At 71.7% G+C, this 82,673-nt stretch carries 75 protein-coding genes and 1 pseudogene (1 of these 76 running past the window's edge); 28 read left to right on the top strand and 48 right to left on the bottom strand.

The window, feature by feature from the left end; genetic code table 11:
- Nucleotides 1–142: 142 nt before the first annotated feature.
- The 4 genes from ACWCP0_RS17640 to ACWCP0_RS17625 form a co-directional block, all read right to left on the bottom strand.
- Nucleotides 143–898, bottom strand: a complete 756-nt coding sequence (locus ACWCP0_RS17640) for an AIM24 family protein (protein WP_451079704.1) — start codon at nucleotides 896–898, stop codon at nucleotides 143–145.
- A 19-nt stretch (nucleotides 899–917) separates the two neighbouring features.
- On the bottom strand, nucleotides 918–1,598 hold the full coding sequence (locus ACWCP0_RS17635) for an AIM24 family protein (RefSeq protein ID WP_451079703.1): 681 nt from the start codon (nucleotides 1,596–1,598) through the stop codon (nucleotides 918–920).
- A gap of 13 nt (nucleotides 1,599–1,611) precedes the next feature.
- On the bottom strand, nucleotides 1,612–3,189 hold the full coding sequence (locus ACWCP0_RS17630) for a TerD family protein (protein WP_451079702.1): 1,578 nt from the start codon (nucleotides 3,187–3,189) through the stop codon (nucleotides 1,612–1,614).
- Nucleotides 3,190–3,300: 111 nt separating this feature from the next.
- Nucleotides 3,301–3,897 carry a M48 metallopeptidase family protein gene (locus ACWCP0_RS17625; RefSeq protein ID WP_451079701.1) on the bottom strand — a complete coding sequence of 199 codons (597 nt, stop codon included), beginning with the start codon at nucleotides 3,895–3,897 and terminating at the stop codon, nucleotides 3,301–3,303.
- A 234-nt stretch (nucleotides 3,898–4,131) separates the two neighbouring features.
- Between ACWCP0_RS17625 and ACWCP0_RS17620 the strand changes: the two genes are divergently transcribed.
- Complete coding sequence (locus ACWCP0_RS17620) at nucleotides 4,132–5,286, top strand: ThiF family adenylyltransferase (protein WP_451079700.1); 1,155 nt, start codon at nucleotides 4,132–4,134, stop codon at nucleotides 5,284–5,286.
- A 42-nt stretch (nucleotides 5,287–5,328) separates the two neighbouring features.
- Nucleotides 5,329–6,765: an ABC1 kinase family protein gene (locus ACWCP0_RS17615; protein WP_451079699.1), complete on the top strand. Its 1,437-nt coding sequence runs from the start codon at nucleotides 5,329–5,331 to the stop codon at nucleotides 6,763–6,765.
- A gap of 42 nt (nucleotides 6,766–6,807) precedes the next feature.
- Here the strand turns inward: ACWCP0_RS17615 and ACWCP0_RS17610 are convergent, their stop codons facing one another.
- The 5 genes from ACWCP0_RS17610 to ACWCP0_RS17590 all read right to left on the bottom strand — a co-directional run bounded on the left by ACWCP0_RS17610 (nucleotide 6,808) and on the right by ACWCP0_RS17590 (nucleotide 10,667).
- A complete protein-coding gene (locus ACWCP0_RS17610) occupies nucleotides 6,808–7,005 on the bottom strand; it encodes a hypothetical protein (RefSeq protein WP_451079698.1) in 198 nt (65 codons plus the stop codon).
- Between the two features lie 124 nt (nucleotides 7,006–7,129).
- On the bottom strand, nucleotides 7,130–7,453 hold the full coding sequence (locus tag ACWCP0_RS17605; RefSeq protein WP_451079697.1) for a hypothetical protein: 324 nt from the start codon (nucleotides 7,451–7,453) through the stop codon (nucleotides 7,130–7,132).
- Complete coding sequence (locus ACWCP0_RS17600) at nucleotides 7,450–7,818, bottom strand: WhiB family transcriptional regulator (RefSeq protein WP_451079696.1); 369 nt, start codon at nucleotides 7,816–7,818, stop codon at nucleotides 7,450–7,452. The genes ACWCP0_RS17605 and ACWCP0_RS17600 overlap by 4 nt, the downstream gene beginning before the upstream one ends.
- A 170-nt stretch (nucleotides 7,819–7,988) precedes the next feature.
- Nucleotides 7,989–8,321, bottom strand: coding sequence for a hypothetical protein (locus ACWCP0_RS17595; RefSeq protein WP_351226383.1), 333 nt, complete (start codon nucleotides 8,319–8,321; stop codon nucleotides 7,989–7,991).
- Between the two features lie 165 nt (nucleotides 8,322–8,486).
- Entirely contained in the window at nucleotides 8,487–10,667 is a 2,181-nt protein-coding gene (locus tag ACWCP0_RS17590; RefSeq protein ID WP_451079695.1) for an ATP-dependent DNA helicase UvrD2, read from the bottom strand.
- Nucleotides 10,668–10,904: 237 nt separating this feature from the next.
- Between ACWCP0_RS17590 and ACWCP0_RS17585 the strand changes: the two genes are divergently transcribed.
- Complete coding sequence (locus ACWCP0_RS17585) at nucleotides 10,905–11,147, top strand: mycoredoxin (protein WP_451079694.1); 243 nt, start codon at nucleotides 10,905–10,907, stop codon at nucleotides 11,145–11,147.
- Between the two features lie 13 nt (nucleotides 11,148–11,160).
- Here ACWCP0_RS17585 and nudC read toward each other — a convergent pair whose 3' ends face one another.
- The 5 genes from nudC to ACWCP0_RS17560 form a co-directional block, all read right to left on the bottom strand.
- A complete protein-coding gene (gene nudC, locus ACWCP0_RS17580; protein ID WP_451079693.1) occupies nucleotides 11,161–12,108 on the bottom strand; it encodes an NAD(+) diphosphatase in 948 nt (315 codons plus the stop codon).
- A 37-nt stretch (nucleotides 12,109–12,145) separates the two neighbouring features.
- Nucleotides 12,146–13,543 (bottom strand): dipeptidase, encoded by a 1,398-nt coding sequence (locus ACWCP0_RS17575; protein WP_451079692.1) that lies wholly within the window; start codon nucleotides 13,541–13,543, stop codon nucleotides 12,146–12,148.
- Between the two features lie 10 nt (nucleotides 13,544–13,553).
- Nucleotides 13,554–17,468 (bottom strand): UvrD-helicase domain-containing protein, encoded by a 3,915-nt coding sequence (locus tag ACWCP0_RS17570; protein ID WP_451079691.1) that lies wholly within the window; start codon nucleotides 17,466–17,468, stop codon nucleotides 13,554–13,556.
- Nucleotides 17,469–17,514: 46 nt separating this feature from the next.
- A complete protein-coding gene (locus tag ACWCP0_RS17565; protein ID WP_451079690.1) occupies nucleotides 17,515–20,907 on the bottom strand; it encodes an ATP-dependent helicase in 3,393 nt (1,130 codons plus the stop codon).
- A 209-nt stretch (nucleotides 20,908–21,116) separates the two neighbouring features.
- On the bottom strand, nucleotides 21,117–21,497 hold the full coding sequence (locus tag ACWCP0_RS17560) for an MGMT family protein (protein WP_451079689.1): 381 nt from the start codon (nucleotides 21,495–21,497) through the stop codon (nucleotides 21,117–21,119).
- A gap of 140 nt (nucleotides 21,498–21,637) precedes the next feature.
- Between ACWCP0_RS17560 and ACWCP0_RS17555 the strand changes: the two genes are divergently transcribed.
- The 3 genes from ACWCP0_RS17555 to ACWCP0_RS17545 all read left to right on the top strand — a co-directional run bounded on the left by ACWCP0_RS17555 (nucleotide 21,638) and on the right by ACWCP0_RS17545 (nucleotide 27,910).
- Nucleotides 21,638–24,532 (top strand): lysylphosphatidylglycerol synthase domain-containing protein, encoded by a 2,895-nt coding sequence (locus tag ACWCP0_RS17555; RefSeq protein WP_451079688.1) that lies wholly within the window; start codon nucleotides 21,638–21,640, stop codon nucleotides 24,530–24,532.
- Between the two features lie 120 nt (nucleotides 24,533–24,652).
- On the top strand, nucleotides 24,653–26,281 hold the full coding sequence (locus ACWCP0_RS17550; protein ID WP_451079687.1) for an alpha/beta hydrolase: 1,629 nt from the start codon (nucleotides 24,653–24,655) through the stop codon (nucleotides 26,279–26,281).
- 87 nt (nucleotides 26,282–26,368) lie between these two features.
- On the top strand, nucleotides 26,369–27,910 hold the full coding sequence (locus ACWCP0_RS17545; RefSeq protein ID WP_451079686.1) for an alpha/beta hydrolase: 1,542 nt from the start codon (nucleotides 26,369–26,371) through the stop codon (nucleotides 27,908–27,910).
- A gap of 122 nt (nucleotides 27,911–28,032) precedes the next feature.
- Here the strand turns inward: ACWCP0_RS17545 and moeZ are convergent, their stop codons facing one another.
- The 7 genes from moeZ to ACWCP0_RS17510 form a co-directional block, all read right to left on the bottom strand.
- The gene (gene moeZ / locus ACWCP0_RS17540; RefSeq protein ID WP_451079685.1) at nucleotides 28,033–29,211 is read right to left on the bottom strand and encodes an adenylyltransferase/sulfurtransferase MoeZ; all 1,179 of its coding nucleotides are present in this window, start codon (nucleotides 29,209–29,211) and stop codon (nucleotides 28,033–28,035) included.
- Nucleotides 29,212–29,274: 63 nt separating this feature from the next.
- Complete coding sequence (locus tag ACWCP0_RS17535) at nucleotides 29,275–30,033, bottom strand: spherulation-specific family 4 protein (RefSeq protein ID WP_451079684.1); 759 nt, start codon at nucleotides 30,031–30,033, stop codon at nucleotides 29,275–29,277.
- Complete coding sequence (locus ACWCP0_RS17530; RefSeq protein WP_451079683.1) at nucleotides 30,021–30,992, bottom strand: NAD-dependent epimerase/dehydratase family protein; 972 nt, start codon at nucleotides 30,990–30,992, stop codon at nucleotides 30,021–30,023. The genes ACWCP0_RS17535 and ACWCP0_RS17530 overlap by 13 nt, the downstream gene beginning before the upstream one ends.
- Before the next feature lie 171 nt (nucleotides 30,993–31,163).
- On the bottom strand, nucleotides 31,164–32,441 hold the full coding sequence (locus tag ACWCP0_RS17525; protein WP_451079682.1) for a hypothetical protein: 1,278 nt from the start codon (nucleotides 32,439–32,441) through the stop codon (nucleotides 31,164–31,166).
- On the bottom strand, nucleotides 32,434–34,191 hold the full coding sequence (locus ACWCP0_RS17520; protein WP_451079681.1) for a DUF3492 domain-containing protein: 1,758 nt from the start codon (nucleotides 34,189–34,191) through the stop codon (nucleotides 32,434–32,436). Before ACWCP0_RS17520 ends, ACWCP0_RS17525 begins: the two co-directional genes overlap by 8 nt.
- Nucleotides 34,192–34,430: 239 nt before the next feature.
- The gene (locus ACWCP0_RS17515) at nucleotides 34,431–35,918 is read right to left on the bottom strand and encodes a DUF3152 domain-containing protein (RefSeq protein WP_451079680.1); all 1,488 of its coding nucleotides are present in this window, start codon (nucleotides 35,916–35,918) and stop codon (nucleotides 34,431–34,433) included.
- An 8-nt stretch (nucleotides 35,919–35,926) separates the two neighbouring features.
- Nucleotides 35,927–36,889, bottom strand: a complete 963-nt coding sequence (locus tag ACWCP0_RS17510; protein WP_451079679.1) for an alpha/beta fold hydrolase — start codon at nucleotides 36,887–36,889, stop codon at nucleotides 35,927–35,929.
- Nucleotides 36,890–37,159: 270 nt separating this feature from the next.
- On the opposite strand from ACWCP0_RS17510, the gene ACWCP0_RS17505 reads away from it, so the two are divergent.
- The 4 genes from ACWCP0_RS17505 (at nucleotide 37,160) to ACWCP0_RS17490 (ending at nucleotide 39,066) form a co-directional block, all read left to right on the top strand.
- Nucleotides 37,160–37,402 carry a hypothetical protein gene (locus tag ACWCP0_RS17505; RefSeq protein WP_451079678.1) on the top strand — a complete coding sequence of 81 codons (243 nt, stop codon included), beginning with the start codon at nucleotides 37,160–37,162 and terminating at the stop codon, nucleotides 37,400–37,402.
- Nucleotides 37,403–37,566: 164 nt separating this feature from the next.
- Nucleotides 37,567–38,208, top strand: coding sequence for a TetR/AcrR family transcriptional regulator (locus ACWCP0_RS17500; RefSeq protein WP_451079677.1), 642 nt, complete (start codon nucleotides 37,567–37,569; stop codon nucleotides 38,206–38,208).
- A 153-nt stretch (nucleotides 38,209–38,361) separates the two neighbouring features.
- The gene (locus ACWCP0_RS17495) at nucleotides 38,362–38,589 is read left to right on the top strand and encodes a DUF3107 domain-containing protein (RefSeq protein ID WP_351226345.1); all 228 of its coding nucleotides are present in this window, start codon (nucleotides 38,362–38,364) and stop codon (nucleotides 38,587–38,589) included.
- Nucleotides 38,590–38,796: 207 nt separating this feature from the next.
- Entirely contained in the window at nucleotides 38,797–39,066 is a 270-nt protein-coding gene (locus tag ACWCP0_RS17490; protein ID WP_451079676.1) for a hypothetical protein, read from the top strand.
- 57 nt (nucleotides 39,067–39,123) lie between these two features.
- On the opposite strand, the gene ACWCP0_RS17485 is transcribed toward ACWCP0_RS17490, so the two are convergent.
- Nucleotides 39,124–39,873 carry a ferritin-like fold-containing protein gene (locus ACWCP0_RS17485; protein WP_451079675.1) on the bottom strand — a complete coding sequence of 250 codons (750 nt, stop codon included), beginning with the start codon at nucleotides 39,871–39,873 and terminating at the stop codon, nucleotides 39,124–39,126.
- Nucleotides 39,874–40,245: 372 nt separating this feature from the next.
- Here ACWCP0_RS17485 and ACWCP0_RS17480 point away from each other — a divergent pair, with 372 nt between their 5' ends.
- Together ACWCP0_RS17480 and ACWCP0_RS17475 are read left to right on the top strand one after the other, a co-directional pair.
- Nucleotides 40,246–41,946: a DEAD/DEAH box helicase gene (locus tag ACWCP0_RS17480; protein WP_451079674.1), complete on the top strand. Its 1,701-nt coding sequence runs from the start codon at nucleotides 40,246–40,248 to the stop codon at nucleotides 41,944–41,946.
- Between the two features lie 266 nt (nucleotides 41,947–42,212).
- On the top strand, nucleotides 42,213–43,055 hold the full coding sequence (locus tag ACWCP0_RS17475) for an alpha/beta fold hydrolase (RefSeq protein ID WP_451079673.1): 843 nt from the start codon (nucleotides 42,213–42,215) through the stop codon (nucleotides 43,053–43,055).
- On the opposite strand, the gene ACWCP0_RS17470 is transcribed toward ACWCP0_RS17475, so the two are convergent.
- Nucleotides 43,046–43,942 carry an NYN domain-containing protein gene (locus ACWCP0_RS17470; RefSeq protein WP_451079672.1) on the bottom strand — a complete coding sequence of 299 codons (897 nt, stop codon included), beginning with the start codon at nucleotides 43,940–43,942 and terminating at the stop codon, nucleotides 43,046–43,048. The genes ACWCP0_RS17475 and ACWCP0_RS17470 overlap by 10 nt on opposite strands.
- Nucleotides 43,943–44,081: 139 nt before the next feature.
- On the opposite strand from ACWCP0_RS17470, the gene ACWCP0_RS17465 reads away from it, so the two are divergent.
- Nucleotides 44,082–44,234 (top strand): hypothetical protein, encoded by a 153-nt coding sequence (locus ACWCP0_RS17465; RefSeq protein WP_451079671.1) that lies wholly within the window; start codon nucleotides 44,082–44,084, stop codon nucleotides 44,232–44,234.
- Nucleotides 44,235–44,342: 108 nt separating this feature from the next.
- Here the strand turns inward: ACWCP0_RS17465 and ACWCP0_RS17460 are convergent, their stop codons facing one another.
- The 3 genes from ACWCP0_RS17460 to ACWCP0_RS17450 all read right to left on the bottom strand — a co-directional run bounded on the left by ACWCP0_RS17460 (nucleotide 44,343) and on the right by ACWCP0_RS17450 (nucleotide 46,828).
- The gene (locus ACWCP0_RS17460; RefSeq protein WP_451079670.1) at nucleotides 44,343–44,948 is read right to left on the bottom strand and encodes a MarC family protein; all 606 of its coding nucleotides are present in this window, start codon (nucleotides 44,946–44,948) and stop codon (nucleotides 44,343–44,345) included.
- A 134-nt stretch (nucleotides 44,949–45,082) separates the two neighbouring features.
- Nucleotides 45,083–45,949, bottom strand: coding sequence for a PHP domain-containing protein (locus tag ACWCP0_RS17455; RefSeq protein WP_451079669.1), 867 nt, complete (start codon nucleotides 45,947–45,949; stop codon nucleotides 45,083–45,085).
- A gap of 240 nt (nucleotides 45,950–46,189) precedes the next feature.
- Complete coding sequence (locus tag ACWCP0_RS17450; RefSeq protein ID WP_351226328.1) at nucleotides 46,190–46,828, bottom strand: DUF6758 family protein; 639 nt, start codon at nucleotides 46,826–46,828, stop codon at nucleotides 46,190–46,192.
- A 184-nt stretch (nucleotides 46,829–47,012) separates the two neighbouring features.
- Here ACWCP0_RS17450 and ACWCP0_RS17445 point away from each other — a divergent pair, with 184 nt between their 5' ends.
- Entirely contained in the window at nucleotides 47,013–48,314 is a 1,302-nt protein-coding gene (locus tag ACWCP0_RS17445) for an MFS transporter (protein WP_451079668.1), read from the top strand.
- Here the strand turns inward: ACWCP0_RS17445 and ACWCP0_RS17440 are convergent.
- Nucleotides 48,301–48,885, bottom strand: coding sequence for a suppressor of fused domain protein (locus ACWCP0_RS17440; protein ID WP_451079667.1), 585 nt, complete (start codon nucleotides 48,883–48,885; stop codon nucleotides 48,301–48,303). The two genes, ACWCP0_RS17445 and ACWCP0_RS17440, sit on opposite strands and share 14 nt — an antisense overlap.
- 450 nt (nucleotides 48,886–49,335) lie before the next feature.
- On the opposite strand from ACWCP0_RS17440, the gene ACWCP0_RS17435 reads away from it, so the two are divergent.
- Together ACWCP0_RS17435 and ACWCP0_RS17430 are read left to right on the top strand one after the other, a co-directional pair.
- Nucleotides 49,336–50,451 (top strand): magnesium and cobalt transport protein CorA, encoded by a 1,116-nt coding sequence (locus tag ACWCP0_RS17435; RefSeq protein ID WP_451079666.1) that lies wholly within the window; start codon nucleotides 49,336–49,338, stop codon nucleotides 50,449–50,451.
- 13 nt (nucleotides 50,452–50,464) lie between these two features.
- On the top strand, nucleotides 50,465–50,998 hold the full coding sequence (locus ACWCP0_RS17430) for a hypothetical protein (RefSeq protein ID WP_451079665.1): 534 nt from the start codon (nucleotides 50,465–50,467) through the stop codon (nucleotides 50,996–50,998).
- A gap of 258 nt (nucleotides 50,999–51,256) precedes the next feature.
- Here ACWCP0_RS17430 and ACWCP0_RS17425 read toward each other — a convergent pair whose 3' ends face one another.
- Complete coding sequence (locus ACWCP0_RS17425) at nucleotides 51,257–52,051, bottom strand: hypothetical protein (RefSeq protein WP_451079664.1); 795 nt, start codon at nucleotides 52,049–52,051, stop codon at nucleotides 51,257–51,259.
- Between the two features lie 196 nt (nucleotides 52,052–52,247).
- Here ACWCP0_RS17425 and ACWCP0_RS17420 point away from each other — a divergent pair, with 196 nt between their 5' ends.
- From ACWCP0_RS17420 to ACWCP0_RS17410, 3 genes are read left to right on the top strand one after another with little or no spacing between them, the layout of a single operon-like run.
- Nucleotides 52,248–53,519: a magnesium transporter MgtE N-terminal domain-containing protein gene (locus ACWCP0_RS17420; RefSeq protein ID WP_451079663.1), complete on the top strand. Its 1,272-nt coding sequence runs from the start codon at nucleotides 52,248–52,250 to the stop codon at nucleotides 53,517–53,519.
- Entirely contained in the window at nucleotides 53,509–54,147 is a 639-nt protein-coding gene (locus ACWCP0_RS17415) for a DUF1003 domain-containing protein (protein WP_451079662.1), read from the top strand. Before ACWCP0_RS17420 ends, ACWCP0_RS17415 begins: the two co-directional genes overlap by 11 nt.
- A gap of 43 nt (nucleotides 54,148–54,190) precedes the next feature.
- The gene (locus ACWCP0_RS17410) at nucleotides 54,191–55,324 is read left to right on the top strand and encodes an Mrp/NBP35 family ATP-binding protein (protein ID WP_451079661.1); all 1,134 of its coding nucleotides are present in this window, start codon (nucleotides 54,191–54,193) and stop codon (nucleotides 55,322–55,324) included.
- Between the two features lie 233 nt (nucleotides 55,325–55,557).
- On the opposite strand, the gene ACWCP0_RS17405 is transcribed toward ACWCP0_RS17410, so the two are convergent.
- The 5 genes from ACWCP0_RS17405 to sigE all read right to left on the bottom strand — a co-directional run bounded on the left by ACWCP0_RS17405 (nucleotide 55,558) and on the right by sigE (nucleotide 60,376).
- Nucleotides 55,558–56,223 carry a hypothetical protein gene (locus ACWCP0_RS17405; RefSeq protein WP_451079660.1) on the bottom strand — a complete coding sequence of 222 codons (666 nt, stop codon included), beginning with the start codon at nucleotides 56,221–56,223 and terminating at the stop codon, nucleotides 55,558–55,560.
- 129 nt (nucleotides 56,224–56,352) lie between these two features.
- Nucleotides 56,353–56,793 (bottom strand): sec-independent translocase, encoded by a 441-nt coding sequence (locus ACWCP0_RS17400; protein ID WP_451079659.1) that lies wholly within the window; start codon nucleotides 56,791–56,793, stop codon nucleotides 56,353–56,355.
- A 170-nt stretch (nucleotides 56,794–56,963) separates the two neighbouring features.
- The gene (locus ACWCP0_RS17395) at nucleotides 56,964–58,748 is read right to left on the bottom strand and encodes a S1C family serine protease (protein ID WP_451079658.1); all 1,785 of its coding nucleotides are present in this window, start codon (nucleotides 58,746–58,748) and stop codon (nucleotides 56,964–56,966) included.
- 105 nt (nucleotides 58,749–58,853) lie between these two features.
- Nucleotides 58,854–59,690 carry an anti-sigma factor family protein gene (locus tag ACWCP0_RS17390; protein ID WP_451079657.1) on the bottom strand — a complete coding sequence of 279 codons (837 nt, stop codon included), beginning with the start codon at nucleotides 59,688–59,690 and terminating at the stop codon, nucleotides 58,854–58,856.
- Nucleotides 59,687–60,376 (bottom strand): RNA polymerase sigma factor SigE, encoded by a 690-nt coding sequence (gene sigE / locus ACWCP0_RS17385; RefSeq protein ID WP_451079656.1) that lies wholly within the window; start codon nucleotides 60,374–60,376, stop codon nucleotides 59,687–59,689. Before sigE ends, ACWCP0_RS17390 begins: the two co-directional genes overlap by 4 nt.
- A 213-nt stretch (nucleotides 60,377–60,589) precedes the next feature.
- Between sigE and ACWCP0_RS17380 the strand changes: the two genes are divergently transcribed.
- Nucleotides 60,590–61,255, top strand: coding sequence for an O-methyltransferase (locus tag ACWCP0_RS17380; protein ID WP_451079655.1), 666 nt, complete (start codon nucleotides 60,590–60,592; stop codon nucleotides 61,253–61,255).
- A 128-nt stretch (nucleotides 61,256–61,383) separates the two neighbouring features.
- Here ACWCP0_RS17380 and ACWCP0_RS17375 read toward each other — a convergent pair whose 3' ends face one another.
- Nucleotides 61,384–61,551, bottom strand: a complete 168-nt coding sequence (locus tag ACWCP0_RS17375) for a DUF3117 domain-containing protein (RefSeq protein WP_003966491.1) — start codon at nucleotides 61,549–61,551, stop codon at nucleotides 61,384–61,386.
- 330 nt (nucleotides 61,552–61,881) lie between these two features.
- On the opposite strand from ACWCP0_RS17375, the gene chcB reads away from it, so the two are divergent.
- Nucleotides 61,882–62,682: a 2-cyclohexenylcarbonyl CoA isomerase gene (gene chcB, locus ACWCP0_RS17370; RefSeq protein ID WP_451079654.1), complete on the top strand. Its 801-nt coding sequence runs from the start codon at nucleotides 61,882–61,884 to the stop codon at nucleotides 62,680–62,682.
- A gap of 97 nt (nucleotides 62,683–62,779) precedes the next feature.
- On the opposite strand, the gene ACWCP0_RS17365 is transcribed toward chcB, so the two are convergent.
- The gene (locus tag ACWCP0_RS17365; protein ID WP_451079653.1) at nucleotides 62,780–63,367 is read right to left on the bottom strand and encodes a DNA-3-methyladenine glycosylase I; all 588 of its coding nucleotides are present in this window, start codon (nucleotides 63,365–63,367) and stop codon (nucleotides 62,780–62,782) included.
- A complete protein-coding gene (locus ACWCP0_RS17360; RefSeq protein ID WP_451079652.1) occupies nucleotides 63,364–63,822 on the bottom strand; it encodes a DivIVA domain-containing protein in 459 nt (152 codons plus the stop codon). The genes ACWCP0_RS17365 and ACWCP0_RS17360 overlap by 4 nt, the downstream gene beginning before the upstream one ends.
- Before the next feature lie 109 nt (nucleotides 63,823–63,931).
- On the opposite strand from ACWCP0_RS17360, the gene folP reads away from it, so the two are divergent.
- Entirely contained in the window at nucleotides 63,932–64,804 is an 873-nt protein-coding gene (gene folP, locus ACWCP0_RS17355; protein WP_451079651.1) for a dihydropteroate synthase, read from the top strand.
- Between the two features lie 155 nt (nucleotides 64,805–64,959).
- Here the strand turns inward: folP and ACWCP0_RS17350 are convergent, their stop codons facing one another.
- The gene (locus tag ACWCP0_RS17350; RefSeq protein ID WP_451079650.1) at nucleotides 64,960–65,742 is read right to left on the bottom strand and encodes an LOG family protein; all 783 of its coding nucleotides are present in this window, start codon (nucleotides 65,740–65,742) and stop codon (nucleotides 64,960–64,962) included.
- 117 nt (nucleotides 65,743–65,859) lie between these two features.
- Complete coding sequence (gene dapE, locus ACWCP0_RS17345; protein WP_451079649.1) at nucleotides 65,860–66,939, bottom strand: succinyl-diaminopimelate desuccinylase; 1,080 nt, start codon at nucleotides 66,937–66,939, stop codon at nucleotides 65,860–65,862.
- Nucleotides 66,940–67,037: 98 nt separating this feature from the next.
- On the opposite strand from dapE, the gene ACWCP0_RS17340 reads away from it, so the two are divergent.
- Both ACWCP0_RS17340 and ACWCP0_RS17335 read left to right on the top strand, forming a co-directional pair.
- Complete coding sequence (locus ACWCP0_RS17340) at nucleotides 67,038–68,015, top strand: hypothetical protein (RefSeq protein WP_451079648.1); 978 nt, start codon at nucleotides 67,038–67,040, stop codon at nucleotides 68,013–68,015.
- 697 nt (nucleotides 68,016–68,712) lie between these two features.
- Nucleotides 68,713–69,213, top strand: a complete 501-nt coding sequence (locus ACWCP0_RS17335) for an ATP-binding protein (protein WP_451079647.1) — start codon at nucleotides 68,713–68,715, stop codon at nucleotides 69,211–69,213.
- Nucleotides 69,214–69,284: 71 nt separating this feature from the next.
- Here ACWCP0_RS17335 and ACWCP0_RS17330 read toward each other — a convergent pair whose 3' ends face one another.
- Both ACWCP0_RS17330 and fdxA read right to left on the bottom strand, forming a co-directional pair.
- Nucleotides 69,285–70,379 carry a bifunctional succinyldiaminopimelate transaminase/glutamate-prephenate aminotransferase gene (locus ACWCP0_RS17330; RefSeq protein WP_451079646.1) on the bottom strand — a complete coding sequence of 365 codons (1,095 nt, stop codon included), beginning with the start codon at nucleotides 70,377–70,379 and terminating at the stop codon, nucleotides 69,285–69,287.
- A gap of 77 nt (nucleotides 70,380–70,456) precedes the next feature.
- Nucleotides 70,457–70,777 carry a ferredoxin gene (fdxA, locus tag ACWCP0_RS17325; RefSeq protein WP_010474859.1) on the bottom strand — a complete coding sequence of 107 codons (321 nt, stop codon included), beginning with the start codon at nucleotides 70,775–70,777 and terminating at the stop codon, nucleotides 70,457–70,459.
- A gap of 139 nt (nucleotides 70,778–70,916) precedes the next feature.
- Here fdxA and ACWCP0_RS17320 point away from each other — a divergent pair, with 139 nt between their 5' ends.
- Together ACWCP0_RS17320 and ACWCP0_RS17315 are read left to right on the top strand one after the other, a co-directional pair.
- Nucleotides 70,917–71,921: a GNAT family N-acetyltransferase gene (locus ACWCP0_RS17320; RefSeq protein WP_451079645.1), complete on the top strand. Its 1,005-nt coding sequence runs from the start codon at nucleotides 70,917–70,919 to the stop codon at nucleotides 71,919–71,921.
- A gap of 17 nt (nucleotides 71,922–71,938) precedes the next feature.
- Nucleotides 71,939–72,781, top strand: coding sequence for a transglutaminase family protein (locus ACWCP0_RS17315; RefSeq protein ID WP_451079644.1), 843 nt, complete (start codon nucleotides 71,939–71,941; stop codon nucleotides 72,779–72,781).
- A gap of 323 nt (nucleotides 72,782–73,104) precedes the next feature.
- On the opposite strand, the pseudogene ACWCP0_RS17310 reads toward ACWCP0_RS17315, so the two are convergent.
- From ACWCP0_RS17310 to ACWCP0_RS17300, 3 genes and pseudogenes are all read right to left on the bottom strand, one after another.
- Nucleotides 73,105–73,579: pseudogene (locus tag ACWCP0_RS17310) on the bottom strand (alpha/beta fold hydrolase); the annotation flags it as partial.
- Between the two features lie 34 nt (nucleotides 73,580–73,613).
- A complete protein-coding gene (locus tag ACWCP0_RS17305) occupies nucleotides 73,614–73,823 on the bottom strand; it encodes a DUF397 domain-containing protein (protein ID WP_451079643.1) in 210 nt (69 codons plus the stop codon).
- Complete coding sequence (locus ACWCP0_RS17300) at nucleotides 73,810–74,634, bottom strand: helix-turn-helix domain-containing protein (protein ID WP_451079642.1); 825 nt, start codon at nucleotides 74,632–74,634, stop codon at nucleotides 73,810–73,812. The genes ACWCP0_RS17305 and ACWCP0_RS17300 overlap by 14 nt, the downstream gene beginning before the upstream one ends.
- Before the next feature lie 113 nt (nucleotides 74,635–74,747).
- On the opposite strand from ACWCP0_RS17300, the gene ACWCP0_RS17295 reads away from it, so the two are divergent.
- Complete coding sequence (locus ACWCP0_RS17295) at nucleotides 74,748–74,972, top strand: hypothetical protein (RefSeq protein ID WP_451079641.1); 225 nt, start codon at nucleotides 74,748–74,750, stop codon at nucleotides 74,970–74,972.
- 730 nt (nucleotides 74,973–75,702) lie between these two features.
- Here ACWCP0_RS17295 and ACWCP0_RS17290 read toward each other — a convergent pair.
- The 5 genes from ACWCP0_RS17290 to ACWCP0_RS17270 form a co-directional block, all read right to left on the bottom strand.
- Nucleotides 75,703–76,659 (bottom strand): NADP-dependent oxidoreductase, encoded by a 957-nt coding sequence (locus ACWCP0_RS17290; RefSeq protein WP_451079640.1) that lies wholly within the window; start codon nucleotides 76,657–76,659, stop codon nucleotides 75,703–75,705.
- Between the two features lie 141 nt (nucleotides 76,660–76,800).
- On the bottom strand, nucleotides 76,801–78,969 hold the full coding sequence (locus ACWCP0_RS17285) for a hypothetical protein (protein ID WP_451079639.1): 2,169 nt from the start codon (nucleotides 78,967–78,969) through the stop codon (nucleotides 76,801–76,803).
- A gap of 186 nt (nucleotides 78,970–79,155) precedes the next feature.
- Nucleotides 79,156–79,557, bottom strand: coding sequence for a DUF6113 family protein (locus ACWCP0_RS17280; protein WP_451079638.1), 402 nt, complete (start codon nucleotides 79,555–79,557; stop codon nucleotides 79,156–79,158).
- Nucleotides 79,554–80,447, bottom strand: coding sequence for an N-acetyl-1-D-myo-inositol-2-amino-2-deoxy-alpha-D-glucopyranoside deacetylase (mshB, locus tag ACWCP0_RS17275; protein WP_451079637.1), 894 nt, complete (start codon nucleotides 80,445–80,447; stop codon nucleotides 79,554–79,556). Before mshB ends, ACWCP0_RS17280 begins: the two co-directional genes overlap by 4 nt.
- Nucleotides 80,448–80,496: 49 nt before the next feature.
- Complete coding sequence (locus ACWCP0_RS17270; RefSeq protein ID WP_242329672.1) at nucleotides 80,497–80,691, bottom strand: hypothetical protein; 195 nt, start codon at nucleotides 80,689–80,691, stop codon at nucleotides 80,497–80,499.
- A gap of 164 nt (nucleotides 80,692–80,855) precedes the next feature.
- On the opposite strand from ACWCP0_RS17270, the gene ACWCP0_RS17265 reads away from it, so the two are divergent.
- Nucleotides 80,856–82,673, top strand: partial view of an alpha/beta fold hydrolase gene (locus tag ACWCP0_RS17265; protein WP_451079636.1) — the 5' portion only. The gene runs 369 nt beyond the window's last position; 1,818 of the gene's 2,187 nt are visible here — the first part of the coding sequence; it begins with the start codon at nucleotides 80,856–80,858; its stop codon lies off the right edge, out of view.

The following is an 82,673-nucleotide window of genomic DNA, read 5'->3' as shown; positions in this document are numbered from 1 at the left end:
CGCCCGACGCGTCCACCCCTCCAACACCGCCCGCTCATCAGCAGACAGCAGCAACGGCTCCAGCTTCGGGCCCCGACGAGGTACTGACGCACTAGCAGCAGAAGTCACACCACAACTAACGATCAACTACTGGCGCAGGACACTAGTTCCAGGCGTTGTTCTGGTTCTGGCCGTGGGAGCCGTGCTGGCCCATGCCGAACTGGGCGCGCGCGCCCTGGCCGATCTGGGCGTTCTGCGGCGGGAGGACCTCGCTGGGCTGGACGAGGGCGAAGCCCTGTCCGAGGAAGCTCAGCTCCCAGCCCTCCCCCGTGTTGCCCCGGCGGCGCCAGACGCCCGTGGAGTGCGTCTGGGACTGCATCTGGACGCGCAGCGAGGACGACCAGGCGACGATCGCGTCGGCGTCCACGTTGACGTACTTGTCCGGGGTGACCTGCATCATCAGCGGCCGGCCCGAGGTCATCAGGGCGACCTTGCCCCGCCCCGAGATGTTGAGCTGGTACTTGCCGGAGCCGGAGATGCCGTACTGGCTGTCCACCGCGATCACTTCGGTGTGCAGTCCGGAGTCGAGCGCCAGCACATACGCGCTGTCGACGGTCATGCCCTCCTGATCGACATCCACCACGTGGATGTACTGCGCGAGGTTGGCCAGGTAGACCGTGCCCTGGCCGGAGCAGCGCATCAGGTCGAGGCCCTCGCCGGTGCGGGCGCGGGCGCGCCGCTGGTTGCTCGACTGGTACTCACCGTCGAAGTCGATCAGCCCCTGGTAGGCGACCATGGCGCCCTTGCGGGCCAGTACGTCGTCGTGCCCGGTGAGGGCGACCCGCAGGAGCTGCGGGTTCTGGACGACGTACCGCTCCTGGGACTGCTGTTCCGTGTAGCTGAAAAGCGGGCTCTGCATGGTGTGTTCTCGCTCCCCCTCAGCCCCGGATCCGCAGGCGGTCGGTGCTGTCCTCGCTCGGCTGTACGACGACGATGCCCTGGCCGGAGAAGGCCATCTGGTACGCCTCTCCGCTGCCCCGCCCGATGAGGGACGAGGCCTTGAAGCTGCGCTTGCCCTTCACCTTCAGGTTCGGCGACCAGGCGACGAGGGCATCCGGGTCGACGTACGTCTCGTCCTCGCCGCGGCCGCAGTCGACGACGATCGGGGTGCCCCGGGAGGTCAGCGCGACCCAGCCGGTGCCCGCGATCTCGACGTTCCACAGGCCCTGCCCGGCGAACTTGGCGAGGCCCTTGACGCGCTCGACGCCCCACTGGAGATGGGCGTCGAAGGCGAGCACGTTGGTGCCGTTGACGGAGATGGAGTCGTTGTTGAGGTTGATGACGACGACGTCCGCGCCGTAGTCGGCGAGGTAGAGCAGTCCGTCGCCGGAGCACTTCATGATGGGGGCGCCCTCCCCGCTCACCCACTGGGAGGCGATCTGCCGGACCGCGGGCGGATTAGGCTCGTACTGGACGAAGCCCTCGTAGGCGACCATCGAGCCGGTGCGTGCGTACAGGTCCTGACCGGTGGCCATGGCGACCTTGAGCATCGTGCTGCCGTGGTTCTCCATGCGGGCCGTGACGGGGGTCGGGGCATAGCCCGCGAGCTGCTGGTTCATTGTCCGGGCTCCCTCAGACCTCGTACGGCTGGACGACGATGAAGTTGCCGGGAGCGCCCCGGAACTGCAGGTTCACGGTCTCTCCGCTGTGGCCGGGGTAAGCGTTGCGGCGGAGCCGCACCTGGCTGGAGAGGATCACCTGGGACGCGGACGACCAGGCCACGATGGCGTTGGAGTCGGCGAACGTGGTGGGCGTGACGGGGAGCACGACCGGGATGCCGTGGGTCTTCACGACGACCGTGCCGGTGCCCTGGAACTGCATCGTGAACAGGGCTCCGCCGGGGATGCCGTGGCCTTCGATGCGGCGGACCTCGTACTGGAGCGACTCGTCGAACGCGAGGACGTTCTCCGCGGAGACGCAGATTCCGTCGCCCTGGAGCTCGATGGGGTGCAGATGCGCACCGTTCTCGGCGAGGAAGACCTGGCCGCGGCCCGTACAGCGCATGAGCTGCATCTCCTGGCCCGTGGCGTTGCCGACGACGCGGCCGGCGAAACCGGCACTCTTGTAGCCGAAGTCGACCTTGCCCTGGTACATGACCATGCTGCCCTGGCGGGCGAGCACGGGCGTGCCGCCCATGGCGAGGTCGACCCGCACCAACTGCTGGTTCTGCGGGGTCCAGCGCTGGCCGGTCGGCTGCTCCTTGTACGGCTGGAGGGCCGCCTGGAGTCCGGCCCCGGTCTGGGGCACGCCCTGGGGCACTCCGGGCTGGCCGAACGCGGCGGGCTGCTGGCCGAACGGAGCAGGGGCGCCCGGGACCTGCCCGGGGACCTGCCCGAACTGCGGCTGCTGCGGGGGCTGTCCGTACGGGGACGGCGGGGCCTGCGGCGGAACCGTGCCGGCGGGAGGGGCCATGGGTGCGGCGATCGTCGGTGCGGCGTGCATCTGCGGGTTCACCGGCGCGGGGGCCGGGGCCTGGGCAGCCGGTGCGCCGAACGCCGGGGCAGGCTGTGGTACTTGAGGAGCCGGGGGCGCAGCGGGCGCACCGAACGAGGGAGCCGGGGTCGAAGCCGGCGGGGCGAACCCGGGGGCGGCCTGTTGCGGCTGCTGCGCCGCGGGCTGCTCCTCCGCGACCTCGCCGCCGAAGTTCTTCAGCAGCGCATCGAGACCGCCGTCGAAACCCTGGCCGACGGCGGCGAACCGCCACACGTCCTTCAGGTAGAAGTCGCCCAACATCACGGCACGTTCGGTGGAGAACTCCGAGCCCGTGAAGGCGTACCTCACGACCTCCTCACCGCCCGCCACGATCCTGATGTACCCGGGGCCGATCTGGGACATCTGCCCGGCCCCGTCGACCGTCGCCGTGAACGACAGCTTGTGGATGTTCGCCGGGATACGGTCCAGCGTGACCCGGAACGACTCGGCGTCACCGGCCTGCGGGCCGAGCAGTTGGATGGACTCCTCGGGCGACTTCGGCTGGTTGAAGAAGATGAAATACCGGTCGTCCGAGAGCTGCTCGTTGGCGTCGAGACCGAAGCAGCTGATGTCGAAGGTCAGTCCGGGCGCGGCGATCTGCACGCCTACGTACAGATCGGTCCCCGGAGTAAGATCACTGATCTTGGCCTTGTGGCCTCGTTGGAATTCCCTGGCCATGCGTAACGACCGTCCCCCATCCCGACGAAATACGAACACGTCGCGTCAGGCTAACTGCTGGGAACGACAATGAGCCAAGTCGGGACAGCTTCGGTACAGGATCGGTGAAACTCACTCTCCGCGCGCGACCGGCAGATGCGGGAGACGCTCCGCCGCGACCACACCTTCGAGGTAGCCCCGGGCACGTTCCGTCCGCGGATACGCCTCGAGGAGACGCCAGAAGCGTGGCCCGTGACCCGGCACGAGCAGGTGGGCGAGTTCGTGGACGAGCACGTAGTCGACGACGTACTCGGGCATGCCCTGCAACCGGTGCGAGAGGCGGATGCTGCCCTCCGCCGGAGTGCACGACCCCCAGCGGGTGTTCTGATTGGTCACCCACCGCACCGACGTGGGCCGGGCGCGCCCCCCGAAATACTGCTCCGACAACCGTTCGGCGCGCTCGGCCAGTTCGGCGTCCCCCAAGGTCCGCTTGCTCTCCTGGGCGGCCAGCTTGTCGAGCATGACCGACACCCAGCGCTGCTCCTCCGCCTCGGACATCCGGGCCGGGATGAGGACGATGGTCCGGTCGCCCTCCCGGTACGCGGATACCGTTCTCCGGCGCCGGGCGCTTCTGCGGACCTCGACCGCGCTGGTGGCGGAGGAGCGGGGCGGATGTCGGGTCGCGCTGCGCTGCTGGCTTTCGGCGCTGTGCGGTCGGTCGGCGGACACGCCCCGACGTTACCCGCTGCCAGTGCGGTAAGTCCCGCCCCCGGGTCGCTTCACGCTTGATCCACTTGACTCGTGCACCATTTGAACGACTAATGCCCCATGCCTGTGGACAACTTTCCGCACCCGCTGCCCGGTCCGTGCATTCTGAGGCCGGAATGATCCGCCCGAAAGACCGACGGGTGGAACGGTGACGGAACAGGGTCCGGACAGGACCGGTACGGGGGCGGTGCGGATATGCATCCGATGGTCAAGCCGGCGCTTCGGCGTGCCTGGCGGAATCTTCAGTGCGTGCAGTTCGGTGCGACGCCGGCACATGCGGTGGTGGTCGGTCCGGTGGACACGGCGACCGGGAGCCTGCTCTCGCTCTTCGACGGGACGCGCGGGCTGCCGCGGCTGCGCGAGGAGGCCAGGGCGATAGGGCTGCCCGCCGGCCAGGTGGACGCGCTGCTGGGCCGGTTGACGGAGGCGGGTCTGGTCGACGACGCGACGGGCGGCGGACCAGGGGCCGATGAGTTGCGGCGGCGGGCGGGCGCCACGGTCGACCGGCTGAGATCGGACCTTGCCTCGCTCTCCGTCGTCCATCCGGAACCGGGAGGCGGGATGGCCAGATTGGCCGCCCGGGGTGCCATGCGGGTCCAGGTGCGGGGTGCGGGCCGGGTCGGGGCGGCGCTCGCGGCGCTGCTGTCCGCCTCGGGTGTGGGGCAGGTCGAGGTGCTGGACGGTGGGCGTGTCCAGCCGTGGGACGTGGCGCCCGGTGTGCTTCCCGCGGAGGCGATCGGCGAGCGCAGGCACGTGGCGGCGGGACAGCTGGTTCGCGGGGCTGCTCCGGTCAAGGCGCCCCGGACGGTGCGGCGTCCGTCCGGTGGTCCGCCGCTCGACGAGCCACCGCTCTCCCTGGTCGTCGTCGCTCCGCGTGACGGTCTCGCGGCGTACGCACCGGATGCGGCGGCCGCCCAGGAGTGGATCGCGACCGGGACTCCCCATCTGTACGCGGGGGTTGTGGAGGCGACCGGCGTGGTGGGGCCACTCGTCCTGCCGGGCGGCACCGCGTGTGCGGGGTGCATGGAGCTGGCCAGGGCGGAGCGGGATCCGGCGTGGCCGCGCCTGCTGGCGCAGTGGCGCTCGGGCAGCCGCGGCGAGCCGGCAGAGCCCTGCGACCTGGGTCTGGCCACCGCGGTCGCCGGGCTGGCGGCGGCACATGCGACGGCGTTCCTGGACGGCGATCTGCCGGCCAGCACGGGGACGCGGTGGGAGGCGGCACTGCCGCTGCTGGACTGGCAGTCGGAGCAGATCACAGGTCACAGGGACTGTACCTGCGGTGCGGCCGGGCAGACTGAGGGGGAGCGCGCCTCGGGGGCAGGGACACCGCAGGACACAATGGCCGGGTAACCGCCGCACGCGGCACGGCAGTCTGGGTTTTGGAGGGGCGCAATGTCTGATCTTCCCCGGAAAGCGGTCACCCGCACCGCCAAGTTGGCCGCACTGCCATTGAGTTTCGCCGGCCGGGCCACCTGGGGCCTGGGCAAGCGGATCGGTGGCAAGTCCGCGGAGATCGTCGCCCGCGAGCTGCAGCAGCGCACGGCGGAGCAGCTCTTCAAAGTTCTCGGTGAGCTGAAGGGCGGTGCGATGAAGTTCGGGCAGGCCATGTCCGTCTTCGAGTCGGCGCTGCCCGAGGAGGTCGCCGGGCCCTACCGGGCCGCGCTGACCAAGCTGCAGGACGCCGCTCCCCCGATGCCGACGAGCACGGTCCGCGAGGTGCTGGCGGAGCGGCTGGGCCAGGACTGGCGGGAGCTCTTCCTGGAGTTCGAGGACAAGCCCGCGGCGGCCGCGTCGATCGGCCAGGTGCACCGGGCGGTCTGGCACGACGGGCGCGAGGTCGCCGTGAAGGTGCAGTACCCGGGGGCCGGTGAGGCGCTGCTCTCGGACCTGACCCAGCTGAGCCGGTTCGCGCGCCTGCTGGGCCCGCTGATCCCGGGGATGGACATCAAACCGCTGATCACGGAGCTCCGCGACCGGGTCTCGGAGGAACTGGACTACGGACTGGAGGCCCAGGCTCAGCGGGAGCACGCGGCGGAGTTCGCGGGCGATCCGGACGTGGTGGTGCCGGAAGTGGTCCATCAGGGCGACCAGGTGCTGGTGACCGAGTGGATCGACGGGATACCGCTCGCGGAGGTGATCGGCGACGGAACGCAGGAGCAGCGGGACCGAGCCGGGCAGTTGCTGGCCCGCTTCCTCTTCTCCGGCCCGGCGCGCACGGGACTGCTGCACGCGGATCCGCACCCGGGGAACTTCCGGCTGCTCCCGGCGGACGACGGCGACGGCGACGTTGAGGTCGACGGGGCCGACGAACGCGGCGACGGCGGGTGGCGGCTGGGCGTGCTGGACTTCGGAACGGTCGACCGGCTTCCGGGCGGGCTGCCGGCCACCATCGGTGATTCGCTGCGGATGACCCTGAAGGGCGAGGCCGAGGCGGTCTACGGGCTGCTGTGCGAGGAGGGGTTCGTCAAGGAGTCGATCGACCTCGACCCGGACGAGGTGCTCGAGTATCTGCTGCCGATCATCGAGCCGGCCGAGGCGGACACGTTCACCTTCACCCGCAGCTGGATGCGGAACCAGGCGGCGCGGATCGCCGACCCCCGTTCCCCCGCACACCAGTTGGGCAAGCAGCTCAATCTGCCGCCCGCCTATCTGCTGATCCATCGTGTGACGCTGAGCACGATCGGGGTGCTCTGCCAGCTGAACGCGACGGTGCGCCTCCGCGACGAGTTGGAGGCATGGCTGCCGGGCTTCGTGCCGGAGGCGGAGACGGAAACGGAGATGGACTCGGACCCGGAGGCGGACGGCGACGCGGTGCTCGCGCAGGCCTGAGCCACCGATGCCCCGTCACCACGGGTTCGCCACTCGGGCCCGTCACCACCAGGTGGAGTCGAGCCGTCCCTCGATGGCCCTGATGTTGGCGCGGGCGCAGTCGTCGCAGAAGTAATGGCGCCGACCGTTCTCCACGGAGCAGATCCAGGTCGGTGGAATGCCCTCGGCGACCTTGCCGCACCGGGAACACAGGGCGTTCTCGGCACCCGGCTGGACAGGGTGATGAGTGTGCTGGTCCACCTCGTGACGATAACCCCGTACGAGGCGGCCGACGGAAACAACGCACCGCGGGGGCCGGTCCGTTCGGACCGGCCCCCGCGACAGGAACTGCGCACGGTGTGTGCGGCCGTGCTGTGGCTGTCGGCTACTGCATGACGGCCATGGCCAGCGCACGGCGGGCTCGCATCGACACGCGCTCGGCGCGCCGCTGCATCCGACGGGCAGCGATCAGGCGCGCGGCCTGGCGTTCCACGTCGGCTTCCCGCAGGCGCTCGTGCATATGCGCACGAGCCAGGGCTTCTGGAATGAGTTGCATCTCACGGGTCCTGTTCTGACGCGAGGCGTTCGCGCCGATGGTGGTGACAGCTGGGGTGGCGGAGCCGGACGGCTCGCTCGTGGAAGAGGTCATCGGGGCCTGCTTCTGGGGATCGTGCGTGAGGGGACGGTCGATGGTGCCGGCGGCGATCATGCCGCGACCGGGCTCTTGCGCGGGCGGCCACGCGGCCGCTTCCGGGCGACGACGACACCCTGGACGAAGAGCTCTCCGCCCCAGACACCCCACGGCTCACGCCGCTCCTTGGCACCTGCGAGGCAGGCCTCCATCAGCGGGCAGGTCCGGCAGAGGGACTTGGCGTACTCGACATCGGCCGGCGACTCGGCGAAGAAGACCTCCGGGTCGTAGGAGCGGCAGGGGACGGGTACGCCGAGGTTCTCGATGGCGTCGTCGAGCGCGGTCAGCGCGGTGAGCGGGGTCAAGGTGGAGTCCTCCGTGAGGCCGGGCGGGGGGATCGTTTCGGAAGGCGGTACGGACGGGGCGTGCGCTTCGAGTTGCACGGTGGTGTTTTCCTCGTCTGGTCGGTCCGGTCTGTTGACCGGGCTTCGGCTGGTACCGGGTCTTGCTGGTCCCGAGGCCCCTTCGCTCTGTTTCCTCATCGGGGAAAACAGAAGGGCCGCGGATCCCTGGTGGGGTTCCGCGGCCCTGAAGGCGCCGGCCTGATGATGGATCAGGCTGGATCACTCCAGGGTTCGAGCCCACGGAAGGCCCACATGGTGTGGTGCTGCGTCGTCTGCTTCTTGGTGCCGGCACTGGCCGCCGCAAAGGCATAGGCCTTCGCCTCTGCCGCTGCTACTCCTGCTTCCAGTGCCTTGGTCGGTCGCTCATTGCGCTCCCGGACGGGCAGACCCGCAGGGACGGAGACCGGAAGCACGGCCGAGAAGCCGGACAGACCGGTGCCAATGAACGCCGAACCGGAGAGACCGAGCGAGCAGGCGGAGACGACCGAGCGATCGGTCATTTTGGCGGTGGTGCGGATGAAGCTGGTGTTGATGCTGATCACTGGAATCGCCTCCTCTCGGCGTCTCTGGGACCGGCCGGGGCCGATCGCGCGTATTCGGATAAGTACAGCACGAGCGCAGGGCTTCAGAGAAGCCGCTGTTCTCGTGGTTAAGAACCTATGGGGATGACTGGGGCGGGCGCAAACTATTTTTTCGACGAGTTTGTATCAGTCACCCTCGCCACCCCCCTCAACCTCCTGGCCTGCACAGATGGCCAGGACGTCGGTCCCGAAGCGCTCCAGCTTCCGCCCGCCGACGCCGGAGATGCCGGCGAGCTCGCCCTCGCTCCCGGGAACCGTCTCCGCGATCGCCATCAGGGTCTTGTCGGTGAAGACGCAGTACGCGGGCTGGCCCAACTCCCTGGCCTGCTCGGAGCGCCACTCGCGGAGCCGCTCGTACAACGCCTCGTCCATGTCGGACGGGCAGTCCTCACAGCGCATCAGCTTCATCTCACCGGCGTCGGTGAGCGTCTTGCCGCACACCCGGCACAGAACGGGCCCACGCCGCTTGCGCCGTCCGGCGGAACCGCCGCCACGCTCGATGCCGCCGCCGCCGCCCGCACGGCCGGCCCCGGGCGCGGCGGAGCCCGGCCGGAGTCCTGCCAGGAAGCGGGTGGGACGGCGGGAGGCCCGGCCGCCCGGCGAGCGGGACAGCGCCCAGGACAGCGACAGATGGAGCCTGGCCCGGGTCACCCCGACGTAGAGCAGCCGGCGCTCCTCCTCCACCTGCTCGTCGGTCTTGGCGTAGGTGATCGGCATCATGCCCTCGGTGAGGCCGACCAGGAACACGGCGTCCCACTCCAGCCCCTTCGCGGAGTGGAGCGAGGCGAGCGTGACGCCCTGCACCGTCGGGGCGTGCTGGGCTGCTGCCCGCTCGTCGAGCTCGGCGACCAGATCGGCCAGCGTCGCCTCCGGCCTCACGCGGGCGAAGTCCTCGGCAAGACGGACCAGCGCGGCAAGGGACTCCCAGCGGTCCCGGACGGCACCGGAACCGGCCGGGGGCTCGGTCGTCCAGCCCTTGGTCGAGAGCACCGCGCGGACCTGGGACGCCAGGCCCTCCGCGTCGTCCAGCAGCGAGTCGTTCCCCCCGGCCCTGGCGGCGCCGCGCAGGGCGACCCCGGCCTCCCGTACCTCGGCACGCTCGAAGAATCGCTCGGCACCGCGCAGTTGGTACGGCACACCCGCGTCGGCGAGGGCCTGCTCATAGACCTCCGACTGCGCGTTGACCCGGTACAGCACCGCGATCTCCCCGGCCGGGACTCCGGCGGCGATCAGATCGCGGATGCGGCGGGCGGTGCCCTCGGCCTCGGCGGGCTCGTCCGCATACTCCGTGTAGGCCGGCTCGGGGCCCGGGTCGCGCTGCGAGATCAGCTCGAGCCGGTGCTCGGCTGCGCGGCCGCGGGCCTGGCTCAGCAGACCGTTGGCAAGGTGCACCACCTGCGGGGTGGAGCGGTAGTCGCGGACGAGCTTCACCACCGTGGCGTTCGGGTGGCGGGTACGGAAGTTCAGCAGGTGGTCGGGGGTGGCTCCGGTGAAGGAGTAGATCGTCTGGCTCGCGTCGCCGACGACGCACAGGCTGTCCCGGTCGCCGAGCCACAGGTCGAGCAGCCGCTGCTGGAGCGGCGACACGTCCTGGTACTCGTCCACCACGAAGTGCTGGTACTGGCGACGGATCTGGTCGGCGATGTCCTGACGGTCCTGGAGGATGCCGACCGTGAGCAGCAGCACGTCCTCGAAGTCGATCACCGAGCGGTCGCGCTTCAGCTGCTCGTACAGCGCGTAGATCTGGCCGATCTCCGCCGGGTCGCGCGGAGCGTCCCTGAGCGACTTGGCGACCGCCGCGGGATAGTCGGCGGGCACGGTCTGGGTGACCTTGGCCCACTCGATCTCGCTGGTCACATCCCTGAGCTCATTACGGTCGAGTCGGATCCGGCAGCGCGCGGCGGCCTCTGCGACCAGCTGGATCTTCCGCTCCAGCAACCGCGGCAACTCACCGCCGACGGCTTTCGGCCAGAAGTACTGGAGCTGGCGCAGAGCCGCCGAGTGGAACGTGCGGGCCTGCACTCCGCCCGCTCCGAGCTGGCGCAGCCGGCCGCGCATCTCCCCCGCGGCACGGTTGGTGAACGTGACGGCCAGCACACTCGCGGGCTGGAGTATCCCCGCCCGCACCCCGTACGCGATGCGATGGGTGATCGCGCGCGTCTTGCCCGTACCGGCGCCCGCCAGGACGCACACCGGACCGGTCAGGGCGGTCGCGACCTCGCGCTGCTCGGGGTCGAGCCCGTCGAGCACCGCGTCCGCCGACTCGGGGACCTGAGGGAAGAGTGTGGAGTGCGTTGCTGCTGTCACCCCGCCATGCTGCCAGGTCGGGCGAGATCACCGGGACGGCTGTCCACAGGGGAGCCGCATCGGTCGTACTAATACGGGGTCTCGTGCGGGGCTCATGTACAGCTCGTGCACGGGCTGTACGGGGCCGCATCCGCGGGGGCTCATGTGCGCTGTCTCATGCGGGGGGCCGGGAATGGTGGCCGGGTCGCGTACGTTCGAGTAGCCGGACATCCCACGAGCCAGAGGAGCGGGACGAAGATGCAGGGTTCTCTGACGATGTACAGCACGACTTGGTGCGGCTACTGCCGCCGGCTGAAGAGCCAGCTCGACCGGGAAGGCATCTCGTACGTCGAGGTCAACATCGAGGAGGACCCGCAGTCCGCGGCCTTCGTCGAGAAGGCCAACGGTGGAAACCAGACGGTCCCCACCGTTCGCTTCGCCGACGGTTCGACCCTGACCAACCCTTCGCTGGCTCAGGTCAAGCAGAAGATCGGCGCCTGAGCGCAGCCGGGCGTCAGGCGGCGGCACCCGGCTTCGGCAGGGGCTTGCCGTACCAGAGCTCGATGAGGCGGGCCGCGATCGAGATCCCGTAGGGAGGCAGCACCTCCCCGGACTCGAATGCGGCCCGCAGGTCTTCCCGTGAGAACCAGCGCGCCTCGTGGAGCTCCTCACCGTCGACGTTGATCTCCGACGAGGTGGCGCGGGCCATGAAGCCCAGCATCAGGCTGTACGGGAAGGGCCAGGGCTGGCTGGCGACGTACTCGACGTCTCCGACGGTGACGCCGGCCTCCTCGAACACCTCGCGGGCCACCGACTGCTCGATGGACTCACCGGGCTCGACGAAGCCCGCGAGCGTCGAGAAGCGGCCCTCCGGCCAGTGCACCTGCCGGCCGAGCAGCGCTCGGTCCTCCTCGTCCGTGACCAGCATGATGACCGCGGGGTCGGTGCGCGGGTAGTGCTCGGCGCCGCAGGCCGGGCAGCGGCGGATGTGTCCGGCGGCGGCGATGACCGTGCGCTCGCCGCAGCGGGAACAGAAGCGGTGCATCCGCTGCCAGTTCTCCAGGGCGACCGCGTGCACCATCAGCCCGGCGTCGCGCGGGGACAGCAGGAGTCCGGCCTCGCGCAGCCCGGCGGGGCGCGCGGACTGGTCGATGCGCCCGGGCAGGGTGTCCTTCTGCAGCGCGAAGTAGCTGACGCCGTCCTGGTCCGTGCCCAGGAAGTAGCGGTGGGTCTCGGTGACGGGGGCCTCGAAGGCCGGGGTCATGACGAGTTCGGTGTCACCGTCGGGGGTGTCGTCGATGAGCACCTGCCCGCCGGAGACCACGAACACCCGGGTCGTCGGGTGGCTCCAAGCCGCGGCCAGCCATGCCTCGTCGAGTCGGTGATGCGCCGCGCGGTCGATGCCGCTCGGCGCGGTGAGGCCGATCGGACGACCGTCGGCGACGTGATCGAAGGTGCTCACAGGTACTTCCCACTCCCCCTGGCGATTCGGTGGATTGTCAGCGGAGGGCGCCGGCCATGTCGCCCCATAGATGGGCGGTGGCCTCGACGCCCTTGAGCAGCAGGTGCAGTTCGACTTTCTCGTTGGGCGCGTGCCATCCGTCGGACGGGACGGAGATCCCCAGGAACAGCACGGGTGCACCGAGCACGTCCTGCAGGTCGGCTGCCGGCCCCGAGCCGCCCTCGCGGGTGAAGCGCACCTTCCGGCCGTCGAAGGCGCGGCTCATGGACCGGGCGACCGCCTGCAGGCCGGGGTGGTCCAACGGCGTCAGACAGGGGCGGGTCGCGGCACCGAAGGTGATCTTGTGCCGGATCCCCGCGGGGATCCGGGATGCGACCCAGGCGCGGATCGCCTCCTCGATCCGGTCCGGGTCCTGTCCCGCGACCAGGCGGAAGGAGAGCTTCAGCTGCGCGAAGGACGGAATGATCGTCTTTCCGCCGGGTCCCTGGTAGCCGCCGCCGATGCCGTTGACCTCGGCGGTCGGCCGGGCCCAGACGCGCTCCAGGGTGGTGTGGCCGGCCTCGCCGAGGGTCGCGTACGACGTGGCCGTACGCAGCCACTCGGCCTCGTCGAAGGGCAGCTCGGCGATGAGCTCGCGCTCGGTGTCGGTCAGCTCGGCGACGCCGTCGTAGAAGCCGGGGATCGCGACGTGTTCGTTCTCGTCGTGGAGCGAGGCGACGAGGCGGGCGGCGATCGTGGCGGGGTTGGGCACCGCGCCGCCGAAGGAGCCGGAGTGGATGTCCTGGTCGGGCCCGTACAGCTCGATCTCGCAGTCGGCGACGCCGCGCATGCCGGTGCAGACGGTGGGAGTGGTCTCGGACCACATGCCGGTGTCGGAGACGATGACGGCGTCGGTGGCGAGACGGTCCCTGTGCCGCTCCACGAGGTCGCGGAAGTGGGGCGAGCCGGACTCCTCCTCGCCCTCGACGAGGAGCTTGAGGTGGACTGCGGGGGCGGTGCGACCGGTGGCGGCGAGGTGTGCGCGCACGCCCAGGGTGTGGAAGAAGACCTGGCCCTTGTCGTCGGCCGCGCCCCGCGCGTACATCCGGCCGTCCTTGACGACCGGCACGAACGGGTCGGTGTGCCAGCCGTCCTCGCGGGCGGCGGGCTGCACGTCGTGGTGGCCGTAGACCAGGACGGTCGGGGCGTCCGGATCGTCGGAGGGCCACTCGGCGAAGACGGCCGGGGCGCCGTCCGTCTCCCAGATCTCGGCGACCGGGAAGCCGGTCTCCTTGAGCTTCACCGCGAGCCAGTCGGCGCTGCGCCGCACGTCCGCGTCGTGCTCCGGCTGGGCGGAGACGGACGGGATGCGCAGCCACTCGGCGAGGTCGTCGAGGAAGTCGGCGCGGTGCTGATCTATGTACGCGCGGACGGCGCTGTCCGGGGTGTCGCTCATGGTGTTGAGCCTAACCGGCGCTCGGAGTGGACTCGTCGGCCCGGTCGTGCGCGGGGGGCTCCAGGGGCGGGTCCTCGAGCGCCGGGTGCCCGCCGGCGGGGTCGTCCCCGGGCAGGTCCTCGCGGCGCAGGTCCTCGCCGGCCGGGTCCTGGAGGAGGATGCGTTCGAGTCCGGTCCGGTCCGGGAGGGCGCCGGGGCGGACAACCTCCCCGGTACGTACGTACACGAAGGCCGCGTCGACGGCTTCCGGCGGGATGCCGTGCTGCTCGGCCCAGGCGAGACGGTAGACCGCGAGCTGGAGCGGGTCGGCGTCGCGGGCCCGGCCGGTCTTCCAGTCGACGATCTCGAACGCGCCGGTGGCCGCGTCGCGGTAGACCGCGTCGATACGGCCCCTGATGACGCGGCCCGCGAGCGTGACCTGGATCGGCACCTCCACGCGGTAGGGCGTGCGGCGCGCGTACGGCGTGCGCTCGAACGCCTCCTTGAGCGCGGCGAGATCCCGCTCGTCGGCGATCTCCGCCTCGTCCGGGTCGTCCGGGTCGCGGCCCGGCAGCTCGTCGGGCCCGAGCATGGGCAGCGGCAGCTCCTCGAACCGCGACTCCACCCAGGCGTGGAACCGCGTGCCCCGGCGGGCCGCGCGCTGCGGCGGACGAGGCATGGGACGGGCCAGTTCCTGGGCGAACCCGTCGGGGTCGGCGGCGAGCCGCAGCAGCTGCGAGGCGGAGAGCGACGGCGGTACGGGTACGTCGCGCACGGCGGCGCGGGCGCGGCGGAGCTCGCCGGTGAGGGCTTCGAGATCACGGTCCCAGGACGCGATGGTCCGGGCGACCTCGGGGGGGAGCCGTTCGGCGCGACGCTGGGCGGGGAGACGGGGGGTGAGGTCCTGCCCGGGGACACCGGCCGGTCGACGCGCGTCCGGGTTGCCCGGGTTGCCCGGGTGGCCCGGGTGGCCCGCGTGGCCCGGAAGGCGGCGCTCCGGCACAGGGGCCCCGGAACCCGCCTCGTCACCAGGGGCAGGGACGTCGTCGAGGGCGTCGGGCGCATCCGGGTCCTCGGGCCATGGCTCGTCGGCCCACGGTTCTTCGGGATACGGCTTGTCGGCCCGAGGCTCCTCGCGCCACGGATCGTCGGCCCACGGTTCCTCGGGATACGGCTTGTCGGCCCGAGGCTCCTCGCGCCACGGATCGTCGGCCCACGGTTCCTCGGAATACGGCTTGTCGGCCCGAGGCTCCTCGCGCCACGGATCGTCGGCCGCGGCGTGCTCGGCCACGCCGAGCTCCGCCTCGGCAAGCTCGGCGTCCCAGGCGTCCTCCTCGAGAGGGGCGAGCTCGTCCGGCCAGGGGTCGTCCTGAGCAACCTCCGGCCCGTCCGGCGCATGCCCCGAGAGAGAGTCCAGATGCGCGAGCACCAGGTCCGCGGCCGCGCGGCGCCGCGCGGCAGCCGTGGGGTCCAGTGGCAGGGGCCAGACGTACTCCTGTGCCTGCTCGTGGAGCGCCGGGTTCTCCGCGTCCTCGTCCGGCTCGTCGGCCCATGCCTCGATCTCGCCGAAGCCCGCCGCGCAGTGCTCGTACAGGGCCTGCAGGAACGCGGACGGGCCGCGGCGGCGCTTCTGGGTGGGGCCCCACCAGTGGGCCGAGCCGAGGAGCAGCGAGCGCGGGCGGGTGAAGGTCACATAGCCCAGGCGTAGCTCCTCGATGTGCTGATGGTCCTTCATCTCCTCCTTGAAGGCCTTGAGGCCCTTCGCGTCCCAGGACGCGACGTCCGGGAGCGTTCCGGCGTCGCCGCGCAGCGCGTGCGGCAGGACCTTCGCCTGGGCGGTCCAGGACTCACGGGAGCGGGTGCTCGGGAACTGGTCCGCGACGAGCCCGGGCACGGCGACGACGTCCCACTCCAGTCCCTTGGACTTGTGGGCGGTGAGGACCTTCACCGTGTTCTCGCCGCCGGGCAGCGCGTTGTCGAGGCCCTTCTCGTACTGCGCGGCGGTGCGCAGGAAGCCCAGGAAGGCGAGCAGGGTCGCCTCGCCGTCCAGAGAGGCGAAGGACGCCGCCGTGTCGAGGAAGTTGGCGAGGGTCTCACGGCGGCGGGCCGCCAGGGCGTGCGGGGAGGCCGACAGCTCGACCTCGAGGCCGGTGGTGGCGAGCACCCGGTGCAGGACGTCCATGAGCGGGTCGGCGAGCGAGCGGCGCAGGTCGCGCAGCTCCTTTGCGAGGTGGGCGAAGCGGACGCGGGCCTCGGCGGAGAACGGCAGGCCGTCGTCCGGTTCGTTCGCCTCCAGGAACGTGTCGAGCGCGTCGGCGAGCGAGATCACCTCGGCCGGATCGGTGCCCTCGACGGCTGCCGCCAGCCGCTCGTCGGGGTCGGTTCCGTCGTCCTCCCGGGCGCGGTGGACGAGGAGACGAGCCCTGCGGCCCAGGAGGGCGAGGTCGCGGGGGCCGATGCGCCAGCGCGGCCCGGTGAGGATCCGTACGAGCGAGGCGTTGGCTCCCGGGTCCTGCAGGACGTCGCAGACGGCGACCAGGTCGGCGACCTCGGGCAGTTGCAGGAGTCCGGAGAGGCCGACGACCTCGACGGGGATGTCGCGGGCGACGAGCGCGCCCTGGATCTCGGCGAAGTCCCCTGCCGTGCGGCACAGGACCGCGATCTCACCCGGCTCCTTGCCCGTGCGCACGAGGTGGGCGATCGAGTCGGCGAGCCACTCGATCTCCTCCGCGTGGGTGGGCAGCAGCGCGATCCGTACGGAACCGTCGCGCTCGGCACCGGGCGCGGGCCGCAGCGCCTCGACGCCTTCGTGCATCGCGCGCAGGGGCTCGGCGAGACCGTTGGCGAGGTCCAGGAGGCGGCCGCCGCTGCGACGGTTCTCGCTCAGCGAGAAGCGGGTGGCGGGGCTGCCGTCCGCGTGCGGGAAGTGTTCCGGGAAGTCGTCCAGGTTGGCGACGGACGCGCCGCGCCAGCCGTAGATCGCCTGGCAGGGGTCGCCGACCGCGGTCACGGCATGCCCCGTGCCCTCCTCCGCAACCCCGACCCCGTCCTCCGGGACTCCGTCCTGGGGAGACCTCTTGCCGAACAGTCCGGAGAGCAGCAGCCGCTGGGCCACGGAGGTGTCCTGGTACTCGTCGAGCAGGACCACCCGGAATTCGTCCCGCAGGACGCGGCCCACCTCGGGGCGGGTGAGCGCGAGCTCGGCGGAGAGGGCGATCTGGTCACCGAAGTCGAGCAGATCGCGGGCACTCTTCGCCGCGCGGTAGCGGACGACGAGGTCGAGCAGCTCGCGGCGGGCGGCGGCCGCATCGGGGACCTTGCGCAGGTCGGCATTGGTGAGCCTGGCGGACTCCAGGGTGTGCAGGAGCCCGGAGTCGTACGCGAGCAGGTCCTCGGGGCGTACGAGATGCTCGGCCAGCTCCGCGTCGAGCGCGAGCAGATCGCTGACCAGGGCGGGAAAGGACTTGGTCAGCGCGGGATACGGGCCCGGGGCCTCGCGCAGCACGCGTGCGGCGAGCTGGAACCGGGTGGCGTCGGCGAGCAGCCGCGATGTCGGCTCCAGGCCGATGCGGAGGCCGTGGTCGCTCAGGAGCTGCCCGGCGAAGGCGTGGTACGTGGAGATACGGGGCTCGCCCGGGGGGTTGTCCGGGTCGATCACGTCCGGGTCCGTGACTCCTGCCCGTACCAGAGCGGTGCGAACGCGCTCGGAGAGCTCGCCGGCCGCCTTGTTGGTGAACGTCAGGCCCAGGACCTGCTCGGGGGCCACCTGCCCCGTGCCCACGAGCCACACCACGCGCGCGGCCATCACCGTCGTCTTCCCCGAACCGGCTCCGGCCACGACGACCTGCGGGGCGGGCGGTGCCGTGATGCAGGCCGTCTGCTCCGGGGTGAACGGGATGCCGAGGAGCTCCTTGAGCTGCTCGGGGTCGGTCATGCGTGCGGACACCTCAGAGAGGCTAACGGGGGCCACTGACAGCGCTGCCCCGCCGGTCTCACTCCACGACGTGACGCCCCTCGGGCTGCGCGCTGCACGAAGCGCGGAAGGCGCACTGACCGCAGTGCGTGCCCGTGGTGGGGGTGAAGCGTTCGTCGAGGACGCGGCCCGCGGCGGTGGCGAGGAGGTCGCCGACCCATTCGCCGGTGAGCGCCTCCTGGGACTGGATCTTCGGCAGGGAGTCGCCGCCCTCCCTCTTGGGGGCGGGCTGACGCAGTTGTACGAGTTCGGCGCCGCCGGGCTCGGGGCGGCGGCCGTCGAACACGTCGTCGACGGCGCCTTCGCGGACGGCGAGCTGGTAGACGGCGAGCTGGGCGTGGTGGGCGACCTCGTCCCTGGTGGGTGCCTGCTTGCCGGTCTTGAAGTCGACGACGTACGCACGTCCCTGCGCGTCCTCCTCGACGCGGTCCATGGAACCGCGGATCCGCACCTCGTACGCCCCCGCCGCGAGGGTGACGTCGAAGTCGTGCTCGGTGACGGCGGGGACGCGACCGCCACGGTCCATGACGTGCCAACGCAGGAAGCGTTCGAGGGCGGTGCGCGCGTGCTCCTTCTCCTGCTGGGACTTCCAGGGGGCGTCGAAGGCGAGCGCGTCCCACACGGAGTCGAGGCGCTCCATGAGGACGGCGAGATCGGCGGGGGTACGGCCGGAGGCCACCTCGTCGGCGAGTACGTGGACGACGTTGCCGAAGCCCTGGGCGGCGGTGGCGGGGGCGTCCGCCTTGACCTCGCGGCCCAGGAACCACTGCAGCGCACAGGTGCTGGTGAGCTTCTCGAGCGAGCTCGGGGAGAGTGTCACGGGCTGGTCCCGGTCGCGGAGGGGCACGCTGCTGCGGGTCGGCTCGTTCAGTCCCCACCAGCGGTACGGGTGCGCGGCGGGGACGAGCGGCTGGCCCTCGTCGTCGGTGAGCGCGGCAAGGCGGGCGAGGCGGCGGGCGGCGGCCTCGCGCAGCTCTTCGGAGGCTTCCGGATCGACGGTGGTGGCGCGCAGCTCGGCGACGAGCGGGGCGACGGCGAGGGGCCGGCGCGGACGGCCGGTGACGTCCCGTGGCTCGACGCCGAGTTCGGTGAGGAAGCGGGAGGGCTGGTCGCCGTCGTCGGCCGGCGCCTTGACCGCGGTGACGACGAGGCGGTCGCGGGCGCGCGTGGCGGCGACATAGAAGAGGCGGCGCTCCTCGGCGAGGAGGGCGCCGGGGGTGAGGGGCTCGGCGAGGCCGTCGCGGCCGATGCGGTCCGCTTCGAGCAGGGAGCCACGGCGGCGGAGGTCGGGCCAGAGGCCTTCCTGCACGCCGGCCACGACGACAAGGCCCCATTCGAGGCCCTTGGATCGGTGGGCCGTCATGAGGCGTACGGCTGCGGGGCGGGCGGCACGCCGGGTGAGGGTGTCGGCGGCGATGTCCTGCGACTCCAGCTCCTCCAGGAAGTTGAGGGCGCCGCGGCCGCCGGTGCGCTCCTCGGCGCGCGCGGCGGTCTCGAAGAGGGCGCAGACGGCGTCGAGGTCGCGGTCGGCGTTGCGGCCGGCGGCGCCGCCGCGGAGGGAGGCGCGCTGAAGGCGGTGCGGCCAGGAGGTGCCGTTCCAGAGTTCCCAGAGGGCCTCCTCGGCGGTGCCGCCGCCGTCGAGGAGCTCGCGCGCCTTGCGCAGGAGCGCGCCGAGCCGCTGCGCGCCTCGGGCGTACGCGGGGTCGTGAGCGGTGAGTCGCTCGGGCTCCGCGAGAGCGCGGGCGATGAGCGTGTCCGAGGGCGGGGGGAACTTGTTGCCGGCGGCGCGCTCCTCGTCGCGCAGGGCGCGGCCGAGGCGGCGGAGGTCGGCGGTGTCCATGCCGCCGAGGGGGGAGGTGAGGAGGGTGAGGGCGGTTTCTGGATCGAGGGGGGTGACGGCGGGGACGGGGTGCCCGGGCGCTGCGTCGGGGTCGTCCGTTCGCCCCTCACCCGGGACAGCGTGGGCCAGGACAGTGTGGGCGGGGACGGACGGGGTGGTCGGGGGCGTCGCCACGGTGCGGAGGGCGGTGAGGAGGGGGGTGACGGCGGGTTCGTGGCGGAGGGGGAGGTCGTTGCCGTCCGTTTCCACGGGTACGCCGGCAGCAGTGAGGGCGCGGCGGACCGCGGGCAGGCTGCGGTCGCCGGCGCGGACGAGGACGGCCATGTCGTTCCAGGGGACGCCGTCCTCGAGGTGGGCGCGGCGGAGGACGTCCGCGATGTTGTCCAACTCGGTGGACGCCGTCGGGTACGTGCAGACCTCGACCCGGCCGCCCGCACGGGCCGCCGTCAGTTCGCGGTGGGCGCGGACCTTCTCCGAGGGCAGCCGCGTCAGCGGCATGCGCTGCGTGAGCAGGCGCGTCGCGGCCAGGAGCGCCGCCCCCGAGCGGCGGGATGCGGTGAGAACGGCGACCGGCGCCGGGCGGCCGTCCCTGCGCGGGAACGCCTCCGGGAAGTCGAGGATCCCGTTCACGTCCGCGCCGCGGAAGGCGTAGATCGACTGGTCCGGGTCGCCGAACGCGACCAGGGTCCGCCCGCCGCCGGCGAGCGCGTGCAGCAGCCGCACCTGCGCGGGGTCGGTGTCCTGGTACTCGTCCACGAAGACGGCGTCGTACGCGGGCAGGGGGACGTCCCCCCCGGCCAGCAGCACGGCGCGATGGACCAGCTCCGCGTAGTCGAGCACGCCCTGCATGTCGAGGACGTCCAGGTACTCGGCGAGGAACGCGGCCGCCGCTCCCCAGTCGGGCCGCCCGGCACGCCGCGCGAAGGCCGCGAGCGCGTCCGGGCCGAGGCCCAGCTCACGGCTCCGGGCGAGCACGGCCCGTACCTCGTCGGCGAAGCCCCGCGTGGTGAGGCAGGCCCGGAGCTCGGCGGGCCAGCGCGCCCCGCCGCGTCCCTCGCGCTCCAGGTCGAGCTGTCCGGCCAGCAGGTCGCGTACCGCCACGTCCTGTTCGGGACCCGACAGCAGCCGCAGCGGTTCCGCGAACAGGTCCGCGTCCTGGTGGGCGCGGACCAGCGCGTAGCAGTACGAGTGGAAGGTGGTCGCCTGCGGCGCCCGCGCGCCTCCCAGCCGCAGCGCCATCCGGTCGCGCAGTTCGACCGCCGCCTTGCGGCTGAAGGTGAGGACGAGCAGCCGCTCCGGATCCGCTCCCCGCGCGATCCGCGCCGCCACCGCCTCGACCAGTGTCGTCGTCTTCCCCGTCCCCGGCCCCGCAAGCACGAGCAGCGGTCCCCGTTCATGGTCAACCACCGCGCGCTGGGAGGCGTCCAGGAGAGGGGGATCCACCGGGCCTGGCGGGGTACGCACCAGCCGGTACGCACCCGGGGTCCTGCCTCCACCCCCTTGCGGGCGTGGGGGGATCCCCTGCCGTACCCGACGGTGCGGTGTACGCCCGTTGGAAGGGGAGGAACTCACGTGGATCGCCGGTCCTGGTGGGTGTGCTGGTGGTGAGGGGTCAGGGGCCGGTGCGCAAGCGCGGGCCGCGTGGGTACAAAGGTGCCGAAGACGGTTCCGACGACGCTACGCCAGGTCGCGCCCGGGTCGCAGGGAGTCCGGTCCGGACCGTGTCGGGTACTCCGTACGTGTCTCGGAGGACTCATCGCACCGCCGAATGGCGGAAGCTGTCAGGTGTGAGCTTCCGTGTCCGTCGCGCCGGCGTCCGTCGCGTCCGCGACGCCGTCCCAACGCGCCCGCCGTATGTCGAGGCGGGGCACATGGCCCTGCGTGCTGCGCGAGGCCTCCCTCAGCGGGGTGCCCTCGGCACGGTAGTGCTCCAGAGCGCTCAGCTCGTGGCCGGGCAGCAGCACCCCGTCCGCGCGCACCACGCGCCACCAGGGCACCGCTCCGCCGTACAGGGCCATGACACGGCCGACCTGGCGCGGCCCGCCCTCGCCGAGCCATTCGGCGACATCGCCGTACGTCATGATCCGGCCCGGCGGGATACGCTCGGCGACGTCGAGCACCCGCTCCGCGTATTCCGGCAGTTCCGGCACCTCATCGCTCATCCGGCCCATCCTGCACCATGGCACCGACAGCGGGCCTGCACCCTGATGCCCCCCTCTGTCGGTGCGGCATGCCACCATCATCCGGGCGGTGACTGGTGATACGAGACCAAGAAGAGACAGACGCGACGAAGGAGCGGGGCGTGCGGCCTGCGACGGCGGCAAGCACCTCCGGTTCCGAGTCGCGCCCCGAAACGCGGACGCCGGGCCCCGGCAAGGAGGCCGGGCGGGGCCCGGACACGGCCGAAACGCCCGCCGCACCCGAAACGCCCGCCGCACCCGAAGCGCCCGCCGCAGCCGGCCCGCAGGGTCCGCACGGTCCTCCCGACCCGCAGCCCGCCCCGGCCGACTCGCACGCCCAGCAGGCGCCGCACGCCCCTGAGCACGACGCTGACGCCCCCGCCGAGCGCGTCTCCGGTGACGAGCCCCTCCTTCCCGCCCGTGTGCACCGCCCCTCCGACCTGACGCGGCTGCTCATGGGCGTGCTGGCGATCATCGTCGTCCTCGCCATCGCCGCCTTCGCCCACGGCACCACGTCCGGCCTGGAGTCGGACATCTCCAAGGGCACCGGCCAGGCCCCCGACCTGCTGGTCAAGCTCGCAGGTCTGGTGTCCAGCATCGCCGTGCTGCTCGTCCCCGTCGCCTTCGCCATCGAGCGGCTGATCAAACGGGACGGGCTGCGCATCGCCGACGGGGTCCTCGCCGCCGTACTCGCCCATGGCGTGACCCTCGCCACCGACCTCTGGGTCGCCGAGGCCGCGCCCGGCCAGATCCAGGACGCGCTGACCCAGCCGCAGACGGGCGGCGGGCTCACCGATCCGGTCCACGGCTATCTCGCGCCCGTCATCGCCTATATGACGGCCGTCGGCATGGCCCGCCGCCCGCGCTGGCGCGTGGCGCTGTGGGGTGTGCTGCTGCTCGACGCCTTCGCGATGCTGGTCGCGGGCTACACCACACCGTTCTCGATCATCCTCACCGTGCTGATCGGCTGGACGGTGGCGTACGGCACGCTCTACGCGGTCGGCTCCCCGAACGTGCGGCCGACCGGCCAGACCCTGCTGGCGGGTCTTCGCCATGTCGGTTTCCGCCCGGTCACGGCGATGCGCGCCGAGGACGTACCGGACTCTCCCCCTCGTCCCGCTGGGGGGACCCCCACCGACCAGGGCGACCGCGGCAGGCGCTACCTCGTCACGCTGGAGGACGGCCCGCCGCTCGACGTGACGGTCGTCGACCGGGAGCAGCAGGCGCAGGGGTACTTCTACCGGGTGTGGCGCAGGCTGACGCTGCGCGGCATCACGACCCGCCGCTCGATCCAGTCGCTGCGCCAGGCGCTGGAGCAGGAGGCACTGCTCGCGTACGCCGCGATCGCCGCGGGGGCCAACGCGCCCAAGCTGATCGCCACGTCCGAGCTCGGCCCGGACGCCGTGATGCTGGTGTACGAGCACCTCGGAGGCCGCACGCTGGACTCCCTGTCGGACGAAGAAACCACCGACGACGTCGTGCTCGGCGCGTTCCGGCAGGTCAGGGCGCTGCAGTCGCGGCGTATCGCGCACCGCAGGCTGACGGGTGACGCGATTCTGGTGGATCGTTCCGGCGCGGTGGTGCTGACCGATCTGCGCGGCGGTGAGATCGCGGCCGGCGATGTGGTGCTGCGCATGGACATCGCCCAGCTGCTGGCCACGGTCGGTCTGCGGGTGGGCGCCGAGCGCGCGGTGGCCGCGGCGGTCGAGGTGCTCGGCCCGGACGCGGTCGCGGACTGTCTGCCGCTGCTCCAGCCGATCGCGCTGAGCCGCTCCACGCGCGCGACGCTGCGGCGGCTCGCCCGGGAGCGTTCGCAGCGCGAGCGCGAGGCGGTGCTGGCGGCGGCGGAGTCGGCCAAGCAGGCCAGGGTCGAGGCCTCCGTCGGTGACGGTGGCGACGAGGCGGGCGTCAAGGGGGACAAGGGCGACAAGAAGGCCGCCCGTAGGTCGCTGCGCGCCGAGAAGCAGGCCGAGAAGCGGGCCATGGACGAGGCGCTGGACGAGGCCCGCGAGGAGGACCTGCTGGCCCAGATCCGCCGGCAGGTGCTGCTGATCCGGCCGCAGGCGCCGGTCGAGCCGGCCAGGCTGGAGCGGATCAAGCCGCGCACACTGGTCAGTCTGATCGCCGGGGCCATCGCCGCGTACTTCCTGCTGTCGCAGCTCACCAGGACCGATCTCACCGTGGTCGCCGAGGCGCACTGGGGCTGGGTGGCAGCCGCGGTCCTCTTCTCGGCGCTGAGCTACATCGCGGCGGCGATGAGCCTGCTGGGCTTCGTACCGGAGCGGGTGTCGTTCCTGCGGACGGTCTTCGCTCAGATCGCAGCCTCGTTCGTGAAGATCGTCGCCCCTGCGGCGGTCGGCGGTGTCGCGCTCAACACACGCTTCCTCCAGCGCTCCGGCGTGCGCCCCGGGCTTGCCGTGGCGAGTGTCGGCGCCTCGCAGCTCTTCGGGCTCGGCGCGCACATTCTGCTGCTGCTCTCGTTCGGCTATCTGACAGGCACGGAGAAGACGTCGTCGCTCACTCCGTCCAGGACCGTCATCGCGGGTCTGCTGACCGTCGCCGTGCTGCTCCTGGTGGTGACCGCGATCCCCTTCCTGCGGAAGTTCCTGGCGACGCGGCTGCGGTCACTGTTCGCCGGGGTGGTGCCGCGCATGCTGGACGTCCTGCAGCGGCCGGTGAAGCTGGCCACCGGCATCGGCGGGATGCTGCTGCTGAGCGGCACGTTCGTGATGTGCCTGGACGCGTCGATCCGGGCGTTCGACAACGGCAACCAGCAGCTCAGCTACGCCAGCATCGCCGTGGTCTTCCTGGCGGGCAGCGCGCTGGGGTCCGCGGCGCCGACACCGGGCGGCATCGGTGCGGTCGAGGGCGCGCTGACGATCGGCCTGATCGCGGTGGGCCTGCCTGCTGAGGTCGCGGCTCCGGCCGTGCTGCTGTACCGGCTGCTGACACTGTGGCTGCCGGTGCTGCCGGGGTGGCTGGCCTTCAACCAGCTCACCCGCAAGGGTTCGCTCTAGCGGCTGCGGCCGCCGCTCCCTGCGCAGGGGTGGACACCGGGCCGCGCGGGGGCCCCTGTGTCCACCCGCATGGCCCGCCGTCGACAGGCGGGCGACCGCGGTACCGCGCACGATGGGCTCATGCCCACCTCCTCCCCCGACGGGCCCACACCCCCCGACCGGCACACCACCCCGGCCACCCGTCGCGCTGCCGGCGTCCGGCGGGCCGGCACCGTCCTCGCCGCCGCGACCGCCGCCGTACTGCTCGTCACGGCCGGCTGCTCGGACACCGGCGACAGCGGCAAGGAGAAGCAGGGCCGTCAGGACCTGGGCGCCCAGAAACTGGACTGGCAGCCGTGCCCGGCCCCCTCGGAGGCGGAGGGCGGCGGCCCGGCCCCCTCGCCGCTGCCCGGCGGGACGCCGTGGGAGTGCGCCTTCATGGACGCGCCCCGCGACTACGCGGATCCGGACGGCGAGACGATCGAGCTGGCCCTCATCCGTGGCAAGGCCCGGGACCAGTCCCGGCGGATCGGCTCCCTGATCTTCAACTTCGGCGGCCCCGGCGGCTCCGGAGTCAGCGGTCTGCCCGCATCCGCCAAGGACTACGAGAAGCTGCGCGAACGCTATGACCTGGTCAGTTTCGACCCGCGCGGCGTGGGCCGCAGCGAGGCCGTCGAATGCGCGGACAACAGGCAGCTGGACGAGTACTACGCACAGGACGCGACGCCCGACGACGCCACCGAGGAGAAGGCGTACACGAACCGTCTGCGCACGTACGCCGACGGCTGCGAGAAGAACTCCGGCGAGGACCTGCCCTACGTCGGCACCACGAACGCCGCCCGCGACCTGGATCTGATGCGGCAGGTCCTCGGCGACGACAAACTCCACTACCTCGGCTTCTCGTACGGCACCGAACTCGGTGGCGTCTACGCGCACCTGTTCCCCAAGAACGTCGGCCGGGCCGTCTTCGACGCCGTCGTCGACCCGAACAGCTCCGCCGAGGAGGGCTCGCTCGGCCAGGCCAAGGGCTTCCAGCTGGCGCTCGACAACTTCACCGAGGACTGTGTCGCGCGCGGTGACGCGTGCCAGCTGCCGGGCAGCACTCCGCAGGAGGTCCAGCAGTTCATCATCGAGCTGCTCGCGCGGCTCGAGAAGAAGCCGATCCCGGCCAGCGGCGACCGCGAGCTCACCCAGACCCAGGCGACGAACGGCATCGCCCAGGCCCTGTACTCCAAGGAGTACTGGCCGCTGCTGGAGCAGGGCCTCGACGAGGCGGACGGCGGCAACGGCGCGCTGCTCCTCGCCTTCTCCGACGCGATGAACGGACGCGACAGGCAGGGCCGCTACAGCAACATCCAGGCGGCCAACGCGGCGATCAACTGCGTCGACTTCAAGGAGCGGTACTCGCTCGCGCAGACGAAGGCCAAACTCCCCGAGTTCCGCAAGGCATCGCCCGTCTTCGGCGACTATCTCGGCTGGGGCCTGATGGGCTGCTCCGAGTGGCCGGTGCCCGGGCAGTGGGAGCACCCCGACGTCTCCGCCCCGGGTGCGGCCCCGATCCTCGTCATCGGCAACACCGGGGACCCGGCGACGCCTTACGCGGGTGCCAAGGCGATGGTCGAGGCACTCGGCAAGGGCGTCGGCATCGAGATGACGTACCGCGGCGAAGGTCACGGGGCGTATGGCAGCGGCAACGCCTGTGTGAAGAACGCCGTGGACGGCTACCTGCTGGAGGGGCGGGTTCCGGCCGCCGGGACCGTCTGCCAATGACGATATCCACAGCGATGGTCACTGTCCGTCATGACACCTAGGATGGCAGGCAGTCGGATCAGTCGGGTGATACTTCGGGGGCCTGGAATGACATGGCGTACGAGGGTGGGGGCAGCGGCCGTCGTGCTGGCGGTGGCCGGCGGAGCGCTGACGGCCTGTGACAGCGACCCGAAGGGCACCGGTGGAGGAGGCGGTGCAGGGCAGGGAGCCCCGGCGCCGGTGCGCGACGGCGACGCGGCGCGCGGACTGCCCGACGCGCTCACGCAGCAGCGTCCCGACTGGCAGCCCTGCGAGGGCGGCGGCTGGACCTGCGCCGAGGTGAAGGTCCCGCTCGACCACGACGCCCCGGACGGCGAGACGATCTCCATCGCGCTCATCCGCCGCGAGGCACGGGACGAGGAAAAGCGCCTCGGTTCGCTGCTGTTCAACTTCGGCGGTCCGGGCGGCTCGGGAGTGGACAGTCTGCCAGGCTTCGCCGATGAGTACGGGAAGCTCAACTCCCGCTACGACCTGGTGAGTTTCGACCCGCGCGGCGTCGCGGACAGCGCCGGTGTCGTCTGCCGCGACGACAGGGAGCAGGAGCGGGCCGCGTCCCGCGTCGACCTCACGCCCGACACGCCCGCCGAGGAGGCGGAGTTCTTCAAGGACGCCGAGAGCTTCGGGGCGGGCTGTGCCGCCCGTTCGGGCAAGGTCCTCCCGCACGTCGGTACGTCCGACGCCGCGCGCGACATGGATCTCATCCGCCATGTCCTGGGCGACCGCAAGCTCAACTACTTCGGCATCTCCTACGGCACGGAGCTCGGCGGCACGTACGCCCATCTCTTCCCGGAGAACGTGGGACGGACGGTGCTGGACGCGGTGGTGGACCCGACGGCCGACGCGATCGGTCACGCCCGGAACCAGACCACCGGCTTCCAACGGGCCTTGGACAACTACCTCATGAGCAGAGGCGAGGACCCCGAGGCGGGTTCGCAGCGCATAGCAGGGCTGCTGGAGCGGATCGATCGCCGGCCGCTGCCGGCCGGCGGCAACCGTGAGCTGACGCAGAGTCTCGCCATCACCGGCATCGCCATGTCGCTCTATTCCACGAGCCTGTGGCCCGAGCTGACCCAGGGCCTCGAAGAGGCCGAGCAGCGCGGCCGCGGCACAAAGCTGCTCTCGCTCGCCGACTTCTACAACGACCGTGACAAGAGCGGGCATTACAGCACACAGAGCCACTCGCAGCGGGCCATCTCGTGCGCGGACGACAAGCAGCGGCCCACGGCGGCGGAGGCCAAGGCGCTGCTGCCCGAATTCCGGGAGATATCCCCGGTGTTCGGCGAGTTCCTGGCGTGGGACACGGCGGGCTGGTGCGCGAAGTGGCCGGTGCCGGGCGAGCGGGAGACCCCGGAGGCGAGCGCGAAGGGGGCGGGCCCGATCCTGGTGGTCGGCACGACCGGCGACCCGGCGACGCCGTACGAGGGCGCGCGGCGGATGGCGGACGAGCTGGGCGAGGGGGTCGGGGTGCTGCTCACCAACAAGGGCGAGGGCCACGGTGGTTACACTCCCGAGAACCGGTGCGTGACCGCCGTCGTGGACAGCTATCTGCTGGACGGCAAGGTCCCGGAGGACGGCAGGACCTGCGGTTAGGCGCCGCCCGGCCGCTCGCGCGGGGCGCGCGGCTCACGTGTCCCGGCATGCGAAAGGGACCGGCCCTTGTGGGCCGGCCCCTTCCAGCGGAGTCCGGTGCTGCGGAGTCCGGTTCCGACGACCTAGTAGACGGGCTTGTCCGGCTCGATCTGGTTGACCCAGCCGATCACTCCGCCGCCGACGTGCACCGCGTCCGCGAAGCCCGCGGACTTGAGCACGGCGAGGACTTCCGCACTGCGGACACCCGTCTTGCAGTGCAGGACGATCTTCTTGTCCTGCGGCAGCCCCTGGAGGGCGTTGCCCATCAGGAACTCGTTCTTCGGGATCAGCCGCGCGCCGGGGATGGAGACGATCTCGTACTCGTTCGGCTCGCGGACGTCGATGATGTCGATGTTCTCGCCGTCGTCGATCCACTCTTTGAGCTGCTTGGGAGTGATCGTCGAGCCGAGGGCCGCCTCCTGGGCCTCCTCGGACACGACGCCGCAGAAAGCCTCGTAGTCGATGAGCTCGGTGACGGTCGGGTTCTCGCCGCAGACCGCGCAGTCCGGGTCCTTGCGGACCTTGACCTGGCGGTACTGCATCTCCAGGGCGTCGTAGATCATCAGTCGGCCGACCAGCGGCTCACCGATGCCGGCGAGCAGCTTGATGGCCTCGTTGACCTGGATGGAGCCGATGGACGCGCACAGCACGCCCAGCACGCCGCCCTCGGCGCAGGAAGGGACCATGCCCGGCGGCGGGGGCTCCGGGTAGAGGCAGCGGTAGCAGGGACCGTGCTCGGACCAGAAGACGGAGGCCTGACCGTCGAAGCGGTAGATCGAACCCCACACGTACGGCTTGTTCAGCAGCACGCACGCGTCGTTCACCAGGTAGCGGGTGGCGAAGTTGTCCGTGCCGTCGACGATCAGGTCGTACTGGCTGAAGATGTCCATCACGTTCTCGGCCTCGAGCCGCTCTTCGTGAAGGACCACGTCGACGTACGGGTTGATGCCCTTGACGGTGTCACGTGCGGACTCGGCCTTGGAGCGGCCGATGTCCGCCTGGCTGTGGATGATCTGGCGCTGCAGGTTCGACTCGTCGACCTCGTCGAACTCCACGATGCCGAGCGTGCCCACCCCGGCCGCGGCCAGGTACATCAGGGCCGGCGAGCCGAGGCCACCGGCGCCCACACAGAGCACCTTGGCGTTCTTCAGCCGCTTCTGCCCGTCCATCCCGACATCCGGGATGATCAGGTGGCGGGAGTACCTGCGGACCTCGTCTACGGTGAGCTCGGCAGCCGGCTCGACCAGGGGTGGCAGCGACACGGGGACTCCGTTGGTGGTTACGTCAGTACGATGGTTCTGGCTGTAACAGTGCCACGCGCCTTCTCATTCCGAGACACCCGGTCCAATCCGCGAGACGATTTCGTCCCAGTAGCCGGGCAAGGCGTCAAACGCTCCACTTTGTCCGGCGCCCGTGGCCACGCGGTCGGTGAAGAAGATCGTGCCTGCGCCCTGCCAGCGGGCGATCCGCATGGCCTCGTCCAGATGGGTCCGCGGCACACCGTGCACGAAGTGCACGAACCGCTCGGGCGGGTAGTTCGCGGTCCACTCCGCGACCTGCGACCAGCGGTAGTCGGTCCAGGGCCCGGAGAACGTCACCAGTTGGTCGGCCACCTCCGCGTAGCCCGGGTAAGGGTGCGTGCCATGGCCGAGGACCAGGTGACCGCCGTCGAGGACGGCCTCCAGCGTGGCCGACACGCGCCGCACCCCGGTGAGATCCGCGCGCTCGACCGGGCAGCGGTCCAGCAGGAAGCCCCCGACCCGGTACCAGTCGAGGTAGCGGTGGGCGTCGGCGACGATCTCGCCGAAGGGCCGGCCGCCGTGGGCGAGGTCGAGATGGCCCAACACCCGGACTCCGGCGTTGGTGAGCCTGCCGGCGGCCTCCAGGCAGTGCGGGTCGGGGCGGGTGCCGGGGCCGCCGTCCGAGACATTGAGCACGGCCCAGTGCATCGGGGTGCCCGGGCGGGTCAGCTCGGCCCATTCGACGGGGGCGAGCAGCGGGTGGGCGTATCCGGGGACACCGAAGCCGAGTCGCTCGGCGCCGGTCGCGGAGAGCGTGTCCCCGGTCGTGATCAGATACGGCATGCCGCCTCCATCCAGATGTCCGCGAGGGACTCCTCCAGGTTGATCCGCGGCCGCCAGCCGAGCCGGTCGCGGGCGGTGCGCACATCCGCCTGCTGCCAGCTGCCGCAGCCGTCGGGGTACGGGTACGGGGTGACGCCGAGGTGCTCGGCGAGGGACTCCGGGCCGCGGGGGGCGCCGATGGGGGCATGGCCGGGGCGGACCGGGGGCGTGTCGAGCTCATGGAGCGCTCCCGCGTATCCGGCGACCCTGGCCAGTACGGCGGCGGCGTCCCGGAGCCGTACGGCACGGCCGGTGCCGATGTTGACGACGCCCTGCGCGGCGGAGAGCGAGGCGGCGTGCACGGCCCGCGCGACGTCCCGCACGTCGACGAAGTCACGCTGCACACCGAGCCCGCTGAGCTTCAGCTCGCCGTCGCCGGACTGCATGGCGCGCCGCATCGCCTCGGCGAGCCGGCCGAGGGGGGATCCGGCGGGGGTGCCGGGGCCGACGGGCGAGAAGACCCGCAGGACGACGGCGTCCAGTCCCGAGCCGAGCACCAGCTCGGTCGCGGCGAGCTTGGAGACGCCGTACGGGCCGCCCGGACGCGGGACCGCGTCCTCGGCCGTGGACGAGCCGGGCTGCGAGGGCCCGTACTCGGACGCGCAGCCGAGCTGGACGAGGCGGGCGTCGCAGCCGCTGCGGCGCAGGGCCTCGCAGACGGTGGCGACGGCCACGGTGTTGTGCCGGGTGAGGTCGCGGGCGCCGCCGCGGGTCGCGCCGGCGCAGTTGATCACGACTCCGGGGTGGACGGCGTCCAGGAAGCGCGTGAGCGCGCCCGGGCTGCCGCCCGCGAGGTCGAACCGTACGTCGGCGTCGTCGCCGCGCCCCAGGGCGGTGAGGTGCACGGCCGGGTCGGCGAGCAGCCGGTCGGCGACGAAGCGGCCGAGGAAGCCGTTGGCTCCGAGCAGTAGCACCCTCATAGCGCGGCTCCTCGGCGCCGACGGGCCGTGCCGGCCGTTGCCGGCTCTGGGTGGTACGGGTTCATGTCGTGCTTCTCCTCAGCGTGTTGCGCGATGGGTCGTTCGGGCGGTACGCCCGCGGCGTCGGCTCCGCGGGAGTGCGTGGGGGTGTGGGTGTGGCGGTGTGGGGTCTCATGTGGTGTGGGCCGAGGCCCGGGAGAGGGCGGCGGTCGCGTGGACCAGCAGCCCCAGGGCGGCGGCGCCGCAGGCCAGAGCCGGTACCGCTCCGGGACCCCAGGCCACGACGGCGGCCTCGACGGGCCGGGCCAGGAAGGCGCAGCCGGGAAGACGTCCGCCGAGGACGGTGGCCAGGGCGACCGTTTCGACGGCAGCGGCGGCGGCGAGGCCGATGACGGCTGACGCGGGGAATCCGTGGACGGTGAGCAGCCGCGCGAGGAAGAGCAGCAGTCCGAGGGCGACGGCGGGCACGAGGTCCACGGTCAGCACCAGGCCGGTGAGCACCAGGAGGGAGGTGAGGGCGACGGCGTACAGCGTGACGGTCGCGACCAGCAGGGGCCGCACCCCGGCGGCGAACTCCTCCAGTCCACGGCTGGCGCCGAGCCTGCGGCGCGCCTGCACGGAGAACAGCTGGGCGCTCCAGGCCGCGGGCAGGACCGCGAGGGCGAGGCCCACCAGCGGGCCGGGCGTCATCGGCCACGTGTCGTACGGCCCGCCGTCGACGAGCTGCTGCAGCAGGCCGCCGCCGGCCACGGCGTAGGCGAGCAGCCAGCCCACCCACAGACCCGCGAGCCGCACCGTGCGCCCCGCGACCCGCAGCGGCCCGCGGCGCAGACCGTACGCGAGCGCGCCAGCGAGCCCCACGGCCCCCGTCGCACCGACGCCGGCCCGTGCCCCGCCGCTCGTGAAGTGGAGTGCCACGGCGGCGGCGACGGCGACGGCGCCCGGCAGCAGCGCGGGGAGCACGGCCCGCGCGGGCAGCGCATGCGTGCCGGAGCGCGCCCCGGGCCCTTCGCCCGCCACGGGGCCCGGGCCTGCCTCCCCGCGCGGCACGCGCGCATACAGCTCCTCGGCCAGCGAGAACACATCCCGGTGCCGGAACCTCGCGGCGGTCCGGTCGGTCACTCCGTGCGCCTCCAGCCCGGCGGCGATCTCCAGGGGATCGACGGCGCGCTCGCACAGCTCGCGGTGCCGGTGCATGAGCGCCCTCACGGGGTCGGCGGGCCCGCGCCGGACCGGGGCCGGCCTACGGTCGGCGGCCGGCTTGCGGTCGGCGGCCGGCTTGCGGTCAGGGACCGGCTTCCCTCGGGAAGCTCCGGCGCTGTCGGCGGTTCTGAGGGCCTCCCCGATGCCGGGGGTCTCCGCGGTTCCGGGGGTCTCCGCGGTTCTGGGGGTCCCCGCGGTTCCGGGGGTCTCCGCGGTTCTGTCGCTGTCGGCGGTGGTGTCAGGCATCGGGGGCTCCTGGGGTGGCCGCGCCGGCCAAGGGGGTTTGCGCCCATGTGGGCTGGGCGGACCGTGCGCCGGTCCAGTGGCCCGGGACGTACGCCTCGGCGGGTGTGGCGAAGGGGAGTGGGTCGGCGTCGGCGTCGCGCATCCGCGGACTGTGCGAGAGGAGCTCCAGGTAAATGCCGCGAAATGCCGCGAGATTCTGCTCGACGGTGAAGAGTTCGAGCGCCCTCGCCCGCGCCGCGGCGCCGAGCCGCTCGCGTCGCTCCGGGTCGCGCAGGAGCGCGAGGCACGCGTCGGCAAGCGCCCGCGGATTGCGCGGGGGCACCACGAGCCCTGTGCCGCCGATGACTTCGACGACGGCGCCGACGTCGGTGGACACCGTCGCGCGCCCGCAGAACATGGCTTCGACGAGGCTGATCGGGAAGCCCTCGACGACGCTCGACAGGACGATCACGGCCCCGGCGGCGTAGGCGTCCGCCAGTTCCGGCGCCTCGGGACCGCCGATCTCCTCGAAGGAGACGGGGTTCTCGCCGACCGCGTGCGCGTCGGCCGCCTCGTCGGGGAAGAGCTGAGCGGCCAGCGCCCGGCAATGTGCCAGATACGCGGTGGCCTCGGGGCCCTGCGCGGGCGCGCCCAGGATCCGCAGCCGCGCGTCCGGCTCCTCCTTCCGTACCTCGGAGAAGGCGTGGAGGAGCGCGATCAGGTCCTTGGAGGGTTCGATGCGGCCGACCCAGACGAGCGTGTGCGGATCGCCGCCGAACTCCCCCTCCCCGACCGCCGCGAAGCGGTCCGCCTCCATCCCGGGGTAGACCGTGCGCAGCCGCGCGGGGTCGGCGCCGCACTTCTCCTGCCAGCGCCGGGCGTGGGTGTTTCCGGGGGTGATGACGGACGCCTGCCGGTACACCTCGGCGGCCAGCAGCCCGTGGAACGCCGCCAGCAGGGCGCGCACCCCGGCGCTGGCGAAGCCGGAAGCGCCGGGTGACCGGGAAGCCCGGGGAGCCCCCGGAGCGAGGGAGGGTCCACCGGATGAACCAGACGGGCTGTGCGCGTCGGAAGCGCTGTCGGCCCCGGTGTCGCCCGACGCGAGATAGTGCGCCCGTAGCTGCACCCCGTACTCCGTGACCAGCAGCGGCACTGCGAAGAAGCGTTTGGCCAACAGCCCGGGCAGCGCGGCGGATCCGCCGGACGCGGCATGGCACAGGTCGACCGCACCCAGCGAGTCGCTCCCGTACCAGTCGAGCGACAGAGGCCGCAGCGCACGCTCCAACTGGTCCGCGAAGGCCAGGTAGTCGGGCACCGTCGTGCTGTGCAGCGCGCGGCGTGCGCCGGGTGCGCGGCAGGCGGACTCCAGGATGCGCACGGCGAGTTCGGAGCGCAGCGCGGCATACATCCCGCCGTGCTCGCTCGCCAGCTCGGCAAGTCCGTACAGCCCGTCGGCGAAACGGTCGAGGCGGCCCTCGTCGCTGCCGCACACCGCCGCCGCCAGCTCCCTGAAGTGCCCGGCGAACCGCTTCCGCTCGCGCCGGGCATGGCTGCGGCCGTCGTCCTCGGGCGCCCAGAGGGGCGCGGTGTGCACCCGCTGCACCTGCGGTGGCAGCGCGATCCAGCCGCAGTCCTCCTGCTGGGCGCTGCGGCTGAGCGCGTAGACGTCGAATTCGTGCTGCGTGAGCCCGCGCACGAGCCGGTCGCACCAGAGCCTGGACTCACCCGTCGCATACGGATAACCACCATCCGTAAGCAGTCCGATCCGCACGAGCGCACCCCCGATCTCCCTTGTGGGCGGCCGCCTCTGGTCCGGCGGCTCGCGGCGGGACGACGTTATGCGGATATGCCGGTGGCGCGATGGACGGTTGTCCGTCGCGCCACTGGAAGGGGTGAATGCACGTAACTTTCCCGGCACCGTAGCGTTCGGTCGCGCTACGGTGGGATCTCGTCACGCTCCGTCAGTCGCCACCCGGGGGCCAGGCCCGGCCCGGTCGTCGGCCGGCGCACTCAGTCGTCGCCCGGATGCACCCAGGGGTTCGGGCGGCACTGGACGCCGTTGACGTCGAGCGACTTGGTCTGCTGCTGCATCACGGGGGCGAGCGCGCCGGGCGTGCGGCAGTTCACGTGGCTGTGCCCGAGCCGGTGGCCCACCTCGTGGTTGATCAGCATCTGACGGTACGCCAGCATCGCCTTGGCGCCGTACGTCTCCGCACCCTGCGCCCAGCGGAAGGCGTTGATCATCACGCGCTCGGTGGAGGCGGAGTCGCAGGAGACGTTGTCGACGGTGGTGTCCAGTCCGGACTTGGCGCACCAGGTCGCCGTGGTCCCCGGGCTGGCCAGGGTGATCACGAACTCGGGCTCGCCGGAGGAGATGCGCTCGAAGGTCATGGCGCCGTTGTGCGCCCAGCTCCGGTCGTCGTTGAGCGTCTGCTGGACGGCCTGCGCGAAGAGCTTGCCGTCCAGGCCGAGGCCCTTCTCGACGTCGATCCGGTAGCGGATCCTCTGCCCCTTGCCCGGCGCCTTGTCGAAGCCCGCCACCGCCTCGAACTCACCGGAGCCCTTGAGCCCGGGGTCGAGCGGGAACTGGCCGGCCATCAGCTCCGCGTACGTGGGCGGGGCGGCCGGCGCCTGCGGTGCGGCCTCCTGCGGCGGGTCGAGTCGATTGTCCGAGCGGGACGCGGAACCGTCCTCACTCCCCCGGTCCGCCTCGCCCGCGGCCTTCGAGCCGATCGCCTCCGGACCGGTGTCGGTGACCTGCCCGGCGACGACGACCGCGAGGACGGTGGTGACGGCTGCCGCCGCGATCCCGGTGAACGTACGGCCCTTGGCTGGCTTGGCCGGGGCGGCCGCGTCGGCGGCCGCGTCGGAGTCGGAGTCGGGCGATTCGGTGTGCGGCGGAGCCGCGGAAGCAGCCTTCCGCGCCTCCTGCTGCCGCTCGGGTTCGTCGAAGGCCTCGACGAACTCCCGCCGCGGGCCGGGGATGCGGGCACCTGCGCCGATCGGCGGGCCCTGCCGTCCCTGCGAGGGGACCACGGGGTGCTGCCCCGTCGTGGTCATGGTCTGGCCACGCGGGACGCCCTGCCAGTCGCCGTAGCGGCCACCGCTCTGCGACGCTCCCCAGCCGCCGCCGGGCTCCCGCTGTTCGGGATGACCACCGCGCACCTGCGGCACACCGCGCGCCGGGGTGCCGTACGCAGGAGTGCCATGGGCCGGGGTGCCGTAGTCCTGGGATCCGTACCCCTGCGTTCCGTACGCGGGCGTCCCGTGCGCCGGGGTGCCGTACATGGGCGTCCCGTGTGCGGGTGTGCCGTAGCCCGCGGCGTCCGGGTGCTGCTCAGGATCGGCGGGGCCGGAACGCCTGCGCCGGCCCGTGCCCGTGGACGTCGCCGTCGGGGACGCCGGAACGGTCGTCGTCGTACCCGTCCCCTTGTTGGTGTCGGCGTTGCTGTTGTCGGCGGCCTTGGGTGCGGGGCCCTTGCGGCTGTGTCGTCCCACGCCCCGGATCAGCTCCTACCGCTGTCGTCGTCGAGCAGTTCCCGTACGGCCTCGGCGACCGTCTCCGGATACTCCATCATGGCCACGTGCCCGGCGTCCGGGAGGGTCAGCAGTCGGGAGTCCCGGAATGCCTGGGCCGCCTTGCGCGCCATCCGGTACGAGACGAGCTGGTCCCGGCAGCCGTACACCAGCAGGGTCGGCGCGAGTACGCGCTCCGCCTGCCGCCACAGTCCGTGCTGCCCGCCGAGCGTATAGGCATCCACGATCCCGCGGGTGCTGCGCGCCATCGCATCCCAGAAGTACGGCAGTTCGAGCCGCCGCTCCATCTCCTCCACGGCGTGGCGGAGGCCCTCATCGGTGACGTTGCCGGGGTCTCCGTAGCAGAGCGCCACCACTCCGCGGACCCGCATCTCCGCCGTCCAGTCCTTCGTCAGCCGGGTGAACAGCCGGGCGGCGCCCGGCGCCGCGAGCAGCGCGGTGGACCAGGCGGAGCGCTGGACACGGAGCTCGGGCAGGGCCGGGGAGATGAGGGTCAAGGTGCGGACGAGGTCGGGACGGACGGCCGCGACGCGCGTGCAGACGGCACCACCGAGCGAGTTCCCGATGAGATGGACGGGGCCGCGGCCGCCGGCGTCGAGCATGCGGATGACGGCCCGGGCGTGCCCCGTCACCGAGTAGTTGCCGTCGTCCGGCGGCGGGGAGTCCCCGAAGCCGGGCAGGTCGACGGCCTCACCGTCCACCCGGTCCTCGAGCTCGTGCATCAGCACGGTCCAGTTCTGCGACGAGCCGCCGAGGCCGTGGACGTACAGCGCGGGAGGCAGTCCGGTGCGGGCCGGGGGCCGGGCACGCACGGTGAGCGTCAGCCCGGGCAGCGCGACGCGGCGCAGCTCCTCCCCCTCCGCGACCCGGACGGCACGAACCCGCGGAGCCGGTGCGGCGGCGCGGGTTTCCGGCAGCTCGGTCCAAGACATGGGGCAATGTTACGAGACGATCACGCGGCAAATCCTGTGTTCGCAGTCACACACCGCGCAGGCCTCCGCATGGCCCACGGTGCCCCCACCGACGGCGCGCCGCGCACCCCGTGCGGCACTCAGCGCGGTGTGTGCGGCACACAGCGCGCCGGGCGGCGCGAAGTCCGGCGGATGCCGCATAGCGCTGGGCAGACGGAACTCCTACGCTCGTAGGACAAGGGCAGACGCCCCGGCCCCTGCTGCACGGAAAAGCACAGGAAAGGGATCCAGATGGCTGTCGATCCGACGGACCCGGAAACCTTCTCGGAAGACGATCAGGGCCAAGGTATTGCTGTCGACGAGCTCGCGGAACTCGATCAGGAGGTCCCCGAGGCCGATGCCGCCGAACAGCACACGGAGCTGCAGCAGCGGAAGGACGAGCCGCTGAAGCGGATCGGCTCGAACGAGGCCAACGAGGCGGATACCGCGGAACAGGCGCGCGTGGTCGCACTCGACGAGGACGACTACCGCTGAATTGTTCGGTCTACCGAGCACCCCCGGCTACCGCGGTCGTCCGGTACGTGAAATTCTGCGCTCGCACCGCGCACACCACGGTTACCCAAAAGTACGATGGCGACCGCGGGGCACGGACCGCGGCACAGGACACTGTGCATGTGACATCGAACGTGGGAGGCGGCGTGACAGCCATCGAGCAGACAGAGGCGGCGCGCCCGCGAGGCACGCGCCTGCCGCGCCGCGCCCGACGCAACCAGTTGCTGGGCGCGGCCCAGGAAGTCTTCGTCGCCCAGGGCTACCACTCGGCGGCGATGGACGACATCGCGGAGCGGGCCGGGGTCAGCAAGCCGGTCCTTTACCAGCACTTCCCCGGGAAGCTGGAGCTCTATCTGGCGCTGCTGGACCAGCACTGCGAGGCGCTGCTGCAGGCCGTGCGGGGTGCGCTGGCGTCGACGACGGACAACAAGCAGCGCGTCGCGGCGACGATGGACGCCTACTTCGCGTACGTGGAGGACGAGGGCGGCGCTTTCCGCCTGGTCTTCGAGTCGGACCTGACGAACGAGCCGGCCGTGCGCGAGCGCGTGGAGCGGGTGGAGCTGCAGTGCGCGGAGGCGATCTCGGACGTCATCGCCGAGGACACCGGGCTGTCCAAGGACGAGTCCATGCTCCTGGCCGTGGGGCTCGGCGGGGTCTCGCAGGTGGTGGCGCGGTACTGGCTGTCGAGCGGGTCGGCGATCCCGCGGGACACGGCGGTGCAGCTGCTGACGTCACTGGCGTGGCGGGGCATCGCCGGTTTCCCGCTGCACGGCAGCGAAGGGCACTGAGCGGCCGCGCGCGGCGCCTGTTCGCCACGGGCGCGGACGGTGTTCGCTGCGGGCGTGCACGGCTGGGCCGTGGCGCGTCCCCTCACCGGGCTAATGTGTGCAGCGTACGGCGCGGCTGACCGCGCATCGCTGACCGTTCGGAGGGACATAGCCGTGGAGGTCAAGATCGGCGTGCAGCACGCGCCCCGGGAGATCGTTCTGGAGAGCGCCCAGACCGCCGAGGAGGTCGAGCAGGCAGTGGCCGACGCGCTGGGCGGCAAGTCGCAGGTGCTCAGCCTGACGGACGACAAGGGCCGCAAGGTGCTCGTACCGGCCGACCGGATCGCGTACATCGAGATCGGCGAGCCGGCCACGCGCCGCGTCGGCTTCGGCGCGCTCTAGGAGTCTCTTCAGTCGCGCTTCGACACGAGGAAGGGCCCGGCGGGGTTTCCCGCCGGGCCCTTCCTCGTGTACCTGCCCGTGTCCGTCTCCGGGTCGGTCTCCGTCTCCGTGTCGCTGCCGGGAACGTGGAGGATTGCGTTCCGGCGGCTTCGGGTAGGACGGGCTACGACCCGATCTGCCCGCCCGGCGTCCGTGAGGTGATCCGTGGTGATCCTGGAAGCTCTCGGCTCCCTGCTGCTCGGAATCGCTCTCTCCTGGGCAGCTGTGCGGCGGCTTCCGGACCGGCTCCCCGCACCGCGCGTGGTGTATGTCACCGGCACGCTCGGCGCTCTCTTCGGGGCGTATCTGACGCACTCGGCACTGGGGCCCGGTTATCTCCTCGGCACCCTGCTGGGCGCGCTGTTCGTCGCGGGCGTCACGCTGTCGCTGCTGATCCGTCCGAGGGCCCGCCGACTGCGGCGATCAGCCGCGGCCTGACACGGACCCCCTCCCTCGTCATCTGCGTACCGACACACGCGCGCGAGCACGCACGGTTCAGGACGCGAGTCCCAGCGCGGCCATCCGCTTGGTGTGCGCCTTCGTGATCCGGGCGAACATCTCGCCGACCGCCGCCAGGTCGAAGCCGTCCGCGACCCCGCCGACGAGCATCGTGGAGAGCGCGTCCCGCGCCGCGACGACCCGCTGCGCCTGCGACAGCGCCTCGCCCATCAGCCGGCGCGCCCACAGCGCGAGCCGTCCGCCGACCCGCGGGTCCGCCTCGATCGCGGCGCGCACCTTCTCGACCGCGAAGTTGCCGTGGCCGGTGTCGTCGAGCACCGCCAGCACCAGCTTGCGGGTGTCCGAGTCCAGCCGGACCGCGACCTCGCGGTAGAAGTCGCTGGCGATCGAGTCGCCGACGTACGCCTTGACCAGGCCCTCCAGCCAGTCCGACGGCGCGGTCAGGCGGTGGAACTCGTCCAGCGCCGCCGCGAACGGCTCCATCGCCGTGGTCGGCTCGACGTCGATCGCGGCGAGCCGGTCCCGCAGCTGCTCGAAGTGGTGGAACTCGGCGGAGGCCATCTTCGCCAGCTCCGCCTTGTCGGCGAGCGACGGTGCGAGCTTCGCGTCCTCGGCGAGCCGCTCGAAGGCCGCCAGTTCGCCGTACGCGAGGGCGCCCAGAAGATCCACGACCGCGGCGCGGTACTGGTGGTCGGCGGAGGCCGCGGCCCAGTCCTGGGCGGCGATCCCGGTGGGTTCTTCGGCGGTGTCGTTCGCCGGTGCGATGGCGTTGTCAGGCGTCTCCATGAAGCGCACAATAGCCCGCCGTCCCGGCGGCGGAAGGCCCTGGTCAGCACCCGCCGCGACGCGGTTCCCGGGAATTCGCCCAACACACATGCGCGATTCCGGGGTACAGTGGTATTAAGCCTGCCGGATATCTCGGCGGGCGTCTGAATGAGGATGCCCGGTCGGTGGCCCGATCGGCTCCGACCCGACAGCCCTCTGTGCGCACTTCGCCACATGAGGGACCCCTCAGCGGCACGAGCGCTCGAGCGACGGCAGTGGTCCCGCGCCTTCCGGCCAACCCACGGCCGGTCCAGTTCCCAGGAGCGGTTGGACCCCCAGCGTTCGCCTCGCGCCGCGTCTCACAGAAGAGGCAACACCCTGACTACGCAGGCTATGACATTCCGAGAGCTCGGGATCCTTCCCGAGACCGCCGAGGCCCTTGAGGCCGTCGGCATCATCACCCCCTTTCCCATCCAGGAGATGACGCTCCCTGTCGCGCTCGCGGGCACGGACGTCATCGGCCAGGCCAAGACCGGCACCGGCAAGACCCTCGGTTTCGGCCTTCCGCTGCTGGAGCGCGTCACCGTCCCCGCGGACGTCGAGGCGGGCCGGGCCAAGCCCGAGCAGCTCACCGAAGCCCCGCAGGCGCTCGTCGTCGTTCCCACCCGCGAGCTGTGCACGCAGGTCACCAACGACCTGCTGACCGCCGGCAAGGTGCGTAACGTCCGCGTTCTCGCGATCTACGGCGGCCGTGCCTACGAGCCGCAGGTCGAGGCGCTCAAGAAGGGTGTCGACGTCATCGTCGGCACGCCCGGACGCCTCCTGGACCTGGCGGGCCAGCGGAAGCTGGACCTGTCGCACGTGCGCGCGCTCGTCCTCGACGAGGCCGACGAGATGCTCGACCTGGGCTTCCTGCCCGACGTCGAGAAGATCATCCAGCTGCTGCCGGCCAAGCGCCAGACCATGCTGTTCTCGGCGACTATGCCGGGCGCGGTCATCGGTCTCGCGCGTCGCTACATGTCGCAGCCCACGCACATCCGCGCGACCGCGCCGGACGACCAGGGCGCGACCGTCGCGAACATCACACAGCGCGTCTACCGCGCCCACTCCATGGACAAGCCGGAGATGGTCTCGCGCATTCTGCAGGCCGATGGCCGTGGTCTTGCGATGATCTTCTGCCGTACGAAGCGCACGGCGGCGGACATCGCGGACCAGCTCGCCCAGCGCGGCTTCGCGTCCGGCGCCGTCCACGGCGACCTGGGCCAGGGCGCGCGCGAGCAGGCGCTGCGCGCGTTCCGCAACGGCAAGGTCGATGTGCTGGTGTGCACCGACGTCGCCGCGCGCGGCATCGACGTCGAGGGCGTCACGCACGTCATCAACTACCAGTCGCCGGAGGACGAGAAGACGTACCTCCACCGCATCGGCCGCACCGGCCGCGCGGGCGCGTCCGGCACGGCCGTGACGCTGGTCGACTGGGACGACATCCCGCGCTGGCAGCTCATCAACAAGGCGCTGGACCTGAATTTCAACGACCCGGTCGAGACGTACTCCACGTCGCAGCACCTCTTCGAGGAGCTCGGCATCCCCGGCGGAACGAAGGGCGTCCTCCCGCGCGCCGAGCGCACCCGCGCCGGTCTCGAGGCGGAGGAGCTGGAGGACCTCGGCGAGACGGGTGGCCGCGGGTCGCGTTCCGGGTCGCGTACGAAGACGGAGGAGCCTCCGGCTCGTACGCGCACGCCGCGCCAGCGGCGCCGTACGCGCGGCGGTACGTCGCTGGACGAGGCGGCGCCGACGGCGCCGGCCGAGGCCGTGGAGCCCGCCGAGGCCGACGACGCCCCGCGTACGCCGCGCCGTCGCCGCCGCACCCGTGCGGGTGCCGGTGCGGGTGTGGCCGAGGCTCCCGTCGCCGTTGAGGCCCCTGCTGCCGAGCCGGTCGCGGACGTGCCCGCCACGCCGCGCCGCCGCCGCACGCGCTCCACGGCCGCCGCGCCTGCCGCGGAGGCCACTCCGGTCGAGGCGGCCGTCGCGGAGGAGCCCGCCAAGCCGCGCCGCCGCCGCACACGCTCGAAGGCCGCGACCCAGCCGGAAGCCTGATCGACCGTCGGCTCCGCCTGCCCCACGAGGGCCCGCACCCCGAGGTGCGGGCCCTCGCGCGCATCCGGCGCCGGTGGCACCGTCCCTCAGCCCCGGACGGCCTGGGGCTGTGCCCGCGCGGCGGAGCCGCAGTCGATGCCGCCGGGAAGGGCGGGGCCCTGTCCGGTCTCTGCGGTTCCGCCGCGTGCGCCCGCCCGTGCCCGCAACAGGCGCGCTGGGCCGCCCGAGGCGCTGGACGGGACTTCGGGGTCGGTAGCCTCGTCCGCATGAGTCGGCCGCCCACCTTCGTGCCCCCCGCCTGCGCCCGTGCCCGGATGCTCGAGACCTCGCGCGGCGCTTTCGCCGTGCTGGACGCCCTGCCGGACGGAGGGAGGGAGGTGAAGGGCACCGCGATGCTCCTGCCGGGCTACACCGGGAGCAAGGAGGACTTCATCGCGATGCTGGAGCCGCTGACCGCCGCCGGGTACCGGGCCGTCGCGGTCGACGGCCGCGGGCAGTACGAGAGCGACGGTCCCGAGTCCCAGGAGGCGTACGCCCAGGACGAGTTGGCACGCGACGTGCTCGCACAGGCCGACGCGCTCGGCGGACCCGTGCATCTCGTCGGCCACTCGCTCGGCGGACAGATCGCCCGCGCCGCGGTGCTCACCGATGCGCAGCCGTTCGCCACGCTCACCCTGATCTCGTCGGGGCCCGCCCGGATCAGCCCCGGCCAGCGCAGCAAGGTCAAGCTGTTGAGCGACGCCCTCGTCACCCTGAGCATGGCAGAGGTCTGGGAGGCGATGCGCGCGCTGGATCCTCCGGAGGAGGCCGAGACCGACGGTGAGGACCTGCGGCGGCGCTGGCTGCGGCACAACCCGTCCCAGCTCCTCGCCACAGGACGCCGGCTGACCGTGGAGCCGGACCGCGTCGACGAACTCGCCACCGTACCGCTGCCCAAGCTCGTCGTGTCGGGCGAGCGCGACGACACCTGGCCCCTACCGGAGCTCGACGACATGGCGGTACGGCTCGGCGCGCATCGCACGGTGATCGCGGGCGCGGAGCATTCGCCCAACACGGACCGGCCGGCGGAGACGGCCGACGCGCTCACCGCCTTCTGGTGTCAGTACTGACCCTGGAGGTGCTGCCAGAACCCGTCGCGCAGGGCACGCCGCAGGTGCGCGTATCCGCGCAGTGAGTGCTGCAGCAGCTTCTCCGCCTCGATGAGCAGATCCTGGTCGACCGGGCCCGGCAGATACGGATGCCCGGGCAGCAGCTCGGCCATCGGCGCCCTCCCGCGCTCGGCGAGCCAGGTCGCCGCGATCTGCGCGCCGACGAAGCGGACGTCCTCGCGGGACGGCGGAGGCTTGTCGTCCTCGTACGTGGTGACGGGTCGCCGGGTGACGTACGGCCGGCAGAAGTCGAGGTCGAAGGTGCGCTGGCTGTCGACCTCCCAGAGCAGCGGCTCCGCCTGGTTGCGGCCGTCGGCCGCCTCGATCCCCCACAGATGCACCCGCGCCCCGTACCCCTGGGCGGCCTCGACGGCGGAGACCAGGTCCTCGTCGCCGCCGACGAGTGCGGCGTCGCTGATCGCCCGGTGGCGGGCGAGCGACTCCAGGTCGGAGCGGATGAGGGAGTCGACGCCCTTCTGCTGGTTGTTCGCGTTGAGGTTGCCGAGCCGGACCTTGACGTCGGGGAGCTCGGCTATGGACTGCTGCTCGGACGTGTGGATGCGGCGCCTGGCGCCGTCGTACCAGTAGACGCGCAGCAGCCGGCTGTCCGCGAAGATCGTGCGGGCCTTGTCGATGAACGCCTCGATGAGCCCCTCGGCGTCGAGATCGAAATTGCGCCGGTCCTCGGTTCCGGCCACAAGCAACCCGGCCGCAGCATAGACGTAACCGGCGTCGACGAAGATGGCATGCGTGGACGGGGTCTTCGCGACCTCGGCGAGCATGCGCTGGAGCAGCTCGTTGGTGCGCTCCAGGCGGGCGCTGATGCTGGTGAGCTCATCGTCGTTCATTTGGAACCCATTGTGAGCAGGCCCGGCGGTACCCGCCAGTAGTTAGCAATCCGAAAAATTTCTTTAGCGTAGGGAATGTTTGCACTCTGCATCCCGTTGCAACGGACGTAACACGGACGGACAGAAGGGAGAAGCCTTTATGCGCTTCGAGATCATGCGACTCGACGATGTCGACGGCACCGCCGTGGACAGCACCGTTGTGGACGCTGCCTCCGTCAACCGGATGGTCCAGCAGGCCGCCGCGATCGGCCAGCGCATCTACATCCGGCCCGCCGGTACCTGCGCCTCGTAACACCTGGCAGCGGTCCGGCCGGCGGCCGGACAGCACTTCGCCCCGTACGGAAGCTTCCGTACGGGGCGAAGTGCTGTCCGGACACTGCCGGGACGATGCCAGGACTCCTCATGAGCCCTGGATCACCTGGGTGACACCGTTGATGATCTGCTGCACGGCGATCGCCGACAGCATCATGCCCGCGAGCCTCGTCACCAGGACGACACCGCCGTCCTTGATGACCCGGATGATCAGCAGCGAGTAGCGCATCGTCAGCCAGAGCACGACGTGCATCGCGACGATCGCCGCCCACACCGAGATCTGCTGCGCGGCACCGTCGGCGTGCTGCACCGCGAGGATCACCGAGACGATCGCACCCGGCCCGGCCAGCAGCGGCATGCCGAGCGGGACGAGCGCGACATTGACGTCCTTCGTCTGCTTGGGCTCGTCGGTCTTGCCGGTCAGCAGGTCGAGCGCGATGAGCAGCAGGAGCAGACCGCCCGCGATCATCAGGGCGGGGACGGAGACATGGAGGTACGCGAGGATCTGCTGGCCCAGGATGCCGAAGACGGTGATGACACCGAAGGCCACCGTGACCGCCTGCCAGGCCATCCGTCGCTGGACCTTCGCGGGGCGGCCGGAGGTGAGGCCGAGGAAGATCGGGGTGATCCCGGGAGGATCCATGATCACGAAGAGGGTGAGAAACAGGGAGCCGAAGACGGCGACGTCGAACACAGTGATGCCTTGCGGGATGATGTCGGGGTGTCGGGGTACTGAATGGCGCCGGGGCGCAGCAGAGCGCCGAAGGGCGCGAGGGCGTAGATACCCGCACACGGGCAGCCCAGGGAGCCCGCGCGAGGGAGCCGCTGTCAGCGGCCGGATGTTCCCCCCGTGCCCGGGACCGGGAACGCGCCGGTCGCACGGCGCGTGATCTCGCCGTAGATCTCCGGGTCGGTCGTGAAGTCGCCGAGCCGGCAGGTCTTGCGGCTGCCGTGGTAGTCGCTGGAGCCGGTGGCCAGCAGGCCGAGGTCGGGGGCAAGTCCGCGCAGCCGGGCCCGCGTGGGCTCGTCGTGGTCCATGTGGTCGACCTCGATGCCGTCGAGACCTGCCGCGGCCAGCCGCGCGATGGTGTCCTCGGGAACGACCTCACCACGCGTGACCGCGAGCGGGTGGGCGAAGACGGTGACGCCGCCGGCCGCCTTGACCAGGCGGACGGCCTCGAACGGGTCGAGCTCGTGCTTCTCGACGTATGCGCGCCCGCCGTTCGCGAGCCAGTCGGGCGTGAAGGCGGCGGAGACATCGGGAACGACGCCGAGTTCGACGAGCGCGGTCGCGACGTGCGGGCGGCCGACGGCACCGTCACCGGCTATCCGGGCCACCTGCTCCCAGGTGATCGGCACACCCAGCTCCTGGAGCTTGGCGACCATGCCCTGGGCGCGCGGCACCCGGTCGTCCCGTACGAGTTCGCGCTCGCGCGCCAGTTCGGGCTCGTCGGGGTCGAACAGGTAGGCCAGCATGTGCAGGCCCACACCCTCGGTGCGGCACGAGAGTTCGGCCCCGGTGACGAGGGTGAGGCCTTCGGGGAGCGCGGCGATCGCCTCGGCGTGGCCGCCGACGGTGTCGTGGTCGGTCAGCGCGACGACGTCGAGCCCGGCGGCCGCGGCGTTGCGGACCAGCTCGGCCGGGGTGTCCGTACCGTCCGACGCCGTGGAGTGGGTGTGCAGATCGATGCGCACGACGCATGACTCCAGGGCTCGGGGAGGGCAGGGGACGCTCAATCGTAACGGGGAATCGAACGTCACCCGGACCACGGCATGGCGTGGAAGCCGTCACGACTCACGACCACGGGCGCCACGCGACCGGCCGTACGGCGCCGGCGCACCACGCCGGCCGCGCCGGCCGGCCGTGCGAGGCCGGTCGCACAGCCGGCCGTACGAGGCCGGTCGCACAGCCGGCCGTACGAGGCCGGCGCCTCGTCACGAAAGCAGCCGCGGTGACAGCGCCCCGCACGGCAGCAGCTCCACCTCCGAGCCCGCCTCCCGCAGATCGGTGAGTATCAGCTCGTCGTACATCAACAGGCCGGTCGACTCGGGCCACACGATCGCCCACAGCCACAGCCCCATCGCCTCGCCCGCGAAGACCGCGCGGTCCTCCGGCGCGTCGTTGACGTGCCAGAGCGGTGTCGGCCGGCCCGCGGCGAGGACCTTGGCCTGGGGTGGCTTGTCGACGGTCATGTGCGGCCCCGGGTCGGGCCCGTCGATCCCGGCGAAGCGGGCGCCGAGGCCGACGCCGAGTTCCTCGGCGACCAGCAGCAACTCCCCCACACCGCCGAGCGGTCCGGGACCCGAGCAGGCGACCGCGGTCGCGCGGCCTCCGCTGCGGTCGTCACCCGCGTACGCGACGCCGGTGAAGAGCCAGCCGACCGGAAGCGGCCAGGGCATCCACACCGGCACCTGGGCACGGGCGACCACGACACTGAGGGCTTCGACGCTGGGCGGAATCACCGGCTGCAGCGGATGCACGGAACCGTGCACATCGCACTGCCACGTGTCGGCGAAGAGACCGGGCGCCCTCACCCGGCCACCGCACTTCGGGCAACTGGGTTCGCCCCTCATAGCGCCCAACGGTCCTACCCGCTCGGCGTCCCGTCAAGGACGATCACCCGTCCGGCACTTCGGTTTCACCCAGCCTCACCAGGAAGAACTAGATGCATCTTGCATTTATTAGATTGTCTAACTTATTGTTTGTATGGCACACCGAATTGACCGGGCCGGCGCCCGGAGAAGCAGAGGAGCATCCATGCGCGGAGAGGACCCGTTCGACGGAGGCGGCATCCTGCGTCAGCCCAAGGCCGTCTGGGCCACGGCCGGGGCATCCGTCGTCGCCTTCATGGGCATCGGCCTCGTGGACCCGATCCTGCCCTCCATCGCCGAGGGCCTGGATGCGACACCGAGCCAGGTCTCGCTGCTGTTCACGTCGTACTTCCTGATCACCGCCGTGACCATGCTCGTGACCGGTTTCGTGTCCAGCCGGATCGGCAGCCGCAGGACACTGCTGGCCGGACTCGCCCTGGTCGTGGTCTTCGCCGCGCTCTCCGGCACGTCGGGGTCGGTCGGCGAACTCGTCGGCTTCCGGGCGGGATGGGGACTCGGCAACGCGCTCTTCGTGTCGACCGCGCTCGCGGTCATCGTCGGTGCCGCCGCCCATCCGACAGGGGCCTCGCGAAGCGATGCGGCTCGGGGCCGTGGGGGAATGGGAGAGGGAGCCGCCGCGATCCTGCTGTACGAGTCGGCACTCGGCCTCGGCATGGCCTGCGGGCCGCTGCTCGGAGCCCTGCTCGGCGACGCCAGTTGGCGCTACCCGTTCTTCGGCACGGCCGCCCTGATGGCCATCGGTTTCCTGTGCATCGCGGCCTTCCTCAAGGAGCAGCCGAAGCCTGAACGGAAGACCTCGCTGCTCGATCCGCTCAGGGCGCTCGGTCACGGCGGGCTCGCGTCCGTGGCCGTCTCGGCGTTCTTCTACAACTACGCCTTCTTCACGGTGCTGGCGTTCACCCCCTTCGTGCTGGACCTGTCGCCGTACCGGTCGGGGGCCGTCTTCTTCGCCTGGGGCGTCCTCCTCGCGGTCTTCTCGGTGCTGGTCGCGCCGCGGCTGCAGGCGCGGTACGGCTCACTCAGGGTGCTGGGCGGTTCACTGCTGCTGCTCGCGGCGGACGTGGTGGTGCTCGGGTACGGGGACCGCACGACGGCCGTCGTCTGCACGGTCCTGTCCGGCGCCTTCATCGGCGTCAACAACACCGTCTTCACGGAGCTGGCGCTCGGCGTCTCGGACGCTCCGCGGCCGGTGGCGAGCGCGGGCTACAACTTCGTCCGCTGGTTCGCGGCCGCCGCGGCCCCGTACTTGGCGCCGAAGATCGCGGAGTGGAGCGACATCCGCACGCCGTTCGTGGTCGCCGGCGTCGCGGCGGTGATCGGCGCGGGCGTCGTCGGGGCGCGGCGGGCGTCGCTGACCGACCACGCCGAACGGCCCTCGGACCGACCGGGCACCCAACTCGGCCATGAGATACGTCACTTCGCCATCCCTGACGTCACGTCAGGGTGACGGACCTGCGGCGCGGATCGCGCAGGTCCGTCCCGTGCTTCAGCCACCGCCCCTGGAGCTCCCCGGCACCGTGCACCCGCTTCCACGCGGCCTCGTTCGGCGTCATCGGCAGCAGTGGCAGGAAGCGCACCGGATCCATGGGCGGATCCAGCTCCAGGTCCTCCACCAGACCACCGGACTCGGCCACCAGGACGGACGAGAACGGCGCCTGCGGCCACAACGGCCCACCGAGGTCCATGGAGTTGCCGGGCGCCACGATCACGCCCTCGACCTGCGGTGACGACGCCAGCACCGCGAGCGGGCGCAGCACCTTGTCGGTGTCGGCGAGCCCGGCCCGCACCGACAGGAGGAGCTCCGCGCGGGGTCCCTTCACAGGGTCGGCGAGCGGGTCCTTGGGGTCGTTCATCGGCTGGGCGGACATGCCCAGCGTGGCGTACCGGACCACGTCTCCGTCGATGAAACGGAGCACCTCGATCCGGTCCGTACCGAGAAACGTCATCGCGGCGCGCGCGTCCGGTTCGCCGAGCGCGCTGCGCAGCCGGGCCTCGACCAGAGCAAGAACTTCTCCCATCCCGCGAGCATAGATCGCGTCAGGAAGGGGCAAACAAAGGGATTGATCCTCAGTCGGCTGATAGGCTGAGCCGCCTGTTCGGGACAGCACGCTGAAGTGTGACTCTGGGTCCCGACCACACGTCATCCCCCACGGGGGACCGGCCGGAGGAGGTGGGGCTGCGGTGGATCGAAGTCGACCGTGCAGTACCAACCGCTCTTCCGCGCGACTCCTCGCCGTCTGACATCGTCCGCCCGGTACGGGCACCGACCGGACTCGAGGGCTTCCCGCACCGCTGCATCCTTGGCACCGCGCACGACGGAAGAGCACTTCGTTTTTGCCTGACTGTCTGTAGCGAACGCCGTCACCGTGTCCCGCGGTGCCGCCCGCTTTGCGGACGTATCGAGAAACGTCCCCATTCCGGGCAGTGCCACGCCGCGCGCCGACGGCCTCTCCGTGAAGGAGCCTGCCATGTCGATGATCCGTGACCTGCGCGAAGCGGTCCGCCCGACGCCGCGCAAGAACAGCGGCCCGTACAGCACGTACGACACCACCCGTGACCCCTCGGCCTCCAGCGCGGTCGTCGACTGCGCCGTCTACCGCGACGGCAGACGCGTGAAGGACGAGGCGTGCCTCACCCCGCACGAGGCGATGCTCCGGGTGCGCGGGGGCGGCGGCTTCGCGTGGATCGGGCTCCACGAGCCGACCGAGGAGGAGTTCGCGGGAATCGCCGCGGAGTTCGGGCTCCACCCGCTGGCCGTGGAGGACGCCGTCCACGCCCACCAGCGCCCCAAGCTGGAGCGGTACGACGACACGCTCTTCACCGTCTTCAAGACCATCCACTACGTCGAGCACGCCGAGTTGACGGCGACCAGCGAGGTCGTCGAGGCCGGTGAGGTGATGTGCTTCACCGGACCCGACTTCGTCATCACCGTGCGGCACGGCGGACAGGGCTCGCTGCGCAACCTCCGGCACCGGTTGCAGGACGACCCGGAGCTGCTCGCCAAGGGCCCGTCGGCGGTGCTGCACGCCATCGCCGACCATGTCGTGGACGGGTACATCGCGGTCGCGGACGCCGTCCAGGTCGACATCGACGAGATCGAGATCGACGTCTTCTCGGCGCCGTCGAAGGGCAGCACGCGCGGTACGGACACCGGGCGGATCTACCAGCTCAAGCGCGAGGTGCTGGAGTTCAAGCGGGCGGTGACCCCGCTGCTGCGGCCCATGCAACTACTGAGCGAGCGGCCGATGCGGCTCGTCGATCCGGACATCCAGAAGTACTTCCGCGATGTCGCCGACCACCTGGCCCGGGTGCAGGAGCAGGTCCTCGGCTTCGACGAACTGCTGAACTCGATCCTCCAGGCGAACCTGGCGCAGGCGACGGTCGCCCAGAACGAGGACATGCGCAAGATCACGTCCTGGGCGGCGATCATCGCCGTACCGACGGCGGTGTGCGGCGTCTACGGCATGAACTTCGACCACATGCCGGAGCTGCACTGGCGGTACGGGTACCCGATGGTGCTGGTCGGCATCGCCGTCGTCTGTCTCACCATTCACCGCACACTGAAGCGCAACGGCTGGCTCTAATAGGCTGCAGGACATGAACGACGCTCAGCTCGGCAACGACGTGCCGCTAGGCCCTGCCCTCGTCGAGGAGGCCACCAAGAAGTCCGGTCTCATCTGGGTCCGGGGCACCGGACCGTCCCGGGCCCTGTGGCACGCGTGGCTCGACGGCGCGGCACATGTCGTCGGCGACGGACCGGGGGAGCAGCCGCTGCCCGGGCTGATGGACGGCTCCACCGCCGAGGTCACCGTACGCAGCAAGGACAAGGGCGGCCGGCTGGTCGCCTGGACCGCCGCGGTGAGCGAGCTGGCGCCCGGCTCGGAGGCGTGGGAGGCCGCGGTCGCCGAGCTGAAGGGCAAGCGGTTGAACGCGCCGGACGGCGAGCGGATGACGGAGCGCTGGGCGCGGGAGTGCCGGGTGCTGCGTCTTGAGCCGCGCGAGTCGAGCACCGAGCATCCGCAGGGGTCCCTGGCGGCCGCCCCGCTCCCCACGACGGCGACCACTCGCCACCCGATCCCGGCGGCCCTGCCGCGCCTCCTCCTGCGGCGGCGGCGCAAGCAAGCGGGCTGACGCCCGCTGCCGAGCCACGGGGCCGGGGCCCGCGCGCCTGCGGCGGGCCTTTCCCGCACCTCGCCCCTTCCCGATGCCGGGGGCTCCGGCCGCAGGCCCCCTTTACGCCCTGCGGCGCGTGGGGATGGGGCTCCTGCGCCGCCCGTACGGCGCCCGAGGACGGGCACCGCGGGCCCACCGGGCGGTACCGGGCTGCTCGGGACACCGCCCGCAGGGCGCACCGGGCCCGCGGGGCTCGATGCGCCGGGTCGGCGGCGGTCAGTTGTTGGTGCGCGGGAGTTCGCGGCCGTAGTCGACCGTCTCCTCCTTCGTCGGAGCCGCGAGCTCGAAGTCCTCGTTCCAGTCGCCGAGCGTCAGGACGCCGGCGCCGCCCGCGCGGGCGAGCTGGAGCGGGTACGCCGTTCCCTTCAGGGAGACGTCGAGCGTGCCGCCGTGGCCCTCGCTGCCCAGGACCTTGATCGTGCGGACGCCGCCGATCGTGTCGCGGGCACCCTTGCTGAGCTTCCCCTGCAGCCCGAGGAGCCCCTCCAGCAGGACGTCCATCTCGGTGAAGCCACGCAGCTGCTTGTACGACGGGTCGTCATCCGGGACCTTCACGTACATGTCGTCCAGCTTGTTCGCGGCGGCCGTGTCCTCCTTGCTCGGCGGCTCGGAGGCGCCGCCGTCGGAGTCCGAGTCCGAGTCCGCGTGGGCCCAGAAGCTCGCGTCGGCCTTCAGGTAGAGCGCGTCCTCGACCCTCAGCAGCTCGAAGGTCGAGTTCTTCGTGGTGACCGAGCCGATCCCGCCGCTCTTCTTGAGCCGCATGTTCAGCTTGTACGTACCGCCTTTGGAGACCAGCGTCCCGGAGAGGCGTACCGCCTGCGCAGCGTTCGCCGCGGCCTTCGCCTTCGCCTCGATCGCCGGCGCCTCCAGCTTGCCGACGCCGTTCGTGCCCGCGTCCGGGTCCTCGCCGGCACAGGCCGTGAGGGCGGCGGCCAGCCCCATGCAGAGTGCGACGGGAAGCGCCGCCCGACGGACGGCCAGGGCCGCGGCGGCCGGGGGGAGAGCGGTCACGTGCGCACTGCCTCTCGTACGTGTGGGGGGTTGGCAAGACCGCAGCGTACCCGGGGTCATAGCACGATCTGGAGGGGAGTCGTCCGGACCGCTCTCCTGGGCGGCATGGAACGCCACGGGCTAGCCTGAAGCCGTTGAACAGCAGCATTTCGGGGCATTTCTCTCGGCATATCTCGGTAGGGAGGAGGCGCGGAGCATGGCGGCAGGCGCCCCCCGGATCTTCGTCTCGCATCTCGCCGGAGTCCCGGTCTTCGACCCCAACGGCGAACAGGTCGGGCGCGTGCGCGACCTCGTCGCCATGCTCCGCGTCGGCGGCCGACCGCCGCGGCTGCTCGGCGTGGTCGTGGAGCTGCTCAGCCGCCACCGGATCTTCCTCCCCATGACCCGGGTGACCGGCGTCGAGTCCGGTCAGGTCATCACCACCGGCGTCGTCAACATGAGGCGCTTCGAGCAGCGCCCGACCGAGCGCCTCGTCCTCGGAGAGCTCCTGGACCGGCGGGTGCAGCTCGTCGGGACGGGCGAAGAGGTCACGGTCCTGGACGTCGCCATCCAGCAGCTCCCCGCCCGCCGCGACTGGGAGATCGACAAGGTATTCGTGCGGAAGGGGAAGGGCGGGGCGCTGCGCCGCAAGGGGGAGGCGCTGACCGTCGAGTGGTCCGCTGTCACCGGCTTCTCGCTGGAGGAGGAGGGGCAGGGCGCGGAGAGCCTGCTGGCCACCTTCGAGCGGCTGCGCCCCGCGGACCTCGCGAACGCACTGCACCACCTCTCCCCCAAGCGGCGCGTCGAGGTCGCCGCCGCCCTCCACGACGACCGGCTCGCCGATGTCCTCGAGGAGCTGCCGGAGGACGAGCAGGTGGAGATCCTCGGCAAGCTGAAGGAGGAGCGGGCGGCGGACGTGCTGGAGGCGATGGATCCGGACGATGCGGCCGATCTGCTCTCCGAACTGCCGGAGGAGGACAAGGAGCGGCTCCTCAGGCTGATGCGGCCGGACGACGCCGCCGACATGCGCCGGCTGATGTCGTACGAGGAGCGGACCGCCGGCGGCCTGATGACGACCGAGCCGATCGTGCTGCGCCCGGACTCGACGGTCGCGGACGCGCTCGCGCGGGTGCGCCAGCACGAACTCTCCCCGGCGCTCGCGGCCCAGGTGTACGTGTGCCGCCCGCCCGACGAGACACCGACGGGCAAGTACCTGGGCACCGTCCACTTCCAGCGGCTGCTGCGGGATCCGCCGTTCACGCTGGTCGCCTCGATCGTCGAGAGCGATCTGCCGCCGCTCCCCCCGGACACCCCGCTGCCCGCGATCACCAGCTATCTCGCCACGTACAACATGGTCGCCGCACCGGTCGTGGACGAGAGCGGCTCGCTGCTGGGCGCGGTAACCGTCGACGACGTGCTCGACCATCTGCTGCCGGAGGACTGGCGCGAGGCCGAGTTCGAGGGAACGGTGACCGCCGATGGGAAGTGAGTACGGGCTCAGCGAGCGCGGCGAGGGCCGCAAGGAGGCCAGGGAGCAAGAACGGGAACGCGAACGGGAACGGGAACGGGAACGGGAACGGCTGGGTGGCGGGCCGCGGCCGCGCAACCGGCTCGACGTGCCGCGGGCCCCGCGGCGGAAGGTGCTGCCGGAGTACGACCCTGAGGCCTTCGGGCGGTTCTCCGAGAAGATCGCCCGCTTGCTGGGGACGGGACGGTTCCTGGTCTGGATGACCGTGACCATCGCCGCCTGGGTCCTGTGGAACGTCTTCGCGCCGGCCGGGCTGCGCTTCGACCCGTACCCGTTCATCTTTCTGACGCTCATGCTGTCGCTCCAGGCCTCGTACGCCGCCCCGCTGATCCTGCTCGCGCAGAACCGTCAGGCGGACCGCGACCGGGTCGAGATGGAACAGGACCGGGCGCAGAACGAGCGCTCCATCGCGGACACCGAGTATCTGACGCGGGAGATCGCGGCGCTGCGGATGGGGCTCGGCGAGGTCGCCACCCGCGACTGGATCCGCTCCGAGTTCGAGGATCTGCTGAAGGAGCTGGGAAACCGGGAACACGAACCCGTATTCCCGCCCGGCTCCCCACGCGGACGTGACGAAGGCGACCGCTGACGCACGTCCCCGGGGTGGTATCCGGCGCCGTACCATCGTCCGTATGGCTACGGATGACGCGGTGCGCGAGGCATTGGCGACGGTGAACGACCCCGAGATCAACAAACCGATCACCGACCTGGGCATGGTCAAATCGGTGGAGATCGGGGAGGACGGCGCCGTTGCCGTCACGGTCTATCTCACCGTCTCGGGCTGCCCGATGCGCGAGACCATCACCCAGCGCGTCACGGACGCCGTCTCCCGTGTCGCAGGCGTCTCCCGCGTCGATGTGTCGCTGGACGTGATGAGCGACGAGCAGCGGCGCGAGCTCGCGGCCTCGCTGCGCGGCACCAGCGCCGAGCGTGAGGTTCCGTTCGCCAAGCCCGGCTCGCTGACCCGCGTCTACGCGGTGGCGTCCGGCAAGGGCGGCGTCGGCAAGTCCTCCGTGACCGTGAACCTGGCGGCCGCGATGGCGGCCGACGGCCTGAAGGTCGGTGTCGTCGACGCCGACATCTACGGCCACAGCGTGCCGCGCATGCTGGGCGCGGACGGCCGTCCGACCCAGGTCGAGAACATGATCATGCCGCCGTCCGCGAACGGTGTGAAGGTCATCTCGATCGGCATGTTCACCCCGGGCAACGCGCCGGTGGTGTGGCGCGGGCCGATGCTGCACCGCGCGCTGCAGCAGTTCCTCGCGGACGTGTACTGGGGCGACCTGGACGTCCTCCTGCTCGACCTGCCCCCGGGCACGGGCGACATCGCGATCTCCGTGGCCCAGCTGGTGCCGAACGCGGAGATCCTGGTCGTCACCACCCCGCAGCAGGCCGCGGCCGAGGTCGCGGAGCGGGCCGGCTCCATCGCCGTACAGACCCACCAGAAGATCGTCGGCGTCGTCGAGAACATGTCGGGCCTGCCGTGCCCGCACTGCGACGAGATGGTCGACGTCTTCGGCACGGGCGGCGGTCAGAGGGTCGCCGAGGGCCTGACGCGGACGACCGGCGCGACGGTGCCGGTGCTGGGTCAGATCCCGATCGACGTGCGCCTGCGCGAGGGTGGCGACGAGGGCAAGCCGGTCGTCCTGACGGACCCCGACTCCCCCGCGGGCTCGGCCCTGCGCGCCATCGCCGACAAGCTCGGCGGCCGCCAGCGCGGCCTCGCGGGCCTGAGCCTGGGCATCACCCCGCGCAACAAGTTCTGAGCCCGACCGTGGGCAGGGCTTCCGCAGAGGCTCTGCCCACCCGTCAGCCGCCCGGGCCGCGCTCCTGGATCCGTAGTTCGCAGGTCCCTCGTTCGTGAAGATCGAGCGGTCGCAGCCGGTCAAGCAGCGGTCGACTTGGGTGCGCACGTATCCCTGTCCGCTCGACAGCGGCCGGGAACGGGCAACGATCACGCGTCGAGCCGTCACTAACGGGTGACCTGCGAAGTCCGGGCCTAGAGCGCGTAGTCCCCGAGGTCCCGCACGACCGAGAACCCGAGCCCGTACGCGCTCATACCGCGCCCGTACGCGCCCACGTGCACCCCGCTCCCCGTGGAGCCGGCCAGCACCCACCCGAATTCCGACTCCCGGTAGTGGAACGGCATCGGCACCCCGTCCACCGGCAGCGACAGCTCCGACCACGCCGGGCCGTCCATGTCGTCCGCGAGTTCGAACGCGGTCTCGGTCTGCTGGTCCAGCCAGTCGTCCCGCAGCGAGTGGTCCAGCTGCCCGGGCCAGGTGTACGCCAGCAGACCCGAACCGGCCAGCCACGCCGCCGAGGCGACCGTCGTCGCATCCAGTACGCCCGTACCGTCGCTGCTGCGCCGCACGGGGCTCGCGCCGACCGTCACGACAACCGCGAAGCGCTCCTTCTCGGCCCCCGCGGCGTCGGACTTTATCGACGGCTCGTCGCCGTGGCCCATGGAACCGTGCTGCACCGTGCCGTCCGCCGTGGTGGCGACCTGCATCAGCCAGCGCGGTCCTGTGAAGGCCTCGTCCAGTCCGTACCAGGGGAAGGACGCGCGCAGATAGCCGTCGACCGTACGCCGGGCCACGGGCACCCCCTCAGCAGCAGATGCGCTGGGCGTGCTCTGCGTCCCTACCCGACTCGTCGTCTCCATCTACCCGGCCGCCTCCTCGATCCTGTGGTCCGGAACGGCCCACCCCCCGCGGGCGTCCTCGTTTCCGGACAGATGGAGAGGATAGCCATCTCGCACCGGCTCGTTGGGATTGGTGGCGCTCCGGGGCACTCAGGTGGCGTCTGCGTCGAAGGGCGGGCGCTCGCCCTGATCGACGGTTTCGCGCTTCTTGAGCAGGTCGGGGGCGGCGCCGGGCGAGCCGTTGACGGCGGCCGGGACGGAGGTCTCGGGTTCCTTGCCGTTGACCGCGTCCGCGACGTCGTTGATTTCCTTCTTGAGGTCGAAGCTGCTCCGGATCTCCTTGAGATCGTCGTTCTCGGAGAGCTGCTTGCGGATGTAGGTCTTGGGATTGAGGTCCTCGAACTCGAAGTCCTTGAATTCCGGGCCGAGTTCGCTGCGAATGTCGTGCTTCGCATTGTCGGAGAACTCCCGGACCTTGCGGACGAACCGCGAGACGTCCTGGATGACCTTCGGCAGCTTGTCCGGGCCGAAGACGAGCACGGCGAGGACCACGAGCGTCACGAGCTCGAGCGCGCCTATGTCATTGAACACCCTGCTGCTCCTTGTGTTCGCGTTCTCCGTACCCGCCGGTCATGGGTGGGACCCGCTCAACGGTACCCGGCCATTCTGTCCTGGCGGTACCTTCACGCGTCTCTTCGGGTGTCACTCCGGGGGCCTGTCGGGCGACCTGCCGGGCCCCGGCCGGGCCCGTGCGACGTCCGTCACGAGCCGCTCGACGAGCCGAGCGTCAGTGTCTTGGTCTGCTCCTTGCCGTCCCGGAGCAGGGTCAGCTCCAGCCGGTCGCCGGGGCGGTGCGCGCGGATCTTGACGATGAGCTCCTCGCCGCTGTGCACCCGCTGACCGTCGACCTTGGTGATGACGTCGCCTGGACGGATGCCGGCCTTGGCGGCGGGTCCTCCGGAGGTGATGGGCGGGGTGCCGTCCCTGCCCTTCTCGCCGACCCGGGCGCCGTCGCCCGTGTACTTCATGTCGAGACTGACACCTATGACGGGGTGGGTGGCCTTGCCGGTGTTGATGAGCTCCTCGGCGACGCGCTTGCCCTGGTTGATGGGGATGGCGAAGCCGAGGCCGATGGAGCCCGCCTGACCGCCGTCGGGGCCGGCGCCGCTGTCGGCGGCGCGGATGGCGCTGTTGATGCCGATGACACGGGCCTTGGAGTCGACGAGCGGGCCGCCGGAGTTGCCGGGGTTTATCGGGGCGTCGGTCTGCAGTGCGTCGACATAGCTGATGTCGCTGCCGTCGCCCTTCTCGCCGCCCGCGGTGATCGGGCGCTCCTTGGCGCTGATGATTCCGGCGGTGACGGTGTTCTGCAGGTCGAAGGGGGCGCCGATGGCGACGACCGGGTCACCGACACGGACGTTGTCGGAGTTGCCGAGGGGCAGGGGCTTGAGCCCGGACACGCCGGTGACCTTGACGACGGCGAGGTCGTAGCCACTGTCCTTGCCGACGAGCGTGGCGCGCGCGGTCTCGCCGCCGCTGAAGGTGACGGATATGCCGCCGGAACTGCCGGCCGGGTCGACGACGTGGTTGTTGGTGAGGATGTGGCCCTGCTGGTCGAGGACGAAGCCTGTGCCGGTGCCCTGCTCACCGCCACCGCTGACGTGCAGCGTCACCACACTGGGGAGGGCGCTGGCGGCGATGCCCGCGATGCTCTCGGGGGCGCGGCCGGAGTCCTCGGGGCCGGTCTGGGGCAGCTCGACCGTGGTGATGCCGCCGTTCCGCTCCAGGTACGCGCCGACGCCGCCACCGAGCACGCCGGCGAGCAGTGCGAAGAGCAGAGCACCGACGAATGCGGTGCCGCGCCGCGACTTCTTCTTCGACGGCTCCCCGGCCTGGCTCAGGGAGACCGTCCCGGGGGCGCTCCAGGGGTCGTACTGCGCCCACTGGACCGGCGTCGCAGGTGCAGGCGCGGGCACGGGCGCAGGGGCGGGCACAGGCGCAGGAGCGGCTGCGGCCATGGCTGCCGGAGCCGGAGCCGGGGCGGGGTACCCGTTGCCGTTGTTCACGTGGTGCTGCGCCGGGACGGGCGTCCCGTGCGCCGGAGTGCCCACGGGCCGCTGTACGGGCGGGGCCGGGGCCCACGGCCCGGGGCCTCCGTAGGGCGGCGTCCGGTACTCGTCGGGCTCGTGCAGCGGCTGTACGCCGACGCCCTGCGGCGGGGCGGCATCGGCCACCGCCTCGTCCACGTGGTCGGCATGTGCGGGCTCACCGGCGGGTGCCGCGGCCACGGCGGCGGGAGCAGGTGCGGGCGCCGCCCCGGGAGCATCCGCAGCAACGGGCGCAGGAGCCGGTGCGGCCAGCGTGTACTCGGACCGGTCGTCGGTGATGGTGGCGGGAGCAGACTCCGGAGCAGCCGGTGCGGCGTCCGTCCGGGGAGCGTCGGATCCGTGCTCTGCGGGGGCCGGGGGCGTCTCCGGCGTTGCGCTGCGGCGGGGAGGCCGGCTCCACCACTTCGGCTTGGGATCCGTCTGCTTCCCGTTCTCCATGCTCTCCCCGCAACTGGCCGATCCACGCGCCCCGCCGGGCACCCCTCCCTGGATTCAACCAGGTTTGCGGAAGGCATCACACAGCGCGGCGGGCGCCGCTCGGCGTCAGCGCCCGGTCGGTGCCGCGAGCTGCGTCGGGTGCGGGGTGGCCGTAACGCTCGGGCCTTGCACGGTGGCCGGCTGGAACGCCGAGCCCGTGGGCCGCATCCACGCCGGCGGCGCGCCCGTGAGCAGGCTCGACGCCGCGAACGGGTGCGTCTGCATCAGGGCGGGCGAGACCACGCCCACGGTCTGCTCGCTGGTCGCACCACCGCGGCGCCGTCCGGCGTCCGCGCCCGACGCGGCCGACGTGGACGACGTGGACGCGCTTCGCTGGGGCGTCACATTGTTCCCCCGCTGCTCACCGCGGGCGGCGGTGTCGCCCGCTGCGCCGAGCGGCAGCGTCCCGCCGAGGGCGATCGCCGCGAACGACACCGCGCTGGCAGCCGTGAGCGCGAATCTGCGTCCGCGCCACACCGAGCGCTCGGCCTCCTGGCGCCCCACGTCGTGGATACGGAACCCGGAACCGTGCTCCTGCCCGGGACCGGGTGCATACCCGAAGCCCTCCGGTGTCATACCGAAGATGCCGTCGCCGAAGCGTCCCCCTCCGGCGCCGAACGGGCCGCTTCTGTCGTCGTCACCGCTGGCGGGCGGCCCTCCGGGCGGCCCGCCGGGCAAGCCCTGCAGGCGGGCAAGGAACCCTTCGGACGGCGGCGGCGGGGCGGTCGCCGCGAACACGCTCTTCAGCCGGCGCTGCGCGTCGGCCTCGGCCTTGCATTTGGAACAGGTCGCCAGGTGTGCGAGCACCCGGTCGCGCGCGTCATGTTTCAGCTCGCCGTCGATCAGAGCAGCGAGCCGGTCCCCCAGGTGCTGCTCCGCGGGGGTCGGTCCGATACCGCTCACGCCGAACCGCCCTCCCCGGCCACGCCCGCCATCGCGCGCTGCTCGGCACGCGCCTCGGGAGAGCGGTGCTGAAGGGCCTTACGCAGATGCGAGCGGCCGCGGTGGATACGGCTGCGGACCGTGCCGAGCTTGACGCCGAGCGTGGCCGCGATCTCCTCGTACGACAGTCCCTCGATGTCGCAGAGCACCACGGCGGCGCGGAACTCGGGCGCCAGGGTGTCCAGCGCCTGCTGCACGTCGGCGTCGAAGTGCGTGTCGTGGAAGACCTGCTGCGGGGACGGCTCACGGCTGGGCAGCCGCTCGGCGGCGTCGTCGCCGAGCGCGTCGAAGCGGATCCGCTGCTTGCGGCGGACCATGTCCAGGAAGAGGTTCGTCGTGATCCGGTGCAGCCAGCCCTCGAACGTCCCCGGCGTGTATGTCGAAAGGGAGCGGAAGACGCGGACGAAGACCTCCTGGGTGAGGTCCTCCGCGTCGTGCTGGTTTCCGGTCAGACGGTAAGCGAGGCGGTAGACCCGGCCGCTGTGCGTGCTGACGATGTCCTCCCAGGAGGGAGGCGTCCACGCCTGCGATTCCGCATCCGATGCGAACGTCGCGGTGGGCACGGAGTCGGCTTGGTGGGAACGGGCGTCAGCGGTGTCTGTCACGGATTTCGGCTCACCCGCCGATCCGAGGAGGCGCCTCAGCACCCCTCTCCGATCCACAGGCGCAGCCGCACCTCCCCTATCGGCTCTGGTGGAGTCCAGTGGAGTCCCTACCATAGCCACCTCGCCCGTTAGCTCCGGATAAGAATCTTTACGCGAATTTCGGTGCGGTCGGCGGTCACCCGCACGTTCTTCCCCGCTCCTCCATAACGCCCGGTCCCATCTGCGGGTTCCCGGACGCAGCGGATACAGTCACCGTTGCGCCAACTACGGGGACAGGAGAGGGTCATTACCGCCAACCGGCAGACGAGCTGGGCGTTCGCCGACGCCTTTGTCGCCGAGGACGAAGCGCTGCGCTGGGCCCGTGAGCGGGCCCGGGAATCAGCGCTGCCCTCGGTGTCGCCAGGCACCGGCGCCGCGCTGCGACTGCTGGCCGCGACGGCCGACGCCAAGGCGGTGGCGGAGATCGGTACCGGCACCGGCGTCTCGGGGATCTATCTGCTGCGGGGCATGCGGCCCGACGGGGTGCTGACGACCGTGGACCCGGAGCCGGAGCGCCAGGGCTTCGCGCGGGAGGCGTTCCGTGCCGCGGGCTTCGCGGGGAACCGGGCGCGGTTCATCCCTGGCCGCGCCCTGGACGTACTGCCCAGGCTCGCGGACGGCGGGTACGACCTGGTTTTCTGCGACGGCGACCGGCTGGAGTCACTGGACTACCTCGCTGAATCGTTGCGCCTGCTGCGACCTGGCGGTCTTGTCTGCTTCGAGGGCGTCTTCGCGGACGGCCGCACGGTCGACTCGGCGGCTCAGCCGGCCGAGGTGCTGCGGGTCCGCGAGCTGCTGCGGGCGGTACGGGAGAGCCAGGAACTGCTGTCGTCGCTGCTGCCGGTGGGCGACGGGCTGCTGTGCGCGGTGCGCCGCGGCTGAGCGGCGGCCGCCGAGCAACCTCAGCGACTGAGCGGCTGAGCGACCGGCCGAGCGGCTGACTCACAACTCTGCCCCGGCACGGTCGTACCGTGCCGGGGCAGTGCAGAAAGGTGAGGGCGCTCTTCGCGTCAGCCGACGACCTTCTTGAGGGCGTCGCCCAGTGCGTCGGCCTCGTCCGGAGTCAGCTCGACGACAAGCCGACCGCCGCCTTCGAGCGGAACGCGCATGACGATGCCCCGCCCCTCCTTGGTCACCTCGAGCGGGCCGTCGCCCGTCCGCGGCTTCATGGCCGCCATGCTCGTTCCCCTTCCTGAAACCAGCTCATCGTCAGCCGACGGCCCCCTGGGTGGGCACACGTCACCGGCATCGAACACATTGCTTCCCAGCCATTATCCCGCATGGCGGGACCCGATGACCAACATCGGTCGGCATCGCTTGCGCAACGCGCTTTCGCAAAACCACCCAATTCGGCGATCCGCCTGCGATACTTCGCCACCGCGCTCACACAAGTGACCCACAATTCTTTGACGCACGTCACATACCAGGGCGTATGTCAGGCCTAGGCGATCTCCGCCATGCTGGGCCCGACACGATCGCATCGCCCGAGCCGCAAAGGGGACCCTGCCATGGCCGACACCGTTCTGTACGAGGTGAAGGACGGACTCGCCACCATCACGATCAACCGGCCCGAGGCCATGAACGCGATGAACGTCGAGGCCAAGGAGGCCCTCCGGGACAGCGTGCAGGCCGCCGCGGCCGACGAGGCCGTCCGGGCGGTGCTGCTGACCGCGACGGGCCGGGCGTTCTGTGTGGGCCAGGACCTGAAGGAGCACGTCTCCCTGCTGCTCTCCGACAAGGAGGCGGGCACCAGCCACACGATGAACACGGTGCGTGACCACTACAACCCCATCGTGCGTGCCATCACCGAGATGCCGAAGCCGGTCGTGGCGGGCGTGAACGGGGTCGCCGCGGGCGCGGGCCTCGGCTTCGCCCTCGCCGCCGACTACCGGGTCGTCGCCGACTCGGCGAAGTTCACGACGTCCTTCGCCGGAGTCGCGCTGACCGCCGACTCGGGCGTCTCCTGGACTCTGCCGCGGCTGATCGGGGCGAGCCGCGCCGCCGATCTGCTGCTCTTCCCGCGGTCGATCACGGCACAGGAGGCGTACGACCTGGGCATCGCGAACAAGCTCGTACCGGCGGAGGAGCTCACCGCCGAGGCCGCGGCGGTCGCCCGCGCCCTCGCCGAGGGCCCGACCCTCGCGTACGCCGCGATCAAGGAGTCCATGGCGTACGGCGCCGGGCACTCGCTCCACGAGACGCTCGAGAAGGAGGACGAGCTGCAGACCAGGGCCGGAGCCTCCGAGGACCACGGGATCGCGGTCCGGGCCTTCCTCGAGAAGGCGAAGCCGAAGTACCTGGGGCGGTAGGGCCCGGTCCGGAAGACAGGCCCTGGTCCGGGCAGGCCCGGTCTCGACGCCTGGTCCGGGCAGGCCCGGTCTCGACGCCTGGTCCTCGGCGCCTGGTCTACTCGGCCGCGCCGCGGGCCACGCATTCGGCCAGGTGGTCGTCGACCAGGCCGCACGCCTGCATCAGGGCATAGGCCGTCGTGGGGCCGACGAAGCGCAGGCCGCGCTTCTTGAGGTCCTTGGAGAGGGCCGTGGACTCGTCCGTGACCGCCGGGACCTCCGCGAGGGTGATCGGCGCCGGGCGGGCGGCCGGATCCGGGGCGTACGACCAGATCAGCGAGTCCAGCTCGCCGGCCGACCAGTCCGCTAGCACCCGCGCGTTGGCGAGGGTCGCATCGATCTTCGCGCGGTTGCGGATGATCCCCGGGTCGGCGAGCAGGCGCTCCCTGTCGGCGTCCGTGAAGGCCGCCACAGACGCGATCTTGAAGTGGTCGAACGCCTGCCGGAAGCCCTCGCGGCGGCGCAGGATCGTGATCCAGGACAGCCCGGACTGGAAGGCCTCCAGACAGAGCCGCTCGAACAGCGCGTCGTCCCCGTGGACCGGGCGGCCCCACTCCGTGTCGTGGTACGTCACATAGTCCTCGGTGGACAGGCCCCAGGGGCAGCGCAGCCGCCCGTCCGGCCCTGCGATCGCTCCGTCGCTCATCGCTCCCCCTCGGAGTCCGGCCCCGGCCCCGCTCCAGGTCCCGGCCGCTCGTCCCGGGGACGCTCGACGGACCGCTCATCGGGACGCTTGTCGAAGAAGCCGCCGGGCCGGTCACCCCGATGGTCACCGAACAGCTCGGACGGCTGCCCCGTCTCCGTCGCGTGCCGCCCGGCCAGCGCCGACTCCAGCTCGGCGATGCGCGCGTCCCGCTCCGCGAGCTCCGCGCTGAGCCGGTCGAGGACGTCGTCGACGTCCGCCATCCGGTAGCCCCGTGGCGCCACCGGCAGCCGCAGCGCATCGATGTCCGCACGGCCGACCGGCCGCGCGGCCGGCAGCGGATCCACCAGCTGCTCGGGCGCCACCTCCGGGAGGACCGCGCTCTCACCGCCGCCGACCACCGCCAGGGTGACTGCGGCGACCACCACGACCATCGCGATCAGCAAGAACCAGAACACAGCGCCTCTCCCCGGAGCAGGAAACCATCCGCTGCCGATCGTGCCATGCGCCACCGACAGTTAAGGTCGCAGGCGACCGATCGCGAGGAGGAAACAGCAGATGCAGGGGATGCGCAGCGGGACTCTGCGGCTGGGGCGGCGCGAATTCGGCGCGCACGAGCCGGTGATCATGGCGATCGTGAACCGGACCCCGGACTCCTTCTACGACCAGGGCGCGACGTTCCGCGACGAGCCCGCCCTGGCCCGCGTCGAGCACGCGGTGTCGGAGGGGGCCGCCATCATCGACATCGGTGGCGTGAAGGCCGGTCCCGGGGAGGAGGTGACGGCCGAGGAGGAGGCTCGTCGCACGGTCGGCTTCGTCGCCGAGGTGCGCCGGCGCTTCCCCGATGTGGTGATCAGCGTCGACACCTGGCGCCACGACGTGGCCGAAGCCGTCTGCGAGGCGGGCGCGGATCTGCTGAACGACGCGTGGGGCGGCGTGGACCCGAAACTGGCCGAGGTAGCGGCCCGCTGCGGGGTGGGTCTGGTGTGCACGCACGCCGGCGGCGCGGAGCCGCGCACGCGCCCGCACCGCATCGCGTACGACGACGTCATGGCGGACATCCTCCGGGTGACCACGGGCCTGGCCGAGCGCGCGGCGGAGCTCGGCGTGCGCCGGGACGGCATTCTCATCGACCCCGGTCATGACTTCGGGAAGAACACCCGCCACTCGCTGGAGGCGACCCGCCGGCTCGGCGAGATGGTGGAGACGGGCTGGCCGGTGCTGGTGTCCCTCTCGAACAAGGACTTCGTCGGCGAGACGCTCGACCGCCCGGTGAAGGAGCGGGTGATCGGCACGCTCGCGACGACCGCGGTGTCGGCGTGGCTGGGCGCCCGGGTGTACCGCGTCCACGAGGTCGCCGAGACCCGGCAGGTCCTGGACATGGTGGCCTCCATCGCGGGCCACCGGCCTCCGGCGGTCGCCCGCCGGGGTCTGGCCTGAGGCCGGCCGGCGCGAATGGGCGCGGGTGAGGCCTGAGCTGGGTGGGCCTCGGGCGGGTGTGGCCTGGGGCCTGGCCAGGTCAGGCCCGTCCCGGCCCGAGGCCGTGGACCGGTACGCGGACGGGCCCGGAGTGAGCCCGTCCGGAAGCCGGGAGCCTACGCCTCGTAGCCCTCGAACGGGATCGGCGGCGGCGGGCCCGTCTCCTTCGTGACCAGCTTGACGGCCTCCTCCACGTCGTCGGTGACGTGGAAGAGCAGCATGTCGCGCTCGGACGCCTTGCCCTGTGCGACCACCGTGTCACGCAGCCAGTCGACCAGGCCGCTCCAGTACTCCGAACCGAACAGCACGATCGGGAAGCGGGTCACCTTGCCGGTCTGGACGAGGGTGAGCGCCTCGAAGAGCTCGTCCAGGGTGCCGAGCCCGCCGGGCAGGACGACGAAGCCCTGCGCGTACTTCACGAACATCGTCTTGCGGACGAAGAAGTAGCGGAAGTTCACGCCGATGTCGACATGCGGGTTGAGCCCCTGCTCGAACGGCAGCTCGATGCCGAGCCCGACGGAGATGCCCCGGGCCTCCCGCGCGCCCCTGTTCGCGGCCTCCATCGCACCGGGCCCGCCGCCCGTGATCACGGCGAAGCCCGCGTCGACGAGGGCCCTGCCGATACGGACTCCGGCCTCGTACTCGGGGCTGTCGGGTGCAGTCCGCGCGGAGCCGAATACGCTGATGGCGCTGGGCAGTTCGGCCAGTGCTCCGAAGCCCTCGACGAACTCCGACTGGATACGCATGACCCGCCAGGGATCCGTGTGCACCCACTCGGAGTCGCCCTCGGTGTCCAGCAGTCGTTGGTCCGTGGTGCCGGCCTGGATCTGCTCTCTGCGGCGCAGCACGGGTCCCAGCCGCTGTTCCTCCGGCCTCCGTGCTTCGTCGGGGTTGCCCATGACCTGCTCCCTCCGCTGCGGTGCTCGTTCCAGGTCAGCGTAGGTCCACGGAGGTGGACGGGAGCGAAATTCCGGAGGTCGGGCAGTGAGAGGTCCGGCGGTGGGGCCGCTGCCAGGTCAGGCGGTGAGCCAGTCCCGGAGCCGCACCTCGCAGTGCGTGATCTTGTCGACGGCCACGTGCTCGTCGCGCTTGTGGGCGTAGATCGCGTCGCCGGGTCCGTAGTTCACCGCGGGGACGCCCAGCGCACTGAACCTCGAGACGTCGGTCCAGCCGAACTTCGGCCGCGCCGTGCCGCCGACGGCCTCCATGAACGCGGCCGCCGCCGGGTGCGAGAGTCCGGGCAGCGCCCCGCCCGCGTGGTCGTCGACGACGAACTCGGTGATCTCGCAGTCCGCGAAGACCTCGCGGACATGGGCCTCGGCCTCCGCCATGCTGCGGTCCGGTGCGTAGCGGTAGTTGATCACCACGGTGCACTCGTCGGGGATGACGTTGGTGGCGACACCGCCATCGATCCCGACGGCGTTGAGCCCCTCGTGGTACTCGAGCCCGTCGATCACCGGGCGGCGCGGCTCGTACGCGGCGAGGCGGGCGAGGATCGGGCCGGCGGCGTGAATGGCGTTGGACCCCATCCAGCTGCGCGCGGAGTGTGCGCGCTCCCCCTTCGTGCGGAGCAGGACTCGCAGTGTGCCCTGGCAGCCGCCCTCGACCTGGGCGTCGGACGGCTCCAGCAGGACGGCGAAGTCGCCCTCCAGCCAGTCTGGGTGGGCCTCTGCCACATGCCCCAGACCGTTGAGGTGTCCGGCGACCTCTTCGTTGTCGTAGAAGACGAAGGTCAGGTCGCGGTTCGGGGCCGGGACGGTCGCGGCGATCCGCAGCTGGACGGCGACGCCCGACTTCATGTCCGAGGTGCCGCAGCCCCACAGGATGCCGTTGCCGTCCAGCTTGGAGGGGACGTTTTCGGCGATCGGCACGGTGTCGATGTGACCGGCGAGGACGACCCGCTCGGCGCGGCCCAGGTTCGTACGGGCCACGACGTTGTTGCCGTGCCGGTCGACCGTGAGGTGCGGCAGCGGGCGCAGCGCCTGCTCGATCGCGTCGGCCAGGGCCTTCTCGCTGCCGCTGACAGACGGGAAATCGACGAGTCGGGCGGTCAGCGCCGGGGCATCCAGAGTGAGGTCGAGCGTGGTGTCGGACATGGCACCGACCCTAGCGCCCCGCCTGCCCAGGGCCTGATCCACAAGACAGGCCCTGGGCCCCGGTGGGGCAACGAGGAGGGCCCGGTACGGTGGGCCCCGTGACCGAGACCGCCTCCCCCACCCGGCGCGGCCGCCTTCTGCGCAGCACGGCCGCGCTCGCCGTGCTGCTGGCGCTGGTCGCGTATGTCGTCGTGCAGTACATGAGCGGCGGCAGCGCGCCGCGGTGCGTCGTGCGCTCCGTCGAGGGGGTGGACTCCGACTCATCCGGCTCCGGCTCCGGTACGTCGTACGAGCTCACCCCGGAGATGGCCGCCAACGCCGCCACGATCTCCGCGGTCGGCACCACCCGCGGGATGCCGGAGCGCGCGGTCACCATCGCCCTGGCGACAGCCCTGCAGGAGTCCGCGCTGCGCAACATCAGGCACGGCGACCGGGACTCGCTCGGCCTCTTCCAGCAGCGCCCCTCGCAGGGCTGGGGTACCCCGCAGCAGATCCTCGACCCGGTGTACTCCGCCGGGAAGTTCTACGACCACCTCGCCGAGGTGCCGGGCTACTCGCGGCTGCCCCTCACCGTGGCGGCGCAGCGCGTCCAGCGCAGCGGTTTCCCGCAGGCGTACGCGAAGCACGAGCCGGACGCCTCCCTACTGGCGGCCGCGCTCACCGGCCGTGCGTCCGCGGCCCTGACCTGCACGGCGAGCCGGCAGACCGGTCCGGGCGACCCGGCCAAGCTGCGCGCCGAGCTGACCCGCTCCTTCGGCGCGGGCGTGCTGCCCGCGTCCGGGAGCGCGGGCGCAGGCGAAGGCGGGAACGAGTTCACCGTGCCGGTGAACGCGAAGGCCGGGGCGGCGGGCGCGGGCAAGGGGAAGCGCACCGGCGGGGCCGCCGGTTCCGCTTCCCCGCGCGGCTGGGAGCTGGCCCACTGGGCGGTGGCCCAGGCGTCCGTGCTGCGCATCGAGGAGGTCTCGTACGCGGGCCGGGTGTGGAGCGCGGACGAGGCGGACGAGGGCTGGACGCCGACGGACGCGGGCGCGGACGCCGCCGCGGGCGAGGTCAGGATCCGCATCGCGTCACGGTAGGCCGCGGGCGCGGGGCGCCTGCGGCGGGCGAGGTCAGGATCCGCATCGCGTCACGGTAGGCCGCGGGCGCGGACGCCGCCGCGGGCGAGGTCAGGATCCGCATCGCGTCACGGTAGGCCGCGGGCGCGGGGCGCCTGCGGCGGGTTTCCTCCCCGCCCCCTCCCGGTGTCGCTGTGCGGCTCCGCCGCGTGGGGGCAAGCCCTCAGCCCTCGGATCGTGCCGATACCGCCCAGTGGGCCCTGGTGACCGTCCTCAAAAGCCGGCGGGGCCGAGATGAGCCCCGTCGGCGTTTCAGGCGCCCGGATTCTGGGCGAGCCCGAGGAAATGGCGTACGGACGGAGCCCGGTTCGGGAAGGGGCGGGGTCAGGGAGATTCCGCAGCCCTCTTTTTCGTGTCGCGCAGGCGTCCGGGGCATCACTCTCCCGTGGGGACCGTCTCGCGGACGGGCGAGGTTTCCGCGGGGCGTTCGGGCACGTTCGAGGGAGGCCCGGAATTCCCTTGCGGGAAAAGGGAAGTGACGGTTCGGCAGGCTGTCTGGACGCGCAATGTTCGCCCGTTTTTGTCCGCAGCCGATTATGCGATGCATTACCAACTCTTTACCTCGGCCCACCGCAACCATTCCGGGCCCCAAGGCGGTTGTCACTGCGTCCGATCGCCGGACAGGCAACACCCAACGTTCTCTCGTCGAAGGAGCATCATGTCCCTCCCCCTGACCCGCCGGATCGCCCGTGCCGCGCTGCTCGTCGCAGCTGGTGCAGCTCCCGTGGTCGGTGCGGCCGGCTCCGCGAGCGCCGTGGACCTCGCCCAGGCCCCGAACCTGGGCGGCGGGCTGACCCAGCTCGACAGCGCCGCGACCGCCGACACCGCGAGCGGTGCCGCGCAGAAGGCGACCGGTCTGGCGAGCGAGACCGGCGGCAAGCTGGTCGGTACGGGCCTGCCGACCGCGAGCAAGACGGCTGGGCAGGCGGTCAAGACGGGCGCCCCCGCCGCGCAGGACACGGCCGGCCAGGCGGTCGGCAGCGCCTCCGACCTCGCGGGCCGGACCGCGGGCACCGCGGCCGAGCAGGCCGTGCCCGCCGCCGGGGGGCTGACGGGCGGTGTGCCGGTACCGGACGCGGGCACCACGCTCCCGACCGACCAGCTCCCCACGAGCCAGCTGCCGACGGGCCAGCTCCCGGCCGGCGGACTGCTCGGCTGAGCACAGACGCGGAAGGGCCCTCGGGAGCATGTGCTCCCGAGGGCCCTTCCGCATACCGTCCGCCGAGGCCGTCAGCCGAGGCGCTTGACGGCCGCCTCCACCCGCTCGTCCGTCGCCGTGAAGGCGACGCGCACGAACCGCTCGCCCGCCGCCCCGTAGAAGTCTCCGGGTGCGACGAGGATGCCCAGCTCCGCCAGGTGCGCGACCGTGTCCCAGCAGGGCTCGTCGCGGGTCGTCCACAGATAGAGGCTCGCCTCGCTGTGCTCGATCCGGAAGCCGTGCTTGAGCAGGGCCTCGCGCAGCGCGTCGCGCCGGGCCGCGTACCGGGCCCGCTGCTCCGCGACGTGCGTGTCGTCGCCGAGCGCCGCGACCGTCGCCGCCTGCACCGGCGCGGGCGTCATCATCCCGCCGTGTCTGCGGATCTGCAGCAGCTCACCCAGGACGGCCGCGTCACCGGCCACGAAAGCGGCCCGGTAGCCCGCCAGGTTCGAGCGCTTGGACAGCGAGTGGACGGAGACGATGCCCTCGTACGAGCCGCCGCAGACGTCCCGGTGCAGCACGGAGACGGGCTCGGCCTCCCAGCCCAGCTCCAGGTAGCACTCGTCGCTGAAGACGAGGACGCCGTGCTCACGCGCCCACGCCACGATCCGGGTCAGCTCGTCCTTGGACAGGACCCGGCCCGTCGGGTTCGACGGCGAGTTCAGCCAGAGCAGCTTCAGCCCGGTCGGGTCGAGCTCGGTCGGGTCGTCGTACACGACGGGAGTCGCCCCGCACAGCCGCGCGCCGACCTCGTACGTCGGGTAGGCGAGCCGGGGGTACGCCACCTTGTCGCCCGCGCCGAGCCCCAGCTGCGTCGGCAGCCAGGCCACCAGCTCCTTGGACCCGACCACCGGCAGGACATTGGTGTGTCCGAACGACATCGCTCCGAGCCGCCGCTCGCACCAGCCCACGAGTGCGTCCCGCAGCGCGGCCGTCCCCCACACCGTCGGATATCCCGGCGAGTCCGCGGCCGCGACCAGGGCCTGCTGGATCAGCACCGGGACCGGGTCGACGGGCGTGCCGACGGAGAGGTCGACGATGCCGTCCGGGTGGGCCGACGCCGTCTTCTTGTAGGGCTCGAGCTTGTCCCAGGGAAAGACGGGCAGGCGGGACGATACGGCGGACACGGTGCTCACTTTCTCGTGCGTACAAAAAGCCACGGCCCCGTACGGCGGACGAACCGTACGGGACCGAGGTGACGCGATCAGCCGTTCTGCGGCGGCAGAGCGGCGATGAAGGGGTGGTCGCGCTCGATCAGACCCAGCTTGGACGCGCCACCGGGCGAACCGAGCTCGTCGAAGAACTCGACGTTCGCCTTGTAGTAGTCCTTCCACTCCTCGGGAGTGTCGTCCTCGTAGAAAATCGCCTCAACCGGGCAGACCGGCTCACATGCTCCGCAGTCGACGCATTCGTCCGGGTGGATGTACAAGGACCGCTGGCCCTCGTAGATGCAGTCGACGGGGCACTCCTCGATGCACGCCTTGTCCTTGACGTCGACACAAGGCTGCGCGATGACGTAGGTCACGCTGTCGTTCCTCCTCGGTAGGGCGCGGCGTCCGATCTGCGGCTCGCCGCGGGGCTGCGCGGGAGCGCGGCGTCGTCGATGCCCGCACCTAGTATCTCCGTTCCTGGGGATGATCCGAACAGGAGGGGAGGACTGAGCTGTGGAATTCACCGCAGGCGGACGCATGGAGATCCGAATCACCCCCTCTGACGTGGGAAAACGCGTTTCCGTACGGCGGCTCGCCGACACCGGGCCCGCGTCGGAGAAGTTCACCGACACGGTCGGCGTTCTCACATCATGGAACGAGGGTGTGCTGCTGATCACACGGAGGACCGGGGAAAGCGTCCGTATCCCGGAATCTTCGCTGGTCGCGGGCAAGGTGGTCCCTTCCGCACCGGCCCGCCGACGGGGTCCCGCGGCGTCCTTCGAGGAACTGGCGCGGGTGTCGGCGCGGGCGTGGCAGCCGGTGGAGAGCGAGCCGCTCGGGGAGTGGGTGCTGCGGGCGGCGTCCGGGTTCACGAGGCGGGCGAATTCGGTGCTGCCCCTCGGGGATCCCGGGGTGCCGCTGGACGATGCGCTGACGCAGGTGCGGGCCTGGTACGCGGAGCGCGGCCTTCCGGCATACGTCCAGACCGCGACCGGGGCGGAGGGCACCCAGGAGGCGCTCTGCGCGGAGCTGGAACGGCTCGGCTGGCAGCGCGAGGTGACGGCGGAGCTGCGGACGGGCGGGCTCGCGCCGGTCGGGGACGTGGATGCCGATGTGTCGCGGGTGCGGCTCGGACGAACGGTCGACGATGCGTGGCTCCGGCGCTACCAGCGGTTCGCTATGCCCGGCCCACATGTGTTGAAGGTCCTGTCCAGCGGCCCCTCGGTGTGGTTTGCCACCGTGCCCGGCGAGGGCGATACGCCCGCAGCGATCGGTCGCTGTGTGGTCGACGGTCGCTGGGCGGGATTCATGGCCGTGGAGGTGGCTCCGGAGCAGCGCAGGCAGGGCCTGGCGACGGCCGTGATGGCGGCACTCGCGCGGCGGGCCATGGAGGAGGGCGCATCGGCGGCGTGGCTTCAGGTCGAGTCGGACAACGGCGGTGCGCGTGCCCTGTACGAGGGGACGGGTTTCGCGATCCATCACCTCTATCACCATTTCCGATACTCCCGATCTTCCTGAGCGGGTACGAGACGCATATGCACCCGCCGCATCCCGACGCCACACGCCACTGGCGCCGCCGGTTCGCCGAGGAGGCACGCTCCGCGCGGCCCGACCTGGCGAAGCTGTGCCTGCTCGTGGGCACGGAGGCCGACGCGACGCTGGACGAGGCGGGGATCGACGCCGCCGAGATCGAGCTGGACCGGCTGGCGGGCCTGGTGCCGTACGGCATCAGCGGGCCGGAGTCCTGGGTGACGGCACTGGCCGGGCTGCTCGGGGACCGCTGCGGCTTCCACGGCACGCCCGGCTGCTACCAGCGCCTGGAGTCGTCCCTGCTCCACCACGTCCTGCAGCGCCGACGCGGCCTGCCGATCCTGCTCTCCGTCGTCTGGCTCGAGGTGGCCCGCCGGGCGGGGGCGCACGTGTACGGTGTCTCGCTCCCCGGCCACTTCGTCGTCGGCTTCGGCGACCCGGCGAAGCCCGTCCTCGCGGACCCCTTCGCGGGCGGGCGCCTGCTGACCGGTTCGGACGCGGAGCTTCTCGTCGTGGGCGCGACGGGCGAGGCGCTCGACCCGTCGATGCTGGTCCCGACGGACCCGCTGGAGATCGTCCTGCGGATCCTCAACAACATCCGCGCGTGGGCCGCCGCCCGGCCGGAGCGTACGGACGTGGCGCTGTGGGCCGTCGACCTCTCCCTCCTCCTCCCCTCCCATCCGGCCCGTCTCCGCTTCGAGCGCGCCCAGCTCCTCGTCCAGCGCGGCGAGTTCCTCGCGGGCGCGGCGGAGATGGACGCGTACGCGGACATCGTCTCCGCGGTCGAGCCGGCGACGGCGGCGAGGATCAGACGCCGGGCGCACGCGGCGCGGTCGATGCTGAACTGAGCCGAGCCGGCCGCGGCTCAGCCGAGCCCCGGGCCGAGCCTCGGGCCGAGCCGAATTGGCCGAATGACGCTGAACCGATCTGAACTGAACCAATCTGCACTGAACCGGGCTGAACTGGACCGTGCCGTCCGTCGACGTGCTCGCTCGGGCCGACCTGCGCTGCCGCCGAGTTGGCGGTCGCCCGCACCACGGGGACTGGCCGATGGCCTGAAGGGCACAACCCGTTTCCGCACGCCACCCCTTGGACTCGTACATCCGCATACGGGGGTATTCGTGCGTCGCCATGATGGCCGTCAGGTCAAGCGTCAGACGATGGGGTGTGCCGGGGGCACCGGCGAGGAAGCGCTCCCACTGTTCGGGGAAGAAACGGCCGACGCCGCGGTAGAGCCAGTCGGTCTCCGAACGCCGGGTCGTGGTGACACCGGCAATGACGATCTCGGACACCCGCTCGGGGTGCTGCTCGGCGTAGGCCAGGATCAGGGTGGAGCCCCACGCTCCGCCGTGCAGCAGCCAGCGATCGACGCCCAAGTCTGCCCGCAGCCGATCCATGTCGGTCATCAGGTGCTGGGTGGTGTTGTGCCGCATGTCGGTCGCGGGATCGCTCGCATGCGGGGTGCTGCGTCCGCAGCCGCGCTGGTCGAACAGGATCAGCCGGTACCGGTCCGGGTCGAAGAACCGGCGCATGCCGGGGACGCACCCTGACCCCCGGACCGCCGTGGACGACGAGAGCGGGTTTGCCGTCTCGGGATTGCCGCAGGCCTCCCAGTACACGAGGTTGCTGTCGCCGACGTCGAGCATGCCTTTCTCGTACGGCTCGATCGTCGGTTACAGCTCAACCACGTCCGGACTTGCCGCCCTTGAGGGAGCATACGAAGGCGGTCCAGACGGCCGGGGCGAAGCGAAGCGCGGGGCCGTGGGGTCGCTTGCTGTCACGGACCGGGATCGCCGTGGGGTGAAAGTCGTTGACCTCGAGGCATTCGCCGCTGCTGCCGCCGCTGTAGCTGGACTTCCGCCAACCCGCCAGGTGTTCAGTGCGCTTCATGCTCGTACTCCTCCGCGACGGACCTGATCAGCGCCAGGGACTTGCGGTGCGACAGCGCGTCGCCCAGGGCATGATCGTAGACCTCCTGGATCTGGCGTACCACGGACGGAAGTTCCCAGACCCTGCCCGACTTCAAGCCCTCCACATAGGCGATCGCCGGAACGTCGTCGAACCGCATGAGCGAGACGAAGCCCTCCAGCAGCGCGTGAGCCCCGACCTCATACGGGAGAACATGCACGCGGATACGGCGACTCTCCCCCAACGCCAGGATGTGCCTGAGCTGCTCGCACATGACGGCCGGTCCGCCGATCGGGCGCCGCAGCACCGCCTCGTCCAGCATCGTCCACACGACGGGTGAGTCGAATTTGTCGAGGATGTGGGCGCGCTCCAGGCGTGTGGCGAGGAGCTTGTCACGTTCCTCGTCGCTCTTGGGTGGATGGCCGGAGCCCAGTACCTCGCGTGCGTACGCCTCCGTCTGGAGGATGCCCGGAACCAACTTGGGGGCGTACTCGCGGATCTCCGTGGCCTGCCCCTCGAACTCCAGCGCCTCCGCGAAGTGTTCCGCCACCGCCCTCCCGTCCAGCGCCGGCAGGAACCGCTCGAAGAAGCCCCCCGTCCCCAGCACCTGGTCCAGCCGGCGTGCGTCCGCCACGTCCGGGCGGCGGCGGCCGGCCTCGATGTGGGCGATGTGCGTGCGGGACATGACCGCACGTTCGCTCAGCTCCTCCTGTGTGAGCCCGGCCGACTCGCGGCGGCGCTTCAACTCCTCGCCGTACTTCGTACGGGACTGCGGGTTGTCCTCGATAGCCATCGGCAACTCCCCTTTGTGCCGGTCGCGTTGTCACGTGCAAACCCCTACCGAGCGTAGCGCCGCCCACCCCACTCTGTGATCGGTTCGACACACAGAGCGAAAGGTCCGCGCGCATGCACACGCCGTACGGAGAAGGCGTCTTCGTCGCCCACACGGGCACCGACGTCTACGGGCCCGGCAAGGTCATCGGGGTGGAGGGCGAGCACCGGCGGGTGCGGTTCGTGCACTTCGTGGCCACGATCAACGCCCGGGACCTACGGGTGGCCTCCGCCGAGGAGGCGGAGGAGGTACGGGCGTGGCTCCAGGCGAAGCGGGCGCGGTACGGGGGCCGGTGGTGAGTTCCGCGGTCCTGCTCACACCTCCTGGTTCTTCCGCTGAAGGTTCGCGTGGCCATGGCCACCGGAGCGAGCAAGGCCATCGGGCTCGCGATCGTGAAGGCCCTGGCCGCCGAGGGCGCGCAGGTGGTGGCCGGCACGCGCAACTGCCGAGGCGGAGGCCGTCGGGCAGCTGGTCGCCGCGGCCGGGGACCGGATGGACATCCTCGTGAACAACGTGGGCGTGGCAAGGCCGTGTCCAAGGAGGTGGGCGATCGCGGGATCCGTGTGAACACGGCCGGCCCCGTCCCGGTCGAGACCGATCTGTGGCTGGGTGGTGGGGCGTGGCCGCCACCGTGTCCCAGGCGACCGGGACGGCACCGGAGGAGATGACCGCCTCGCAGCCCGCCGAGGTCGCGGACGTGGTGCTGGTGGTCGTGCCGGTGCTGGCACTGGCGCTGGTGCCGGCCTGTAGCGGCTACCCGTTCACCCGTCTTCCCGGCTCACCCGGGCTCTCCTGCCTCCCCGGCTCCTCCGCGCCTCGGGCACCGGGACGGCGGCATCGGCCTGGTGGTCCGACGCCGTGGGCGAGGACCCACCGCAGGAATTCCCGCCTGGCTGCTGGTGGCTTCGCCGCACAGGCAGACGACCTGGTCCATCCTCGGCAACACCGGCGTCGCCCTGGCAGTGCTGGCCGGCTGCCTCCTCGCCATGGAACGGTCGCCGCGGTTCCGGTGGGAGGCCACGCCGGTCGTCACGGTCGGTCGACGTGCAGGACGACCTTGCCGCGCGGGTGCTCCGTCACGAGCGCCTCGTAGGCGGCTCGCGTCTCGGTGAACGGTACGACGCGGTCCACGATGGGCTTGAGCTTGCCGGTGTCGATCAGTTCCTCGACGGCCAGGAGACCGGGCCGGTCGGGTTCGACGATGAAGAACACTCCGCGCGCGCCGTGGGCGGCGGCCTTCTCCGGATCCGGCGGCTCCACGATGCTGATCACGATTCCGCCGCGCCGCACCGAACCCCAGGAGCGGTCCAGCGTCTCGCCGCCGACGAGGTCGAGCACCACGTCGGCGTCGTGCACCAGGTCCTCGAAGCGTTCGTTCCGGTAGTCGATGACCTGCTGGGCACCGAGGCCGGTGACGAAGTCCTTGTCGCGCGCCGAGGCGGTGGCCGTCACCCGCGCGCCGAGCGCCGCGGCGATCTGTACGGCGAAGGTGCCGACGCCTCCCGCGCCGCCGTGCACGAGCACATGCTGCCCGGGCTGCAGTCCGGCGTGGTCGACGAGCGCCTGCCAGACGGTGAGGGCGGCGAGCGGGACGGCCGCGGCGCTGTCGTGGTCCAGTGTCTCCGGCTTGGCGGCTAGCATGTCCGCCTGAACGGTGACGTACTCGGCGGCCGCACCGTCGTGCGTGAACGGGATCAGCCCGTAGACCTCGTCGCCGACCTCGAGATCGGTCACCCCGCCGCCGAGCGCGGCCACGATGCCCGAGACCTCGTGCGACGGGACCGTGGGCGTACGGTCGTGCCCCGTCCCGTCGAGCCTGTCGGTCCAGGTCGCGTCCCAGTCGAGTTCGCCGGCGGTGATCGACGCGGCGCACACGGCGACGAGCACTTCGCCGGGAGCGGGTTCGGGGCGCGGGGCCGACTCGTACGCGAACCGTTCGGGGCCGCCGCGCTCGTGGGCTCGTACGGCATGCATCGTGGCAGTCATGACGGATCACTCCCGATTCGTCCGCATTCCCCGGCCCTGAATGTACTCGGGTGACCCGGAGCCCGCATGCCCGAGAGCCCCCGCCCGTGGTCGGGCGGGGGCTCTCGGTAGCGGCTGCGCCGGGCGAAGCCCGACCGCGCGTCAGCCCTGCGGGTTGAGCTCGATCGTCTGGGTCCGCTCGGCCGCGGTCTTGCCGAGCAGCGCCTTCTGCATCGCGGAGGCGACGTCGGCGGCGGAGACCGGGTGCTGCTTGCCGTCGCCCTTGGTGATCAGGATGCCGTCGAAGACGCCGTCCAGGAGCTCCTCGATGGCCTTCCTGTCGTAGACCTCGACGAGCCGGCCGTTGATCGGCTTCATGGACAGGATCTGCGGGAGCGACCGGGCGGGGCCGAACTTGATCTCCTTGCCGCCCGCCTTGATCGTGACCAGGTCGGACATCGCGGGCTCGGCGAAGTCCTTCATCGCCCGGTCCAGTTCGGCCTTGGTGATGGTGGGCTGGCGGATGCCGAGGGGCAGTTCGACCTCGTTCGTCCTGCCCGTCTCGACCTGGGCGCGGTACGCGTCCTTGACCGAGATCATCGACTGCTGGACGTCCAGCGTCTGTCCCGCCTTGCCCGGTACGGCGACGGCCTTGCCCGGCTCGAACCGGATCGTGCCCTCGGTGGCCGAGCCGGAGGTGCCCGCCAGATCGGTCAGCGCGACCTGGAGTTTCTCCTCGTCGACCGGGATGACCGGCTGGGCCACCCGCTCGCCGCCGAAGAGGGAGCCGATGACCGAGACCGGGTTGTAGTCACTGCCGGCGGCGTCCCGGACGGTCGCCTGACTGTCGAGGGAGAGGCCCGCCTTGTCCGGGGCGAGCTGCTCGTTCTTGGCGCCCACCGCGAGCCGGAGCGGGGCGGCGGCGCGCTCGCCGAGGGCGGCGTCGAGCTTGGCGACCGCGTCCTCCTTGGTGCCGCCGCCGATGTCGACGCCGAGGACGGTGGTGCCCTTGGGGACCTCGGAGTGGTTGAGCAGCAGGCCGGCGCAGTACGCGACCCCGAGCAGTCCGAACACGGCCGCGCCGGCGAGGACCGGCTTGGACCGGCCCTTCTTCCGTGCGGGACGCGACGAGGACGACGGCGCGCCGGCGTGAGCACCGGCCGACGGGGACGGCGAGGAGCCGGGCGGGCGGTGCGCCGGGCCCGCCGGGCCGGGGAAGTCGGGCGCCGAGAAGTCCACACCCGGGCCGGACGAGGGCCACGGGCCGCCGTCCGGGCCGACCGACGGGCCGCCCGGTACCGGGGGCGCGAAGGGTGAGCGGCGCTCCGGCGGGACCACCGGGATGCCGCTCGTGAGCGTGTCGCCCGAGACATTGGCACCGGGGACCGAGGGACCGGGCACGAGGGGCCCCGGGCCGGACGGACCATGCCCCTGATCGGGCGCGGGCTTCTGCGGAGTCAGTACGGCCGTGTCGTCGCTCATCCGCGGCCCGCCGCCGACGCCGCCACCGCCCGGGGCGAACGGCGAAGTGCCGGTGACCGGACCGGCCGTGGGGCCGGCGGGGCCCTGTGCGCCCCCTACGCCCTGCGGCGTGGGGGAACCCCCTGGCGGGCGCAGCCCGAACTGAGGCGTGGACCGGCCGGGTCCGGGGCCGTCCGCGTTCGCCGCGAGGTCGCTGAGCGAGCCGCCGGAACGCGGGGCAGGGGCGCCCGGCCCGGTGGGCGCGCTCGGGGCGCCCGTACCGCCGGGCCTGGTCGGCAGACCGGGCGTGCGCGGCGCGCCGGCTCCGCTCGGCGTCTCGGGAGCGGACGGTGCAGGGGCCGGCGAAGGCGCCGGCGCCTTGCGCGGCGCGAACCAGTCGCTCGTCTTCTCCTCGGCCGGCCTCTCCGGCGCGGCCGGGGCATCCTCGCGCGGAGCAGGAGCGGTCGGCGGCCGGGTGGTGGCCGAGGGCCGCGGAGTGCTGCCCGTACGTTCGGCGGGCCGCTCACCCTTTGCGTCCTTGGCGCCGTTCGCGCCGTTCGTACTGTTCGCACCCGCGGCGCCGGACGCGTTCTCCCGCGCGTTCACATCGTTCATCGGCGTACGCATGACGACCGGCGGAATGGGCCGCGAGCCCGGGATGTTGATCCGGATACGCGTGGTCAGCGTGGTCTCGGTCCTGGGCTCGTCCGGCTGCGGAGGGGCCGCAGGCTCGGCTCTCTCGTCCGGAGCGTCCTGCGTGGGATGCAGCGACGGATACTGGCGGGATCCGTACGGCGGCGTCCCCGACGGGTACGCGGCTCCGCCACGCCCCTGGGGGCCGGAGGACGAACTGTCAGTTTCACGACTCAATGCAGGTTCTCCCGATCGGCTCCGCCGCCCGTTCTTACTGTTTCCACTGCTGCGGGCGGCTCGGCGGCGCGCACCACCATACTGGCCGCCGCCGATCCGCACCCGGCGACTGCGGGAAGCGGTGCTCCGCATGCGCTCCGCGGGGCGTGGTCATGGCATGGTCATTTCGGCCTGAGACGGGACACGTCACGTGCCAAGTCGGCCTGTTCGACCGCCTGGTTGCGGCAGGCGCGCCATGGTGGCGCAGATCACAACGACCACCATTCCACCCAGCAGGAAGACGATCTCACCGATCCCGCCGGCGAAGAGGCCGTCACCCTCCGGCCGTCCGGCGCTCAGCAGCAGCACCGCGACGATCCAGCCGGCGGCCGGTGCGACCGCCCCCAGCTGGGTGCCGGTGGCGCGCATCCCGCCGTAGAAGAGCCCCGCGGCGCCGAGCAGTGCCAGCAGCAACCCGACCGGGAACCAGGCGGCTTGGACCAGCGAGCCGGCGGTCCCGACGACGAGGCCGAGCACCGCGAGGCCGAGGTATGCGGCGATACGTCCGGGTTTCGGGGGCTTGGTCATCCAGGCTCCGGGCTCGGTCATGAGGCCATCCCTTCGAACAGGTCGTGCTCGCGCGCACCGGCCGGTGCGCCGGATTCGCCACGCACCAACTGGTAGTACTCGGTGATGAACACCGGCTGGCCGAGGTCGTTGGAGAGTGCGAAGAACGGGCCGTCCACCGCGATCTGGGTGGCGTGGGCGCGCATCGCGGCGGACTTCCGGCCGGCGTACGCGGTGCCGTCGATCTCGGTGGTGATCTCCGCATCGTCCACGACGCCCGGGATGTCACCGATGTCCGCGATTCCGGGGAAGGCGTGAGGGCCGTCGGCGGCCCGCAGGTGCGCGAAGGCCTCCTCCGCGACCGAGCGCGGCACCCGGTTCCAGTAGATCTTGGCGATGGTGTGCGGGCTGCCGAGGTCGCGCCGGAAGGCCGGTTCGGCGGCGAGGTCGGCCGCCCGCATCGCGACGCGGTGCGCCTGGATGTGGTCGGGGTGGCCGTAGCCGCCGCGGGGGTCGTACGTGACGAGGACCTGCGGCCGTACCGAACGGATCACCTCGACGAGATACGGGGCGGCCTCGTCCACCTCCGTGTTCCAGAAGGCGCCGGGGCGGCGGTTGTGCGGCAGACCCATCATCCCGGAGTCGCGGAAGCGGCCCGGGCCGCCGAGGAAGCGGTGGTCGGTGACGCCGAGCTCGGCCATGGCCGCGGCCAGTTCACCGACCCGGTGCGGGCCGAGGCTGTCCTCCTTGTCGGCGGCCAGATGGGCGAGCTCGGGCGGGATGACCTCGCCCTCCTCGCCGAGGGTGCACGTCACCAGCGTGACGCGGGCGCCTTCGGCGGCGTACCGCGCCATGGTGGCGCCGTTGTTGATCGACTCGTCGTCGGGGTGCGCGTGCACCAGGAGCAGACGACGGGCTGGCAGGTCCGTCATGGCCCCAGCCTACGAGGCCCGGGGCCAGGCCCTGCCTACCGGATCGGCTCTAGAACTTGATGCCGCCGATCATGCCCGCGACATTCGTGGTCAGCTCGCTGATCGTGGGCGCGATGGAGGAGCTCGCCAGATAGAACCCGAGCAGCATGCACACCGCCGCGTGCCCGGCCTTGAGCCCCGATTTCTTGACCAGAAGGAAGACGATGATCGCCAGCAGCACCACCGCCGAAATCGAGAGTGCCACGGCGGTTCACCTCCACAGATATTCGGTCCGCAACGGTCAGCAGGCATGTGCCCATGTGCCGGAGGTTTCCTACCCACCTGGCGACACGGATCATAACTATCCACACCCACGCATCGATCGGTGCACAGCAGCACGCGGGGGCGCACGGCACTAGATTCGGCCACATGACCTCGAGGCAGCAGCTCCCCCATCCGCCCGCCGATCCACCCTCCGTCCCGCTCTCCTTCCCCCGCCAGTACGCCAGGACTCAGCGCTTCGCTCTGGGCGCACCGCGGGCGTTCACGGTGGCGCCCGACGGCTCCCGCGTGGTGTTCCTCCGCTCCCCGTCGGGGACGGAACGGGCCCACCGGCTCTGGGTGCTCGACCTCGAAGGCGAGGTGCATGAGCGCGTCGCCGCCGATCCGGAGGCGCTGCTGCACGGGGCCGTCGAGGAGTTGCCCGCCGAGGAGCGGGCGCGCCGGGAGCGCAGCCGTGAGGGGTCCGGGGGCATCGTCGGCTATGCCGTGGACCAAGCGGTGGAGTTGGCGGCTTTCGCGCTGTCCGGGCGGCTGTTCACGGCGGAGCTGCGGGCCGGCACGTCCCGGGAACTGCCCGCCGCCGGGCCGGTGATCGACCCGCGGCCCTCACCGGACGGTCGGTACGTCGCGTACGTGGCGCAGGGGGCGCTGCGGGTGATCGGCGCCGAGGGGGACGGGGACCGCGCGCTCGCCGAGCCGGAGGACGGGCAGACGGCGTACGGCGTGGCGGAGTTCCTGGCGGCCGAGGAGATGAGCCGCACGCGCGGGTTCTGGTGGGGGCCCGGGAGCGACCGCCTGCTCGTGGCGCGCGTGGACGAGTCTCGCGTACAGCGGTGGTGGATGGCGGACCCGGCGCATCCGGACCGGGAGCCCGCGCCGGTCGCGTATCCGGCGGCGGGAACGGCCGACGCGGACGTGCGGCTGTATCTGATCGGGCTCGACGGGGAGCGCACGGAGGTCGCCTGGGACCGGGCGCGCTACCCGTATCTGGCGCGTGTGCACTGGTCGCCGTCCGGGGCTCCGCTGCTGCTCGTGCAGTCGCGGGACCAACGCACGGCGCTGTATCTCGGCGTGGACACCGGTACGGGCGGGACGCGCACGGTGCATGTGGACGAGGACCCGGTGTGGATCGAACTGCCGTCAGGGGCTCCCGCGTGGGCGCCCGACGGGCGGCTGGTGAGGATCGCCGACGAGGGCGGTGCGCGGGTGCTGGCGGTGGGCGACCGGCCCCTGACCGGGGCGCAGTTGCATCTGCGGGCGGTGCTGGACATCGGGGATTCGGATGTCCTGGTCTCGGCGTCGGCGGGTGCGGACGCGGCGGAGCCGGAGACCGGCGAGATCCATGTGTACCGGGTCAACGAGCTGGGCGTCGAGCGCGTCTCCGAGGAGGTCGGGGTGCACTCCGCCGTGCGGTCCGGGGCGGTGACCGTGCTCGCTTCGGCGAGTCCGGAGTCGACCGGCTCGACGGTGCAGGTGCTGCGGGACGGGAAGCTGCTCGCCGTGATCTCCTCGCACGCGGAGGAACCCGTGCTGTCCGCCCGCGTCAACCTCACCGAGGGGGGCGCACGGCGTATTCCGTGCGCCGTGCTGCTGCCCTCCGGACACCGGGAGTCGGACGGTCTGCTTCCGGTGCTGCTGGATCCCTATGGCGGGCCGCACGGACAGCGTGTGGTCGCCGCGCACAATGCGCATCTCACGTCGCAGTGGTTCGCCGACCAGGGCTTCGCGGTGGTCGTCGCGGACGGGCGGGGCTCCCCCGGCCGCTCCCCCGCGTGGGAGAAGGCGATCAAGGACGACTTCACGCTCACGCTCGACGACCAGATCGAGGCGCTGCAGGACCTCGCCGGCCGCTTCCCGCTCGACCTCGACCGGGTGGCGATCCGGGGCTGGTCGTACGGGGGTTACCTCGCCGCGCTGGCGGTGCTGCGGCGCCCCGACGTCTTCCACGCGGGGATCGCGGGAGCG

The organism is Streptomyces sp. NPDC001970, from assembly GCF_053594115.1.
Note: the sequence above shows the minus strand (reverse complement) of the source record. Positions and strands in the feature narration are given on the sequence as shown.

What these genes read in the sequence shown, in the direction of transcription:
- ACWCP0_RS17640 (WP_451079704.1), bottom strand. Translation starts at nt 898, where the DNA reads ATGCAGAGCCCGCTTTTCAGCTACACGGAACAGCAGTCCCAGGAGCGG.
- ACWCP0_RS17635 (WP_451079703.1), bottom strand. Translation starts at nt 1,598, where the DNA reads ATGAACCAGCAGCTCGCGGGCTATGCCCCGACCCCCGTCACGGCCCGC.
- ACWCP0_RS17630 (WP_451079702.1), bottom strand. Translation starts at nt 3,189, where the DNA reads ATGGCCAGGGAATTCCAACGAGGCCACAAGGCCAAGATCAGTGATCTT.
- ACWCP0_RS17620 (WP_451079700.1), top strand. Translation starts at nt 4,132, where the DNA reads ATGCATCCGATGGTCAAGCCGGCGCTTCGGCGTGCCTGGCGGAATCTT.
- ACWCP0_RS17615 (WP_451079699.1), top strand. Translation starts at nt 5,329, where the DNA reads ATGTCTGATCTTCCCCGGAAAGCGGTCACCCGCACCGCCAAGTTGGCC.
- ACWCP0_RS17605 (WP_451079697.1), bottom strand. Translation starts at nt 7,453, where the DNA reads ATGATCGCCGCCGGCACCATCGACCGTCCCCTCACGCACGATCCCCAG.
- ACWCP0_RS17585 (WP_451079694.1), top strand. Translation starts at nt 10,905, where the DNA reads ATGCAGGGTTCTCTGACGATGTACAGCACGACTTGGTGCGGCTACTGC.
- ACWCP0_RS17575 (WP_451079692.1), bottom strand. Translation starts at nt 13,543, where the DNA reads ATGAGCGACACCCCGGACAGCGCCGTCCGCGCGTACATAGATCAGCAC.
- ACWCP0_RS17560 (WP_451079689.1), bottom strand. Translation starts at nt 21,497, where the DNA reads ATGAGCGATGAGGTGCCGGAACTGCCGGAATACGCGGAGCGGGTGCTC.
- ACWCP0_RS17550 (WP_451079687.1), top strand. Translation starts at nt 24,653, where the DNA reads ATGCCCACCTCCTCCCCCGACGGGCCCACACCCCCCGACCGGCACACC.
- ACWCP0_RS17545 (WP_451079686.1), top strand. Translation starts at nt 26,369, where the DNA reads ATGACATGGCGTACGAGGGTGGGGGCAGCGGCCGTCGTGCTGGCGGTG.
- ACWCP0_RS17535 (WP_451079684.1), bottom strand. Translation starts at nt 30,033, where the DNA reads ATGCCGTATCTGATCACGACCGGGGACACGCTCTCCGCGACCGGCGCC.
- ACWCP0_RS17530 (WP_451079683.1), bottom strand. Translation starts at nt 30,992, where the DNA reads ATGAGGGTGCTACTGCTCGGAGCCAACGGCTTCCTCGGCCGCTTCGTC.
- ACWCP0_RS17525 (WP_451079682.1), bottom strand. Translation starts at nt 32,441, where the DNA reads ATGCCTGACACCACCGCCGACAGCGACAGAACCGCGGAGACCCCCGGA.
- ACWCP0_RS17510 (WP_451079679.1), bottom strand. Translation starts at nt 36,889, where the DNA reads ATGTCTTGGACCGAGCTGCCGGAAACCCGCGCCGCCGCACCGGCTCCG.
- ACWCP0_RS17505 (WP_451079678.1), top strand. Translation starts at nt 37,160, where the DNA reads ATGGCTGTCGATCCGACGGACCCGGAAACCTTCTCGGAAGACGATCAG.
- ACWCP0_RS17485 (WP_451079675.1), bottom strand. Translation starts at nt 39,873, where the DNA reads ATGGAGACGCCTGACAACGCCATCGCACCGGCGAACGACACCGCCGAA.
- ACWCP0_RS17480 (WP_451079674.1), top strand. Translation starts at nt 40,246, where the DNA reads ATGACATTCCGAGAGCTCGGGATCCTTCCCGAGACCGCCGAGGCCCTT.
- ACWCP0_RS17475 (WP_451079673.1), top strand. Translation starts at nt 42,213, where the DNA reads ATGAGTCGGCCGCCCACCTTCGTGCCCCCCGCCTGCGCCCGTGCCCGG.
- ACWCP0_RS17470 (WP_451079672.1), bottom strand. Translation starts at nt 43,942, where the DNA reads ATGAACGACGATGAGCTCACCAGCATCAGCGCCCGCCTGGAGCGCACC.
- ACWCP0_RS17465 (WP_451079671.1), top strand. Translation starts at nt 44,082, where the DNA reads ATGCGCTTCGAGATCATGCGACTCGACGATGTCGACGGCACCGCCGTG.
- ACWCP0_RS17450 (WP_351226328.1), bottom strand. Translation starts at nt 46,828, where the DNA reads ATGAGGGGCGAACCCAGTTGCCCGAAGTGCGGTGGCCGGGTGAGGGCG.
- ACWCP0_RS17445 (WP_451079668.1), top strand. Translation starts at nt 47,013, where the DNA reads ATGCGCGGAGAGGACCCGTTCGACGGAGGCGGCATCCTGCGTCAGCCC.
- ACWCP0_RS17440 (WP_451079667.1), bottom strand. Translation starts at nt 48,885, where the DNA reads ATGGGAGAAGTTCTTGCTCTGGTCGAGGCCCGGCTGCGCAGCGCGCTC.
- ACWCP0_RS17435 (WP_451079666.1), top strand. Translation starts at nt 49,336, where the DNA reads ATGTCGATGATCCGTGACCTGCGCGAAGCGGTCCGCCCGACGCCGCGC.
- ACWCP0_RS17430 (WP_451079665.1), top strand. Translation starts at nt 50,465, where the DNA reads ATGAACGACGCTCAGCTCGGCAACGACGTGCCGCTAGGCCCTGCCCTC.
- ACWCP0_RS17420 (WP_451079663.1), top strand. Translation starts at nt 52,248, where the DNA reads ATGGCGGCAGGCGCCCCCCGGATCTTCGTCTCGCATCTCGCCGGAGTC.
- ACWCP0_RS17415 (WP_451079662.1), top strand. Translation starts at nt 53,509, where the DNA reads ATGGGAAGTGAGTACGGGCTCAGCGAGCGCGGCGAGGGCCGCAAGGAG.
- ACWCP0_RS17410 (WP_451079661.1), top strand. Translation starts at nt 54,191, where the DNA reads ATGGCTACGGATGACGCGGTGCGCGAGGCATTGGCGACGGTGAACGAC.
- ACWCP0_RS17405 (WP_451079660.1), bottom strand. Translation starts at nt 56,223, where the DNA reads ATGGAGACGACGAGTCGGGTAGGGACGCAGAGCACGCCCAGCGCATCT.
- ACWCP0_RS17395 (WP_451079658.1), bottom strand. Translation starts at nt 58,748, where the DNA reads ATGGAGAACGGGAAGCAGACGGATCCCAAGCCGAAGTGGTGGAGCCGG.
- ACWCP0_RS17375 (WP_003966491.1), bottom strand. Translation starts at nt 61,551, where the DNA reads ATGGCGGCCATGAAGCCGCGGACGGGCGACGGCCCGCTCGAGGTGACC.
- chcB (WP_451079654.1), top strand. Translation starts at nt 61,882, where the DNA reads ATGGCCGACACCGTTCTGTACGAGGTGAAGGACGGACTCGCCACCATC.
- ACWCP0_RS17365 (WP_451079653.1), bottom strand. Translation starts at nt 63,367, where the DNA reads ATGAGCGACGGAGCGATCGCAGGGCCGGACGGGCGGCTGCGCTGCCCC.
- folP (WP_451079651.1), top strand. Translation starts at nt 63,932, where the DNA reads ATGCGCAGCGGGACTCTGCGGCTGGGGCGGCGCGAATTCGGCGCGCAC.
- ACWCP0_RS17350 (WP_451079650.1), bottom strand. Translation starts at nt 65,742, where the DNA reads ATGGGCAACCCCGACGAAGCACGGAGGCCGGAGGAACAGCGGCTGGGA.
- dapE (WP_451079649.1), bottom strand. Translation starts at nt 66,939, where the DNA reads ATGTCCGACACCACGCTCGACCTCACTCTGGATGCCCCGGCGCTGACC.
- ACWCP0_RS17335 (WP_451079647.1), top strand. Translation starts at nt 68,713, where the DNA reads ATGTCCCTCCCCCTGACCCGCCGGATCGCCCGTGCCGCGCTGCTCGTC.
- ACWCP0_RS17315 (WP_451079644.1), top strand. Translation starts at nt 71,939, where the DNA reads ATGCACCCGCCGCATCCCGACGCCACACGCCACTGGCGCCGCCGGTTC.
- ACWCP0_RS17305 (WP_451079643.1), bottom strand. Translation starts at nt 73,823, where the DNA reads ATGAAGCGCACTGAACACCTGGCGGGTTGGCGGAAGTCCAGCTACAGC.
- ACWCP0_RS17300 (WP_451079642.1), bottom strand. Translation starts at nt 74,634, where the DNA reads ATGGCTATCGAGGACAACCCGCAGTCCCGTACGAAGTACGGCGAGGAG.
- ACWCP0_RS17295 (WP_451079641.1), top strand. Translation starts at nt 74,748, where the DNA reads ATGCACACGCCGTACGGAGAAGGCGTCTTCGTCGCCCACACGGGCACC.
- ACWCP0_RS17290 (WP_451079640.1), bottom strand. Translation starts at nt 76,659, where the DNA reads ATGACTGCCACGATGCATGCCGTACGAGCCCACGAGCGCGGCGGCCCC.
- ACWCP0_RS17280 (WP_451079638.1), bottom strand. Translation starts at nt 79,557, where the DNA reads ATGACCGAGCCCGGAGCCTGGATGACCAAGCCCCCGAAACCCGGACGT.
- mshB (WP_451079637.1), bottom strand. Translation starts at nt 80,447, where the DNA reads ATGACGGACCTGCCAGCCCGTCGTCTGCTCCTGGTGCACGCGCACCCC.